At 74.4% G+C, this 111951-nt stretch carries 105 protein-coding genes and 3 pseudogenes (2 of these 108 cut by a window edge); 46 read left to right on the top strand and 62 right to left on the bottom strand.

The genetic code is table 11. From position 1 onward, the window contains the following. The 11 genes from QSK45_RS18325 to QSK45_RS18275 all read left to right on the top strand — a co-directional run. On the top strand, positions 1-204 hold the final stretch of the coding sequence (locus tag QSK45_RS18325) for a hypothetical protein (RefSeq protein ID WP_285558139.1). 1242 nt of this gene lie to the left of the window's left edge; only the last 204 of its 1446 coding nucleotides appear in the window; its start codon lies beyond the left edge, outside the window; it ends in the stop codon at positions 202-204. Positions 205-212: 8 nt separating this feature from the next. Next, positions 213-2315 (top strand): glycosyltransferase, encoded by a 2103-nt coding sequence (locus tag QSK45_RS18320; protein ID WP_285558137.1) that lies wholly within the window; start codon positions 213-215, stop codon positions 2313-2315. Next, positions 2308-3414, top strand: a complete 1107-nt coding sequence (locus tag QSK45_RS18315) for a sugar phosphate nucleotidyltransferase (RefSeq protein WP_285558135.1) — start codon at positions 2308-2310, stop codon at positions 3412-3414. The genes QSK45_RS18320 and QSK45_RS18315 overlap by 8 nt, the downstream gene beginning before the upstream one ends. Then, the gene (locus tag QSK45_RS18310) at positions 3407-4435 is read left to right on the top strand and encodes an ROK family protein (protein ID WP_285558133.1); all 1029 of its coding nucleotides are present in this window, start codon (positions 3407-3409) and stop codon (positions 4433-4435) included. Before QSK45_RS18315 ends, QSK45_RS18310 begins: the two co-directional genes overlap by 8 nt. Next, complete coding sequence (locus QSK45_RS18305) at positions 4432-5322, top strand: SDR family oxidoreductase (RefSeq protein WP_285558132.1); 891 nt, start codon at positions 4432-4434, stop codon at positions 5320-5322. Before QSK45_RS18310 ends, QSK45_RS18305 begins: the two co-directional genes overlap by 4 nt. Continuing rightward, positions 5319-5864, top strand: a complete 546-nt coding sequence (locus tag QSK45_RS18300; RefSeq protein WP_285558129.1) for an NUDIX domain-containing protein — start codon at positions 5319-5321, stop codon at positions 5862-5864. The genes QSK45_RS18305 and QSK45_RS18300 overlap by 4 nt, the downstream gene beginning before the upstream one ends. Beyond that, positions 5861-6688 carry an HAD family hydrolase gene (locus tag QSK45_RS18295; protein WP_285558127.1) on the top strand — a complete coding sequence of 276 codons (828 nt, stop codon included), beginning with the start codon at positions 5861-5863 and terminating at the stop codon, positions 6686-6688. The genes QSK45_RS18300 and QSK45_RS18295 overlap by 4 nt, the downstream gene beginning before the upstream one ends. A 94-nt stretch (positions 6689-6782) precedes the next feature. Beyond that, a complete protein-coding gene (locus QSK45_RS18290; RefSeq protein ID WP_285558125.1) occupies positions 6783-7718 on the top strand; it encodes an adenosine kinase in 936 nt (311 codons plus the stop codon). Next, positions 7715-9202, top strand: coding sequence for a GMC family oxidoreductase (locus QSK45_RS18285; RefSeq protein WP_285558123.1), 1488 nt, complete (start codon positions 7715-7717; stop codon positions 9200-9202). The genes QSK45_RS18290 and QSK45_RS18285 overlap by 4 nt, the downstream gene beginning before the upstream one ends. Then, positions 9199-10158, top strand: coding sequence for an aldo/keto reductase (locus tag QSK45_RS18280; protein ID WP_285558121.1), 960 nt, complete (start codon positions 9199-9201; stop codon positions 10156-10158). Before QSK45_RS18285 ends, QSK45_RS18280 begins: the two co-directional genes overlap by 4 nt. Before the next feature lie 57 nt (positions 10159-10215). Beyond that, on the top strand, positions 10216-12240 hold the full coding sequence (locus QSK45_RS18275) for a radical SAM protein (protein ID WP_285558119.1): 2025 nt from the start codon (positions 10216-10218) through the stop codon (positions 12238-12240). A 785-nt stretch (positions 12241-13025) separates the two neighbouring features. On the opposite strand, the gene QSK45_RS18270 is transcribed toward QSK45_RS18275, so the two are convergent. Next, positions 13026-13793, bottom strand: coding sequence for an SDR family NAD(P)-dependent oxidoreductase (locus QSK45_RS18270; protein WP_285558117.1), 768 nt, complete (start codon positions 13791-13793; stop codon positions 13026-13028). 226 nt (positions 13794-14019) lie between these two features. Between QSK45_RS18270 and QSK45_RS18265 the strand changes: the two genes are divergently transcribed. Next, positions 14020-14907, top strand: coding sequence for an SDR family NAD(P)-dependent oxidoreductase (locus QSK45_RS18265; protein ID WP_285558116.1), 888 nt, complete (start codon positions 14020-14022; stop codon positions 14905-14907). On the opposite strand, the pseudogene QSK45_RS18260 reads toward QSK45_RS18265, so the two are convergent. The 4 genes and pseudogenes from QSK45_RS18260 to QSK45_RS18245 form a co-directional block, all read right to left on the bottom strand. Next, a pseudogene (locus tag QSK45_RS18260) lies at positions 14897-16333 on the bottom strand (hybrid sensor histidine kinase/response regulator); the annotation flags it as partial. The gene QSK45_RS18265 and the pseudogene QSK45_RS18260 overlap by 11 nt on opposite strands. A 126-nt stretch (positions 16334-16459) precedes the next feature. Continuing rightward, positions 16460-18229 (bottom strand): annotated as a pseudogene (locus tag QSK45_RS38545) (nSTAND1 domain-containing NTPase); the annotation flags it as partial. 5 nt (positions 18230-18234) lie between these two features. After that, positions 18235-18564 (bottom strand): CU044_2847 family protein, encoded by a 330-nt coding sequence (locus tag QSK45_RS18250; protein WP_285558115.1) that lies wholly within the window; start codon positions 18562-18564, stop codon positions 18235-18237. A 556-nt stretch (positions 18565-19120) separates the two neighbouring features. Beyond that, a complete protein-coding gene (locus tag QSK45_RS18245) occupies positions 19121-19777 on the bottom strand; it encodes a GntR family transcriptional regulator (protein ID WP_285558114.1) in 657 nt (218 codons plus the stop codon). A gap of 189 nt (positions 19778-19966) precedes the next feature. Here QSK45_RS18245 and QSK45_RS18240 point away from each other — a divergent pair, with 189 nt between their 5' ends. From QSK45_RS18240 to QSK45_RS18230, 3 genes are all read left to right on the top strand, one after another. Then, entirely contained in the window at positions 19967-20131 is a 165-nt protein-coding gene (locus tag QSK45_RS18240) for a hypothetical protein (protein ID WP_285558113.1), read from the top strand. Continuing rightward, the gene (locus QSK45_RS18235; protein WP_285558110.1) at positions 20128-20493 is read left to right on the top strand and encodes a thioredoxin family protein; all 366 of its coding nucleotides are present in this window, start codon (positions 20128-20130) and stop codon (positions 20491-20493) included. The genes QSK45_RS18240 and QSK45_RS18235 overlap by 4 nt, the downstream gene beginning before the upstream one ends. A 145-nt stretch (positions 20494-20638) precedes the next feature. After that, the gene (locus QSK45_RS18230) at positions 20639-21715 is read left to right on the top strand and encodes a DsbA family protein (RefSeq protein WP_285558108.1); all 1077 of its coding nucleotides are present in this window, start codon (positions 20639-20641) and stop codon (positions 21713-21715) included. A gap of 176 nt (positions 21716-21891) precedes the next feature. On the opposite strand, the gene QSK45_RS18225 is transcribed toward QSK45_RS18230, so the two are convergent. Next, the gene (locus QSK45_RS18225) at positions 21892-22266 is read right to left on the bottom strand and encodes a four-helix bundle copper-binding protein (protein ID WP_285558107.1); all 375 of its coding nucleotides are present in this window, start codon (positions 22264-22266) and stop codon (positions 21892-21894) included. 111 nt (positions 22267-22377) lie between these two features. On the opposite strand from QSK45_RS18225, the gene QSK45_RS18220 reads away from it, so the two are divergent. Beyond that, positions 22378-22743, top strand: a complete 366-nt coding sequence (locus tag QSK45_RS18220; protein ID WP_285558105.1) for a DUF6479 family protein — start codon at positions 22378-22380, stop codon at positions 22741-22743. 45 nt (positions 22744-22788) lie between these two features. Here the strand turns inward: QSK45_RS18220 and QSK45_RS18215 are convergent, their stop codons facing one another. From QSK45_RS18215 to QSK45_RS18145, 15 genes are all read right to left on the bottom strand, one after another. Then, positions 22789-23244 (bottom strand): RpiB/LacA/LacB family sugar-phosphate isomerase, encoded by a 456-nt coding sequence (locus tag QSK45_RS18215; protein WP_285558103.1) that lies wholly within the window; start codon positions 23242-23244, stop codon positions 22789-22791. A 377-nt stretch (positions 23245-23621) separates the two neighbouring features. Then, positions 23622-23816, bottom strand: coding sequence for a hypothetical protein (locus tag QSK45_RS18210; RefSeq protein WP_285558101.1), 195 nt, complete (start codon positions 23814-23816; stop codon positions 23622-23624). Between the two features lie 77 nt (positions 23817-23893). Continuing rightward, positions 23894-25141, bottom strand: coding sequence for an ANTAR domain-containing protein (locus tag QSK45_RS18205; protein WP_285558099.1), 1248 nt, complete (start codon positions 25139-25141; stop codon positions 23894-23896). A 424-nt stretch (positions 25142-25565) separates the two neighbouring features. Beyond that, positions 25566-26474: a glycosyltransferase family 2 protein gene (locus tag QSK45_RS18200; RefSeq protein WP_285558097.1), complete on the bottom strand. Its 909-nt coding sequence runs from the start codon at positions 26472-26474 to the stop codon at positions 25566-25568. Continuing rightward, positions 26471-27427 carry a glycosyltransferase family 2 protein gene (locus tag QSK45_RS18195; protein WP_285558096.1) on the bottom strand — a complete coding sequence of 319 codons (957 nt, stop codon included), beginning with the start codon at positions 27425-27427 and terminating at the stop codon, positions 26471-26473. Before QSK45_RS18195 ends, QSK45_RS18200 begins: the two co-directional genes overlap by 4 nt. Continuing rightward, complete coding sequence (locus tag QSK45_RS18190; RefSeq protein ID WP_285558095.1) at positions 27417-28412, bottom strand: glycosyltransferase family 9 protein; 996 nt, start codon at positions 28410-28412, stop codon at positions 27417-27419. The genes QSK45_RS18195 and QSK45_RS18190 overlap by 11 nt, the downstream gene beginning before the upstream one ends. Positions 28413-28494: 82 nt before the next feature. Then, the gene (gene rfaE2 / locus QSK45_RS18185) at positions 28495-29952 is read right to left on the bottom strand and encodes a D-glycero-beta-D-manno-heptose 1-phosphate adenylyltransferase (protein ID WP_285558094.1); all 1458 of its coding nucleotides are present in this window, start codon (positions 29950-29952) and stop codon (positions 28495-28497) included. Then, a complete protein-coding gene (locus tag QSK45_RS18180) occupies positions 29949-30620 on the bottom strand; it encodes a D-sedoheptulose-7-phosphate isomerase (protein WP_285558093.1) in 672 nt (223 codons plus the stop codon). Before QSK45_RS18180 ends, rfaE2 begins: the two co-directional genes overlap by 4 nt. After that, entirely contained in the window at positions 30617-31849 is a 1233-nt protein-coding gene (locus QSK45_RS18175; RefSeq protein WP_285558092.1) for a glycosyltransferase, read from the bottom strand. Before QSK45_RS18175 ends, QSK45_RS18180 begins: the two co-directional genes overlap by 4 nt. Next, a complete protein-coding gene (locus tag QSK45_RS18170) occupies positions 31846-32808 on the bottom strand; it encodes a glycosyltransferase (RefSeq protein WP_285558091.1) in 963 nt (320 codons plus the stop codon). The genes QSK45_RS18175 and QSK45_RS18170 overlap by 4 nt, the downstream gene beginning before the upstream one ends. After that, complete coding sequence (locus QSK45_RS18165; RefSeq protein WP_285558090.1) at positions 32805-33836, bottom strand: glycosyltransferase family 9 protein; 1032 nt, start codon at positions 33834-33836, stop codon at positions 32805-32807. The genes QSK45_RS18170 and QSK45_RS18165 overlap by 4 nt, the downstream gene beginning before the upstream one ends. After that, positions 33833-34375: a D-glycero-alpha-D-manno-heptose-1,7-bisphosphate 7-phosphatase gene (locus QSK45_RS18160; RefSeq protein WP_285558088.1), complete on the bottom strand. Its 543-nt coding sequence runs from the start codon at positions 34373-34375 to the stop codon at positions 33833-33835. The genes QSK45_RS18165 and QSK45_RS18160 overlap by 4 nt, the downstream gene beginning before the upstream one ends. A gap of 151 nt (positions 34376-34526) precedes the next feature. Further along, positions 34527-35522 (bottom strand): glycosyltransferase family 2 protein, encoded by a 996-nt coding sequence (locus tag QSK45_RS18155; protein ID WP_285558086.1) that lies wholly within the window; start codon positions 35520-35522, stop codon positions 34527-34529. Then, the gene (locus QSK45_RS18150) at positions 35519-37153 is read right to left on the bottom strand and encodes a carbamoyltransferase family protein (RefSeq protein ID WP_285558081.1); all 1635 of its coding nucleotides are present in this window, start codon (positions 37151-37153) and stop codon (positions 35519-35521) included. Before QSK45_RS18150 ends, QSK45_RS18155 begins: the two co-directional genes overlap by 4 nt. Before the next feature lie 29 nt (positions 37154-37182). Then, on the bottom strand, positions 37183-38190 hold the full coding sequence (locus QSK45_RS18145; protein ID WP_285558080.1) for an NAD-dependent epimerase/dehydratase family protein: 1008 nt from the start codon (positions 38188-38190) through the stop codon (positions 37183-37185). Positions 38191-38650: 460 nt separating this feature from the next. On the opposite strand from QSK45_RS18145, the gene QSK45_RS18140 reads away from it, so the two are divergent. Beyond that, positions 38651-39214, top strand: a complete 564-nt coding sequence (locus QSK45_RS18140; protein WP_285558078.1) for a hemerythrin domain-containing protein — start codon at positions 38651-38653, stop codon at positions 39212-39214. A gap of 31 nt (positions 39215-39245) precedes the next feature. On the opposite strand, the gene QSK45_RS18135 is transcribed toward QSK45_RS18140, so the two are convergent. Continuing rightward, positions 39246-39608 carry a DUF3040 domain-containing protein gene (locus QSK45_RS18135; RefSeq protein ID WP_285558077.1) on the bottom strand — a complete coding sequence of 121 codons (363 nt, stop codon included), beginning with the start codon at positions 39606-39608 and terminating at the stop codon, positions 39246-39248. Positions 39609-41216: 1608 nt separating this feature from the next. Between QSK45_RS18135 and QSK45_RS18130 the strand changes: the two genes are divergently transcribed. The 4 genes from QSK45_RS18130 (at position 41217) to QSK45_RS18115 (ending at position 43801) form a co-directional block, all read left to right on the top strand. Beyond that, on the top strand, positions 41217-41546 hold the full coding sequence (locus QSK45_RS18130) for a hypothetical protein (RefSeq protein WP_285558075.1): 330 nt from the start codon (positions 41217-41219) through the stop codon (positions 41544-41546). 205 nt (positions 41547-41751) lie between these two features. Continuing rightward, the gene (dhaK, locus tag QSK45_RS18125; RefSeq protein ID WP_285558073.1) at positions 41752-42744 is read left to right on the top strand and encodes a dihydroxyacetone kinase subunit DhaK; all 993 of its coding nucleotides are present in this window, start codon (positions 41752-41754) and stop codon (positions 42742-42744) included. Positions 42745-42789: 45 nt separating this feature from the next. After that, positions 42790-43389 (top strand): dihydroxyacetone kinase subunit DhaL, encoded by a 600-nt coding sequence (gene dhaL, locus QSK45_RS18120; protein ID WP_285558071.1) that lies wholly within the window; start codon positions 42790-42792, stop codon positions 43387-43389. A 1-nt stretch (position 43390) separates the two neighbouring features. Next, positions 43391-43801 carry a PTS sugar transporter subunit IIA domain-containing protein gene (locus QSK45_RS18115; RefSeq protein WP_285558069.1) on the top strand — a complete coding sequence of 137 codons (411 nt, stop codon included), beginning with the start codon at positions 43391-43393 and terminating at the stop codon, positions 43799-43801. 7 nt (positions 43802-43808) lie between these two features. Here the strand turns inward: QSK45_RS18115 and QSK45_RS18110 are convergent, their stop codons facing one another. After that, positions 43809-44693: a glycoside hydrolase family 75 protein gene (locus tag QSK45_RS18110; RefSeq protein WP_285558294.1), complete on the bottom strand. Its 885-nt coding sequence runs from the start codon at positions 44691-44693 to the stop codon at positions 43809-43811. 444 nt (positions 44694-45137) lie between these two features. Between QSK45_RS18110 and QSK45_RS18105 the strand changes: the two genes are divergently transcribed. Together QSK45_RS18105 and QSK45_RS18100 are read left to right on the top strand one after the other, a co-directional pair. After that, on the top strand, positions 45138-46106 hold the full coding sequence (locus QSK45_RS18105) for a fibronectin type III domain-containing protein (protein WP_285558067.1): 969 nt from the start codon (positions 45138-45140) through the stop codon (positions 46104-46106). A 204-nt stretch (positions 46107-46310) separates the two neighbouring features. Continuing rightward, entirely contained in the window at positions 46311-46877 is a 567-nt protein-coding gene (locus QSK45_RS18100; RefSeq protein ID WP_285558065.1) for a hypothetical protein, read from the top strand. Here the strand turns inward: QSK45_RS18100 and QSK45_RS18095 are convergent. The 4 genes from QSK45_RS18095 to QSK45_RS18080 all read right to left on the bottom strand — a co-directional run bounded on the left by QSK45_RS18095 (position 46828) and on the right by QSK45_RS18080 (position 50987). After that, entirely contained in the window at positions 46828-47436 is a 609-nt protein-coding gene (locus tag QSK45_RS18095; protein WP_285558064.1) for a PadR family transcriptional regulator, read from the bottom strand. The two genes, QSK45_RS18100 and QSK45_RS18095, sit on opposite strands and share 50 nt — an antisense overlap. A 30-nt stretch (positions 47437-47466) precedes the next feature. Then, a complete protein-coding gene (locus QSK45_RS18090; protein WP_285558061.1) occupies positions 47467-49482 on the bottom strand; it encodes an NADPH-dependent 2,4-dienoyl-CoA reductase in 2016 nt (671 codons plus the stop codon). Between the two features lie 148 nt (positions 49483-49630). Next, the gene (locus QSK45_RS18085) at positions 49631-50005 is read right to left on the bottom strand and encodes a hypothetical protein (protein WP_285558059.1); all 375 of its coding nucleotides are present in this window, start codon (positions 50003-50005) and stop codon (positions 49631-49633) included. 106 nt (positions 50006-50111) lie between these two features. Continuing rightward, positions 50112-50987 carry a hypothetical protein gene (locus QSK45_RS18080; protein WP_285558057.1) on the bottom strand — a complete coding sequence of 292 codons (876 nt, stop codon included), beginning with the start codon at positions 50985-50987 and terminating at the stop codon, positions 50112-50114. Positions 50988-51297: 310 nt separating this feature from the next. Here QSK45_RS18080 and QSK45_RS18075 point away from each other — a divergent pair, with 310 nt between their 5' ends. After that, the gene (locus tag QSK45_RS18075) at positions 51298-53373 is read left to right on the top strand and encodes a SpoIIE family protein phosphatase (RefSeq protein WP_285558055.1); all 2076 of its coding nucleotides are present in this window, start codon (positions 51298-51300) and stop codon (positions 53371-53373) included. Between the two features lie 38 nt (positions 53374-53411). Here the strand turns inward: QSK45_RS18075 and QSK45_RS18070 are convergent, their stop codons facing one another. Then, the gene (locus QSK45_RS18070) at positions 53412-54206 is read right to left on the bottom strand and encodes a putative protein N(5)-glutamine methyltransferase (protein WP_285558054.1); all 795 of its coding nucleotides are present in this window, start codon (positions 54204-54206) and stop codon (positions 53412-53414) included. Positions 54207-54434: 228 nt separating this feature from the next. Between QSK45_RS18070 and QSK45_RS18065 the strand changes: the two genes are divergently transcribed. Next, positions 54435-54911, top strand: a complete 477-nt coding sequence (locus QSK45_RS18065) for a MarR family winged helix-turn-helix transcriptional regulator (protein ID WP_490993581.1) — start codon at positions 54435-54437, stop codon at positions 54909-54911. A 31-nt stretch (positions 54912-54942) separates the two neighbouring features. On the opposite strand, the gene QSK45_RS18060 is transcribed toward QSK45_RS18065, so the two are convergent. Next, positions 54943-55689 (bottom strand): GNAT family N-acetyltransferase, encoded by a 747-nt coding sequence (locus tag QSK45_RS18060; RefSeq protein ID WP_285558051.1) that lies wholly within the window; start codon positions 55687-55689, stop codon positions 54943-54945. Between the two features lie 234 nt (positions 55690-55923). On the opposite strand from QSK45_RS18060, the gene QSK45_RS18055 reads away from it, so the two are divergent. From QSK45_RS18055 to QSK45_RS18035, 5 genes are all read left to right on the top strand, one after another. After that, entirely contained in the window at positions 55924-56529 is a 606-nt protein-coding gene (locus tag QSK45_RS18055; RefSeq protein WP_285558049.1) for a sulfite oxidase-like oxidoreductase, read from the top strand. After that, positions 56522-57286 (top strand): ferredoxin reductase, encoded by a 765-nt coding sequence (locus QSK45_RS18050; protein ID WP_285558047.1) that lies wholly within the window; start codon positions 56522-56524, stop codon positions 57284-57286. Before QSK45_RS18055 ends, QSK45_RS18050 begins: the two co-directional genes overlap by 8 nt. A gap of 186 nt (positions 57287-57472) precedes the next feature. Beyond that, on the top strand, positions 57473-58048 hold the full coding sequence (locus tag QSK45_RS18045) for an Rv1733c family protein (RefSeq protein ID WP_285558045.1): 576 nt from the start codon (positions 57473-57475) through the stop codon (positions 58046-58048). A gap of 88 nt (positions 58049-58136) precedes the next feature. Continuing rightward, on the top strand, positions 58137-59105 hold the full coding sequence (locus QSK45_RS18040) for an acetylxylan esterase (protein ID WP_285558042.1): 969 nt from the start codon (positions 58137-58139) through the stop codon (positions 59103-59105). Between the two features lie 97 nt (positions 59106-59202). After that, positions 59203-60402 carry a serine hydrolase domain-containing protein gene (locus tag QSK45_RS18035; RefSeq protein ID WP_285558041.1) on the top strand — a complete coding sequence of 400 codons (1200 nt, stop codon included), beginning with the start codon at positions 59203-59205 and terminating at the stop codon, positions 60400-60402. Between the two features lie 14 nt (positions 60403-60416). Here QSK45_RS18035 and QSK45_RS18030 read toward each other — a convergent pair whose 3' ends face one another. After that, positions 60417-61160 (bottom strand): class I SAM-dependent methyltransferase, encoded by a 744-nt coding sequence (locus QSK45_RS18030; protein WP_285558038.1) that lies wholly within the window; start codon positions 61158-61160, stop codon positions 60417-60419. A 74-nt stretch (positions 61161-61234) separates the two neighbouring features. Here QSK45_RS18030 and QSK45_RS18025 point away from each other — a divergent pair, with 74 nt between their 5' ends. The 3 genes and pseudogenes from QSK45_RS18025 to QSK45_RS18015 all read left to right on the top strand — a co-directional run. Then, a complete protein-coding gene (locus tag QSK45_RS18025; protein WP_285558034.1) occupies positions 61235-61630 on the top strand; it encodes a nuclear transport factor 2 family protein in 396 nt (131 codons plus the stop codon). Between the two features lie 379 nt (positions 61631-62009). Beyond that, positions 62010-63158 (top strand): transcription termination factor Rho, encoded by a 1149-nt coding sequence (gene rho, locus QSK45_RS18020; RefSeq protein ID WP_285558033.1) that lies wholly within the window; start codon positions 62010-62012, stop codon positions 63156-63158. 92 nt (positions 63159-63250) lie between these two features. Then, positions 63251-64162 (top strand): annotated as a pseudogene (locus QSK45_RS18015) (D-alanyl-D-alanine carboxypeptidase family protein); the annotation flags it as partial. An 83-nt stretch (positions 64163-64245) separates the two neighbouring features. On the opposite strand, the gene QSK45_RS18010 reads toward QSK45_RS18015, so the two are convergent. The 12 genes from QSK45_RS18010 to QSK45_RS17955 all read right to left on the bottom strand — a co-directional run bounded on the left by QSK45_RS18010 (position 64246) and on the right by QSK45_RS17955 (position 76021). Next, a complete protein-coding gene (locus QSK45_RS18010) occupies positions 64246-65547 on the bottom strand; it encodes a glycosyltransferase family 87 protein (protein ID WP_395482200.1) in 1302 nt (433 codons plus the stop codon). After that, positions 65544-66959 carry a polyprenol phosphomannose-dependent alpha 1,6 mannosyltransferase MptB gene (gene mptB, locus QSK45_RS18005; RefSeq protein ID WP_285558030.1) on the bottom strand — a complete coding sequence of 472 codons (1416 nt, stop codon included), beginning with the start codon at positions 66957-66959 and terminating at the stop codon, positions 65544-65546. Before mptB ends, QSK45_RS18010 begins: the two co-directional genes overlap by 4 nt. Positions 66960-67478: 519 nt before the next feature. Then, positions 67479-68417, bottom strand: coding sequence for a glutaminase (locus QSK45_RS18000; RefSeq protein ID WP_285558028.1), 939 nt, complete (start codon positions 68415-68417; stop codon positions 67479-67481). A 63-nt stretch (positions 68418-68480) separates the two neighbouring features. Beyond that, positions 68481-69887 carry an aspartate ammonia-lyase gene (gene aspA, locus QSK45_RS17995; RefSeq protein ID WP_285558026.1) on the bottom strand — a complete coding sequence of 469 codons (1407 nt, stop codon included), beginning with the start codon at positions 69885-69887 and terminating at the stop codon, positions 68481-68483. 138 nt (positions 69888-70025) lie between these two features. Further along, positions 70026-71039: an asparaginase gene (locus QSK45_RS17990; RefSeq protein WP_285558025.1), complete on the bottom strand. Its 1014-nt coding sequence runs from the start codon at positions 71037-71039 to the stop codon at positions 70026-70028. 176 nt (positions 71040-71215) lie between these two features. Next, positions 71216-71893, bottom strand: a complete 678-nt coding sequence (locus tag QSK45_RS17985) for a FadR/GntR family transcriptional regulator (protein ID WP_285558293.1) — start codon at positions 71891-71893, stop codon at positions 71216-71218. A 170-nt stretch (positions 71894-72063) separates the two neighbouring features. Continuing rightward, entirely contained in the window at positions 72064-72900 is an 837-nt protein-coding gene (locus QSK45_RS17980) for an undecaprenyl-diphosphate phosphatase (protein ID WP_285558023.1), read from the bottom strand. A gap of 80 nt (positions 72901-72980) precedes the next feature. Continuing rightward, positions 72981-73349, bottom strand: a complete 369-nt coding sequence (crcB, locus tag QSK45_RS17975; protein WP_285558022.1) for a fluoride efflux transporter CrcB — start codon at positions 73347-73349, stop codon at positions 72981-72983. Further along, positions 73346-73729 carry a DUF190 domain-containing protein gene (locus tag QSK45_RS17970; protein WP_285558021.1) on the bottom strand — a complete coding sequence of 128 codons (384 nt, stop codon included), beginning with the start codon at positions 73727-73729 and terminating at the stop codon, positions 73346-73348. The genes crcB (QSK45_RS17975) and QSK45_RS17970 overlap by 4 nt, the downstream gene beginning before the upstream one ends. Next, complete coding sequence (gene crcB, locus QSK45_RS17965) at positions 73726-74190, bottom strand: fluoride efflux transporter CrcB (protein ID WP_285558019.1); 465 nt, start codon at positions 74188-74190, stop codon at positions 73726-73728. Before crcB (QSK45_RS17965) ends, QSK45_RS17970 begins: the two co-directional genes overlap by 4 nt. A gap of 287 nt (positions 74191-74477) precedes the next feature. Next, the gene (locus tag QSK45_RS17960; protein ID WP_285558018.1) at positions 74478-75161 is read right to left on the bottom strand and encodes a response regulator; all 684 of its coding nucleotides are present in this window, start codon (positions 75159-75161) and stop codon (positions 74478-74480) included. Continuing rightward, positions 75158-76021: a sensor histidine kinase gene (locus QSK45_RS17955; protein ID WP_285558016.1), complete on the bottom strand. Its 864-nt coding sequence runs from the start codon at positions 76019-76021 to the stop codon at positions 75158-75160. The genes QSK45_RS17960 and QSK45_RS17955 overlap by 4 nt, the downstream gene beginning before the upstream one ends. Positions 76022-76161: 140 nt before the next feature. Here QSK45_RS17955 and QSK45_RS17950 point away from each other — a divergent pair, with 140 nt between their 5' ends. From QSK45_RS17950 to QSK45_RS17935, 4 genes are all read left to right on the top strand, one after another. Continuing rightward, the gene (locus QSK45_RS17950) at positions 76162-76869 is read left to right on the top strand and encodes an ABC transporter ATP-binding protein (protein WP_285558015.1); all 708 of its coding nucleotides are present in this window, start codon (positions 76162-76164) and stop codon (positions 76867-76869) included. Then, positions 76866-79172 carry an ABC transporter permease gene (locus tag QSK45_RS17945; RefSeq protein WP_285558013.1) on the top strand — a complete coding sequence of 769 codons (2307 nt, stop codon included), beginning with the start codon at positions 76866-76868 and terminating at the stop codon, positions 79170-79172. Before QSK45_RS17950 ends, QSK45_RS17945 begins: the two co-directional genes overlap by 4 nt. A gap of 282 nt (positions 79173-79454) precedes the next feature. Beyond that, on the top strand, positions 79455-79811 hold the full coding sequence (locus QSK45_RS17940; protein WP_285558011.1) for a VOC family protein: 357 nt from the start codon (positions 79455-79457) through the stop codon (positions 79809-79811). 43 nt (positions 79812-79854) lie between these two features. Then, entirely contained in the window at positions 79855-80253 is a 399-nt protein-coding gene (locus QSK45_RS17935; protein WP_285558010.1) for a MarR family winged helix-turn-helix transcriptional regulator, read from the top strand. Here the strand turns inward: QSK45_RS17935 and QSK45_RS17930 are convergent, their stop codons facing one another. From QSK45_RS17930 to QSK45_RS17915, 4 genes are all read right to left on the bottom strand, one after another. Continuing rightward, positions 80254-81351, bottom strand: a complete 1098-nt coding sequence (locus QSK45_RS17930; protein ID WP_285558009.1) for a hypothetical protein — start codon at positions 81349-81351, stop codon at positions 80254-80256. Between the two features lie 128 nt (positions 81352-81479). Further along, on the bottom strand, positions 81480-81878 hold the full coding sequence (locus QSK45_RS17925) for an SseB family protein (RefSeq protein WP_285558007.1): 399 nt from the start codon (positions 81876-81878) through the stop codon (positions 81480-81482). A 130-nt stretch (positions 81879-82008) separates the two neighbouring features. Beyond that, the gene (locus QSK45_RS17920) at positions 82009-83523 is read right to left on the bottom strand and encodes a purine-cytosine permease family protein (protein WP_285558005.1); all 1515 of its coding nucleotides are present in this window, start codon (positions 83521-83523) and stop codon (positions 82009-82011) included. Between the two features lie 134 nt (positions 83524-83657). After that, the gene (locus QSK45_RS17915) at positions 83658-83807 is read right to left on the bottom strand and encodes a hypothetical protein (protein ID WP_285558003.1); all 150 of its coding nucleotides are present in this window, start codon (positions 83805-83807) and stop codon (positions 83658-83660) included. A 170-nt stretch (positions 83808-83977) separates the two neighbouring features. Here QSK45_RS17915 and QSK45_RS17910 point away from each other — a divergent pair, with 170 nt between their 5' ends. Both QSK45_RS17910 and QSK45_RS17905 read left to right on the top strand, forming a co-directional pair. After that, the gene (locus QSK45_RS17910) at positions 83978-84172 is read left to right on the top strand and encodes a DUF2795 domain-containing protein (RefSeq protein WP_285558002.1); all 195 of its coding nucleotides are present in this window, start codon (positions 83978-83980) and stop codon (positions 84170-84172) included. Between the two features lie 206 nt (positions 84173-84378). Beyond that, positions 84379-85461 (top strand): NAD(+)/NADH kinase, encoded by a 1083-nt coding sequence (locus tag QSK45_RS17905; protein WP_285557999.1) that lies wholly within the window; start codon positions 84379-84381, stop codon positions 85459-85461. A gap of 85 nt (positions 85462-85546) precedes the next feature. On the opposite strand, the gene QSK45_RS17900 is transcribed toward QSK45_RS17905, so the two are convergent. Both QSK45_RS17900 and QSK45_RS17895 read right to left on the bottom strand, forming a co-directional pair. Further along, the gene (locus QSK45_RS17900; RefSeq protein WP_285557997.1) at positions 85547-86011 is read right to left on the bottom strand and encodes a DUF7144 family membrane protein; all 465 of its coding nucleotides are present in this window, start codon (positions 86009-86011) and stop codon (positions 85547-85549) included. A gap of 34 nt (positions 86012-86045) precedes the next feature. Then, complete coding sequence (locus QSK45_RS17895; RefSeq protein WP_285557996.1) at positions 86046-86537, bottom strand: SHOCT domain-containing protein; 492 nt, start codon at positions 86535-86537, stop codon at positions 86046-86048. A 406-nt stretch (positions 86538-86943) separates the two neighbouring features. Between QSK45_RS17895 and QSK45_RS17890 the strand changes: the two genes are divergently transcribed. Further along, entirely contained in the window at positions 86944-87516 is a 573-nt protein-coding gene (locus tag QSK45_RS17890) for a potassium channel family protein (RefSeq protein WP_285557994.1), read from the top strand. Between the two features lie 51 nt (positions 87517-87567). Here QSK45_RS17890 and QSK45_RS17885 read toward each other — a convergent pair whose 3' ends face one another. From QSK45_RS17885 to QSK45_RS17860, 6 genes are all read right to left on the bottom strand, one after another. Further along, complete coding sequence (locus tag QSK45_RS17885) at positions 87568-87765, bottom strand: DUF8691 family protein (RefSeq protein ID WP_085563090.1); 198 nt, start codon at positions 87763-87765, stop codon at positions 87568-87570. Positions 87766-87878: 113 nt separating this feature from the next. Beyond that, entirely contained in the window at positions 87879-90602 is a 2724-nt protein-coding gene (locus QSK45_RS17880) for a winged helix-turn-helix domain-containing protein (RefSeq protein ID WP_490993583.1), read from the bottom strand. Between the two features lie 97 nt (positions 90603-90699). Continuing rightward, positions 90700-91221, bottom strand: a complete 522-nt coding sequence (gene msrA, locus QSK45_RS17875; RefSeq protein WP_285557991.1) for a peptide-methionine (S)-S-oxide reductase MsrA — start codon at positions 91219-91221, stop codon at positions 90700-90702. Positions 91222-91411: 190 nt separating this feature from the next. Further along, positions 91412-91561 carry a hypothetical protein gene (locus tag QSK45_RS17870; protein ID WP_285557989.1) on the bottom strand — a complete coding sequence of 50 codons (150 nt, stop codon included), beginning with the start codon at positions 91559-91561 and terminating at the stop codon, positions 91412-91414. After that, a complete protein-coding gene (locus QSK45_RS17865) occupies positions 91558-91680 on the bottom strand; it encodes a hypothetical protein (RefSeq protein WP_285557987.1) in 123 nt (40 codons plus the stop codon). The genes QSK45_RS17870 and QSK45_RS17865 overlap by 4 nt, the downstream gene beginning before the upstream one ends. Before the next feature lie 528 nt (positions 91681-92208). Next, complete coding sequence (locus QSK45_RS17860; protein WP_285557985.1) at positions 92209-93882, bottom strand: sigma-70 family RNA polymerase sigma factor; 1674 nt, start codon at positions 93880-93882, stop codon at positions 92209-92211. Positions 93883-95979: 2097 nt separating this feature from the next. Between QSK45_RS17860 and QSK45_RS17855 the strand changes: the two genes are divergently transcribed. Further along, positions 95980-98391, top strand: a complete 2412-nt coding sequence (locus tag QSK45_RS17855; protein ID WP_285557982.1) for a SpoIIE family protein phosphatase — start codon at positions 95980-95982, stop codon at positions 98389-98391. On the opposite strand, the gene QSK45_RS17850 is transcribed toward QSK45_RS17855, so the two are convergent. Beyond that, entirely contained in the window at positions 98388-99263 is an 876-nt protein-coding gene (locus tag QSK45_RS17850; protein WP_285557981.1) for a class I SAM-dependent methyltransferase, read from the bottom strand. The genes QSK45_RS17855 and QSK45_RS17850 overlap by 4 nt on opposite strands. Before the next feature lie 146 nt (positions 99264-99409). Between QSK45_RS17850 and QSK45_RS17845 the strand changes: the two genes are divergently transcribed. Beyond that, positions 99410-99994 carry a TetR/AcrR family transcriptional regulator gene (locus QSK45_RS17845; RefSeq protein WP_285557979.1) on the top strand — a complete coding sequence of 195 codons (585 nt, stop codon included), beginning with the start codon at positions 99410-99412 and terminating at the stop codon, positions 99992-99994. A 19-nt stretch (positions 99995-100013) separates the two neighbouring features. Here QSK45_RS17845 and QSK45_RS17840 read toward each other — a convergent pair whose 3' ends face one another. Beyond that, positions 100014-100730: an FAD binding domain-containing protein gene (locus tag QSK45_RS17840; protein WP_285557977.1), complete on the bottom strand. Its 717-nt coding sequence runs from the start codon at positions 100728-100730 to the stop codon at positions 100014-100016. A gap of 263 nt (positions 100731-100993) precedes the next feature. Here QSK45_RS17840 and QSK45_RS17835 point away from each other — a divergent pair, with 263 nt between their 5' ends. Continuing rightward, positions 100994-101383 (top strand): hypothetical protein, encoded by a 390-nt coding sequence (locus QSK45_RS17835; RefSeq protein WP_285557975.1) that lies wholly within the window; start codon positions 100994-100996, stop codon positions 101381-101383. Positions 101384-101668: 285 nt separating this feature from the next. On the opposite strand, the gene QSK45_RS17830 is transcribed toward QSK45_RS17835, so the two are convergent. Continuing rightward, positions 101669-102538 carry a universal stress protein gene (locus QSK45_RS17830; RefSeq protein ID WP_285557974.1) on the bottom strand — a complete coding sequence of 290 codons (870 nt, stop codon included), beginning with the start codon at positions 102536-102538 and terminating at the stop codon, positions 101669-101671. Between the two features lie 282 nt (positions 102539-102820). Here QSK45_RS17830 and QSK45_RS17825 point away from each other — a divergent pair, with 282 nt between their 5' ends. Next, on the top strand, positions 102821-104773 hold the full coding sequence (locus tag QSK45_RS17825) for a PAS domain S-box protein (RefSeq protein WP_490993580.1): 1953 nt from the start codon (positions 102821-102823) through the stop codon (positions 104771-104773). Positions 104774-104849: 76 nt separating this feature from the next. On the opposite strand, the gene QSK45_RS17820 is transcribed toward QSK45_RS17825, so the two are convergent. The 4 genes from QSK45_RS17820 to QSK45_RS17805 are packed head-to-tail and all read right to left on the bottom strand — an operon-like array spanning position 104850 to position 109452. Next, a complete protein-coding gene (locus QSK45_RS17820) occupies positions 104850-105761 on the bottom strand; it encodes a carbamate kinase (RefSeq protein ID WP_285557973.1) in 912 nt (303 codons plus the stop codon). A 3-nt stretch (positions 105762-105764) separates the two neighbouring features. Continuing rightward, positions 105765-106787, bottom strand: coding sequence for an ornithine carbamoyltransferase (gene argF, locus QSK45_RS17815; RefSeq protein ID WP_285557971.1), 1023 nt, complete (start codon positions 106785-106787; stop codon positions 105765-105767). 20 nt (positions 106788-106807) lie between these two features. Beyond that, the gene (locus QSK45_RS17810; RefSeq protein WP_285557970.1) at positions 106808-108022 is read right to left on the bottom strand and encodes an arginine deiminase; all 1215 of its coding nucleotides are present in this window, start codon (positions 108020-108022) and stop codon (positions 106808-106810) included. A 32-nt stretch (positions 108023-108054) separates the two neighbouring features. Further along, a complete protein-coding gene (locus tag QSK45_RS17805; RefSeq protein WP_490993582.1) occupies positions 108055-109452 on the bottom strand; it encodes an APC family permease in 1398 nt (465 codons plus the stop codon). Positions 109453-109819: 367 nt separating this feature from the next. On the opposite strand from QSK45_RS17805, the gene QSK45_RS17800 reads away from it, so the two are divergent. Further along, entirely contained in the window at positions 109820-111409 is a 1590-nt protein-coding gene (locus tag QSK45_RS17800) for an oleate hydratase (RefSeq protein WP_285557968.1), read from the top strand. 126 nt (positions 111410-111535) lie between these two features. Continuing rightward, on the top strand, positions 111536-111940 hold the full coding sequence (locus QSK45_RS17795; protein WP_285557967.1) for a pyridoxamine 5'-phosphate oxidase family protein: 405 nt from the start codon (positions 111536-111538) through the stop codon (positions 111938-111940). A 6-nt stretch (positions 111941-111946) separates the two neighbouring features. On the opposite strand, the gene QSK45_RS17790 is transcribed toward QSK45_RS17795, so the two are convergent. Further along, positions 111947-111951: the end of a 3-hydroxybutyrate dehydrogenase gene (locus QSK45_RS17790; RefSeq protein ID WP_285557965.1), read on the bottom strand. It continues 790 nt past the right edge of the window; 5 of the gene's 795 nt are visible here — the last part of the coding sequence; the start codon falls outside the window, past its right edge — the gene reads right to left on this strand; its stop codon occupies positions 111947-111949.

Genomic DNA, 111951 nt, shown 5'->3' with positions numbered 1-111951 from the left:
GCGGCGGGGCTGTGGGCCGCGCGGGCCGGGAACCTGCTGGCCGACGCGGGTCCGGAGCGGGACGCGCATCCCGCGTGGCGGCTGCTGAGGCTGCGCCGGCTGATCCACGAGCTCGACTACGCCTACGCCCACGACCGCGCCTACCACGCGGCGATCAACCTGCGGCACGCCGTGGAGGCAAGCGGCCTGCCGGCCAGCGGATGAGGACACCCGTGCACATCATCGAGACCTACTTCGAGTGCGGGGGCTTCGACCACCGCTTCCTCCAGGGCGGCATCTCCGTCTACCTGTGGAACCTCTCCACCGCCTTCGCCGACGCGGGCCACCGCGTCTCGGTCGTCACCCCCGCCCACGGCCGCCTGGCCGAACTGCGCGCCTCCTACGACCTGGAGACCCTGGACTACGAGGACACCTACGAGCTCCCGCTCGTCCTCGACCCGGACACCTGGGGCGAGCGCTTCCCGGCCGAGGTGGGCATCCCGCTGACCACGACCGCGCACCGGCTGCGCCTGGCCGGCGTCGACCTGTACTTCCTGTCCAACGAACTGCTGGACGCGCTCCCCGACCGCTTCTACCCGCCGTACCACAGCAAGGGCCACGACCTGGTCTTCTTCAAGCCGCTGGCCTACCAGGTGGACACCGTGCGGTTCGTGCGCGCCCGGTTCGGGGGCGAGAAGGCGCTCGTGCACGCCCATGAGCCGTACTACCACTACCTGATGCCGGCGGCCTTCCGCGCCGACCCTTCGAAGCTGGTCGTGGGAACCGTGCAGAGCAACATGCCGATCACCAAAAAGGTGTACCGGCCCAAGGTCGAACGGCTCCTCCGCTTCCTGGACGCGCCGGTCACCCTGCCCGCCGAGGAAGCCGGTCAGGGTGAGCCGTCCCCGCGCGGCGCCTACCAGCAACGCACCCATCTGCACTACGAGTACGGACCCGGGCACGTCGGCGTGTACGACCTGGTCGCCGATCACGCCGACCTGGTCGACTTCCTCTCGCCGGGGCACCTGGAGTTCTACACCGATTTCGCCGGCACCCCCTTCGAGGAGCCGTTCCGGCGGCTGCCCGTGCACGAGACGGTGCGCCGCAACGCGCACAAGAGCTTCGTCGGGGGCTGTGCCATCGGGGAGCGCTGGACCGCTCCGGAGCGGCCCGCCGTGGACCGCGCGGCCGTGCTGGGGGGCCTCGGCCTGGACCCCGCGCTGCCCACGTTCTTCCACAACGCCCGGTACGCCGTGAACCACAAGGGGCAGCTGGAGCTGTTCCGCGCGGTCGACCGCGTGCTCGCCGAGGGCCTGGCGGCCAACTTCGTGCTGCGCTGCCTCAGCGACGACGGGATCGGCGACCCGTACATCCGCGAGGTGGTCGAACGCCACAAGGACCGGATCCACCTGGAGTGCGAACGGGTCGCCGAGGAAAGGATCATGGCCTACGCGGCCTCCTCGGACTTCTGCCTCTTCCCGTCCAAGTTCGAGATGGACACGTTCCTGATCGCGCAGGGCGAGGCAATGGCCATGGGTTCCGTGCCGATCGCGACGGCCCAGCTGGGCATGGCGCACTTCGGTCATGTCGCCGACCCGCTGAACACCCCCGGGGCCACCGGCTTCGCGGTCAACCGTTCCTTCGCCGAGGACGACTCGCTGCTCGCCGACGCGCTGGCCCGCCGCATCCACGAGGCCGCCGCCCTGCTGCGCGAGCGGCCCGAGGAGTACGCGCGGCTGCGGGAGAACTCCATCGCCACCGCGCGGCGGTTCACCTGGGAGCACACGGCCCGGCGGCACCTGGACGCCTTCCTTCCCCTGTGGGAGGGGCAGCGGCCCGCGCGGGACGTCCCGCTCCTGCTGAGGCACGGGTGGTTCGACCTGCTGCCCGAGGGGGCGTACGAGGAGTACGGCGACGCGATCGCCGAGGCCGCCGCCCGGCTCGGGGACGCCGACGCCTACGCCCGCTGCCGCCCCCTGGACCCCGAGGCACGCCGCGCCCTGTTCGAAGCGGCCTGGGCACGCGCCGACTTCGGGCGCTGCGCCCGCGCCGCCGCCGGCGACCCGGAACTGCGGGAACGCCTCGACGCACGCCACTCGGTCGCGGACGGGCGGCTCACCTACCGGCTGCCGGGCGCCGCCCGCGTCGAAGCGGTCACGTGGGCCGAGCCCGCCGGAGCGGGGCGCCGCGGGACCGCGGTCCACCGGGCCGCCGAGACCGGGCCGGGCGAGTTCATCCTGGACCTGGAGCAACTTCCGTACACCGGAGGGGAATTGGACCTGTTGCTGACCCTGGCCGACGGGCGCTCCGCCTGGGACGTGGTGCGCCATGGCTGACGGGGTGCGCGCCGCGCTGCTCGCGGGCGGCGAGGGCCGCCGGATGGGACCGCTGGGGCACGGCCGGCTCAAGCCGCTGGTGCCGTTCGGCGGCTCCTGCCGGCTGATCGACTTCTCGCTCGCCAACGCCGAGGCGTCCGGGTTCGACGAGGTGCTGCTGCTGTCCCAGTACGAGGAGCGGCAGTTGATGGACGACCTGTACCGCACGTGGTGGCGGCCCGGCTTCCGGGTGCACTTCGGCCCGTACGACCGCGCGTACCGGGAGGGCGCCGGCTACCGGCCCCCGCTGCCCGGGGGCACGCCCGAGCGGGGCACCGCCGACGCGCTGATCCGCAAGGCGCCGTACCTGTTCGGTCCGGACACCTCCGAGGTGCTGGTGCTGCACGCGGACCATGTCTACCGCTTCGACTACGGGCCGCTGATCGCCGCCCACCGCGGGTCCGGCGCCGCGCTCACCCTCGCCTACCAGCGCATCGAGCGGCGCTACGTCCACCTCTTCGGCATGGTCGACTTCGACCCGGCGGGGCGGCTGACCGCGTTCGTGGAGAAGCCCGCCGAGCCGACCAGCGACCTGGTGTTCGCCGCGTTCTGCGTCTTCGACGCGGCCCGGCTCCACCACTATCTGGAGCGGTTGGACGGCACCGGCTGGCAGCACGACATCAGCCGGGACGTCATCCCGGCGATGCTGGCGGGCGGTGAGCTGATCCTCGGCCACGAGGTGCCGGGGCACTGGGAGGACATCGGCACGGTCGACCGCTACCACCGGGCGCACCTGGCGCTGACCGGGGAGCGGCCGACGCTGGCGGTCGGCCGACTCCCCCGTACGGTACGGCCCGAGGTGCCGCGCGAGGTCGTCGTCTCCGCTCCCGGTGTGACCCGCAGCCTGGTGCCCGCCGACCTGGTCAACGAGGGTCTGCTGGAGCACAGCGTCGCCTTCCCGGGGGCGCGGATCGGTGCCGGGGCGCGGGTGCGCCACAGTGTGCTGCTGCCGGGTGCCGCGGTGCCGGAGGGCGCCGAGATCGACTCCGCGATCGTGCTGGAGGACGGCACGGTGCAGTCCGTCGCGCCCGCTGCCCCCCGAGGAGGAGCCCGTGTCTGAACCCGCCTGCACGGTGGTCGATCTGGGCGGCACCACCCTGCGCACCGCCCGCTACGACCTCACCACCGGCGCCCTGTCCGATGTGCGCCGCACCCCCACCGAGGGACTGGACCGCCACCCCGGCGCGCCCGTCCCGGTGCTCCAGGACCGGGTGGGCGAGCAGCTCGCCGGGCTGTGCGCCGAGGCGGTGGAGCGGCACGGCAGCAGTGCGCTGGCCGTGGCCTTCGCCGGTCCGGTCACCGCCGACGGGCGGGCGCTGGCCGCGCCCACCATCTGGGGCGGCCCCGGCGATCCGCTGCCGGTGCGGCAGTCGCTGGAGGACCGCCTCGGCCTGCCCGTGGTCGTCGTCAACGATCTGACGGCCGCCGCGTGGCGCTATGTGCACGGCCCCGACGAGCCGCCGTTCTGCCTGATCACGGTGAGTTCCGGGATCGGCAGCAAGGTGTACCGGGCGGGCGAGGTGCTGCTCGACGCTGAGGGCCACGGCGGCGAACTCGGCCACTGGCCCTGCGATCCCTCCCCCGGCGCTCCCCGGTGCGACTGCGGCGGCCGGGGCCACCTCGGCGGCATCGCCTCCGGACGCGGCACCCTGGCCGCCGCCCGCCGCGCCGCCCACGCCGACCCCGGCGGCTACGCCCGATCGGCACTGGGCGCCACCGCGCCCGACCCGGACCGGCTGGACAACCCCGCGCTGGTCGCCGCGATCCGGGCCGGCGACCCGTTCGCCACCGGCGTCCTGCGCTCCGTGCTCCCCTACCTCGCCTCGGCGATCATCTCGGTGTTCACCTCCATCGGCATCCGCCGCTACATCCTGATGGGCGGTTTCGCCCTCGCCGTCGGACCACGCTATGTCCGGCTCCTCACCGAGGAGTTGGAGCGGCTCGGCTGCTTCGGTCTGGACGCCGACGGCATCCGGCGCATGGTGACGCTCGGCGCCCCGGACGACGACCACGGGCTGATCGGCGCCGGACGGCTGCTGGCCGCGCGGGGCGTGGGGCGCAGGGCGGTGACGGCCGTATGAGCACGACCACGCTGATCGTCGGCAGCGGCTTCGTCGGACGGGCCGTGGCCGCACGGCTGACCGCCCTGGGCGGCAGTCCCGTGCTCGCCTCGCGCACCCCGCCGCCGGGTCCCCCCGCGCCCTGGGTGCGGCTCGACGCCACCGACGCGGACGACTGCGCCCGGGTGGTCGACTCGGTGCGGCCGGACCGGCTCGTGCTGGTCCACGGCCCCTCGGACGTGACCTGGTGCGAGGCCGATCCCGCGCGGGCCACGGCGCTGCACAGCGCGGCGGCGGCCCATCTGACGGCGGCCGCGCGGGGGCGTCGTACGGTCCTCATCTCCACGGACAACGTGTTCGACGGCAGCGGTCCCGACAACGACGAGGCCACCCCCACGGCGCCCGCGAACGCCTACGGCAGGGCCAAGCTGGCCGCCGAGCGGATCGTCGGCGCGGCGCCCGACGCGACCGTGCTGCGGGTGAGCCTGGTCTACGGCTGGGAACCCGCGGACTCCGCCAAGTGGCTGAACTTCTTCGCCTCCTGCGCCCACCGGCTGCGCGCCGGGGAGCAGGTGGAGGCGCCGTACGACCAGTGGACCACGCCGGTGCCGGTCGAGGACGTCGCCGCCGTGACCGCCGCCGTCCTGGAGCCCGGGGCACCCCGACTGCTGCACCTCGGCGGCCCGGACCGGGTCTCGCGGGCCGCGTGGGCGGAGGTGATCGCCGAGGGTCTGGGCGTGCCCCGGACGCGGGTGGCCCGGGTGCCCCGGGCGCGGGGGCGGTACGCGAGCCGGCCCGCCCACACCTGTCTGACCAGCACCCTCCTGGACGATGTGCTGCGCAGGCACGGGCTGCGGGTGCGCGGGGTCGCCGAGGGGGTCCGCGATCTGCTGGAGGCCGCCCCGTGATCCGCACCGTGCGCTCGCGCGAGGTCTACCGCAACCCGTGGATGACCGTCCGGGAGGACGACATCCGGCGCCCCGACGGGAGCACGGGCCTGTACGGCGTGGTGGACAAGCCGGACTACGCCCTGGTGATCCCCCGGGACGGCGACGGCGGTCTGCATCTGGTCGAGCAGTACCGCTACCCGGTCGCGGGCCGCTACTGGGAGTTCCCGCAGGGCTCCTGGCCCGCCGGGCACGAAGGCGCTCCGCCGCTCGAACTGGCCCGCGCCGAACTGCGCGAGGAGACCGGGCTGCGGGCCGCCCGGATGACGTATCTGGGCCGGGTGCACGTCGCCTACGGCTACGCCAGCCAGGGCTGTCATGTCTTCCTGGCCGAGGAGTTGACGCAGGGGCCGCCCGAACGCGAGGCGAGCGAGGCCGACATGCGCCAGTGCCGGGCCGGGCCGGCCGAGTGGCGCGACCTCGTGCGCGCCGGCCGGATCACCGACGCGGCGACGCTGGCCGCGTACACCCTGCTGGAACTGCGCCGGGGCGAGGGCGGGTGACCGCGCGCTACAGGGTCGTCGCCACCGACCTCGACGGCACCCTGCTGCGCGGCGACCTCACCGTCTCCCCGCGGACGCGGGCCGCGCTCGACCGGGCCGCCGCCGCCGGCGCCCGGCACCTGGTGGTGACGGGCCGGCCGGCCGCGGGCTGCCGGGACCTGCTGGCCCCGCTGGGGTACGGGGGGATCGCCGTCTGCGGGCAGGGGGCGCAGTTGTACGACGTCGGCGCCGACCGGCTGCTGTCCTCGGCGACCCTCGACCGGGACGTCGTACGGACGCTGGTGGCGCGGATCGCCGAGGCGGCGGGCCCGCTGGCGCTCGGCGTGGTGACCGCGGGGCTGTCCGGGGAGTTCCTGGTCACGCCGGGTTTCGGGGAGCGGGTGCGGCACGGCTGGCGGCTCGTCGAGGACGCGGAGGGGCTGTGGACGCGACCCGTGGAGAAGGTCCTCATCCGCAGCCGGGCGCTGGACGACGACGCTCTGGCCGCCCTCGCTCACTCCGTGTGCGCCGGGCGGATCGGGGTCACCCACTCCGGCGAGGGCATGGTCGAACTGCTGCCCGACGGGGTGGACAAGGCGCGCGGGCTCGCCGAGGCCGCGCGCCGGCTGGGGTTCGGCGCCGCCGACACGGTGGCGTTCGGGGACATGCCCAACGACATCCCGATGCTCGCCTGGGCCGGGCACGGGGTCGCCATGGGCAACGCCCACCCCGAACTGAAGCGCCGCGCCGACGAGATCGCGCCCGGCAACGAGGAGGACGGCGTGGCGGCGGTCCTTGAACGCCTGTTCCCGTCGAACCGCCCGGCCGCTGGTGCAAGTTGCTGAAAATTTCAGCAAGTTCTTGCCAGCGCTGCGGGCGGCTGCTTGACTCACCACCCCGATGGACTCCACCCCACGTGAGAGAAACGAGCCGACTGCCATGACCACCGAGACCGACGTCCTCGTCCTGGGCGGCGCGGGCGTGGACACCGTCGTCCACGTCCCGGAACTGCCGATCCCCTACGCCGACAGCTACATGATCCGGCCGGGCATCGTGACCCGCGCCGGACAGAGCGGCGACTTCGTCGCGCTCGGGGTCACCGCCCTGGGCCTGCGCGCCCACCACATCGACCTGGTCGGCGACGACCCGGAGGGCGACCTGGTGCGCGCGCTGCACCGGGACCGGGGCATCCCGCTCACCGCCGTGCCCTCCGCCGCGGGCACCAAGCGCGCGGTCAACCTGGTCGGCCCGGACGGACGGCGACTGTCCCTGTACGACGACACCCGCAGTCAGGAGTCCGACCGGCTGCCCGAGGACACCCTGCGCGCCCTGGCGGCCGCGAGCCGGCACGCGCACGTGGTGATCACCTACCCGTGCGCGCACGCCCTGCCGGTGCTGCGCGAGGCCGGGCTGACCGTCTCGACGGACCTGCACAACTGGGACGGCGTCAACCCGTACCACGAGCCCTTCGCGCTCGCCGCGGACCTGGTCTTCCTGTCCACCACCGCGCTGGCCGACCCGGAGCACACCATGCGGGACGTCGCGGCGCGCGGCCGGGCCCGGATCGTCGTGGCCACCGCGGGCGCCGAGGGCGCGTACCTGCTGGTCGACGGCGAGCTGACGCATGTGCCGGCGGTCGCCCCGCCCGAGCCCGTCGTGGACTCCAACGGCGCGGGCGACGCCTTCGCCTCCGCCTTCCTGCTCGGCTGGCTGGACGGCGCCGACCCGCTGCGCTGCGCCCGCTACGGCGCGGTCGCCGGCGCCCACGCCTGCACCGTGCCCTCGACGCGCGCCGACGCCATCGGGCGGGACGAACTCCTCGCCCGGGTCGCCGAGTCGGACGCCGACGAGCAGGCCGCCAAGGTGGGCGGATGAGCCCTGTCACAGGACACCACGACGTGCTGGTGCTCGGCGGCGGCGTGGCGGGCTGTGTGCTCGCCGCCCGGCTCAGCGAGGACCCGGCGCGCGGGGTCTGCCTGGTGGAGGCCGGGCCGGACCACGGCGTGGACCGTGCACGCTGGCCACGCACGCTGCTCGACGCGCACGCCCTGCCCCGCGACCACATGTGGGAGCGCGGGGTCGCCGTGCACCGGCTGCGTGCCCGGGTGCTGGGCGGCTCCTCCTGCGTCAACGGGTGCTGGCACACCTGGGGTTCGGACGCCGACCACGAGGAGTGGACCCGGGCGGGCGGCCCCCGCTGGTCCGCCGCCGCGATGGCGCCGTACCGGAAGCGGGCGGCGGCGGCCATGCGGCTACGACCCGTGCCCGAGCGGGAGTTCAGTGTCTGGGCACGCGCGGCGCTCGCGGGTGCGCGCGAACTCGGCTACGAGGAAGTCGACATGGGCGTCCCGGGCGCGCCCGGCTGCGGCACGCCGCTGCTCAACGCGCTCGACGGGCTGCGCTGGAACGCGGCCTTCGGCTACCTCGGCCCGGCCCGCTCCCGCGCCAACCTCACGGTCCTCGGCGAGGCGACGGCGAACCGGCTGCTGCTCGACGGCGGTGAGGTCGTGGGCGCCGAGGTCGTCGTGGACGGGCGGACCGAGACGCTGACCGCGGACACCTACGTCCTCGCCTGCGGCACCTTCGGCTCGGCCGGCCTGCTGCTGCGCAGCGGCATCGGACCGGCGGACGAGCTGCGCGAGGCGGGCGTACGGGCCGAGGTGGATCTGCCGGGCGTCGGCGCCAACCTGTCCGACCAGCCCGGGGTGTTCGTACCCCTGGCGCCGACGCCGGACCTCAACGCGGCGCTGGCCGCGCAGGAGAAGGAAGGCGAGCTGTACGTCAGCCGGATGCTGATCCGGGCCGCCAGCACGCACTGCCCGGCGGGCGGCTGGGACCTGCACATCCTGCCCTCCGCCGGGGACCCGCTGTTCGGCAGCCTGCCGCCGGGCCAGTACGAGGCCGGCGTCGCCGCCTTCCTGATGAAGCCCGCCTCCCGCGGCCGGGTCCGGCTGCGCTCCGCCGACCCCGCAGAACCCCTCGACATCGACCCCGGGTTCCTCACCGACCCGGGCGGCCGCGACATGGCGGTGCTGCGCGAGGGCCTGGAGATCGCCCAACGGCTCGCCGCCACCTCGGCGCTCGCCCCGCTGGCCGGCGCCGTGCCCTCCGGGGAGCTGACCGACGCCGGGCTGCGCTCCCGGCTCGGTACGTACTGGCACCCGGTCGGCACCTGTGCCATGGGCCCCGCGACCGACCCGCTGGCGGTCACCGACGGCGCGGGCCGCGTGCACGGCGTGTCCAACCTCCGCGTCGCCGACGCCTCCGTGCTGCCCTCCGTGCCCGCGGCCAACACCCAGTTCCCGGTGCTCGCCGCGGCCGAACTCCTCGCCGACGCCTTGAAGGAGGCGGCCCGTTGACGGACATATCCACCGAACCCTCCGGCCGGGCGCCCGGGGCGCGGCTGATCTACGGCTGCATGGGGCTCGGCGGCGGCTGGGACCGCGCGCCGTACACCACCGAGGACGTGGACCGCGCCCAGGCCGCCGTGGCGGCGGCGCTGGAGTGCGGGATCACCGTGTTCGACCTCGCGGACATCTACCGGTTCGGCAAGTCGGAGTCGGTGTTCGGCGAGGTGCTGGCCCGGACGCCGGGGCTGCGCGAGCGGATCACCGTGCAGACCAAGTGCGGGATCCGGCTCGCCGAGGGGGACCGGCCGGGGTGGTACGACCTGCGGGCGGACTCGATCGTCCGGCGGGTCGAGGAGAGCCTCGCGCGCCTGCGCACCGACGTGATCGACACCCTGCTGCTGCACCGCCCCGACCCGCTGACCGGCCCCGACGAGATCGCCGCAGCCCTGCACAAGCTGCACCGGCAGGGGCTGGTACGCCGGTTCGGTGTCTCCAACATGAGCGGCGCCCAGATCGCCCATCTCCAGGCACGCCTGGAACTCCCCCTGGTGGCCAACCAGTTGGAGATGAGCCTGGACCGGCGCGACTGGGTCGAGGCGGGGGTGCTGCTCAACACCTCCGCGGCCGCCTCGGGCGGCTTTCCCGAGGGCACCCTGGAGGCGTGCGTCGACCGGGGCATCCAGCTCCAGGCGTGGGGCGCGCTGGCCCGGGGCCGGTACACGGGGGACGCCGACAACCCTGCCGCCCGGCTGCTGCGCCGGCTGGCCCGGAGCAAGGACACCACCCCCGAGACGGTCCTGCTGTGGTGGCTGGCCCGCCATCCCGCCGGCCTCGTCCCGGTGATCGGCACCAGCCGCCCCGAACGGATCCGCGCCTGCCGGGACGCGGCACTGCGCGCGCCGGACCTCACGCACGAGGAGTGGTACGAGCTGTGGATCGCGGCGCGGGGCGCGCCGCTGCCCTGACCGACGCCTCCCCCCGCCCGCTCCCGCCCGCCGCACCCGACCGACGGAGAATGACCCGTGACCGCGAGCACCACCACCGACCGGGGCCGGCTGACCTCGGCCCGCTTCTACATCACCTTCCGCTGCAACTCGCTCTGCGGCTACTGCAACGTCTGGCAGGACGACAAGTTCAAGGGCTACGAGGAACTCACCCTGGAGCGGGCCCGCCGGATCCTGGACGAGCTGTACGAACTCGGCGTGCGCTACGTCGACTTCACGGGCGGCGAGCCGGTGCTGCACCCGCACATCGACGGCATCGTGCAGTACGCCAAGTCGCTCGGCATGGCCGTGGAGATCACCAGCAACGGCATCCGGTTCGCCCAGCACATCGACGCGATCGTGCCGTACGTCGACACCATGAACGTCTCCCTGGACACGCTGCGGCCCGACCGCTACCGGCAGATCCGCGGGGTGCCCACCCTGGACCGGGCCCTGGACGTCATCCGGAAGGTCATCGCCACCGGCAGCGGCAACCTCAAGCTGATCTGCGTGGTGACCCGGGAGAACGTGGACGAGATACCGGATCTGCTGCGCTTCGCCCACGAGAACCGGATCACCGTGTACTTCTCCGGCATGTTCGAGTACTTCGACGAGCAGGACACCGTCCGCGACACCAACCGGACGGCGCGCAAGCTGAAACTGATCGAGCAGAACGGCAAGCCGCTCGCCGACGCCGTGGCGGGCCGGGCGGGACGGATGGACGAGTCGGAACCGACCGGCGGGCCGATCGCCGAGGAGCTGATACGCCTGCTGCACCAGCCGTTCGCCCTGGTCAACCTGCACTTCCGCAAGTACATGGAGACCCTGGACCCGAGCGCGCCCACCGACTGCTACGCCAACAAGCGGATCCTGACGGTCGGCCCCGACGGGCGGCTCGTCCTGCCCTGCTACCACGCCTTCGACAACTCGGTCGCCTGGGACCGCCCGCTGCGCGAGCTGGTCGAGGACCCGGAGTTCCTGCGGGTGCGGGACGAGGAGGTGGGCCACCGCTCCGAGTGCCGCAGCTGCACCGTCTTCCCGTACATCGGGCTGTCGTTCAGCCACCGCTTCGACAAGGTGTTCCTCTACCAGGCGCTCTCCGAGGAGATCGCCAAGTTCAAGCGGCAGTTCACCGATCCGCTGTTCCCGCGCCTGACCCTCGACCTCGATCGGCTCCACTCCCGGTACGCGGAGCTGGAGCAGCTGATCGACCAGGTGCTGCCCACGCCCCGGCCGCCTCGGTCCGCCGACCACTTCTACCGCTTCGAGACCACCGGGACCGGGGTGCGCTCCGAGTTCGCCGCCGGGGAGCTGAGCATCGCCGAGCTGGTCGGGGACTACGCGCACGGCGAGTGCTGGGGCATCCAGCGCTCACCGCACACCTGGATCCGCCTCCTCTACCGCGAGCTGGTGCCGGCCCTGCGGGAGCTGCTGCCCAAGGAGGCGTACGAGTCGGTGGTGGGCGAGCTGTACGAGGTCCAGCTCGCCTGGTGGTACGCCTACGTGACGCGTTACTACCGGGGCACCGAGCAGGTCGACGGCACGGCCGCCGAGGAGACCGTCGCCGCTTTCCTCGCCCGCACCGGTGCCCTGCTGCCCGACGCCCCCGGGGCGACCCGCGTCCGCGAGGTGCTGCTGCACGCGGGCTGCGTCCTCGGCCTCTCCCCCGAGACGCTGGCCCCGCTGGCCGTGCGCACCCCCTTCCCGGAGGCCGCCCTCATCGCCAAGCACCTGCTGCTGATCGCCCCCGACGCCGAGCTGCCCGGCTACGCCGAGCTGCTGCCGGACGAGGCCGCCGAGCCCCTGCGCCGTGTGCTCCTCGCCCCGCCCGCCGGGGACGGGGCCCCGCTGGACCCGGAGACGGCCCGCCTCCTGGGCCAGGAGCCCCTCCCGGCCACCGTCGACGGGGCCACCGCGGAGAAGCTGATCGCCGCCGTGACCGCCCTCGCCCCCGAGGACCGCACCGGCCTCGCCGCCCGCCTCCTCACCCACGAACTGCGCACCCCGCACACCGTGCGCCGCCGCGGCGCCGAGCTGAGGCCCCGTGCGCTGACCACCGGGTGACCCGGGGAACGGGCACCGGACACGGGGTCTGACGCCGGCCAGGGGTGGACGGGGGCCTGGACGGGGGCCGAGCCGGGGCCGGCCAGGGGCCGCGGCGGCAGCCGGTCAGGGGCCGGCCGGACACCGGGACGGGGCCGAGTCCGAGGCCGGCCGGGGACCGCTGCGGGAGCTGCATCAGGGCACCGGAACGGAACGGGTCCGGCACCAAGTCGTGGGCCGGGTCAAGGACCCGTCAGGGGGCGGGTCGAAGGTAGGCAGGGGCCCGCTGTGGGCACCGGTGCGAAGGCCGGTCAAACGCCGGTCGGGCACCAGGGCGGAACGAGGTCAGGCACCGGGTGGGGGCAGCAGGACGGGACCGGATCAAGGCACCGGGCCAGGAACCGGCCAGGAACCGGTCAGGAACCGGTCAGGCGCCGGGTCGGGGCGAGGTCATGGCACCAAGGCGGGAGCCGCATCAGGCATCGGATCGGGCATCGGCACGGAGGCCCGGTCAGGCACCGGGACGTGAGCCGCATCAGGCATCAGGTCGGGCGCCGGATCGGGGCGAGGCCAGACACCGAGTCGGAGGCCGACCAGGGGCCGCGGCGCGGGCCAGTCCGGCACCGAGTCGAGGGCCGGGACAGGCGCCGGATCGCGGCGAGGCCGGACACCAAGTCGGAGGCCGACCAGGGGCCGCGGCGAGGGCCAGTTCGGCACCGGGTCGCAGGACGGACAGGGAGCGGGGCGGGGCGGGGCGGGGCGGGAGCAGGATCACGCACCGGTCAGGCGCTGGGTCGTGGGCCGGGTCAGTCGCCGGGGAAGAGCGGTGAGCCCGCCATGAGGCCTCCGTCCAGGGTCAGGGTCTGGCCGGTGATGTACGCGGCCTTGTCGGAACCGAGGAAGAGCACAGCCTCGGCCACCTCTTCCGGGGTGCCGGGACGGCGTAGGGGCAGGACGGAGTTCACCGCCGCCCGTGTCCGGTCGTCGCCGGTGACCCGCTCGTACATCCCGGTCCGGGTGAAGCCGGGGGCCACGGCGTTCACCCGGATGCCGTGCGCGGCGCCTTCGAGGGCGGCCGCCTTGGTGAACCCGATGACGGCGTGCTTGCTACCGGCGTAGACGGAGACCTCCGGGTAGCCCATCCGGCCGTAGATGGAGCTGACGTTGACGATGCTGCCGCCGCCGTGCTCCTGTATGACACGGAACTCGTGCTTCATGCTCAGCAGGGTCCCCTTGACGTTGGTGTCGAAGGTGGCCGCGTAGGCGTCGTCCGTGACGGCGGTGATCGGCCCCGTCCACCCTTCGGTGCCGGCGTTGTTGAGGGCGACGTCGATCCCGCCGAAGCGATCGACGGCCCGGTCGACGAGATCGCGGACGTCGTCGTCCCTGCGTACGTCGGCCCGCACGAACAGGGCCCGCGCCCCCATGCCCTCGAGTTCCCCGGCGAGTTCCGCACCGCGCTCCTCGTGCCGCCCCGAGACCACGACGTCGGCGCCCAGCCGGGCGTAGGCCAGGGCGGTGGCCCGCCCGATTCCGCTGAGCGCGCCGGTGATGACGACCACGGGAGCTGGCATGGGGTGAGTCCTCTCTGCACGGTGGGCCGTGGCGAAGCGTAGGGGTGCGAAGAGGACGAACCGCGCACACCTCGCGGTCGCCTGACCCGGACAGCGGACACCGGGCCGGTCCCGGGGAGACGCGGACGAGAGGGGGCTCGTCCGCGAGGGCCCACAGGAATCGCACATAATGCCCATGCCCTGCTTTCGTTGGACGCATGGTGATGTGATTCCTACCGTGGCTGGTGTGAACGTTTCCCGAATCGCTCTCGTCACGGGCGCCAACCAAGGACTCGGCCGTGCGCTCGTCGAAGGGCTGGCGGCCCGCATGGGCCCGGACGACCTGGTTCTCCTGACCGGCCGCGACCGGCGACGCGTGGCGGACGCCGCCCGCGAGGTGACCCTGCTGCCCGGTACCCGCGCGCGCGTCGAGGGCCGGGTCCTCGACGTCACCGACACCGACGCCATCGCCCGGCTGGCCGAGGACCTGCGGGTCCGCCACGCAGGCGTCGACATCGTCCTGTCCAACGCGGTGGCCCGGCTGCTGCCCGAGGAGTCGCAGTCCGCGCGGGCGGACGAGTTCATCGACGTCTCCAACACCGCCACGCACGCGATCCTGCGGCGCTTCGGCCCGGTACTGCGCCCGGGTGGCCGGCTCCTGGTCGTGGCGAGCAGCCTCGGCACCCTCGGCCGCCTGGACCCCCGGCTGCATCACCTGTTCGACGGCGCGAGCCTCGACCAGGTCGAGGCGGCCGTCGAGGCGTGGCGCGACGCCGTCCACGCCGGCACCGCCGAGGAGGCGGGCTGGCCGCGCTGGCTGAACGTGCCCTCGAAGGTGGCCCAGGTCGCCGCCGTACGCGCCCTCGCCGCGGAACGCCGCGAGCGCGACCTCGCGACCGACACCCTGATCGCCGCGGTCTGCCCCGGCATGGTCGACACCGCGACCTCCCGGCCCTGGTTCAGCGACTTCAGCCAGGCGCGGTCGCCCGCCGACGCCGCGTCGGCCGTGCTCGACGTCGTCCTCGCCACGCCCGTCGACCCCGCCCTGTACGGCGGGTTGATCCGCTTCGGCAAGGCCCTGGACTGGTACGGGGGCACGCCCCTGGCCGAACAGGACCGCCTGCTCACCCCGTGAACCGGCCTCCCGTGCCGCTCCGACCGGGGCGGTACGGGTGCTCTTGTGTCCACTGCCGGATCATCGCGAGCAGCCGATCGGGATCGATCGGCTTCGTCATGAACTCGGAGGCTCCGCAGCGGATCGCCTCCTCACGGTCGGCGGCCATGGCCTTGGCGGTCAGTACGATGATCGGCAGGCCCGTGAACCGCGGCATCTGCCGAATGGCCCTGATGGCCGTGTATCCGTCCATCTCCGGCATGGCGATGTCCATCAGCACGAGCGCCGTGTCCTCGTTCCGCTCGAGGGCTTCGATGCCTTCCCTGCCGTTCTCGGCGTACACCACGTTCAGGTTGTGAGACTCCAGCACGGTGGTGACCGCGAACACGCTGCGGATGTCGTCGTCCACGATCAGGACCTTCTCGCCTCCGAACGCCCTGGTGCGGTCGGGTCGGGCAGGGCCCTTCGCAGCGACCGCTCCGGCCTGCGAAGCCGGTGGCGTGGCCGGTGCGGGACCGCCCGGCTCGGGGGCCGGGGCGTTCAGCGGCAGATACAGGGTGAACGACGAGCCGCGGCCCGGCTCGCTCGTCACGAAGATCCCGCCCCCGAGCAGACGCGCGATCTCCCGGCTGATCGACAGGCCCAGGCCCGTGCCGCCGAACGCGCGGCCCGTCGCGGCGTCCTGGCCGACGAGTTCGAACGTGGCCTCCATCCTGTCCGGAGCCATGCCGACGCCGGCGCCGGTCACCGAGAACGCGATCACCGCCTCGCCCCCCGTACGCGGCACCCCCCTCTCCAGGAACTGCTTCCGGATCGGCTCCGGCACGTCCGCACCCGCCGCATGGACCACCAGCTCCACTTCGCCGGCATCGGTGACCTTCACCGCGTTCGACAGCAGGTTGCGCAGTACCTGGAGGAGCCGCTGCTCGTCGGTGTGGAACGTGGCGGGCAACTCGGGCGAGACCCGCACCGAGAAGTCGAGCCCCTTCTCCTCCGTCAGCGGCCGCAACAGATCCGCCACGTGGTCGACCACCTGAACCAGAGCGATGCGGGTCGGCGAGACCTCCTTCTTCCCCTCCTCGAACATGGACAGTTCGACGAGGTTCTCGAGCAGCCGGAGCAGGTCGGAGCCGGCCCCGTGGATGGTCCTGGCGAAGTCGACCTGCTTGGGCGTCAGGTTCCCGTCCCCGTTGTCGGCCAGCAGCCTGGCCAGGATCAGCAGCGAGCCGAGGGGGGTGCGCATCTGGTGCGACACGGTGCCGAGGAAGTCGGACATGAAGCGCTTGGAATCCGCGAGCTGCTCCGCCCGCCGCTCCAGCTCGCTCGAACGCTCGCGGAGCTGTTCGGTCAACTCCTGCGACTTGCTCAGCATTTCCTGGGTGCGCCGCTGCTCGAGTATCTCCGAACTGCTGTGCTCGATCAGCCGGCGGACGGCCTCGGGAATGTCGGTGTGCCGTTCGCCGAGCCAGCGCTGCGCCTCCGCCACGCGCGGGGCGGACAGCAGGTCCTTCTCGCTCGCACGTTCCTCCATGACCGCGAGCCACTGCTGGAAGTCGGCGTCCTCGTCGACCCAGCCGGCCAGCCGCTTCCACTCGCGGATGAGTGCCTCGTGGGCGATCTCCGCGGTATCGGCCCCTCCCGGCCCGATCACGACGAGCCGGTGTTCGGGCTGCGCGAGGAGTTGCGCGATGAACCACTCGCGGCCCAGGTGGCGGCGGTGGGCGGTCACGCGGACGGCGCTCGCGGAGCCGCCGCGGGCCCGCACCATGGACAGCAGGGCTCGGCGGATCCGGGTCTCGGGGAACTGCTGGGACAGGGAGGCGTAGACCTTCTCCGCATGCCGGTTCAGGGCTCCGGAGACGCCGTCGACGCTGTGGTAGCTGTCGAAGCTGATGTGGCGGTCCCGTTGCAGCGGCCACAGTTCCGTCAGGGCGAATTCGAGCAGGGGCAGGCTTCCCGCGGACCTGCTCGCCTCTCCTGCGATGGCTTCGGCGAGGCCCGGGGTGAACGCCACTCCGGCACGTCTGGCGGGCTCGACGATCACCGTGGTGAGGGCGTCCTCGTCCAGCGGGGACACGTTGAGCTGACGGTCCTGGAGCCGTGAACCCACGTCGGGAAGTTCGAGCAGGTCGGGGAGGAAGTCCGCGCGCAGCGTGCAGACGAGTCTCACGTCGGTGCTCGGCAGGGAGTCGGCGGGCGGGAACAGGTGCCGCAGGAACGACAGCCGCTCCCGCGCGTCCGCCCCGCCGCTGAACACCTCCTCGAACTGGTCTCCGATGAACACCAGGCGCTTGCCGGTGAGAATCGCCAGGCGCTCGGCGACCTTCCAGAAACCCTCCTCGCGCAGGGAGGCGGTGCGGGAGACGAGTCGGTCGAGGGTGTGCCCCCCGTCGGGGTGCTCCAGAGCCAGGACGGCGCGCGCCACGGACTCGTAGGGTGATGCCCCGGGCCGGAACGTGGCGGCCACCCAGCCCTCTTCTTCGAGGGCCGGCTGGAGGCCCGCGGCGACGAGGGACGACTTGCCGACGCCGGACGGGCCGGTGACCACGACGAGCGGCTGGATCCGCACCATGTCCCTCAGGCGCTTCACCTCCCAGTCACGGCCGACGAACAGGCCGGCCTCCGCGTCCGCGGCGGTGAAGGCCTGCAGTCCTCGGTAGGGGCAGGGCGGCAGGACCGTACGGCCGAGGGCCTCGGGCCAGGCCGAGGCGATCTCCGAGAGAGGGACCGCGTAGGCGTCCGCCGCCGCGCCGTCCTTGCTGGCGATGGTGAGCATCCCCACGACCGCGTCGCCCCAGCGGTCCTTCACCACGACCGGCGATCCGCTGTAGCCCGGCTGCGCGCGCAACGCGGCCTCGCTGCCGGCGTCCAGCTGGATCAGCCCGCCACCGACCGCGCCTCTGAGGACACACGCGCTCCAGGCGCCGTTCACGCCGCGCGCCGGGCTGCGGGGATAGCCGAAGGCCGAGACGTCCGTGTCGCTCGGCCGCGCGTCGAGCAGGCGCGCAGGGCCGGCCCTGGAGGGCAGTTCGTCTCCTCCGACGACGGTCAGCCCGGCGACGTCGCGTCCCTCCGAGCCCGCGACGGAGGGCGGATCCCAGGCGCTGACCCGGCAGTTGCGCACCGGGCCGCCCTCAGCGTCGCCCAGCAGCACGAACTCCACCTGGACACGGGCGCCTTCGGGCGGCTCGTGCCGGTCGGGCTTCTGCCGGCCCAGCGCCACGTTGACGACGTGGGCGCATGTGACGATCTGCTTGTCGCCGACCACGAAGCCCACTCCGACGGCCTCGTCCGAGGTCCCCCGGCGGACTTTGACGATGAACGCCTCGCGTTGTGCTCGCATGCGGCTCAGGCGGGGCGGCGCCAGACCATCCGGACGGCGAAGTTCACCTCTGCCGTCCCCTTGGCGATGATCACACCGGTCTCCCCGCCCATCTTCAGGCCGAACTGGATCTCCACCTCCTGCGGCCCCAGATCCCGCGTCGTCTCGACCACGCGCGCCAGCACGGGCCGCACCTGGTCCAGCGCCTCGGACACCGACGCGCGCGCCCTGCCGACGAGGTCTCCCCCGGCCGCGAGTTCGAGGTCCGAACCCGCGAGGTCGCCGTCCACCTCGAAGACGGCGATGTCCTTGCCGTCCTCGTCCAGGGCCATCGTGACCAACCGGCCGTCACCCACCGCGTCCTCCCCCGACTCTCCGGCGCCAGACCCCCTGCCGCCGAACATCCATCCTCGGACACGGACCGTACCGCGCGCAGCGATACGGGCGTGCGAGAGCCCTGATGCGCGGGAACCGCTCGGCCGGTTCCGTTCCTGCCTGCCGGAGTGATGAACGGCCTCACAGCCCGGCACCCGACGGGGCGCAGCTCGACGGTCATCACCATCTGTCCACGCGGACGAGCCGGTGTGCGCGTGCGTGCGAGCCCGTACGTGCGGGAGCCCTGTGCGAGAAGGCGACGGTGGCGGCGACGTCGTCGGGGCTGCCGGTGCGGCCGATCGGGTGCAAGCCGTTGGAGCCGTCGAGCGCGGAGTCGACGTCGGACTGGGGGGATGAACTCCTCGTGGATCGGGGTGCGGCCGACGGCGGGGGCGACGGCCTGGCGGGCCCACGTGGAACCGACGTTCGGCCTCGCCCTCCGGCATCGCCCGTGATCGGCGGCGCGGGTGCGCCGACCGCCCGCGCCGGGGCCCGGGGCACGGTCGACGGTGAGGCGCCGCCGCCACCGGGCCGTTCTCAGATATGCAGGTGGTGCAGGTGGCTCAGGTGGGAGCCGTACGTGTCGCCGACGTGGGCCCGCAGAACGTCCAGGAAGCCCTGGACGTCGTCGGCACGCAGCCGGGCGATCAGCTCGGTGTGCTCGGCGATGATGTCCGCACAGCGGGCCAGGAGCGTGTCGCCGCAGCTGAAGAGCAGGAACCGCTGGCGATCCGCGATCCTGTCGTTGAGTTCGAGCATGACCAGGTTGTCGCCGACTTCGACGAAGGAGCGGTGGAAGGCGACCGTGAGCTCGACGAAGTGGTTGAGGTCGCGGGCGGCGAGTGCCTGCTTCTGCCGCTCGACGTCCTCTTCGAGCCGCTCGGCGAGAGTGGCCCTGCGCTCCGCCGTCGCGCGCTGGACGGCTGAGCCTTCCAGGACGAGCCGGGCGTCGGCGAGGTCCCTGACGGCCTTCTCGCTCAGTCCGCGCACGAGGGCGCCGCGCTTGGGATAGACGGTGATCCAGCCCTCGTCCTGGAGGCGGACGAGGGCGGCCCGCACCGGGGTGCGGCTGACGCCGAGCTCGGCGGCGAGCCCCGCCTCGCCGAGCATCGTGCCCGGTCGGTGTGTTCCGTCGAGGATCCCCTCGCGGATGGCGGCGTAGGCCCGCTCGGACGCGCTCTCGCTTGTGGACATGACCCCATCCTCCACGCACCGGGACCGTCGGCGGGTGACCGCCGGATCGGGCACCCTCCGAACACGCTCATAACCCTGTGCGACTAGGATACAAGACGCGTGCATGTGGAATACCTGGCTTCGGCCGGGCGTTGGAGCCGCAAGAGGGCCCGTTCCGGCGGCTCCTCCAGAAACAGAAGGGATCTTCCGGTGCGGCAGATCATCGTCATCGGCTCCGGCCCGGCCGGCCCCGCGGCCGGCGTCCGCACCGCCCGCGCCGGTCTCCGGCCGCTGCCGCTGACGCGACGGGCGGCGACCGCCCCCGCCCCCGCCCCCGAGGACATCCCCCTTTCCCTGAAAGGCAGCAACCGTTGAGCACCCTGGAACTCACCAAGGAGAACTTCGACGAGGTCGTCTCGAACAACGACTTCGTCCTGATCGACTTCTGGGCGGACTGGTGCCCGCCGTGCCGCATGTTCGGCCCGATCTTCGAGGCCGCCGCCGAGCGGCACCCCGACCTGGTCTTCGGCAAGGTCGACACCATGGCGCAGCCGGAGCTGGCGCGGGCTTTCGACGTCCAGTCGATCCCGACGCTCGCGATCATCCGCGACAAGGTCGCCATCTTCTCCCAGCCCGGCGCGCTGCCCGAGAACGCCCTGGAGGACCTGATCGCGCAGTCGCGGAAGGTCGACATGGACGCGGTACGCAAGGAGATCGCGGCGGAGCGGCGGAAGTAGCGGCGCCGCCGGAAGCCGGACGGCCGCACCCGGGGAGCGCGGGCCCGGAGCACCGGGCCCGCCCGCCGGGACGCGACGCCGCACCCACCCCATGAGCACCACCGGGCCCGAACAGCACGGGCCCGGCCCGAGAAAGGCACTCCCCGTGCAGGACCAGGACATCCACCGCCGCATCGCCGAGCCCGCCGGCGAGGAGCACGCGCCGCGCGACGGGAGGACGGGGCGGGAGGCGACCGCCGTGCGCGTCGACGTGTGGGCGGACGTGGTCTGCCCGTGGGCGTACATCGGCAAGCGGCGCCTGGAGAAGGCACTGGCCGCGCCGGCCCTGGCCGGCCTCGCCACCGAGGTGGTGTGGCGGCCGTACCGGATCGACCCGACCGCACCCGCCGAGGGCACCCGGCTGGACGCGGACTCCTCCGACGCGGCGGCCGGCGGCGCCGCGACCTCCTGCGCCGTCGGTCCGTCCCCGGTGGACGGCCCGGGGCTCGTGTCCCGGACCGCCGCCGAGGAGGGGTTCGGTCCCGGATGGGGAGAGGTCTGGCGGGCCGGCAGCCACGACGCGCACCGCCTGGTCGCCCTGGCCTACCGGCACGGCGGCAGCGTCCTCCAGGGCGAGGTCGTCGAGCAGGTGATGAAGGCGCACTTCCTCGGAGGGGGCAACATCGGCGACCCCGGCCTGCTGCGCGACATCGCCGAGCGTGCCGGCATCCCCGCCGCCGGCACGCTCCTGGACGACGGCGCCGCCGACCGCGAGGTGCGCGAACTCCTCCTGATCGGCAAGGCCCGCGGCATCGCGACCTCACCCACCCTCGTGGTCGGCGACCGGGCACTCGCCGGCGCCCAGCCGCCCGAGGTGATCGTCGACTTCCTCACCGCGGCCGCGGCCGTACGCCCCCGCGAGATGCCCGAGGAGGTCCAGCGACTGCGCTGGTCGGAGTCCCTGCTCCAGCAGCGCGACCCCCTGGGCGCCCTGACCCTGCTCCGGCCACTGCTCGACCACCACGGCGACGACCTGAACGCCCGCCGGCTCGCCGCCCGCGGCTACTTCCACTCGGCCCAGCTCTCCCAGGCGCACGAGGTGCTGCGGAGGCTCGTGGAGGACTGCCCCGACGACTCCTACACCCGGCTCATGCTCGGCCGTACCCTCCAGCGCCTCGGCAGAGGCGACGAAGCCGCCGTACACCTGAAGATCGCCGCCGCCATGTCCCCCGAGCTGGCCTGAGGGCCGCCTCCGCGCACTCGTCGCCGGGCGAGGACCACTCGATCGCCGCCGTCCCGGTGACGGCGGCGTACGAGACGTTCCGCCGCCACCGGCGTGCCCGTCCGCGCCGGCTCGCCGTTGCCGATCGCGAGGTCGATACCGCCGGACAGGACGCGCGGACGGACGGACGCCCTCTGTCAGGTCAGCGTCTCCAGGAACTCGGCACAGGCGTCGGCGCAGGCCCGGCAGGCGGCCGCGGCCGCCTCCGCACCGGGACACCCCTCGAAGGCGCGCGCGCACTCGAGGCAGACCCGGCGGCACCAGTCCACCCGGCCCCGCAGCACTTCCTCGTCCTGCCGGCTCTCCTCGCACAGCATCCGGCACGTGGCGTCGCAGACCTCGGCGCACATGATCCCCAGCCGGCGCACCCGCTCCTGGCACTCGGGGCCACCGGGGTCGACCAGACTGACGCGTACCGAGCAGGCGCGGGCACACTCCGTGCACGCCTGGGCACAGCTGAAGCGGTCCTCCAGGAACCGGTAGAGCTGCTGCGGCGATGCCTGCTGGGTCACAGGATGCGGGTTGCCCCCGGGGTGGGCGGCAAACACGGCCTCTCGGCGGGCGAGGTGCCGTTTGTTCCATTTGTTCGATTCATACGGTTATGGGAGGGGTATCCCTTTCCTATGAACACCGCATCGATGCAGCTGGCCGCGCCGAGCGGCGTGGTGGGCCTTGTGCTCTTCGTCATCGCCGTCGGGCTCCTGGCACTGCTCGCCGGCGGCTTCTGGCTGACCTCCCGGGTCAAGTACCGCGAGTCCGCCCGCCCGCGTCCCGAGGAGCAGCCCAAGCTGCCCCCGGAGGGCGCGGTGCACGAGGTGCAGGAGAACCGGGACTACCAGGAGGTCCCCAAGACACCCAAGGGCGGCCGTCCGCTCACTCCCTACGAACTGAGCAACATGGACTCCAGGCCGAGCGACGACAAGAAGCGTCCGCGGTGGAGCAGGGGGTCCAGCGGGTCCTTCGGAGGCGGAGGGCTCGGCGCTCACTGACGGCCGCGGCGAGGATCGTGGCCCGCGTCGGGCCGCCGTACGCCGCTACGCCCCGTGCCGGGCGGCGTCCAGGCGGTCGACGCGGGCCACGTTCTCGACGTCCTCCGGGTCCCGGCTGGGTTCGGCCGCGAACCAGGCGTCCAGGATCTCCTTCAGCAGCGCTTCCGAGGTCAGGCGCAGGCTCAGCGCGAGGACGTTGGCGTCGTTCCAGCGGCGTGCGCCGTCCGCGGTGGCCGCGTCGGGGCACAGGGCCGCACGGACGCCGGGCACCTTGTTCGCCGCGATGGAGGCCCCGGTACCGGTCCAGCAGCACACCACCGCCTGATCGGCCGTCCCCTCCGCCACGTCCCGCGCCGCCGCCTGCGAGCAGACCGCCCACCGCGGGTCGGCGCCCTCCCGCAGCGCGCCGTGCGTGCGCACGTCGTGCCCGCGGCGCCGTAGCTCGCTCACGAGGAGCCGGGCGACGGGTTCGTCCATGTCGGAGGAGACGGAGATCCGCATACCGGGGAGGGTAGCGCTTCGGGTGCGGAGGTGTGGGGGCGTCGCCGGGCGCTTCGGCGGAGGGGCGGTGTCGTGGTCAGAGGGCCGCGGGGCCGCGCGAGCGGGCGGGGACGGCGGAGGCGGGACGGGGACGGACGGACGCGGGCAAGGGACGGACGCAGGCGAGCCGGGGACGGAGGCGGGGAGACGGGCAGGGGACGGACCGACGCGGGCCGGGGACAGGGGAGGCGGGCAGCGGACGCGGGCCGGGACAGGCGGAGGCCGGGAACGGGGTCGCGGACGCGGAAGCCCCGGCAGGCGCGTGGACGCGCTGCCGGGGCCGAGAGGATGTCGCCGAGGCCGTCGAGACGGGCCTCAGGGGTGCGTCGGGAAGGCGCTCAGGGGTGCTCGGGCCGCTCCGCAGGCGGCACCCCGCCGCCCTCTCCCCCGCCCTTCTCGCCCTTGTCCGAGCCGTGCGGACGGGCGCCCGCGCCCCGGTCGGCCGCCTGGCGGGCCTTGAGCTCACCGCTGTCCTGCGGGGTGGCGCCCCCCTTGTCACTGCGCCGCTGTTCGGGCTGCTGCGGATTGGACATGCGCCGGACTCCCTCCGGGTGGTGCGTGATCCGTGCGTGGTCCGGGTTCCCAGGGCGGCGCGCGTGACGCATCCCGCTCACGGCGCGCTCAGCCGCCGGTGGAGGTGTTCGAGGGCGTCGAGGAGGACCGTGCGGTGGTACCAGGCCAGCCAGGCCGCGGCGTCGGCGGCGAGCAGGCCGAGGGCCTCGGCCCGGGTCGAGGTCGGCCGGTGTCCCGCGTCGGGCCAGTGCACGGTGATCAGACCGGCGCAGCAGCCCGCGGAGGACAGGACGGGGACGCAGTGCAGGGCGCGGGCGCCCGTCGCCAGCAGGGCGCGCCGGGCGTCCTCGGAGAGCAGCGCGTCGGTGGCCACGTCGGGAATGCTCACGTGGCGGCCGCGGGTGCGGGCGACCGCCTCGGCCGTACCGTCGTCGCGGCCGCGGACCAGGTGGTCCAGGTAGGCGTCCGCGCCGCCGTACCGGGTCTCCAGGGCGAGCGCGTTGACGGCGGGGTCGACGGACAGCACGTGCCCGGCCGGGGCGTGGCCGATGGCCAGGGCCTCGCGGAGTACCGCGTCGATCATCTGCCCGCGGTACCGCGGGTCGCGGTCGAGGCGGGCGAGGAGGCGCAGCCGGGGCACGGGCAGCGGGCGGCGGCCGGGGAACCAGGTCGCGCCGTCCGGCGGGCGGGCCACGACGAGGGCGGAGGCGAGGACGCGCAGCGGCACGTTGAACCGCTGGGAGGTCTCGCGCAGCACGCGGAAGGCCCACCCGGTCTCGGGCAGGGCGTAGCGGGCCATGAGCATGCCCTGGGCCATGCCGATCACCGGCGCGGTGCGGACCCGGGCGCGCAGGGCGCGGACCTCCTGGTGCAGGTCCTGGTACGAGGGCCGGAGCGGGTCGGCCATCTGTGAGCGCCAGGCGGGCAGCTCCTCCACCTGGGAGGCGGCGCGGCCCAGTTCCCGCACGGCCTCGTCCAGGGTGGCGTAGAGCCGGACGCCCGCCAGGCGGGCCAGGTGCACGGCCTCGCGCACGCCCGGCCTGGCCCGGACGATGATCAGGTCGGGGCGGCCGGCGCGGGCCCGGGTGGCCTCGCTGAGGGTGCGCAGCACGGCGGCGCCGCCGAGCTGTACGTGGGCCATGTCGAGGACGGGCCGCAGCCCGGCGCGGTCCGCCCGCTCCAGGTGGCCGCGCAGGTCCTCGGACCAGGCGTGGGCGCCGTGCGCGTCCAGGGTGCCGGACATCCGCAGCAGCAGCGCGCCCTCGGCGGGCAGCCCCTCCACCACGGAGGACTCGATCACGAGGCGGGCCGGTGCGCCCGACGGCCGCGACGAGGAGGCTTTCATGGCATCACCCGGTCAGATCGAGTAAGGGCCAGGTGTGGCCGCGTCCTGGCCATGAACCTGACCTTGGAGCACCACCTTGCACGGCGGACGCCACGGTCTCAACCGGACGCGGCGGGGCGGGTGGGGTTCCGGGGGCGGGACTTCCCGCGCCGACGGGGTTCCGGGCCCCCGGCGACGCGGCCGGAGCGCACGGTCCCCGCGAACGCGCGGGCGAAGGCTCCGTCACCACGCCCCGACGCCTCCCGGTATTCCCGAAGGAGCACCGAGCGGCCCGGTGGCCGGGCGGGAGCCCGCGGTACGTGCGCGGGGAGTGGTCCGGCGCGACCGGGGCCGCCTCTCGACGGGGCCCCGGCACGCCCGCCCGTCCCCGCCCGGCGGCCACCTCTCGCGCGGCGTCCGCCGCAGCCGCGCGGAACCGAGGCCGTCACCCGATATAGCGGCGGGCCGGGGAGTCGCGGCGGGCCGCTTCCAGGGCGGACAGGCGGTGTTCGAGGTCGGGGGGTACGGGGTCGCGTTGGCGCAGGACCCAGGGCAGGCCGGCGGTGGCGCGGGCGAAGGCGCGGGCGGAGGCGGTGTCCCGGGGGACCGTGCGCATCAGGTACCCGGTGCGGCGCAGGGCCGGCAGGAGCGGGCGGCGCAGCCAGGTGAACCACAGCGTGTTGCGCAGGCCGAGGACGCGCCGGGCCGTGCTGTCGCGCAGCAGGGACGCCTGGTGGTGGACGGTGAGTTCCTCCGCGTAGGCGAGCCACCAGCCCTGTCGCAGCAGGTCGCAGGCGAGCAGTTCCTCCTCCCCGCCGAGCCACAGGCCGGGGTGGAAGCCGCCGCCCGCGCGGAAGGCGGTGGTGCGCATGACCGTGGCGGCGGCCAGGAAGGAGCCGAGGGCCGGTCCGGGGAGCCAGTCGGGGCCCGGCAGCGGCGAGTCGCGCAGTTCGCGAACGACCGGGTCCTCGGTGCCCTCCGGCTCCACGACGATCCGCGCGGTGACGGCCGCGAGCCGGGGCCGGGCGTCGAGCAGATCGGCGGCGCGGGCGAGGCTGCCGGGCTCCCACCAGGAGTCGTCGTCGCAGAAGGCCACGTAGGGCGTGCGGACGTGCCGGACGGCCAGGTTGCGGCCGACGGCCCCGAGATTGCGGCCCGGCCGCAGCAGGGTCGTCTCCGGGAAGTCCTGCTCGACGGCCCCGGCGGTGCCGTCGGTCGAGCCGTTGTCGGTGACGATCACCTGGGGCCGTTCGGGCAGACGCGCCAACTCACCGAGTGTGCGCAGCAGTTCGGCGCGACGGTTGTGGGTGATCACGACCACGGTCGTACGGTCGCCGGTGCGGGCGCGGCTCATCGTGCGACGCCCTCCTCCCCGGCCGGCCCCGCCGGTCCCCCGGCCGCCTGGCGGTCCAGCAGGCGGGCGGCGTGCTCGACCCGGGGCGGCAGGCGGTGGCGGCGGGCCAGGGTGGCGGGCAGGCGGGCCAGGGTTTCCCGCAATGCCCGGCGGGCGCCGGGGTGATCGCGGGCGGCGGCGAGCGCGAGGGCCGCGGCGGCGCGCAGGGCCACGGGCCAGGGGCGGCGCAGGCAGGTGGTGAGGACGTGATTGCGCCGGACGAGGAAGGGGCGTCCGCTGCGGCCGTGGTCCTCGGGGTGGTGGCGGGCGCGCAGCGCGGGTTCGTAGGCCACGCCCCAGCCCCGCGCGGCGAGGTCGTAGGCGAGCAGGGTCTCCTCGCCCCCGAAGAAGAGCAGCGGGTGGAAGCCGCCCGCGGCGAGGAACGCCTCCCGGCGCACCACGCAGGCGCAGCCGAGGAAGCCGAGCACCGGGCGACCGGGGAGGTCCGGTTCGGGCGGCAGGGGCGAGGCGGCGAGCACCGCGTTGAGGGGGTCCTCGGCGGCCTCGTCGCCGACCAGGGTGCGGGCGGCGAGCAGGCCGAGCCGGGGGTGGCGGTCGAGGAGGTCGGCGGCGTGGGCGAGGCTGCCGGGTTCCCACCAGGAGTCGTCGTCGCTGAAGGCCACGTAGGGGGTTCGGGCGTGCCGGACGGCCAGATTGCGGCCGAGGGCACCCGTGTTGGCGGTGGGGCGCAGCAGCCGGGTGAGCGCGGGGTGGCCGCGCACGGCCCGGCGGGTGCGGTCGTCGCGGGAGTTGTCCACGACGATGACCGGCGGCCGCTCCGGCAGCGCGGCCAGGGCGTCGAGGGTGCGCAGCAGGCTGGCGGCGCGGTCGCGGGTGATGACCGCGACGGTGATCCTCCGGTCGCCGCCGGCGGCGGGGCGGCCGACCCGGCCGAGGACGGGCTCAGTCGACATGGGCCACCGCCGGGCGGCCGACCGCCCGCGTACGTTCGTGGTGCTGCCGCAGCAGCGTCAGACAGGCCGCGGCGGCCTCACCGGAGCCGATGCGCAGCAGGCGGGCGTCGGGGGTGCGGCCGTGCGGGTCGCCGGGCGGGCCGGGCTTCCACAGGGCCAGGTGGCCGGGGCTCGGGGGCGGCCCCCACAGCCGGGGCGGGACGGGCCCGAACAGGGTGACGGAGCGGGTGGCGTGGGCGTACGCGAGATGGGCGAGGCCGGTGTCGCCGCACAGCACCAGGGACGCCTCGGCCACCAGCGCGGACAGCTCGGCCAGGGGCAGGCCGCCGGCCAGGACGTCCCGGGCGTGCGCGCCGCCGCGCTCGGCGACCGACCGTACGAGGGCCTCCTCCCCCGGGCCGCCGGTCAGCACCACGCGGTGTCCGGCGGCCCGCAGGCACCGTACGACGGCGGCGAACCGCTCGGCCGGCCAGCGGCGGGAACCCGAGGCGGCACCGGGGTGGACGAGGACCGCGCCCGGCGCCGGGGAGGGCGTCGCGGGCGGGGGGAGGCGGAGGTCGAGGGGGTCGGCCGGGATGCCGTACGCGCCCAGGAAGCCGCACCAGCGGTCCCGTTCGTGCGCCTGGGCCCGCCAGGGCGGGGCGTCCGGGCAGGCGTGCGCGAGCAGGCGGCGCGGGCGCAGGGCGGCGAGGGCGTCGCGGCTCTCGGGGCCGTTTCCGTGCAGGTCGATCGCCACGTCGGGCGGGGGTCCGGTCCAGTGCGTGAGCGCCGGTACCGCGCGCCCCGGTGCCTCGGCCGGGAACACGTCGTCCGACGCGCCCGTCTCCAGGGCGAGTCCGGTGAGCCCCGCGGGCTGCGCGAGGACGATCCGGTGCCCGGGGAAACCCCGGCGGATGCCGCGCAGCGCGGGCACCGCGGCCAGCAGGTCACCGAGACCCAGGGCACGCAGCACCAGGACGGTCGGGGGGTGGGGGGTGCGGATCACGGGGAGGGTCCTCCAGGGGACGGGAACCGGGAGCGGCCGGTGGTCGGGGGCCGGGACGGCGGCGCGTCCGGGCCCCTGGGCCTCAGGCGCCCAGGTCGCGGCCCCGGCTCGCCGAACCCGTCGGGGACAGGGCGGCCCTGCGCGCGAGCCCGGTCGTGGAGCGGCCGTCCAGGTACGGCAGCAGGAGGACCTGGCCGCCCCAGCTCTCCACCAGGGACTGTTCGGGCAGCGGTGTGCGGGCGTAGTCGCCGCCCTTGGCCCAGATGTGCGGGCGGAGGGAGGCGAGGAGGCGTTCGGGGGTGTCCTCGTCGAAGACGGCGACCGCGTCCACGCACTCCAGGGCGCGCAGCACCCGGACACGGTCGGCGACGGGGACGAGGGGGCGGCCGTCGCCCTTGCGGCGGCGCACCGAGTCGTCGGAGTTGACGCAGACGATCAGGCAGTCGCCGGCCCGCCGGGCGGCCTGGAGGAGGGCGACGTGACCCGCGTGCAGCAGGTCGAAGCAGCCGCCCGCGGCGACGACGGTGCGCCCCGCGGCCCGGACCCGGGCGGCGGTGCGCACGGCGTCCGCGGTGGGGTCACCGGCCGCCGGCGCGGGTTCGGGCCGCTGCGGGCGGCCCCCCGGTGTCGCGACCGTGCGGGCGCCGCCCTCGGCCACGTACCGGGTGGCCGCGTGGACGGCGGCCTGGACGGCGGCCTCGGTGAAGGCGCCGTCGGCGAGCAGTCCGGCGGCCGCCGCGGCGAAGCGGTCGCCCGCGCCGCAGGGGTCGCCGGCCGCGGCGGCCGGGGTGGGGACGAGCAGCGGGGTCTCACCGTGGGAGAGGAGGGCGCCGCGTTCGCCGAGGGTGACGGCGACCGCCCGGACCTGCCAGGCGCGCACCAGGGCGCGGGCGTCCCGGGCGGCGGTCCGCAGCCCGGCGTCGCCGTCCGACTCGCCCTGCCGGTCGGCCAGCCGCCGGGCGAAGACGCGGGCCTCCTGTGCCGAGGGGGTGACCAGGCGGGCGCCCGGCGCCGGGGGCCCGCCCCGCACATGGGGGTCCCAGACCACGGACGCGGTGGTACGGCACAGCGCGTCCCGCAGGACGTCGGCGGTGCCCCGGCCGTAGTCGGCGACCAGGACTCCCCGGGCCGCCGTGATCGCGGACAGCGCCTCCCCGGTGGCCTCGCGGGCGTGTCCCTCGCCGTCGTCCAGGCGCAGCAGCGGCCGGTCCCCGGCAAGGACCCGGGTCTTGCTGCTCAGGCTGCCCTCCAGCGGCACCTCCACCAAGTCGACCCGGTCCGCGAGGAGTTCGCGCAGGGTGGCGCTGGCCGGGTCGGTGCCGAGGGCGGTGACGAGGGTGACCGGGCGGCCGTCGGCGGCGGCCAGGCAGGCGGCGAGGGCCGCGCCGCCGGGGCGGGAGCTGCGCCGGGTGTCGTGCACGACGGGCACGGGCGCGTCGGGGGCCAGCCGCTCGGCGTGGCCGCACAGGTCGTGGTCGAGGAGGGCGTCGCCCACCACGACCAGCGGGGTGCGCGGGGCGGTCGTACCGGCGTGTGTCATGTCTGCTCCTTCCGCCACGCCACCGGGGCACCGCCCCACAGCCGTCCCACGTCACCTGGTTCGCCGTCGGCGCGGGGCCGCGTCCGCCCGTCCGCCTCGCCGCGCTCCACCGCGCGGTCGAACGCCTCGCACAGCATGTGCACGGCGACCAGGTGGAGTTCCTGCACGGTGGCGGCCACCGGCGCGTCCACGCACAGCGCCTCGTCGGCGCCGAGCTGGAGGGGGTTGGGGGGCCTGCCGGTCAGGGCCCACACGGTCATGCCGAGGCGGTGGGCGCGGTCCGCGGCGGACAGCAGGTTGGCGCTGGCGCCGCTGGTGGACAGCAGCATCAGCACGTCGCCGGGGCGGCCGTGCGCGGCGGTCTGGCGGGCGAACACCTCCTGCACGCCGTAGTCGTTGGCGATGGCGGTGGTGGAGGAGGTGTCGGCGTGCAGGGCGACCGCGGAGAACGGCGGCCGGTCGTCGCGGTAGCGGCCGACCAGCTCGGCGGTCAGGTGCTGGGCCTGGGCCGCGCTGCCGCCGTTGCCCGCGACCAGCAGCCGGGAGCCGGTGCCCAGGCGGCGGGCCAGTTCGGTGCCCCAGCGCCCGATGAGCGGGCCGCACGCGCGGAAGGTCTCCAGGGCCTTCATCAGGTCGTCGCAATGCGCGGTGTCGGTGACGGGCTTCATCGGACGACTCCGGAGAGGGAGGGGCGGGCGGACACGGCGCCGTAGACCCCGGCCACGCCGTCGGCCACGCGGTCCCAGGTGTAGTGCGTCAGCACCCGGCGGCGGCCGGCGGCGCCGTACCGGTCGAGGCGCTCGGGGTCGGCGAGGAGGCCGCGGACGACCGCCGCGAGGTCGTGGTCGTCGTCGGCCGGTACCAGGACGCCGGTGGTGCCGTCCACGACGGTGTCGAGCTGGCCGCCGACCGCCGTGGCGAGGACCGGGGTGGCGCAGGCCATGGCCTCCAGCGGGACGATGCCGAACGGCTCGTAGCGGGGCAGGGAAAGGACGAGGTCGGCGCCGGCCATCAGCCGGGGCATCCGGGTCCGGCTGATCCCGCCGAGCAGGGTGACGCGGTCCGCGACGCCGTACTCTCCGGCCAGCGCGCGCAGCCGCCGGGCCTCGGGGTCGCCCCCGAGCAGCTCGGCCTCCGGGCCGCCGGCGATGAGGAGTTCGGCGTCGGGCACGCCGGCGAGGGCGCGGATGGCGCGGTCGAAGCCCTTGCGCGGCACGAGCCGCCCGACGGCCAGCAGCCGCCGGCGGGCCCCGGCGGGACGGGAGCCCGGCACGGGGGCGAACTGGTCGGGGTCGACCCCGCAGGGCACCACGTCGAACCGGTCCTTCGGCAGCCCCATGGCCTTCAGTTCGGCCACCTCGTCGCTGCACGTGGCGATGATCCGGGCGCACTCGTGGCCGATGGCCTCCTCGATCGCGAGGCGCTGCGGCGGGCTGGTGTCGGCAGCGCCCTGGTAGCGCCGCTTGACCGTGCCGAGGGCGTGGTAGGTCTGCACGACCGGGATGCCGAGGCCCCGGGCGCCGCACAGGGCGGCCAGACCCGACATCCAGAAGTGGGAGTGCGCCACGTCGGGCGGGTCCGCGGCCCACTGCCGGGCCAGGAACTCGCCGAACTCGACCATGTGGGGCAGGAGTTCGTCCTTGGGCACGGGTTCGGGCGGTCCGGCGGGCACGTGCACCACCTGTACGCCCTCGATGAGGGTCACCCGGTCCGGCAGGCCCGCCGAGTCCCGCCGGGTGTAGACCGTTACCCGGTAGCCCTTTCCGGCGAGCTGCCGGGCCAGCTGGGCCACGTAGACGTTCTGGCCGCCCGCGTCCGGTCCGCCGAGCGCGGCCAGCGGGCTGGCGTGCTCGGAGACCATGGCGACGCGCCCGGCCGTGGGCGGGGTACGGCTCATCGGGTGACCTCCTTGATCAGGCGCTCCCAGTCGTCCAGGAAGCGCCGCTCTCCGTAGCGGGCCTGGGCCGCGGCCCGTGCGGCGGCGCCGGTGCGGCGCGCGTGCCCGGGGTCGGCGAGGAAGGCGCGCACGGCGTCCTCCAGGACGTCGAGGCGGTTGGAGACCACCCCGGCGCCCTCGGGTACGGCCTCGCGGACCTCGGTGGTGTCCAGGGCCACCACCGGCATGCCGAGGAACATGGCCTCCAGCAGGGACAGGCCGAGCGAGGTCCAGCGCACGGGGTGCAGGTAGAGCCGGCACCGGGCCATCTCGCGGTGGAGTTCGCGCTGGGGCAGGTCGCGGGTGCGGACGCGGTCGGGGGGCAGGCCGAGGTGGCCGGCCAGTCCTTCGGTGCGCATGCCGAAGACGTCCAGGGGGGCGCACCGGGCGAAGCGGGGCAGCAGGTCGGTGCCGGTCGTACGGCCCCTGCGCAGGGGCTCGTTGACGACGACGGCCGCGCGCCGCTCGGTGCCGGTCCACTGCGGGCCGGGGTCCACGATGCCGTGCTCGACGACCTCGGTGGGGGCCCGGCCGTTGTCCCACATCAGCCGGTTGAAGTGGGTGACGTGCACGACGGGGACCGCCGACTGCCCGGCCAGCGGGTGGAGCTGGCGCTCGGGGGCGGCGTCGGGACTGTTGTGCTCGACGTACACGGCGGGGACGTCGAGGCCGGGACGGCGGCCGGTCCAGCGCCGGGCGAGGTCGGGTTCGTGCGGGCGTTGCAGGACCATCAGGTCGATCTCGTCCTCCCGGAGTCGACCGGGGGTCCGCTCCCGTACGGAGGCCGGCCAGTCCCAGGTGACGGCGCGGCCGAGGCCGTCGGGACCGCGGTCCTCGGTCACCGGGACCAGGTAGGTGTGGGGGCCCTGCACGAAGGTGGTGAGCCACGATCCGTGCACGTGCCAGACGAGGATGTTCATGACCGTTCCTCCTGGACGAGCTTGTGCACCGCGCGGACCACGTCCTGTCCGGTGACCTCGTCCAGACAGGGGTGGCCGGGCACCGGGCAGACCAGGGCCCGGGTGTCCGCGCAGGGGGCCGACTGGTCGCCGAGCAGGATGGCGGGGACGCCGTAGGGGGCCCAGCGTTCGGCGGGGACCACGGGTGCGAACAGGGAGACGACCGGGGTGCCGACGGCCGCGGCGAGGTGGGCGGGACCGGTGTTGGCGCTGACCACCACGTCGGCCATGCGCAGCACCCCGGCGAGGGTGCGCGGGCCGGTGCGGCCGCCGAGGTCCACGGCCGCGGTGCCGCTCACGTACCCGGTGAGCGCCCGCTCCCGCGGGCCGCCGGTGACGACGACGCGGTGCCCCGCGTCGGCGAGCAGCGTCACCGCCTCGGCACAGCGGTGCGGGCTCCAGGCGCGGGCGGGCGCGCTGGCACCGGGGTGCAGCACGACGTAGGGGCCGTTGCCGGTCAGGGCGCTGGTGTCGGGGGGCGGCAGGACGCGCAGCCGCCCGTCGTCGCCGGGCGAGGGCGTGAAGCCCATGGCGGCGGCCGTGTCCACGGCGGCCTCGGCCTCGTGGCGGCCGGGCAGGCGGCGGTGGCGGACGTCGAGCAGCCGGCCGGGGTGGTCGGCGCTGTCGGCGCCGATGCGGCCGATCCCGGCGAGCCGCAGCAGCAGCGCGGTGGGCAGCGGGCTCTGGTGGAAGGAGGTGAGGATCAGGGCGGTGCCGTACGCCCCCTTCCGCAGCCGTTCGACCAGGCCGGCGATGTCCGCCGGGACCACGGGCGGCGGGGCGAAGCCTTCCCAGGGCGCCTCCCAGACGAGGACGTCCTCGACGCCGGGCAGCATCCGGGCGGCGTCGGCGCCGCGCGGGCCGCACAGCATGGTCACGGGGTGGTGGGCGGCGACGGCACGGACGGCGGGCCCCGCGAGCAGGACGTCGCCGAAGCTGTCGAGCCGTACCACGAGCGCCTTCGCGCCCTCGGAAGGACGTGCGCTCACCTCGGCCACCTTCCCGAGCACGGGTCGACGGCGGCACGTACGGCGGTGAGCACGTCGGGGGCGCTCCGCCAGGCGTGGCGCCGCACCTCGGCAGGCGCGGTGGCGTCGTTGGGGACGAGGACGCCGCGCGCGCCCGCCGCCTCGGCGGCCCGGACGTCGGCGGCGATGTCGCCGACGACCAGGCACGCGGCGGGCGGGACGCCGAGGCGTTCGGCTGCGGCGAGGACCAGGCCGGGCCGGGGCTTGCGGCAGGGGCAGCCGGCCTCCGGGGTGTGCGGGCAGTACAGCCAGGCGTCGAGACCGCCCAGCAGCTCGTCGGCGCGCCTGTCGACCCGGTCCACGTCCTCGGCGGTGAGCAGCCCGCGGCCGATGCCGGACTGGTTGCTGACCACGGCGGTCGGCAGCCCGGCGGCGCGGACGAGGGCGACCGCCTCGGCCGCCCCGGGCAGCAGCCGGACCCGGTCGGGATCACCGTTGTACGGCACGTCCGCGACGAGGGTGCCGTCGCGGTCGAAGAGGACGGCGCGGACGGTGGTCATCCGGCACCTCCCCTGCTCCGGGCCGGCCGGTGATCGGCTCCGCGGGGCCGGTGCCGCAGCGCGCCGGGGCCGCCGTCGTACGGCACGAAGGCGCCGTCGGGGCGGCACGACGCGGTGGCGCCGTCACGGCCGGGGACGCGGGCGCGGCGGGTCATCCGGCGCCTCCCAGCGGTCGGGCATGCCGGTGGCGGACGATGCCGCGCAGCCAGTGCCGTACCGCGAGCGGCGGGATGAGCGCGCTGGTGGCGAGCATGCCGGCGATCTCGCGGGCGGTGCGGGGTCCGGGCAGGATGCGGGCGAGCGCGAACTCGGTGGTGCCCAGCGTCCACAGCCCGGCGCACACGGCGGCGGCCCGGTTGCGGCCGGCCAGGGCGCAGCCCGCCCCGGCGAGCGCGGCGCCGGTGACCAGGAGGTGGCGGGGCAGCCGGCCCCGGGGAGCCTGGGCGCGGGCCCACCAGTCGGGGCCGTGCAGCCGGTTCATCAGCACGTCGTCGGCGTTGCCGCGCTGCGCGGGCAGCGAGGCCCACCAGTGGGCCGGGCGGACCGGGTGCCGGGTGACGCGCCGGCCGCGGACGAGGAACCAGCCCGCCCGCCGGACGCGCAGGGCGAGGTCGGCGTCCTCGCGGAAGGCGCGCGGGAAGCGTTCGTCGAAACCGCCGACGCGGGTGAGCGCGGCGGTGCGGTAGGCCATGTCGGCGGTGGCCCAGGCCGCGTTCTCCAGTCCCTTGGTGGTGCGTTCCCAGTCGGTGGGCCGGCGGTCGGGGGGCAGCGGGACCCGCAACTGTCCCTGGACGCCGCCGATGCCCTCGCCCGCCTGCCGCAGGTCCTCGGCGAGGTGCCGGGACCAGTCGGGCAGCACCTGGACGTCGTCGTCGAGGAAGACGGTCCAGGGGGTCTCGACGGTGCGCCAGCCGGCGTTGCGGGCGGCGGCCGGGCCCTTGCCGCCGGTGCGCAGGATCCGTACCCGGTCGAGCAGCGGCCCGGCGGCGGTGAGCGGCAGTACGCCCTCGGTCCCGGGCCGGTCGTCCACGACGATCACCTCGTGCGGGACGTGTCCCTCGGCCTCCGCGAGGGCGCGCAGGCACTCGGCGAGGCAGGGGCGGCCGATCGTCGGGACGACGACGGTGTAGGCGGGCGCGGCGTTCATGCGAACGCCTTCGCCCGGCGGATCGCGAACGGGCCGAGCACCAGCAGGTCCACGGGGGCGGACCCGAAGCACTCCAGGGCGTCGCGTGGATCGTCCACCATGGGCCGACCGGCCGTGTTCAGACTGGTGTTGACCACGAGCGGGAGTCCGGTGCGCCGTTCGAAGCCGTCGATCAGGCGGGCCACCAGGGGCTCCTGGTCGCGGTCGACGGTCTGGATGCGGGCGGTGCCGTCGACGTGGACGACGGCCGGGATGCGGGCCCTCCAGTGGGCGGCCACGTCGTGCACGAACAGCATGTGCGGGCTGGGCAGCGGTCCGTCGAAGATCTCTGCGGCGCGCTCGGCGAGCACCATCGGGGCGACGGGCCGGAACTCCTCGCGGCCCTTGACCGCGTTGAGCCGTTCCAGGTTCCCGGCCCGGCCGGGGTGGGCGAGCAGGGAGCGGTGGCCGAGCGCGCGGGGCCCGTACTCGGCGCGGCCCTGGAACCAGGCCACGATCCCGTCGGCGGCGAGCGCCTCGGCGGCGGTCTCGGCGATGTCGCGGGGCTCCTCGTACGGTACGGCCGCCCGCTCCAGCCACGCGCGCAGCTCGGCGTCGCTCCAGTCGCGGCCGAGGGCGGCGCTCGGCATCGGCTCCACGGTGTCCTTCTGGCCGGCGACGTGCGCCGCCGCGCCGAGCGCGGTACCGGCGTCCCCGGCGGCGGGCTGCACCCACACGTGCTCGAAGCCGCTCTCGCGCCAGATCCTCGTGTTGGCCACGCAGTTGAGGGCGACGCCGCCCGCCATGGTCAGCACGTCCTCACCGGTGCGTTCGCGCAGCCGGCGGGCGAGCGCCAGCATGGCCTCCTCCAGGCAGACCTGGGCGCTGGCCGCGAGGTCGGCGTGGTCCTGGCTCCAGGCGCCGCCGGCCGGGCGCGGCGGGACCAGCTCGGACCAGGGGACGGGCCGGGCCCGGAAACCGCCCCGGTCGTCGGCGCGGACGTACTCCCGCAGGCGGCCGGCGAAGCGCGGGCTGCCGTAGGAGGCGAGCGCCATCACCTTGAACTCGTCGCTGCTGCGCAGGAATCCGAGGTGCTGGGTGAGATCCTCGTAGAACAGTCCCAGGGAGTCGGGCAGTTCCTGGGTGCCGAGGACGGTGAGTTCGCGGTTGGTGCAGCGGCCGGCGAGATGGGAGCCGCATTCGCCGCGGCCGTCCAGGACGAGCACGGCGCAGTCCGGGTACGGCGAGACGGGCCCGGCGGAGGCGGCGTGGGCGATGTGGTGCGGGACGAACCTGACCTTGGCCGGGTCCAGGCCCGGCAGGGCCTCGGCGAGGAACTCCGGTGCGCGGCGGGCGTATTCCTGCCGCAGGTGGTCCCAGGGGTCGTGCAGGCCCAGCTGTTCCGCGGGGCGGGCCAGCGACGGGTCGTAGGAGTAGGCGACGGCGTCCAGGTCGGCCGGGGTGAGGCCGGCGCGGTCGAGGCACCAGCGGGCCGACAGTTCGGGAAGCTCCCAGGCGGAGAAGGGGACGGGCCGCTTGCCGTGCTTGCGGCGCGTGAACCGCTCCTCCTCGGCGGCCGCCACGATCCTGCCGTCGGTGAGCAGGGCGGCCGCGGGGTCGTGGAAGAGGGCGTTGATTCCGAGGACGTGCATGCGCTGCCTCCAGGGCGGCGGGGGAATGCTCAGTTCTGCGGGGCCGGCTGCCGCGCGCCCGGCCCCGGCTGCGGGGACCGGGCCGCGAAGTAGGCGATGGTCTGCTTCAGGCCCTCCTCCCACGGGATCTGCGGTGACCAGCCGAGCAGTTCGCGCGCGAGGGTGGTGTCGGGCCGACGGCGGCCGGGATCGTCCACGGGCCGGTCGACGAAGGCGATGGGCGAGCGGGAACCGGTGAGGGCGACGATGCGGCGGGCGAGGTCCGCGACGGTGATCTCGTCGCTGCCGCCGATGTTCACCGGCCGTACCGACCTGCTCGTGGCGACCCGCAGCACGCCGTCGACGGTGTCGTCCACGTAGCACAGCGAGCGGGTCTGGCTGCCGTCGCCGGTCACGGTGACCGGTTCCCCGGCGAGCGCCTGGCAGATGAACGTGGGCACGGCGCGGCCGTCGTGGGCGCGCATCCGGGGGCCGTAGGTGTTGAAGAGCCGCACGATCCCGGCGTCGGCCTCCCGGGTACCGGCGTGCGCGGTGACCAGGGCCTCGGCGAACCGCTTGGACTCGTCGTACACGCTGCGCGGCCCGACCGGGTTGACGTTGCCCCAGTACCCCTCGTGCTGCGGGTGCACCTGCGGATCGCCGTACACCTCGGAGGTGGAGGCCAGCAGGAAGCGGGCGCCGTCGCGTTCGGCGAGCCCCAGGGCGTTGCGGGTGCCGAGGCTGCCCACGTCCAGGGTCTCCAGGGGCATGCGCAGGTAGTCGGCGGGCGAGGCCGGGCAGGCGAAGTGCAGGACCAGGTCGTACGGGCCCGGCAGCCGCTCGGCGCACGCGGGTTCGCAGACGTCGCAGTGCACGTAGCGGAAGCCGGGGCGGTCCTCCAGGTGGGCCACGTTCTCCCGGCGCCCGCAGGCCAGGTTGTCGGCGCAGTCGACTTCGACGCCCGAATCCAGCAGCCGCTCGCACAGATGGGAGCCGAGGAACCCGGCGCCGCCGGTCACGAGGGCGCGCCGCCAGAGGAAGGCTTTGTCACCGGTCATGGGGGGCTTCCTTTTCGTCCTGCGTCCACGTACGTCGATGTGGTCGCGCCGCTGTCCGTGCCTCGGTGCCGATGGGCCGATGTAGAGGTCTGGTACGGCGATGTCGTCCGCGTCCCGGGAACGCTCCCGCGCGGCGTGCGGCGCACGCCCCGCCGGTCGGGCCGGGCCTCGCGGGCCCGGCGCGCGGGGGAGGTCAGGGCTCGGTCCCGCTGACCCCGAGGACCGCCCTGATGCGGCCGCCGCTGTCTGGACGGCACTGGCGGGAGAGTTCCCCCGCCAGTTGGATTCACACGTTGGAGTCGATTGTCCGGTGGGGCAGGGGCTCGCGCGACTCAGGACACCGAAAGCGCAGGTAACAGGCCCTTCGGGGGGCGCGGGTCGTGTAAGGACCCTTCCCCGGGGCACCCGGCGCCGCGGCGGGCGGCCGAGTGGCGGTCGCGCCATAGTGGAGGTGACGGACATGGGTCACGGCGGGAACGTCGTACAGGAACTGACCACGGACCACCGCGAGGTGGAGCAGCTCTTCGGGCGTATCGAGGCGCTGCCGCCCGGCGCACCGCAGCGCAGGGAACTGGCCGACGAGGTCACGATCGAGCTGGTGCGCCACTCGGTCGCGGAGGAGGCGTACCTCTATCCGGCCGTACGCAGGCATCTCGACGGCGGGGACGCCCTCGCGGACAAGGAGATCGAGGATCACGCGCAGGCCGAGCAGATCATGAAGGACCTGGAAGGGCTGCCGCCGGACGATTCCCGGTTCGACACGCTCCTGGCCCGGCTGACGAGCGAGATCCGCTCCCATGTGACGGACGAGGAGCGCAATCTCTTCCCGAGGCTCGAGGCCGCCTGTCCCGCCGACGCCCTGATGGACCTCGGGGACAAGGTGCGCCGGGCGAAGAAGACGGCCCCCACCCGCCCGCACCCCTCGGCACCGGACACTCCCCCGGCCAACAAACTGCTGGCGCCGGGCACCGGCCTGGTGGACCGGATGCGGGACGCGCTGTCGGGACGCGGGAAGGGCAGCTGAGCGGTAAGGAAGATCCGGAAGGGGGCGGGGGTCAGAGCCAGGAACCCACCCTCTCCCCCGGCCGCCCCCGCCGCCGCGCCGCCCGGCACAGCAGACGGAACGCCTGGAAGAGGGTGAGCGGCCACAGCACCGCGAAACACCACAGCAGCGCGGGGTCCGAGGTCCGCACGCCCATCACCGCCGCGAAGGCGGACGCCGCGGCCAGCAGCAGCACGCCGACCGGCAGCCAGCACCCGCGATGCCGGTCCTCCCGTTCCCGGTGGGCGCCGCCGCCCATCCGGCGGGCGAATCCCCGGTCCTGCCGCAGGTGCGCCTCGATCTCCAGCAGCGCCAGCCGCTCGTACGGCGACAGCCGTGTCCGCTCGCGCCTGTCCCACCTCTCCCAGTCGTCCACGGCGACGGCACCTCCTCCGCGGTCGGCGACTCCGCGGTTCCGGGTTCCCCCGGCGGGCCGACCGAAGCAGGGCACACGTTCCGTGGCGGCCATGTCGCGGACGGCGACCCGCGGAGCCCCGACCGCGCGTCCGCCGGGGTGAGTTGTGTGAGCGGCTCGCGAAGCGGCACCACGACGGCCACGACCACCACGGCGCCGGCCGCGCCCCGACGCCCCAGGCCACCACCGCACCGCCGGGCGATCGCACCGCTCACCGAGGAGGCCGCGCCCAGGGCATCCCTGACCCACGGGGCCACCGGGTCCCCCCGGGCCACCACGCCCAACGCCCCGCCCCACCCCCGAAGTTGCCCCCGCTTCGTCGTCCGCTCCGCATTCGACGCCCGCGCCTTCCGCGTCGGGGACACCACCGTCACCGACGACCCCGTCCGCGTCGCCCTCCGGGACCGCCGGCGCGGCGGCCACGCCCCCGAGACCGCCTCGCCTCGTCCAGGGCGCCGAGGAGTTCTGCGACCGTCCCGGCCACCGCCTCCCGGGCGGCGACCTGGCGCATGTGGCGGTGGAGCGCGTGCCCGTGGACGCCGCCCCCGCCTGCTGGTCGACCTCACCGGCCGGCTCACGTGGTGGCCCGATGTCGAACTCCTCGCCCACGCGTACGAGTCGGACCATCGGTTGGGACCGCGCGACGCGTACCGGCAGGACGCCGAGGGGACCGGCCGGGCGCCGGGGAGGGACTACGCGGCGCCAGCCGGTGGTGTCCCGGCACATGTCGCGGCAGCCCGCCGGGCGTCTGCCACCAGCCGGCGCCGCACGGCCTCGCCCAGGGCGGGCCGCGCGGCCGCCACCTCCAGCCGCTCCAGCCGCTCGGGGCGCTCCGGGCGCGCTCCGGGCGCTCGGCAGCGTCGTACCCGAGTCCGTCGTACCCGAGTCCGTCGTGCACACCGGCACGGAGTGGCACACCGGCACGGACAGCACACCGGCGGCGAGTCGGGCGCCGGCGGAACGCGGCGCACCGACGGGAAGCGGCAGCACACCGTCCCGTCTGCGCGCCCCCCGCCGGCCGGAAGCCCGTTCCCACACCCGGCCCCTCACCCGACGGCACGTCCGGTCCGACCCGGTGGCCGGCCCCCACCAGGGGGCGCCGGCGACGAGCACGTGTCCCGAAGCCCGCGCGTGCCGCACTCCGACGGCTCCGCGGAACATGGCCGCGGCGAGGGGCAGCGGGACTGGTGGAGATCCTCCAGGAGGGCTCCGAGAGGGGAGCGGGCGCGTACGAGCGCACCGCGCCGGGCGGGGACCGGGACCAGGGCCGCCGGACGACGGTCGCGGTGCTCGGCACCCGGCCGGACGAGGACGCCGCCCGCGCCGAACGCGCCCTCCGGAGCGACGCCCCGTGCCCCGCGTCACGGCACCGGCCGGTGACCCGGCAGCACCCGGACACGGCGCCGGTACCCGTCCCGGTCCCGCACGACCCGGCGCCGTACCGCAGCGGGCACCACACCATCGGCGGGGTCGAGTTCGCGGGCGGCTCGGCGGAGGTGACGGGAGGGCAGCGGGAGACGGGGCACCGGCCGGCCGCCGAGGTGGCGTGGGCGGCGGTGGCGAACACCCGTGCGGGCTTCCCGTCACCGCGGGGTCGTGGTGGTCGGGCACGACGACGGGACGCGCGGCGGCCTCCCCGTTTCGGCGAGGCGCCGCGGCGCGGGCAGGCGCGCGGACGGCGTGGCGGAGGTGTTCCGTTCGGCGCCCGCGGTCCACCCGCAGCGGCCGGGGTCCGCCGGGGAAGCCGTCACGCTCCTGGCGGACATCGAGGTCGCCACCCGTTCCGAGGGCGAGGCACCACCCGTCGCGACGGCCGGGGGCCCGGACGCGGCGGCCGCGCGCGGGCACGCGTTCGTCGTGGTCGAGCCGCCCCGGCCGGGGTCGGGTGACGCCGGGTGAGCCCGGCGGCCAGGGGCCCAGGACGCCCGCCTCCGGGGCCCGTTCGGCCGGTGACGGCCGGGCGGAATTACGGCAGCGCACATGACCTTCGCGGCCACAAGGCCGATACTGAGGTGCAAGGCTCCGACCACCCACCTGGTCCCACCCGGCCTGAGCAGGGACAACGCCGGCCAAGGACCACCTGCTGAGCTTCCTGGAGACAGGCATGAAGATGTTGATCAACGTGCCGGAGACCGTCGTGGCGGATGCGCTGCGCGGGATGGCTGCCGCTTATCCGGACCTGACGGTGGACGTGGAGAACCGGGTGATCGTCCGCCGGGACGCGCCGGTGCACGGGCAGGTCGCCCTGGTCTCCGGTGGCGGGTCGGGGCACGAGCCGCTGCACGGCGGGTTCGTCGGTCCGGGCATGCTGTCCGCCGCCTGTCCGGGCGAGGTGTTCACCTCGCCGGTGCCGGACCAGATGGTGCGCGCGGCGGCCGCCGTGGACAGCGGCGCCGGGGTGCTGTTCGTCGTGAAGAACTACACCGGCGACGTGCTCAACTTCGACATGGCGGCGGAGCTGGCCGAGGACGAGGGCATCCAGGTCGCCAAGGTGCTGGTGAACGACGACGTGGCGGTCACCGACAGCACCTACACGGCCGGTCGGCGCGGCACCGGGGGGACGCTGTTCGTGGAGAAGATCGCGGGCGCCGCCGCGGCCGAGGGGCGGCCGCTGGAGCAGGTGGAGGCGATCGGCCGCCGGGTGAACGAGAACGCGCGCAGCTTCGGCGTGGCGCTCAGCGCCGTCACGACCCCGGCCAAGGGCAGCCCGACCTTCGATCTCCCGGACGGCGAGCTGGAGTTGGGCATCGGCATCCACGGCGAGCCGGGCCGGGAGCGGCGCCCGATGATGACCTCCGGGGAGATCGCGGACTTCGCGGTGCAGGCGATCCTGGAGGACATGCCCCCGCACAACCCGGTGCTCGTGCTGGTCAACGGCATGGGGGCGACCCCGCTGCTCGAACTGTACGGCTTCAACGCGGAGGTGCAGCGGGTGCTGGCCGAACGCGGGGTCGCCGTGGTCCGCACCCTGGTCGGCAACTACGTCACCTCCCTGGACATGGCGGGCGCCTCGGTGACGCTGTGCCAGGTCGACGAGGAGATGCTCGGCCTGTGGGACGCGCCGGTGCGCACCCCGGCGCTGCGCTGGGGGATGTGATACGTCGGTACAGGTCTCAACGCCCTTACTACGTTTGGAGGTCCAGTGCTCGACGCCGACTTCTTCCGCCGTTGGATGACGGCGGCCGCCGCGTCCGTCGACCGCGAGGCGGAAAGGCTCACCGCCCTCGACGCGGCCATCGGGGACGCCGATCACGGCAGCAACATGCGGCGCGGGTTCACGGCCGTACAGGCGGAGCTGGAGAAGGAGACACCGGGTACCCCGGGTGCCGTGCTGATGCTCGCCGGGCGCCAGTTGATCTCGACGGTCGGCGGCGCCTCGGGGCCGCTGTACGGCACGTTGCTGCGCCGGACCGGCAAGACGCTCGGGGAGGCCCCGGAGGTCAGCGCGGAGCAGCTGGCCGAGGCGCTGAAGGCGGGGGTGCAGGGGGTGATGAAGCTCGGCGGGGCGGCCGCCGGCGACAAGACCATGATCGATGCCCTGCTGCCGGCCGTGGACGCGCTCGGGGACGGGTTCACCGCCGCCCGTGCCGCCGCCGAGCAGGGCGCGGAGGCGACCGTCCCGATGCTGGCCCGCAAGGGCCGGGCGAGTTATCTGGGCGAGCGCAGCATCGGTCACCAGGACCCGGGCGCGACGTCGTCGGCACTGCTGATCGCCGCGCTGGCCGAGACGGCGGAGGGCTGACGTGAGCGGCGAGAAGCTGGTCGGGATCGTACTGGTGTCGCACAGCGCGGAGGTGGCCGCCGCGGTCGCCGCGCTGGCCAAGGGGCTCGCGGGCGGGGCCGCCTCGGTGCGGGTGGCCCCGGCGGGCGGCACGGAGGGCGGCGGGCTCGGCACCAGCGCCGGGCTGATCTCCGCCGCGGCGGCCTCCGTCGACCGGGGTGCCGGGGTCGCGGTCCTCACCGACCTCGGCAGCGCCGTACTGACCGTGAAGGCGCTGCTCGCCGAGGGCGACGAACTGCCGAAGGACACACGGCTGGTGGACGCCCCCTTCCTGGAGGGGGCGGTGGCCGCGGTGGTGACGGCCGCCGCGGGCGGTGACCTGGCCGCGGTGGAGGCCGCGGCGGCGGAGGCGTACTCCTACCGCAAGGTGTGACGGCTCGTCAGGACGTGGGGTCGGCTGGTCGGTTGTCGGTCACGAACCGCCGGGCCAGCCGCTCCCCCGCCGCCACCGCCGCGTCGTGGTCCTCGATGGGGTCCACCGCGGAGTCCTTGAAGACGATGTAGGTGACCCCGGAGGGCACCCCGCCGTCGCTGGGGCCGGGGCGGATGCCGAGGCCCCGCGCGGTGGCGTAGGAGGCCTCGCCGATGAGGTCGCTCGGGCCCGTGTCGCCGACGACCGCGTACTGCACCCGGTCCCGGTAGACGACGGCGGCGACGGAACCGCCCCGGACGCCGTGCGCGCCGGGGTCCCAACGGGGACTCACGGCCGGTACGACGATGTACGGCAGGGTCTCCGCGTTCAGCGACTGCCCGTCGGACTGCCGGTAGGCGGTGCTGGGCGAGTACAGCGGGTCGGCCTCGCTGTTGCAGTGGGCGGAGGCCCGGCCGTCGCAGTCGATGTCGAGGTCGGCCGTCCAGAAGACGGCACCTCGGGCGCCGCAGACGGGCACGGTCGCGGGACTGTCCTCGTCGCTGCGGTACCGGCCGCTGGAGATCTCGGCGCAGGTGCCGACCCTGGCCAGCAGTTCCGCGGCGGTGACGGTGCCCTCGGCGTGGCCCGGGGCGGCCTCGGGGACGGCGCGACGCGGGATGGCGGCGGCCGGGCCCCGGCTCGGGGCGGTGGCGGTCTCCCCGGGGCTCGGGGCCGCAGGAACGTCCCTGCGATGGGCGAAGGGCGGGCCGACGGCGCTCGCGGCGACGGTGGCGCTCCCGCCGGGAACCGCGGGCCGGGCCTCGGGGGGCAGAGCCGCGGCGGCGCCGGGCAGCGTGGCGGGGGCGATCAGGGCGACGCCGGCCGCTGCGAGCGTCAACGTCGGGACACGCACACGCACGATGAGGAACCCTCTCCTCGGGGACATGTCCAGGCCACTGTGGTCCGCGGCCCGTACGCCCGTACGCCGGGGCCACCCCGAAGCGGCCGGATGGAGCACGGTTCTGACAACCCGTGAGGTAATAATTCGGGCATTTGGTGTAAACAGTGCATGAATCGAAGGTTCGTCCACATGGACAACAGGGGCCGGGGGCCCGGACCCGCCTCGGTCCAGCCCCCCCGGCCGCCCGCGCCGGCGCGGGTTCGGCGACGACAGCGTTTCCGCGCCACAGGCATGAACTCCCCTTCCCTCGCGAGGAGTTCAGCCGTAGGGACGTTCAGCATACGTAACTTCCCGGTGTGCTCCGCAACGGGCCCTTGCCGCTGGTGCACCGGCCGGGCCATATTGGTCCGGACCATTGCCGGGCCGTCGATCCGAACCGACCATGGAGGCAGCACCGTGCGACGCGTTCCCCTTCCGCTCGTACTGCTCGCCGGGGCCCTGCTGCTGATGGCCTCCTGCGGCCCCGGCCGCGCCGACGACGAGGGCCGGTTGCCGGGCGCCCCGACCGGGGTCACCGCCCAGGCCGGCAGCGCCACCACCGTGCACGTGATGTGGAACGCGGTGCCGAGCGGCCCCGGCATCCGCGCCTACGAGGTGTACCGGGGCGGCAGGAAGGCCGCCGAGGTGCCGGGCGCCGAGCGCATGGTGGACGTCGTCGGGCTCGCGCCGTCCACCGCGTACGCCTTCACCGTGCGGGCCCGGGACGCCGCGGGGCGCCTCGGCCCGCCGAGCCGGGCGGTACGGGCCCGCACCCCCGCCCGGCCCGCCGCCGACCGCTCGGCACCGACCCGCCCCGGCACCCCCACCGGACGCCCCGTCGGCAGCCGGGCCGTCCGGCTCACGTGGGGCGCCTCGCGGGACGACCGGGGCGTGGTGTCGTACGACATCGCACAGGGCGGGGTGCGGATCCACAGCGTCGGCGGGGGCCGGACCGCGACCGTGGTCTCCGGGCTGCGTCCCGGCGTCCGGTACGTGTTCACGGTGCGGGCCCGGGACGCGGCCGACAACCTCTCCCCCGCCGGCGCGCCGGTGCGCCTCACCACCCCGGGCAGCGACGACGGCCGGGCCACCGCGCCGACCGGCTTCACCGCCGCGACCCACCGCGCCGACGGGGCCTACTACCTGGACCTGGCCTGGGACCCGCCGGACACCGACGGGGTGATCACCGAGTACGCGATCCGGCTCGACGGCACCACGGCGACCTCGCTGGAGTGGGGCGGCAACCCGCCGCGCGGCCGGGCGCGCTACAGCTTCTACCTGGGCCGCACCGCCGGGGAGGGGCACCGGGTGCGGCTGCGGGCGCGGCTGCCGGACGGCACCTGGGGCGGCTGGTCGGCGGAGCGCGCGGTGACCACGGGGCACTGACGCGCGCCCCGACCACAGGTCGCCGTCCGGCGCATCCGGCGAGGGCCCGCCCTGCGCCGGACGTGGGTTTCCGTCACCCGGCCGGGTGCCGTCCGGGTGCGGCGGCCCCCGGGGCCGAGTTGGCTGCTCCCAGGCAGCACGGATGTTCCCCGACCCTGGGCGGCGCATGGGACGTACCGCCGGCCGTGCCGCCGGAGGCCACCAATGCGCAACTCCATATCCGCGTCTCCGCTCAGCTCCGGTCTGGCCCTGGCGGCCGCCGCCGTGCTCCCGGCCGTGCTCGCGACGCCGTCGGCCGCGCTCTCCGGCATCTCCGTCAGCACCACGGGATCCAGCGTCTCGGTGGTCACCAGCGCGTGCACCCAGATCAACGGCAGCTGGGGCACCGCGGCCCTGCTCACCAGCAGCCAGCAGAACTTCGCACAGGGCCGTCAGGTGGCGCTGTCGGGCACCACCATCAGCCAGTCCGCGGCCTGGTCCAAGGTCAGCCCGGGAACGTACACCGTGGTGGTGGTCTGCTCCAGCGGCAGTACGGCGGGCAGCCAGTCGGTGATCGTCTCGGCCGGGTCCGCGCCGACGCTCGCGGCGACCTCCAGGCCGGGGACGACGACCACCCGGCCGGCGCCGAACCAGGGGGTGAACGGCGGACTCGGCGGTGCCGCCCGCGACTACGGCCCGCTGACGGTGGGCGTCGGCGCGGCGCTGGTGGGCGCGGGGGTCGTCACGACGGCGTGGTACCTGCGTCGCCGGACGAAGCCGAACCGCTACTGAGGCCGGTCCCGTTCCCCTCGGCCTCGGGCAGCCGCGCGAACTCGTCGAGGGCGTGGGCGAGCCACTGGGTCCAGAATGTCTCCAGATCGATGCCCGCCCGCAGCACCAGATGGCGCAGCCGGTCCTCGGGGGCGTCCCGGTCCGGCGGGAAGTCGCGCCGCTCGATCTCCTCGTACGCGCCCAACTGCCGCCGGTGCAGCTCCAGATGGCGGCGCAGATCAGCCTCGATGCCGTCCGTGCCGACCACCGCCGAGGCGCGCAGCCGCAGCAGGAGCGTGTCCCGCAGCGGCTTCGGGTCCTGTGCGGCGGCGGCCCAGCGGGCCAGTTCGGCGCGGCCCGCGGGCAGTACCTCGTAGCTCTTCCTCTGCCCGCGGGCCGGCTGCTCGGCCGGCAGCGCCCGGATGAGCCCCTCGCCCTCCAGCCTTCCCAGCTCGCGATAGATCTGCTGGTGCGTCGCGGACCAGAAGTAGCCGATCGACCTGTCGAACCGGCGGGTCAGCTCCAGCCCGGACGACGGCTTTTCCAGCAGGGCGGTGAGGATCGCGTGCGGGAGTGACATGGACTCATCCTAGGGATGCCCGTAGGAGACCTACAGCGCCGCCGCCACCTCGGTGCCCTGCTTGATGGCGCGCTTGGCGTCCAGCTCGGCCGCGACGTCCGCGCCGCCGATCAGATGGACGCCGCGCCCGGCCGCCACCAGTTCCTCGTACAGGTCGCGGCGGGGCTCCTGACCGGTGCACAGGACGACCGTGTCGACCTCCAGGACCGTGCTCTCCTCGCCGACGGTGATGTGCAGACCCGCGTCGTCGATGCGGTCGTAGCGCACGCCCGGGACCATGGTGACGCCGCGGTGCTTCAGCTCGGTGCGGTGGATCCAGCCGGTGGTCTTGCCGAGCCCGGCGCCGACTTTGGTGGTCTTGCGCTGGAGCAGATGGACCTGGCGTGGCGTGGCCGGGCGGCGGGGCTCGGTGAGGCCGCCGGGCTCCGTGTACTCCATGTCGACGCCCCAGTTGCGGAAGTACGTCTCCGGGTCCTCGCTGGCCTTGTCGCCGCCGTCGGTGAGGAACTCGGCGACGTCGAAGCCGATGCCGCCGGCGCCGAGGACGGCGACGCGGTCACCGACGGGGACGCCGTCGCGCAGCACGTCCAGGTAGCCGAGGACGCACGGGTGGTCGACGCCCGGGATGTCGGGGGTGCGCGGGGTGACGCCGGTGGCGACGACCACCTCGTCGAAGTCGGCGACGTCCTCGGCGCTCACCCGGGTGTCGAGCCGTACGGTCACGCCGTGGGCGTCGAGCTGGTGGCGGAAGTAGCGCAGGGTCTCGTCGAACTCCTGCTTGCCGGGGACCTTGCGGGCGACGTTGAGCTGGCCGCCGATCTCGCTCGCGGCGTCGAACAGGGTGACGGCGTGGCCGCGTTCGGCGGCGCTGACGGCGCAGGCGAGTCCGGCGGGACCGGCGCCGACGACGGCGACGCGCTTCCTCGTCCGGGTCGGGGCGAGCACCAGTTCGGTCTCGTGGCAGGCGCGCGGGTTGACCAGGCAGGAGGTGAGCTTGCCGCTGAAGGTGTGGTCCAGGCATGCCTGGTTGCAGCCGATGCAGGTGTTGATGGCCTCGGGGGTGCCGGCGGCGGCCTTGGCGACGAAGTCGGGGTCGGCGAGCATGGGCCGGGCCATGGAGACCATGTCGGCGTAGCCGCCGGCCAGCAACTCCTCTGCCAGCTCGGGGGTGTTGATGCGGTTGGTGGTCACCAGCGGGACGGCCACCTCGCCCATCAGCTTCCTTGTGACCCATGTGTAGGCGCCGCGCGGCACGGAGGTGGCGATGGTGGGGATGCGGGCCTCGTGCCAGCCGATGCCGGTGTTGATGATCGTGGCACCGGCGGCCTCGACGGCCTTGGCGAGGGTGACGACCTCCGCGTGGGAGGAGCCGCCGGGGACGAGGTCCAGCATGGACAGCCGGTAGACGATGATGAAGTCCTCGCCGACGGCCTCGCGGACCCGCCGGACGATCTCGACCGGGAAGCGCATCCGGTTCTCGTAGGAGCCGCCCCAGCGGTCGGTGCGGTGGTTGGTGCGGGCGGCGATGAACTCGTTGACGAGATAGCCCTCGGAGCCCATGATCTCGACGCCGTCGTACCCCGCGTGCCGGGCGAGGCGGGCGGCGCGGACGTAGTCCCCGATGGTCCGCTCGACGTCGGCGTCGGACAGCTCGCGGGGCACGAAGGGGCTGATCGGTGCCTGGAGGGGGCTCGGGGCGACGAGGTCCTCGTGGTAGGCGTACCGCCCGAAGTGCAGGATCTGCATCGCGATCCGGCCGCCCTCGCGGTGCACGGCGTCGGTGACGACCCGGTGCCGCTCGGCCTCCGCCTCGGTGGTGAGCATGGCCCCGCCCTCGTACGGCCGCCCCTCCTCGTTGGGCGCGATGCCGCCGGTCACGATGAGCCCGACGCCGCCGCGGGCTCGGGCGGCGTAGAACGCCGCCATCCGCTCGAACCCGCGCTCGGCCTCCTCCAGGCCCACGTGCATGGACCCCATGAGCACCCGGTTCGGCAGCGTCGTGAACCCCAGGTCCAGCGGGGTCAGCAAGTGGGGGTAACGGCTCATGTCAGGCCCTCCGTGCACAGATGCGGTCGCATCTTGTTGTAGAGCACCCGAGGCCGTTTATGCAACTAGTTGCACAAGAACCCGGCCAGGACGCGGCGGCGCCCCGGGCGGCGAGGGGCCGACCCGGGGCGCTGCCGCGGTGTACCGGTCAGCGACTTTCCAGTCGCAGATGCAGGTCCCGTTCCTGGTCGCCGGAGGCCGTGCAGGTCTCCTGGACGGTGAACATGGAGTCCAGGGTGTGGCGGAAGCGGTCCACGGCCCAGTAGCCGCCCTGGACGTCCGCCTGGACGGACGAGCGGAGACGGACCGGCGGGCAGCCCTGCTGGTGGGCGTCCGCGATGTCGTAACTGCCGAGCCACACCATGGGGCGGGTCTCGTGGAGCTGCTGGGGCACCTCGTCCGCGCCCCGGTCGGACGCGAAGCAGGCACTCAGCGCCTCGAAGACGAGACGCGCGTCCTCCTTGGAGCATCCGCTGATCTCCACCATGACGGTTTCCGGATGCGACTGGTCCCTGTTCGCCATTGATCGCTCCTTTCGTGGCCGCGCTGCCCGGGGTACCCCGCCGCACCGCGTCCATCCCCCGCCCAGGAAAGCACCGCCCCCCTCCACCCGCACGCGCGGCGCGGGATCAGCCGAGGGAGAACTTGTACGTCTTGCTGTCGGTGAGCACACAGACGCTCGGCGACATCACGATCACGCGCAGGATGCCGCTGCGCCGGTCGTAGTCGATGCCCTCCGCCTCGAAGGTCCCGGAGCACGCGCTGCGCAGCGGCAGTTGGCGCAGGGCCGTGACATGCCCGTTCACGTCCCCGGAGCCGCCGGGCGCGGCCGACAGGTCGATCCGGAGCAGCGGCTTGGTCATCCCGAAGAGGCTGCCGTCGGAGTCGTCGGAGGAGCACAGCAGGGTCGTGGGGCCGGAGAAGTCGCAGCCCTGCACGTCCTTCACGGCGTGGTCCAGGTGGACGGTGGCGGCCTGCGGGAGGTTCGCCGAGGGGGACGTACCGCTGTTCTCGCCGGGCGTCGGGAAGACCAGCAGCCGGTTCATCGTGCCCCACTCGCCCGACAGCATCCACTGCCCGTCCGGCGTGATCGCGACCCAGGAGTTGTTCATGGCCTCGCCGGGGCTCAGCGTGTGCACGTACTCCGACCAGGAACCGTCGGGCGCCTGGACGCGGTACATCTTCGCGTTGCCGGAGTCCTCCTGGTAGGGCTCGACGTAGTAGCCCTCGTACGACGCGTCGGGATCGCCGACGTGGTTCCAGCCCCGGATCGAGTCGCCGATCGGGATCGTGCCGATGCCGGTGTAGCGGTTGGGGCTGCCCGCCGGGATCTCGACCGAGGCCAGTCCCTGGCTCTCGGTCAGCGGGTCGGCGCGGTCGGAACCGATCTCGGTCCAGGTGCCGGCCGCGGAGGCGGACGTCGGCACGGCGAGGGACAGCGCGGCGGCGAGGGCGACGAGCGAGGCGAGGACTCCGGTGCGGCGTAACCGTGCGGACGCAGGCATGACAACTCCTCGAAGGGGCGGTGGGGACACTCGAACGGCGCACAGTCTGGCCTCGTCCGATGGTCATGTACAGACCAACGTGGCAACGTGAACGTGAACTCTCACGGCGGGTACGACCGCGTCGCGGGGTCCGCGGAAGCGGCCCCGCGCCCCGGCGGGCGCCCGCTTCGAGGGACGCCCGCCGCCGGGTTGAGAGATGGTGGAGGTTGACGGCGACGGCGTCGGAGAGTCGGATGTGAGCGCGACAGGACCTGGGGAACCGGCACGGGGGGACGGCGTGCCGCGCGGACGGGCGAAGGCGGTGCGTGGCATGAGTGCAGCCGGGACTCCGGCGACGGAGGGCGGCGAGCCGGCCCGCGGACCCGTGCCGCCGGGCGGCCTGCTCGACGTGCTCGGCGTGGCCTCGGTGGTCCTGGACGCCGAGGGCCGGATCGTGCTGTGGAGTCCCCAGGCCGAGGAGCTGTTCGGCTACACCGCGGCGGAGGCGCTCGGCCAGTACGCCGCCCGGCTGATGGTGCACGAGCGGCACACGCAGCTGGTCGGCAAGCTCTTCGCCGACGTCATGCTCACCGGGCAGAGCTGGGCCGGCGGCTTCCCGGTCCGGCACAAGGACGGCAGCACCCGTCTGGTGGAGTTCCGCAACATGCGGCTGCTGGATGCCCGCGGCCGGGTGTACGCCCTCGGTCTGGCCGCCGACCAGCCGACCGTACGGCGCCTCGAACAGGACGTGGCGTTGTCCGAGCGGATGGTCCTGCAGTCCCCGGCGGGGCTCGCCGTGCTGGACACCGAGCTGCGGTTCGTGTCGGTCAACCCCGCCCTGGAGCGGATCAACGGGCGTCCGGCCGCCGACCACATCGGGCGCCGGATGGCGGAGGTCGTGCCGGAGCTGGACACCGCCCGCATGGAGGCCGGCGCCCGCCGGGTGCTGGAGACGGGCACGCCGCTGATCAACGACACCATCGTCGGCCGTACGCACGCCGACCCGGACACGGACCACTACTGGGCGGTGTCGCTGTACCGGCTGGACGACGCCGCGGGCCATGTGCTGGGGGTGGCGTGCCAGGTGGCCGACATCACCGAGCAGCACCGGGCCTCCGTGGAGGCCGAGGTGGCACGACGCCGGCTCGCGGTGATCGCCGATGCCTCGGCCCGGATCGGTACGACGCTCGAACTGGAGCGCACGGCACGGGAGTTGGCCGAGGTCGCGGTGCCGGAGCTGGCCGACGTGGCCGCCGTCGACCTGCTGGACGCGGTGGTGGAGGGCCGGCCCAGTTCCCTCGGCCCCGCGGAGCCCGCGGTGTTCCGGGCCCTCGCACTGCGCCCGGAGGACGACTCGGACGCCGTACGGGCCGCCGATCCGCCCGGCCGGATCGCCTGGTACCCGCCCGACCGCCTGGTCACCGAGTGCGTGCGCACGGGCGAGGCGGTGCTGGTGCCGCGGGTGAAGGGCGAGGACCTGCCGCGCATCGCCCGGTCCCCGGAGGCGGCCGTCCTGCTGGAGCGGGCGGGGCTGCACTCCTATCTCGCGGTGCCGCTCATCGCGCGCGGCGAGGTGCTGGGCGCGCTCGACCTCAAGCGCACCCGCAACGCCCGGCCGTTCGACACCGACGACGTGCTGCTCGCCCGGGAGCTGGCGGCGCGCGCGGCGGTGCAGATCGACAACGCCCGCTGGTACCAGGACGCCCGCAACACCGCGCTCACCCTCCAGCGCAGCCTGCTGCCGAGCAGTCCGCCGGTGACGACCGGGCTCGAAGTGGCCTCGCGCTATCAGCCGGCGGGTGCCACCAGCGAGGTCGGCGGGGACTGGTTCGACGTGATCCCGCTGGAGGGCGGGCGGACCGCGCTGGTGGTCGGGGACGTCATGGGCAGCGGGATCGGGGCGGCCGCGACGATGGGCCGGCTGCGCACGGTGACGGCCACGCTGGCCGCGCTCGGCCTGGACCCGGCGGTGCTGCTGGAGCACCTGGACAAGACCACCTCGGCCCTGGACCACTCCATCGCGACCTGCGTGTACGTCCTCTACGACCCGCGGCTGCGGCAGTGCCGCATCGCCAACGCCGGCCATCTGCCCCCGGCCCGCGTCCGCCCCGGCCGGCCCCCGGAACTCCTGGACCTGCCCACCGGTGTCCCGCTCGGCGTCGGCGGCGTCTCCTTCTCGACCGTCACCGTCGACTTCGCCCCCGGTGACGAGCTGGTCCTCTACACCGACGGCCTGGTCGAGACCCGCCACCACTCCCTGGACGAACGCCTGGACATCATGCTGTCCCTGCTGACCGACCCCACCCTCCCCCTCCAGGAGACCTGCGACCTCCTCCTGCGCACGCTGCACCACCCGGACAACCACGACGACGTGGCGTTGCTCATCGCGCGCGCCAAGGAGTGCTGACCGGGCGGGCGTCCTGACCGGCCGTCAGGGCGCCTTCGTCACGACGACCGCTCCCGCACCCCGATCACGACATGCGCCGACCACTCCGTCGACACCGCCACGCGCGCGGTCAGCCCCGCCTCGGTGAACGCGGCGACCGCGGCCGGGGTCTGGTGGGCGCCGGTCTCGGAGAGGAGGCGGCCGCCGGGGGCGAGCCAGGCGGTGGCCTCGGCGGCGACACGGCGCAGGACGGCGAGGCCGTCGGGGCCGCCGTCGAGGGCGGCGGGGGGCTCGTGGTCGCGGGCCTCGGAGGGGAGCAGGGGGAGGTCGGGGGTGGGGACGTAGGGCACGTTGGCCGTCAGGAGGTCCACGCGGCCGCGCAGGTCGGTCGGCAGCGCGGCGTAGAGGTCGCCCTGGTGGGCGTGCCCGCCGTAGGGGGCGAGATTGCGGCGGGCGCAGTGGACGGCGGCCGGGTCGATGTCGGCGGCGTGCACCTCCGCCTCGTCCAGCGCGGCGGCGAGGGCCGCGCCGAGCGCGCCGGAGCCGCAGCACAGGTCCACGACGACGGACGCGTCGGGCGCCTCGGCCAGCGCCCGGTCCACCAGGAACTCGGTGCGGCGCCGGGGGACGAACACCCCGGACTCGACGGCGATGCGCAGGCCGTGGAACTCGGCCCAGCCGAGGACGTGTTCGAGCGGCAGCCCGGCCGCGCGCCGGTCCACCATCGAGGACAGTTCGGCGGCGTCACGGGCGGTGGCGAGGATCAACGCGGCCTCGTCCTCGGCGAACACGCACCCGGCGGCACGCAACGCGGAGACGACGGCCTCGGGGGTGAGGGAAGAACGCAGGGGCATGAAGACGGATGCCTTTCGGGAGCGCGGAACCACAGGGCGCTCCCGCGGTCACCGCTGCCGGTGCACCGCGCCGTCACGAGGAGAGAGCACCCCGGCTGACACAGCGGATATGGGTCTCACCTCCTCGCACTCGGGGCCGCGGACCTCCGCGACCGGACGGTCACCATACCCCAACGGACCCGGCCGGGTTCGGCCCCCCGACGGCGCGAGTTGTACTCTGCAACCGGAATGCGGACCACCGGAACGCCGCAGGAGGGAGGCCCCGTGAGCAGCGCCGAGTCCGCCGTCGAGACGATCCAGCGCGAGATGACGGTCTTCGCCCGCCGGGCCCGCGCCTCGGCCGGCCGGATCCACCCCGAGCTGTCCCTGGTGTCGTACACCCTGCTCGGCCATCTGGAGGAGAGCGGCGGCTGCCGGGCCACCGATCTCGCGGCGCACTACGCCCTGGACAAGTCCACGGTGAGCCGCCAGGTCGCGGCGCTGGAGCGCGCGGGCCTGATCGAGCGCCGCCCGGACCCGGAGGACCACCGGGTCCAGGTGCTCCGGCTGACCGGGGCGGGGCAGGAGATCCTCGCCCAGGTCACCCGCCGCCGACGGGCCGCCTTCCGGGAACGGCTCGCCCAGTGGCCCGAGGAGGACCTGGTGCGCTTCGCGGCCTACCTGGAGCGCTACAACGCGGGGGCCGCGGGCCTCGGACCCGGCTGAGCACGGGGCCCGTCCTCGGTGCGTACGGCGGTCAGCCCACCGGCGCCGCCTCGCGCTCGTCCGCCGGCCGCCGCGGGACCCGCGCCGCGAGGAACGAGGTGGTCCGGCGCAGCCTGAAGCCCAGGGCCTCGTAGAGCCGGATGGCACGGGTGTTGGTGGCGCTGGTGTGCAGGAACGGGGTCTCGCCGCGCTCCCGGATGCCGTGCGCGACGGCGAGGACCAGCCGGCCGGCCAGGCCCTGGCCGCGGACCGCGGGGTCGGTGCAGACCGCGCTGATCTCGGTCCAGCCCGGTGGGTGCAGCCGCTCCCCCGCCATGGCGACCAGCGCACCCTCGCGGCGGATGCCGAGGTAGGTGCCCAGCTCGACGGTACGGGGCAGGAACGGCCCCGGCCGGGTGCGCTCCACCAGGTCCAGCATCTCGGGCACGTCGGCCGGACCGAGGCGGACCGCCTCCGCGTCCGGCGCCGCGGCCAGGCCGTCGTCCACGAGCTGGACGCCGCCCACGTGGAAGGTGATCTCCCAGTCCTCGGGGACCTCCCCGCAGTAGCCGTTCAGCGGGACCTCGGCGCCGGGGCCCGCGAGCACGGCGAGGTCGGCCCAGTCGCGCGCCTCGGGCTCGTCGGGCAGCGCCAGCCACGGGGAGACGTCGAGCGGGTAGCGCAGCACCCGGCCGTGCCGCTCGGCGAAGCGGGCGTGCGGGCCGGTGAGGGAGGCGAGGGCGGGGTTGTCGAGGACGTGCGGGCCGTGCGTGGGGGGCCGGGGGCCGATCACGCTCATGCGGCCACCTCGATCACCGTGCCGGAGCCGTACGTCTCGCGCATCCTCATCCCTCGCTTCTCTCGCACCGTTCACCGGCGCACCGTGGCCGGTACCGAGCGCCAAGGAACGGACCGCGGCCGGTATTCCCGCCCGTGGACAGTGTTCATACGACCGCAACGATCTGGCCCCGGGCCGGGCGCCGGGCCGGTGACCAGGCACGGAGCACCCACCGCGACAGCGTACGGTTGAAGCATGAACGTCACGCGAGGCTTCACGGGCCGCCCGCGCGAGCACAACCCGGGACTGCCGCCGGGACAGTACGACGCGCGCGAGGACTGGCCCGTCCTGTCCGCCGAGGTCACTCCCGACCTCGCACCCGCCGACTGGACCTTCCGCATCGACGGCCTGGTCGAGCGGCCTCACACCTGGGACTGGGCGGCGGCGCACGCGCTGCCCGCGTCGGCGTACGAGGGCGACATCCACTGCGTCACCGGGTGGTCGAAGTTCGGGGTGCGGTTCGGCGGGGTCTCGCTCGACGCCTTCCTCGACGTCGTACGGCCCGGCGCGGCCGCCACCCACGCGGTCGCCCGCTCCCACACCGGCTACCGGGCGAACCTGCCGCTCGCCGACCTCACCGGCGGCCGGGCCTGGATCGTCTGGGAGTACGACGGCAAGCCGCTGCCGGCCGAGCACGGCGGCCCGGCGCGCCTGGTGGTGCCCCACCTGTACTTCTGGAAGAGCGCCAAGTGGATCGCGGGCATCACGCTCCTCGACCACGACGAGCCGGGCTTCTGGGAGGCCAACGGCTACCACCCGCGCGGCAACCCCTGGCAGGAGCAGCGGTATTCCGGTGACTGAGACGAGGACCATGCCCGGCGGCGCGCCCCGCTTCGCGGTGCCCGGCCGGATCGCCGTGAGCGAGCAGGCCGAGTCGGTGTGGCGGACGGCCACGCTGACGGAGATCCGCCCCGAGACCCCGCACGCCGCCACGTTCCGCCTCGCGGTGCCCGGGTGGGCGGGGCACCTGCCCGGCCAGCACCTGATGCTGCGGCTGACCGCGGAGGACGGCTACACGGCGCAGCGCCACTACTCGATCGCCTCCGCGCCGGACGGGTCCGGGCACATCGAGCTGACGCTGGACCGGGTGCCGGACGGCGAGGTCTCCGGCTGGTTCCACACCGTGGCCCGGCCCGGCGACACGTTCGAGGTGCGCGGTCCGCTCAGCGGCTTCTTCGCCTGGCCCGGCGACCGGCCCGCGCTGCTGCTCGGCGCCGGTTCCGGAGTCGTCCCGCTGATGTCCATGATCCGGCACCACCGGGCGCGCGGCCTCGACGTGCCGCTGCGGATGCTGGTGTCCGCGCGCGGCCCCGGGGAGTTGATCTACTCCGCCGAGCTGGGCGCCGAGACGACCCCCGTGTTCACCCGCAGCGCGCCCACCGGGACGCCGGTGGGACGGATGACGGCCGCGCACCTGGCGCCGCTGATGGCCGAGCGGCCGCCCGGCGGGTGGGAGGCGTACGTGTGCGGCTCCAACGGGTTCGCCGAGCACGTCTCCCGGCTGCTGGTCCGGGCCGGCCAGCCGGTGGACCGCATCCGCATCGAACGCTTCGGCTAGAGCGCCGACTTCGGCGCCTTTATGGGGCACATGGCTCGAACGTGCCCCAAGTGGGCCGAAATTCGCGGCTCGCCGGGTGGGCCGGGTGCGCCCTACGGGGTACGAGACGGGTGTGGACGCTCGCGCGCACACCGGGCGGGTGACGGCGCGGGCGGGCGGCCGGTCGGCTTCGGCGAGGAGGCGGACATGCGGACCCGGGTGCGTGGCTGGCGCTGGCGGCGCAATCCGCTGCGGCGCCGCTGTGATGTCGTCGAGGCGTGGACGGTGCTGGTCGTCGCGGTGCTGCTGTCCGTGGTGGCGCCCCTGGTCGGGGTGGCGGCGGGCCTGCACGCGCAGGACCGGGCCGCGGCGGTCGCGGCGGCGCAGCGGGCCGCGCGCCACCAGGTGCGGGCCACGGTGTCCGGCGGGCCGCCGTCCGCCTTCCACGGCGCGCGCGGGCACCCCGGTCGCGCCGAGGTCCGCTGGACCGAGCCCGGCGGGAGGACCAGGACCGCCTGGGCGCGGGTACCGGCGGGGACCGGGGCCGGTACGACGGTCTCCGTGTGGGTCGACTCCCGCGGCCGTGCCGTCGCCGCGCCGCCGACCGGGGCGACGGTCGTCCAGCACGCGGTGACCGTCGGGGTGTGCGCGGCCGCCTGCTCCGGGGGCGTGGTGTTCCTCGGCCATACCGTCGCGCGCCGGATCGCGCTGCGCCACCGGCTCGCCGAGTGGGAACGGGAGTGGGCCCGCACCGGGCCGCGGTGGACCCAGCCGCGGGCGTGAACGACCTCGTTCCGGACCATGGTCCGCCGGGGCATCGCCTCGTACGGTGGGCTCCCTCACCCTTTCTCCCCGGCAAAGGCGGTGGCCGATGGCCCTGTTCGACCTGCCCCTGTCCGAACTCCGCGGCTACCGCGGCGAGTCCGCCGAACCCGAGGACTTCGACGCCTTCTGGGACGGCACCCTGCGCGAGGCCCGCGCCCATGCGCTGGACGTCCGTTTCGAGCCGGTGGAGACCGGTCTGACCACGGTCGAGGTGTACGACGTGACGTTCGCCGGGTTCGGCGGGCACCCCGTCAAGGGCTGGCTGCGGCTGCCGGCCGGCGCCACCGGACCCCTGCCGCTGGTCGTGCAGTTCATCGGGTACGGCGGCGGGCGCGGACTGCCGCACGAGAACCTGCTGTGGGCTTCGACGGGCCGGGCGCACTTCGTGATGGACACCCGGGGGCAGGGCAGCGTCTGGGGCGGCGGGGGCGGCACCGCCGACCCGGTGGGCTCCGGGCCCGCCTACCCCGGCTTCCTCACCCGGGGCATCGACGCGCCCGAGAACCACTACTACCGCCGGGTGTTCACGGATGCCGTACGCGCGGTCGAGGCGGCCCGCGCCCATCCGCTGACCGACGCGGCGCGCACGGTGGCGCTCGGCCACAGCCAGGGCGGCGGCATCACCCTCGCCGTCGGCGCCCTGGTCCCCGACCTGGTCGCGGTGGCGCCGGACGTGCCGTTCCTGTGCGACTTCCCGCGCGCGATCACCCTCACGAACCGCCACCCCTACCGGGAGGTCGGCCTGTTCCTGAAGACCCACCGGGGCCTAACCGCCCAGGCGCTGCACACCCTCTCCTACTTCGACGGCGTGCACTTCGCGGCCCGCGGCCGGATGCCGGCCCTGTTCTCGACGGCCCTGGAGGACGAGACCTGCCCGCCGTCGACCGTGTTCGCGGCGTTCAACTCCTGGGCGCACGAGGACAAGACGATCGAGGTGTACGAGTTCAACGACCACGAGGGCGGCGGCCCCTTCCACGAGGCGGCGAAACTGCGCTGGCTGCGGTCGTACGCCTGAGATCGCCTCTTCCTCCGGGCCCGACCGGTCGGTATGTTCGGGGGGGCCCGGCCCGGGGCCGACGCGGGCCGGGTCTTCCCACGACCCCGGAGGGCCCATGTCAGCCACGCACGACGCCCCGCGGACCCCGCCGGCACCGCGGGCGGTCCGGGTCCACGGGCACTGCGATCCCCGGTTCGCCGCCGTGCGCGCGGCGTTCGAGGAGAACTTCCGGGCGCGGCGCGAACTCGGGGCGGCGGTGGCGGTCACCCTCGACGGGGAGACGGTGGTGGATCTGTGGGGCGGCTGGGCGGACGCGGCCCGCACCCGGCCCTGGGAGCGGGACACGCTGGTGAACGTGTGGTCCACCACCAAGGGCCCCGTGGCGCTGTGCGCCCATCTGCTCGTGGACCGGGGCCTGCTCGACCTGGACGCGCCGGTGGCCCGCTACTGGCCGGGGTTCGAGGCGGCCGGCAAGGAGAAGGTGCTGGTGCGGCATCTGCTCTCGCACCGCGCCGGGCTGCCGGGACTGCGCGAGCCGCACTCCCTGCGCGACCTGTACGACTGGGAGTTGACCACCGCGCGGCTCGCGGCCACCGAGCCGTGGTGGGAGCCGGGCACCCGGTCCGGGTACCACGCGGTGACGTACGGCTTCCTGGTCGGCGAGGTCGTACGGCGGATCACCGGGCTCAGGCCGGGGGCCTTCCTGGAGCGGGAGGTGACCGGACCGCTCGGCATCGACTTCAGCGTGGGCCTGCCGGTCGAGGAGTACGGCCGGGCCGCCGAGCTGACGCGCGCCCCGGCCGCCCCGGACGACGGGCCTTCGCCCACCTTCCGCCACCTGACCCGGATCACGCTCGCGGCGATGGCCAACCCCGCGATCGGCACGGCGCACGCGAACACGCCCGAGTGGCGGGCCGCGGAGGTACCGGCGGGCAACGGGCACGGCACCGCGCGGGCGGTCGCGGAGCTGTACGGCGTCTTCGCCGGGCGGGGCTCCCTCGGCGGGCGGCGGGTACTGTCGCCCAAGGCGGCGGAGCGGGTGCGCGAACCACAGGGCAGCTGCGTCGATCTGGTGCTGGGGGCGGGGCTCGGGGGCGAGAGCGAGCTCGGGCTCGGTCTGTGGCTCAGCGGGCCGCAGGGCGCGTACGGGCCCAATCCACGGGCGTTCGGCCATGACGGCTTCGGCGGTTCGTGCGGGCTCGCGGACCCGGAGGCGGGCGTGTCGCTGGGCTACGTCATGAACCGGATGGGGCCGCGCATCATGGACGATCCCCGGAAGATGGCGCTGGTCGACGCCCTGTACAGCGCGCTGTGATCACCCCGCTCGGCTCAACCCGCCTGCGACGGGCCGGACGTGCGGGCCACCACCAGCCGGGCCCGCGGGCTGCCGTCGGCGCGACGCCCGAACTCGGGCAGGGCGTAGAGGTCGGTCGTGAACCCGGCGCGGTTCAGCTCGGCCAGCACCCTGCCGAGCCGGAAGGCGCGGTAGTACATGACGAATCGCGGCCGCCACAGGGCGTTGCGGACCCGCATCGCCGCGTCGAAGCCGAGCAGGAGCCAGAACGCGGGACGGTTCGCGCGGGGCGGGGCGAGCACCGGGAAGGCGAAGCTGCCGCCGGGCCGCAGCGCCGCGTGGACCTGGGCGAACAGGCCCGGCAGCTCGCGGGGCAGGAAGTGGCCGAACGCCCCGAAGCTGACGGCGAGGTCGAAGGCGGCGGCGAACGGCAGGGCGCGTGCGTCGCCGCGCACCCAGGCGACCGCCGGCCCGCCCTCGGTCCGGACCCGGCGCCGGGCCACGTCGAGCATTCCCGCGCTGAAGTCGACGCCCACGGCCCTGCGCCGGCACAGCCGCGCCAGCGCCTCCGTGCCGGCGCCGGTCCCGCAGCACACGTCGAGGCCGTCCGTGAACGGGCCCAGCGGGTCCAGCGCCCGCGCGACGGCGTCGAGGACGCCGTCGGGGGTGCGGAAGGGCGTGTGGTCGAACTTCGGCGCGAGCAGGTCGTATCCGTGCTCGACGGACGACAGCGCCTGGACGGCGAGTTCGCGCAGCGAGGGGCCTTCGGGTCCGAACATGTCCGTCAGCCCGTCAACTCTCGTACCCGTTGATCAGTTTCATCCGCACCGACCCAACCTACAGGGGTGATCCGATGCACGCGTTCCGTTCGGCAGTCGAGGCCGGGGACCTGGACGCCGTGGAGGCGCTGCTGGCCGAGGACGTCGTCTTCACCAGTCCCGTCGTCTTCAAACCGTATACCGGCAAGGCCGTCACCGCCGCGATCCTGCGCGCGGTCTCCGAGGTCTTCGAGGACTTCCGGTACGTCCGGGAGTTCGGCGCCCCGGACTCCCCCGATCACGCGCTGGTCTTCACCGCCCGCGTGGGCGAACGGCAACTGACCGGTTGCGACTTCCTGCACGTCGACGCGGAGGGGCTGATCGACGACCTGATGGTCATGGTCCGTCCCCTGTCGGGCGCGCACGCCCTCGCCGAGGCGATGGGCGCGCGCTTCGAGCAGATCGCCGAGGAGGCGCGGGCGCGTTCGTGACCTGGCGGCTTCCCGCCCCGCCCGCGCCCGTCGACGGTGGTCCGCCGGGCCGGGGCGGGGCGGGAAGCCCGGGGCGCCGGGAATACCTCCGCGCGCCGTCCCGTTGACGCATCCGAACGCACGGGTATAGTGCGAACAGCGCATGTGCGTGCCCCTCGTACCGGCACCGATGCCGCCGATTTCTCCCCCAGCCTCCCGGCCGATTCCTTCGAACGGCCCCGGGCTTCTCCTCGGTACCCCCTCGTGACCAGGGCTCTCGCGCCGCCGTGTCCGGGGTGTCGTTCCCGCCGCCCGGAGGCAGGTCGTATCCGCCTCCCCTCGCGGCCGCTCCCTCCCCCGCGCTCTCCTCCACTCCCCGTCCGCGAAAGGACAACACTCCATGACCACCACGATCGAACACCCTCCGCTGGAACTCCAGGTTCCGGCCGCCCGGCTCGTCTCCGGTGTCCTCGACATCGACGCGCACGGGAAGGGGCACCTGAGGTCCGCCGGCCTCCTCCCCGCCCCCGCCGACCCCCAGGTGCCGGCCACGCTGATCCGCAGGTACGGACTGCGCAAGGGCGACCTGGTCGAGGGGGTGAAGGGCGCGCAGCGCGCGCTGACCGAGGTCGCCCGGGTCGAGGGCCGCGCGCCCGGGGATAACGGGGCCCGGCGGCACTTCCGCGACCTCACACCGCTCCACCCGCGCCGCCGGCTGCGCCTGGAACACCCGGACGCCCGACTGGCCGGCCGCCTGACCGATCTCTTCGCGCCGGTCGGCAAGGGCCAGCGCGGCCTCCTCGTGGCCCCGCCGAAGAGCGGCAAGACGGTGCTGCTGAGGCAGCTGGCCGCGGCCGTCGCCGGGAACCACCCGGAGTGCCGGCTGATGGTGCTGCTGCTGGACGAGCGCCCCGAGGAGGTCACCGAGATGCGCCGCACGGTGCACGGCGAGGTGTACGCCTCCACCTTCGACCGCACCGCCAAGGAGCACATCGCCCTCGCCGAGCTCGTCATCGAACGGGCCAAGCGCCTGGTCGAGGCGGGCGAGGACGTCGTCGTGCTGCTGGACTCGCTGACCCGGCTGTGCCGGGCGCACAACAACGCCGCCGGCGCCGGTGGCCGTACCCTCAGCGGCGGTGTCGACGCGGGCGCGCTGATCGGCCCCAAGCGGTTCTTCGGCGCCGCCCGCGAGGCCGAGGAGGGCGGCTCGCTCACCATCCTGGCCACCGCCCTCGTGGACACCGGATCGCGGGCCGACGGCTACTTCTTCGAGGAGCTGAAGAGCACCGGCAACATGGAACTGCGCCTGGACCGGGAGCTGGCCGGGCGACGCGTCTTCCCCGCGGTGGACCTCGAAGGCTCCGGCACCCGGCGCGAGGAACTGCTGCTCACCCCGGCCGAGTTGAGCGCCGTACAGCGGCTGCGCCGAGCCCTGGTGTCCCGCGAGGGCGGGCCGGCCGGTCTGGAGACCCTGCTGGAGCGGATGCGACGCACCCCCGGCAACGCGGCCTTCCTGCGGCAGGTCCTGCCGACGCTGCCCGAGGGCTGACGACGCGGCCCGAGTGCGGCATCCGGGTTGCTCCGCTGGGCCGGACGGCGCGGCCGGCGCGCGGGCATCACTCCCATTCGTACGTTGATCATATGATCACCAGATTCAGATATCGGGCGGTCGTCCCCGCCTGTTCGCTGTGCGTGGCGGGCCTGCTGGCGTGCACCCCGGTCCCGGCCACCGCCGTGCCGGCCGCCGGATACCACGGCACGGTCTGGCCGCGCGGCGGAGAGCCCGCGCCCCCCGCGCCCCGGGCGGCCGTCCCGGCCCCGTCCCTCCTCTACCGCTCCGGCGTGCAGGTGCGCCCGCGCCGGGGCGCCCCCGACCTGCCGGACGTCTCCGCCCTGTCCTGGCTGGTCGCCGACGCGAACAGCGGGCACGTGCTGGCCGCGAGCGAGGCGCACCGTCCGCTGCCGCCGGCCAGCACCCTGAAGACGCTGTTCGCCCTCACCGTGCTGCCGAGACTGCCCAGCGGGATGCAGCACACCGTGCGCTACCGGGAGCTCGCCGACGTCGCCGAGGGCAGCAGCCTGGTCGGGGTGGAGGAGGGCCACCGCTACCAGGTGGCGGACCTGTGGCGGGGGGTCTTCCTCAGCTCGGGCAACGACGCGGTGCACGTGCTGGCCTCCCTGAACGGCGGCTGGGAGACCACCGCCCGGCGGATGCAGACCAACGCGCGCGCCCTGGGCGCCCTGGACACCCGTGTGCTGTCCCCGGACGGCTACGACGCCCCGGGCCAGGTGTCCTCCGCCTACGACCTCGCGGTCTTCGGCCGGGAGGGCCTGCGCAACCCCGACTTCGCGCAGTACTGCTCCACCGCCCAGGCGGAGTTCCCGGGCGACGGGTCGCCGTACCCCATCGAGAACACCAACCGGCTGCTCACCGGCGAGGACGGCGTGGCGCCGTACCCGGGCCTGATCGGCGTCAAGAACGGCTACACCAGCAACGCGGGCAACACGCTCGTGGCCGCCGCCCGCCGGGGCGGCCGCACCCTTGAGGTGACCGTGATGAACCCACAGGCCGGCGGCGGGTTCGCGGTGTACGAGGAGGCGCGCGCGCTGCTCGACTGGGGCTTCGCGGCGGACGGTCAGGTGGATCCGGTCGGCTCGCTGGACGGGCTGCGCCCCAGGGCCCGGCCGGCCGCCTCGGCCACACCGGTGGCGGCGGCCACGTCCGGGGCGCCGGACGACGACTGGTCCGGCACCGCCGTCGGGGCGGGACTGGCCGGGCTGGGGGCGGGCGCGCTGGCACTGGCGCTGCGGGCCAGGGGCAGGGCCGCACGGCGCTGACCGACCGGCAGACCGAGCAGCAGGCCCAGGGTGATCCAGGTGTAGAGGTTGCTGCCGAGGAAGCCGTCGACGCCCGAGGCGTCGTCGAACCAGAGCCAGACCACGCTGGTGCACAGCACCGCGTACAGCGCGCCCGCGACGCGCCGGTGGCCGCTGCGCAGCAGGACCGCGAAGGAGGGCAGCAGCCATACCAGGTGATGCACCCAGGTGATCGGGCTGACCAGGCAGGCGGTCGCCCCGGTGAGGGCGAAGGCCGCCGTCCAGTCGCCCGCCAGCGCCGCCCGGCGGGTCCGCCACCCCCACACGCACAGGGCCAGCAGCACCACAGTCGCCCACAGCGGGCGCCCGGTCTCGCCGAGCCGGGCCAGCACGCCCTGGAGCGACTGGTTGGAGACGTAGTCGAGGCGGCCCACCCGGCCGGTGTCCCACAGCGCCCGGGTCCAGTAGAACCGGGAGGCCGCGGGGTCCACCCAGGCGGCGAGCGCGGTCACGGCGACGGCCACGGCGGTCGCGCGCGCGGCGGCCCGGCGCCGCCCGGCGAGCAGCAGCAGCCCGATGAACAGGGCGGGCGTCAGCTTGATGGCGGCGGCGAGCCCGATCCCGACGCCCGCCCAGCGGCCCCGGCCGCTCGTCAGCAGCCAGGCGTCGGTGAGGACGAGGGCCAGGAGCACGACGTTGACCTGGCCGAAGCTGAACGTGTCGCGCAGCGGTTCGAACAGCGCGAGCGCGCACAGGGCGAGCGCCCAGCGGTACCAGCCGTACAGCCGCCAGTGGTCGCCGGCCAGGATGCGCAGGACGACGCCGAGCGCGGCCGCGTTCACCACCAGGGAGGCGGCGATCGCGGTGTTCCGGCCCAGCACGGCCAGCGGCAGCATGAGGACCGCGGCGAACGGCGGATAGGTGAAGCCGTACTGTGTGCCCGGCACCCGGTAGTCGTAGATCAGGCCGCCGTGGTGCACCCAGGTGTGCACGGTGCCGTAGTAGACGCGCAGGTCGAAGAAGCCGCGCAGCAGGGGCACGGTCGCGGTGAACGCGGTCACGGCGGCCGCGAGGGCGAGGACCAGCAGCAGCCGGCCACGCTCGGTGCGCGGGCCGGTCATGCGGCGCGCCCCGGAGCCGGGGACGCGGCGGGTGCCTGCGCCGCCTGGTGGGCCTGCCACAGCACGACGACGCCGAGCACCCCGCCGCAGACGGCGAGCACCAGCTGCCCCGCGTCGGCGGGGCCGCCGCTGGGCAGGACGGCGAGGGCGAGCACCCCGGCGAGGGCCGCGACCCGGTGGCGTACCGAGGTGGTGGGCGCGGCGGCGGCGATCAGGAACAGGCCCCACAGCACGTACCAGGGGCGGATCGCCGGGCCGAACACGGCGACGATGAGCAGGCTCAGACCCAGCGCGTAGACCGGCCTGAGGCGCATCCGCAGCCATGTCAGCAGTATCGCGACGGCGGTGGCCACGAGACCCACGATATGCCAGACCGGGACGGCCAGCGGGGCGAGACCGCTGCCGAGGCGGTCGAGCAGGTCGCCGGTGGCCCGGCCGAGCAGGCTGGTCAGGGCCCAGTTCTGCGGGGACACGGGAGTGCCGAGGGCGCCGATCCAGCCGTAACCGGTGCCGGCCAGGGCGGTGGCGGCGACGGTGGTCGCGGCGGAGGTGGCCGCGGTGGACAGGGCGGCGGGCAGGGGGCGCCGGCCGACACGGGCCTGGAGCGCCACCACGGCGAGCAGCCCGAGCCCGGCGGGCGCCTTGACCAGCGCCGCGAGGGTGACGAGTACGGTGGCGAGGGCGCCGCGGGCGGGCCTGCGGTCGCGCGCGGCGACCAGGCCGAGGCCGAGCAGTCCGAGCATCAGCGCGTCGTTGTGGGCGCCCGCGACCAGGTGCAGCAGCACCAGCGGGTTGAGGGCGCCGAGCCAGAGCGCGGCGGCCGGGTCGGCGCCGCTGTGCCGGGCCAGCCGGGGCAGCGCGAACGCCATCAGGGCCACGCCCAGCAGCGCGACCAGGCGCATGCCGAGCAGGCCCGCGGGCAGCTCGCCCCGGGTGAGACCGGACAGCACGGAGGCGAGGCCCAGGAAGGCCGGCCCGTACGGCGCTCCGGTGTGCTGCCACATGGGGGCCACCTGGTCGGCGAGCGGGCCGCCGAGGGCCGCGGGGCCCTGGGTGTACACGTCCATGTGCGCGTCGGCCATCGCGCCCTGCGCGAGGTAGCTGTAGACGTCCCGGCTGAAGAGCGGCGGGGCGAGCGCCAAGGGGGCGGCCCAGACGGCCAGTACGAGGAGGAGGGCGCGCGGGGTGGGCGGCTGCGGGCCGCGCACCAGGCGGCCGAGGAGCACCCAGGCGGCCACCAGGAGGACGACGCCGAAGTACACCCCGACCAGTCCGGTGGCCGCCTGGGCCGAGGCGGGGGACAGCAGTCTCTCGACAGGCAGGGCACCGGCCGTCTCCCCGCCCAGCGCGAGGGAGGCGGTGCCGACCAGGCCGAGCAGCCGGCAGCGACGCAGATCGAAGGGGAATGCCATGGCCAACACTGGCCCAGCGTGTCAACGCCGTATGGCCGCGAGGCGACGACCGCCCGTCCGGGCGGGAGCGGACGTGTGGCCGGTGCGTAGTGAGGCGGGCGGCACCGACCGGGCAGGTGGGGGGCGAGCCGGGCCGATGCGCGGAGAGGACGGACCGTACCGACCGAGCCGGCAACGGCGAACCGGGCCTACACCCGGAGAGGACGGACCGCACCGACCGAGCCGGTAACGGCGAACCGGGCCTACACCCGGCGGGCACGGGCCGCACCGACCGAGCCGGTGGGGCTCCGCCGTGCACCGGCCTGGCACCCGCACGGCAGCCCGGCGCCTGTCGCGCTCCCGCCTCGGCATCCACCACGTCCTGAACACACCGGCTCGCCCCAGGGTGCGCGACCGGCGCCCGCGTGCCCGGCCGGCGCCCGGCGGACATCCACCCGCTTCGTGGCGGACGGCGGACGCCGGTGCTCGATGGATGCCCGGCCGGTGCCTCGCGGGGTGGTCGCCGCCGGGCCGGTGCCGTCAGAACACCGACAGTCCGGTCAGGGTCGTGAAGCGGTCCAGGGCCGCCACGCCCGCAACCGAGTTGCCGCGCTCGTCCAGGCCCGGACTCCACACGCACAGCGTGCAGCGGCCCGGTACGACCGCGATGATCCCGCCGCCGACGCCGCTCTTGCCGGGCAGCCCCACCCGGTAGGCGAAGTCGCCGGCCGCGTCGTACGTGCCGCAGGTCAGCATCACCGCGTTGACCTGCTTGGCCTGACTGCGGCTGAGCAGGCGGCTGCCGTCGGCGCGGACGCCGTGCCGGGCGAGGAAGCCGGTGGCGAGGGCGAGGTCGGCGCAGGAGGCGGCGATGGAGCACTGGCGGAAGTACTGGTCGAGCAGGACCGGCACCTCGTTGTCGATGTTGCCGTACGACGCCATGAAGTGGGCGAGGGCGGCGTTGCGGTCGCCGTGCGTGGTCTCGGAGGCGGCGACCTCCTGGTCGAAGTCCAGTGCGGGGTTCCCGCTCTCGGCGCGCAGGAAGTCGAGCAGTTCGCCGGCCGCGTCCCCGGTACGGGTCTGGAGGCGGTCGGTGACCACGAGGGCGCCCGCGTTGATGAACGGGTTGCGCGGGATGCCGTTCTCGTACTCCAGCTGCACCAGGGAGTTGAACGGGTTGCCCGAGGGCTCGCGGCCCACGTGCTCCCAGAGTTCGTCGCCCTCGCGGGCGAGGTCCAGGGCGAGGGTGAACACCTTGGTGATGGACTGGGTGGAGAACGGCTCCTGCCACTCCCCCACCCCGTACACCGTGCCGTCCGGCTCGGCGACGGCCATGCCGAAGCTGCGGGGGTCGCGGGCGGCGAGCGCGGGGATGTAGTCGGCGGCGCGTCCCCGTCCCGGTGTGTGCTCCAGTTCCTCGGCTATGCGCTCCAGGACCGGCAGGAAGGTGGGGGACGACGTCGTTGTCATGATCACCATTGTGCCTCCGTACCGTTCCGGGAGCCCACTCGCCCGTGCCCCGCGATGCCCCGTCGCCGCGGCTCAGGCGGACGGTGCCCCGCTGCCCGCGACGATCTCGGGGCGCAGCAGCCCGGCCAGCGTCTCGGCCGGCAACAGGCCCTTCTCCAGGACCAGTTCGGCGACCCCGCGACCGGTGGCGAGCGCCTCCTTGGCGATCTCGGTGGCCGCCGTGTAGCCGATGTGCGGGTTGAGCGCGGTGACCAGTCCGATGGAGTTCTCCACGCTCGCGCGCAGCCGCTCGGTGTTCGCGGTGATGCCGTCGACACAGCGCTCGGCCAGCGTCAGGCAGGCCCGCTCCAGGTGGGTGACGGACTCCGACAGGGAGTGCAGGATGATCGGCTCGAAGGCGTTGAGCTGGAGCTGTCCGGCCTCGGCGGCCATGGTGATGGCCACATCGTTGCCGATCACCTCGAAGGCGACCTGGTTGACCACCTCGGGGATGACCGGGTTGACCTTGCCCGGCATGATGGACGAACCGGCCTGCACCGGCGGCAGGTTGATCTCGCCGAACCCGGCGCGCGGCCCCGAGGACAGCAGCCGCAGGTCGTTGCAGCTCTTGGAGAGCTTCACCGCGATCCGCTTGAGCACGCCGGACATCTGCACGAACGCCCCGCAGTCCTGGGTGGCCTCGACCAGGTTGGCGGCGGTGACCAGCGGCAGCCCGGTGATCACGGAAAGGTGCCGGCGGGCGGCCTCGGCGTACCCGGACGGAGCGTTGATCCCGGTGCCGATGGCCGTGGCGCCCAGATTGATCTCATGGATCAACTCGACGGCCTCGGCGAGACGGCTGCGGTCCTCCTCGATCATGACGGCGAATGCGGAGAACTCCTGACCGAGCGTCATCGGTACCGCGTCCTGCAACTGCGTACGGCCCATCTTGAGCACGTCACGGAACTGGACGGACTTTCCCGCGAAGGCGTCCTGGAGTACGGCCATCGCCTTGAGCAGTCCACGGACCGCGAACACCGTCGCTATCTTGACGGCGGTCGGGTAGACGTCGTTGGTCGACTGGCTGAGGTTGACGTCCTCGTTGGGGTGCAGACGCGTGTACTCGCCCTTGGCCCGGCCGAGCAGCTCCAACGCCCGGTTCGCCACGACCTCGTTGGCGTTCATGTTGGTCGACGTGCCGGCGCCGCCCTGGATGACGTCCACGACGAACTGCTCGTGCAGCTCGCCCCGGCGGATCTCCCGGCAGGCGGCCACGATCGCCCGCGCCTTGTCAGGCGCCAGCAGCCCGAGTTCCTCGTTGGCGAGCGCGGCGGCCTCCTTCACGGCGGCCAGGGCGTCGATCAGGTGCGGGTACGCCGAGATCGGCATCCCGGTGATGGGGAAGTTCTCGGTCGCCCGCAGGGTGTGAATGCCCCAGTAGGCGTCGGCGGGCACGTCCCGGTCGCCGAGGAGGTCGTGTTCGCGCCGGGTGGTGGTCATGAAGGTGCTCGACTTTCTGCGTTACGGAAGGGGAAGCGCCCCGTCGGGGGCGGAGGGCGTCATCGATGCGCGGCTGCCGCCGCGCGGGCGCGATCAGCCGGGAACGGCCCGCGGGTCTCCCGGCACCGGCCGAGTCGTTCAGCCGCCCGCGGCAGCCGGGGCCCCGAGCTCGTCCACGACCCGAACGGCTCCCACCGGAACCCCGCCCCCGAGCAAGGGCGCTCCCGAGAACGCGCCCAGGAGCGCGGGGTCCACGCCCGCGAGCGCCAGCGCGGCCGCCGCGACCGGCACCCGCGCCCGGTCCGCGCCGTCGGCTATCTTCACGGCGATCGCGCGCCCGTCCGGCAGCGCGGCGACCTGCACCCCCTCGAAGCCGTCCTTGGCGAGCAGCCCCGGAACGGCCCGCATCAGCGCGGCGACGTCGCGGTTCTCGCCGGACGCCATCTCCGCGTGGCCCCGCATGGCGTCGGCGACCCTCGCCTCGGCCGTTCCGGGTGCGGCGGACGTGATCCGGGACAGCGCGCGGGCAAGCCCCCGCAGGGAGACGGCGAACAGGGGCGCGCCGCAGCCGTCGACGGTGACGTGGGCGACGCGCTGCCCGGTGAGGTCCTCGACGGTCTCCCGGATCGCCCGCTGGAGCGGGTGCGCCGGATCCAGGTAGTCCGGCAGCGACCAGTCGTTCAGCCGCGCGGTCCACAGCATCGCCGCGTGCTTGCCGGAGCAGTTCTGGGCGAGCCGGGAGGGCGTCCGGCCGTCGCGGACCCAGGTGTCGCGGACGGCGGGGTCGAAGGGCATGTCGGGGACGTTGCGCAGGTCGTCCTCGCCGAGCCCGGCCAGTTCGAGGATGCGCCGGGTGCCGGCGAGGTGGCGCTCCTCGCCCGAGTGGCTGGCGGCGGCCAGGGACAGCAGCTCGCCGTCCAGCGGCAGCCCGGCCCGCAGCATGGCGACGGCCTGGAGGGGCTTCACCGCCGAGCGGGGGTAGAACGCGGCCTCTACGTCGCCGAGCCGGAACGGGACGGCGCCGTCGGCGCCGAGGACGACGACGGAGCCGTAGTGGACGCCCTCGACCACGCCGCCGCGGACGAGGTGGGCGACGGGGGCGTGGCGGGGTGCGCGGACGACGGGCGCGTCGGCGGGGAAGCTGGTGTCCATGTCTGCCTGCATCAAGGGGTCGGGGCGGCCGGTTCGCGGGTCACGCGGCGGCGCGCCGGTGGGGGTGGTGCGCGGGGCCAGGGGCGTGGTCGGGCCCGCGGCCGCTGCCGGGCCGGCGGCGGGGCACGGTGGTGCGTCCGGCGCCGGCGTCGGTGTGCGGGAGGGTCAGGGTGCGCTCACGCCTCGGGGCCGCCGTGCGCGGCCGGGTCCGGCCGCCGGGGGCGCACGATGTCGGTGAGGGTGCGTTCGACGCGGTCGAGGTGGTGGCTCATCGCCGCCACCGCGTCCTGTTCGGAGCCCTCGACGAGCGCCTCGACGATCGCGCGGTGCTCGCGGTCGGACTGCTCGCGGCGGCCGCCGAGCTCGTTCAGGAAGGCCGACTGGCGCGCCAGGGCGTCGCGGATCTCCTCGATGACCCGGCGGAAGACCGGGTTCTGGGCGGCCTCGGCCACGGTGAGGTGGAAGACGGTGTCCATGGCGACCCACGCGGTGGTGTCCGTCTCCCGCTCCATGCGCTCCAGCAGATGGGCCAGGCGGTCCAGGTGGTCCGGGGTGCGGCGCAGGGCCGCGTAGCCGGCGACCGGGATCTCTATGTGCCGGCGGACCTCCAGCAGATCGCTGGCCGCGTAGTCGCCGAAGGTGGGGTCCTCCACCGCGTCGGCGACGACGAAGGTGCCCTTGCCGGTCCGGGAGACCGTGAGGCCCATCGTCTGGAGCGCGCGCAGGGCCTCGCGCAGCACGGGCCGGGAGACATTGAGGGTGCGGCCCAGCTCGGCCTCGGAGGGCAGCTTGTCGCCGATGGCGTACTCACCGCGTTCGATGGCGCCGCGGAGGTGGCCGAGGACCGCTTCCATCGCGCTCACGCGCCGGGGACCAGGGCCACCTGTCTGGCTGTCTGACAGGTTCACGAGCCGATCGTGCGCGCCGCCCGGCCGCTCTGTCAAGGCGACGGTTGAACGCACGCGGGGTGCGGCGCCCGTGGTCCGGGCCGCCGCACCCCGCGGGGTGGCCGAAAGGTTACGCCTCAGGCGTTGAGCACACCGGAGGCGAGCAGGCCGAGCAGGCCCACACCGATGATGACGCGGTAGATCACGAAGGCGTTGAAGGAGTGCTTGGCGACGAACTTCAGCAGCCAGGCGATCGAGGCGTAGGCCACGATGAAGGAGACGACGGTGCCGACGGCCAGCGGGGCGGCGCCCACGCCCGCGCCCAGGGCGTCCTTCAGCTCGTAGATGCCCGCGCCGGTCAGCGCGGGGATGCCGAGGAAGAAGGAGAGGCGGGTCGCGGCGACGCGGTCCAGGTCCAGCACGAGCGCGGTGGACATGGTGGCGCCGGAGCGGGAGAAGCCGGGGAAGAGCAGGGCGAGGATCTGCGAGCAGCCGACCCACATCGCGTCCTTGAAGGAGGTGTCGTCCTCACCGCGCTTGTGGCGGCCCATCTGGTCCGCGCACCACATCACACCGGAGCCGACGATCAGCGAACCGGCCACCACCCACAGCGAGGCCAGCGGCCCGTCGATCAGCGGCTTGGCGGCGAGACCCACCACGACGATCGGGATCGTCGCGGCGATCACCCACCAGGCGAACTTGTAGTCGTGGTGGTAGCGCTCCTCGCGATGGGCCAGACCGCGGAACCAGGCGGAAACGATCCGCTTGATGTCCTTGAAGAAGTACACGAGCACGGCGGCGATGGCGCCGACCTGGATGACGGCGGAGAACCCGACGACGGACTTGTCGTCGACGGGGATGTCCATGAGCCCCTCGGCGATCTTGAGATGGCCGGTGGAGGACACCGGGAGGAACTCGGTCACCCCCTCGACGACTCCGAGGACGACGGCCTGACCGACAGAGATGGCGCTCATGGGATCCAGTTCTGAGGAGAGTAGGTCGACAGTGTTGTAGACAGTACTTGCTGTGTCCTGCGGCCTGCCAAGCGCCCGGCCTACAGAGCGCCGGCGAGCCAGAACCTGGTGAAGGCCGCGGCCAGCCCGGCCGCCACGCCGGCGACGACGTTCACCGCAGCGTAGAGGCCGGCGCCGGCCTCGGTCAGCCGCAGGGTCTCGTAGGAGAAGGTCGAGTACGTGCTCAGCGCCCCGCACAGACCGGTGCCGAGCAGGAGTTGCGCCCGGGGTCCCGCGGCCCCGGTGGCGACCGCGCCGGTGACCAGCCCGAGGATCAGGCTGCCGGCGACGTTGACCACGAAGGTGCCCCAGGGGAAGACCGAGTCGTGCCGGGCCTGCACGGCGCGGTCGGTGAGGTAGCGCGCGGGTGCGCCGACCACGGCCCCGGCCACGACGAGCAGCCAGTTCACAACGGTTCCTCACCTTCCGGCCCCGCCGCGGGGTCCGGGCCGGGCGCGCGCCCGACGTACCGTACGACCTCGCACTCGTCCAGCGTGACCAGGCCCTCGCGGACCAGCTCGTCCAGCTGGGGTAGGAAGGCCCTGATCCGCTCCTCGGTGTCCACGACGACCACCGCGACCGGCAGGTCCTCACTCAGCGAGAGCAGGCGGGAGGTGTGGATGCGGGAGGAGGCGCCGAAGCCCTCGATGCCCCGGAAGACGCTGGCGCCCGCGAGCCCGGCGGCGTGCGCGCGGTGCACGATCTCGCTGTAGAGGGGCCTGCGGTGCCAGGTGTCGTCCTCGCCGATGTAGACGGTCAGCCGCAGCGCGCGACCGGTGAGCGAGGTCATGGCTGTTCCCTCCTGGTCAGCACCCGGCGGGCGGTGGCCGAGGCGAGCCACACCGCGGCGAGGGCCGCGCAGGGCGTCGCCACGAGATAGGCGAGGCCGATCTCGGGGCGGCCGGACTCGACCAGCCTGCGGATGTCGACGGTGTAGGTGGAGAAGGTGGTGAAGCCGCCGAGGACGCCCGTGCCGAAGAAGGGGCGGACGAGGCGGTGGGCGGCCCACACCTCGGTGATGAACACCATGAACACGCCCATCACGGCGCAGCCGATCAGGTTGGTCCAGAAGGTCGCCCAGGGGAAGCCGTCGGGCGGCGCGGGCCAGGCGAGCGCCAGCCCGTAGCGGCCGCACGCGCCGAGGGCGCCACCGAAGGCGACCACCGCGACGATCGGGCCCTGGGCACGCCACCGCGTCCGCCGGCGCGGTGCGGGGCGGGCGCGAAGGGTCTCGGCTTCGGGGGTTGTCATCGCTTCGTACGTCTCCTGCTCGGCCGACCCCCGGTGGGTGATCACGGCCGGGCACCAGACTACCGCCGCCCCGGCCGCGCCCCGGTCACGCGGGGGCCGCCGACCGGGCTGTTCACCCGCCCTTCTCCGGCGGGTCGGCCCTCCTTAAAGAAGAGGGGTCGATTCTTCGAAGAAGAGGGGTCGACCCCTTGAAGAAGAGGGCCGGCTCGTCGAGAAAGAAGAGGGCCGGCTCGTCGAGATGCGGGCCCGGCTCATCGAGATGCGGGCCCGGTTCTCGGGAGGCGGGCTCAGCGCGCCCCCGGTCGGACGAGTCCCGACTCGTAGGCGAGGACCACCGCCTGGGCGCGGTCACGCAGGCCGAGCTTGGCGAAGATGCGGGCCACATGGGATTTGACGGTGGCCTCGCTGAGGGTCAGCTCGGTGGCCAGCTCGGTGTTGGACATGCCCCGCCCCAGCAGGAGCAGCACCTCGCGCTCGCGGGGCGTGAGGGCGGCGAGGTCGGCGGGCGGGCGCTCGGGGGGCCGTCCGGCCTCGGCCGCGTACCGCTCCACCAGGCGCCGGGTGATCTGCGGGGCGAGCAGGGCGTCGCCGGTGCCGACCAGACGGACGGCCGCCGCCAGGTGCTCCGGGGTGACGTCCTTGAGCAGGAAGCCGCTGGCCCCGATCGACAGGGCCGTGTACACGTACCGGTCCAGGTCGAAGGTGGTGAGCATGAGCACCCGGACGCCGGGGTCGCGGGCCAGGATCCGCCGGGTCGCCTCCAGCCCGTCCACGTCGGGCATGCGGATGTCCATGAGGACGACGTCCGGCTTCAGCTCCCCCGCCGCCGCGATCGCCTCGGCACCGTCCGCGGCCTCGCCGACCACCTCGATGCCCCGGGCGTTGAGGATCAGCCGGAAGCCGGTCCGGATCAGCGTCTGGTCGTCGGCGATCAGCACGCGGGGCGACCGCTCGGGCGCGTCCGGTGTCACGGGCGGTCCAGGGGTATGCGGGCCCGGACCCGGTATCCACCGCCGAGTCTGCGCCGGGCGTCGAGGTCGCCGCCGTACACGGCGACCCGTTCGCGCAGGCCGAGCAGTCCGCGGCCGGCGCCCTCGGGGTGCGGCCGCGGACCTGCCGGGGTGGCCGGTGCGGTCGGCGCGGTGCCGGTCAGCACGCTCGGGCCGCTGTTGAGGACCTCGACGCGCAGGGCGTGGCCCGCGTAGCGCACGCTGACCTCCGCCTTGCCGCCGTCGCCGTGGCGCAGCGCATTGGTCAGGGCCTCCTGGATGATGCGGTAGGCCGTCACGTCGACGCCCTGGGGCAGCGGGCGGGGCTCGCCGGAGACACGGACCTCGACGGGCAGCCCGGCGAACGATATGCGGTCCACCAGCGGGCCCAGCCGGCCGAGACCGGGCTGCGGCGCGAGGGGCGCGGCCCCCGCACCCGCGTCCGGACCCGGACCGGTGTCGGTGCCGTCCTGCGCGGGGGCCAGCAGGCCGAGCAGGTGCCTGAGGTCGGTCATGGCGCCCCGGCCCGCGTCCTCGACGGCCCTCAGCGCGGTCGCGGCCTCGTCCGGCATGGTGCCCAGCACCTCGCGCGCGGCGCTCGCCTGCACGACCATCAGGCCCACGTTGTGACTCACGATGTCGTGCAACTCTCGGGCGATGCGGTCCCGTTCGGCCGCGACGGCGGTCTCCGCGGCGCTCTCGCGCTCCCGCTCCAGCAGCCAGCCGCGCTCCCCGACCGCCGCCCGCCAGCGGCGCCGGGTGCGCACCAGCACCACGGCCAGTCCCAGGGCGACCGCGCACACCGCCGCGAGCGCCGCCGCCAGCACCTCGTACTCCCCCATGCCGTTCATGGTGGCAGACGGCACTGACAACCGCCTCGGCCCGGGGATCCAGAGCCCTCAATCCCGAGGATGAGACCCCGGGCGCGGTGCCGCCCGAGGGGGGATGCCCGTGCCAGGGCCGCACCCATAGCGTCCTGGCCATGGTCACTGAGGAGAGATCGGCAGACACCGTCGTACGGCTCGACGGGGTGCGCAAGGAGTACGGCGAGACGGTCGCCCTGGACGGGGTGTCGCTGGGGATCCGGGCCGGGGAGGCGGTCGCGGTGATGGGGCCCTCGGGGTGCGGCAAGTCCACGCTGCTCAACATGATCGCCGGGCTGGACCGGCCGACGGCGGGCAGCGTCGTCGTGCACGGGGAGAACATCGGGGAGTTGGGCGAGAAGGGGCTCGCGCTGTACCGGCGGCGGCGGATCGGCATGATCTTCCAGTTCTTCAACCTCGTGGACGACCTGTCCGCGCTGGACAACGTGGCGCTGGCCGCGCAGTTGACCGGCACCCCCGCCCGGCAGGCGCGGCGGCGGGCGCTGGAACTGTTCGAGGAGCTGGGCATCGCCGAGCGGCGCAACGCCTACCCGGCGGTGCTCAGCGGAGGCGAGCGCCAACGGGTCGCGGTGGCAAGGGCGTTGATGAACCGGCCCGCGCTGCTGCTGGCCGACGAGCCGACCGGCGCGCTGGACAGCCGGGCCGGGGAGCAGGTGATGGACCTGCTGATCGACCTCAACCAGATCGGCCAGACCCTGGTCGTCGTCACCCACGACGAGCGCCTCGCGCAGCGCTGCGCGAGCCGTCTGGTACTGCTGGCCGACGGCCGGGTGACCGGTGAGCACGCCCTGGAGCCCTCCGCATGAGGGCGGTGTGGCTGGCGGCGCGGGCGGCGGTGCGCCGGCGCAGGGTGCAGACGCTGGTGATCTGGCTGGTCACCCTGGTGTCCACGGGGTCGCTGGTGGTGGCGTTGGGGCTGGTGGACGCCGCGTCGGCGCCGTTCGACCACGCCTTCGCGAAGCTCAACGGGCCGCACGTGGTGGCCGAGTTCGACCGCGGCAAGGTGTCGGACGGCCGCCTCGCGCGCGCCGCGCGACAGCCGGGGGTCGAGGCGGTCGCGGGGCCGTTCCCGCAGGCCACGGTCGACATTCCGCGCGACACGGGGAACTTCGGTCTGGGCGGCGAGATCACGGTCGTCGGCCGCGCGGACCCGAAAGGCGCGGTGGACCGGGTCGACCTGTGGGCGGGGCGGTGGCCCGTCCGGCCGGGCGAGGTGGTGCTGAACCGGCAGTCCGACTGGACCGCGGACGACCTCGGCAAGCGGTTCCGCATGCCCTCGGGTCCGACCCTGAGGATCGTCGGGTTCGCCTTCGATCTCAGCCACACGGCGGACGCCTGGGTCACCCCGGGGCAGATCGGCGCCCTGCACCCCACGGCCAGCCAGCTGCTGCTCCGGTTCCGGGACGCGTCGTCGCAGAGCGCGCTGCGCGCCGGACTCGCCACGGTGACCGACGGGCTGCCGCGGGGTTCGGTCAACGGCTCGCAGACGTACCTGGCGCTCAAGCACCGGATCGGCGGCAGCGCCCGCGCGTACGCGCCGTACCTGATGGCCTTCGGCATCCTCGGGATCCTGGTGGCGGTGCTCATCGTCGCCCATGTGGTCGGCGGGGCGGTGGTCTCCGGGTTCCGGCACATCGGCATCCTCAAGGCACTGGGTTTCACGCCGGGGCAGGTGCTCGGCGTCTATCTGGCGATGGTCTCCGTGCCGGCCGTACTGGGCTGCGCGCTCGGTACGCTCGGCGGCGATCTGCTCGCCGGACCCTTCCTCCGGTTCGTGTTCACGGGGCCCGCCTCCGGGGTGTTGCACGACAGCCTGGGGATCGCGCCGTGGGTGAACCTGCTCGCCCTGCTCGGCATGCCCCTGGTCTGTGTGCTCGCCGCGCTCGGCCCCTCGGTGCGGGCGCGGCGGCTGCCGGCGGCGCGGGCCGTCAGCGCGGGCAGCGCCCCGCGGGCCGGGCGGGCGCTGGGCGTCCAGCGGCGCCTGGCCGGTACCCGGCTGCCCCGGTCGGTCAGTCTCGGTGTCGGGCTGCCGTTCGCCCGTCCGGCGCGCAGCGCGGTGACGCTGGCCGCCGTGGTCCTGGGCGTGGCGACGGTGACGTTCGCGGCCGGCCTCGCGGCGACGCTGAACGGCTTCGGAAGCGGTGGCCACCCTTACGACGTCACGGTGTACGTGGGCGACATCCGGCACGGCAAGGAGGTGCGGCCGGTGCACAGCGACCCCGAACTCCAGTCGCTGCTGCGGTCGTTGCCGGGGGCGTCGCGGATCACGGCGCGCTCGGACGACGAGGTGCTCCTCGCCGGCGGCACCCAGCCCGTGATGCTGGAGGGCCGACGCGGCGACGTGACCCTCGACAGCGTGCTCACGGCGGGCCGGTGGGCGCGCCGGAGGGGGGAGGTGGTGGCCGCGACGCCGTTCCTGCGGCGCAACGGACTGGAGGTCGGGGAGCGGCTGCGCCTGCGCAAGGACGGCCGCGAGGAGCGGGTGACCGTCGTCGGGGCGACGATGGACACCAACGACCGGCTGGTCATCGGCGCCTGGCCGACGGTCACCGCCCTCATCCCGAGGGCGGCGCCGATCGCGTACCACGTCACGCTGCGCGCGGGCGCGTCCCCCGGGGCGTACGCCCGTGCCGTCCGGGCCGCCGACCCGGGTCTCGCACCGCAGCCGAACGGCCCGAACAACGTCACCGGCACCATCGTGGGCTCCGCGACCGCGCTGACCCTCATGCTGGCCCTGGTCGCCTCGCTCGGGGTTTTCAACACGGCCGTCCTGAACACCCACGACCGGCGGCGCGACCTGGGCATGCTGAAGTCGATCGGGATGACGCCGCGCCAGGTCACCGTGATGACGGTGACGTCGATGGCGGTGCTCGGGGTGGCGGGCTCGCTGCTGGGCGTGCCGTTGGGCATCGTCACGCACCGGCTGGTGGTGCCGCGGATGGCCGGCGGGTTGGACATCAGCCTGCCCCCGTCCATGACGGAGGTCTGGCACGCGCCGCTGCTCGCGCTGGTGGCGCCGGCGGGGGTGCTGATCGCGGTGCTGGGCGCGCTGGTACCGGCGCGGCGCGCGGCCCGGCTCACCGTGGCGGAGGTGCTGCACAGCGAGTGAGGCGCGGCGGAACAGGGCCGTGACCGGTCGGGAAAGGGTCACGACCGGTCCGGGGCGAGGGTCACGACCGGTCCGGGTCGGGAGTCGCGACCGAGCGCAGACGCCGTGACCGAGCGGGACGGCGGGTCGTGACTGACCGACCGGGCCCCTGACCCGTCGGGGCCGGGGTCGTGACCGGTCAGGATTCGAGAAGCCGTGGCGGGCTCCCCCGGCCTAGCGTGGGAGCACCGACGGGAAAGCCCGTCGGACCTCGTATCCCCCGCCTTCCAAGGAGTGAGTTCCATGACCGCCGGCGTGCAGACGATCATCTACCCCGTCAAGGACCCGGAGCGGGCCAAGGCCCTGTTCGGCGCGCTGCTGGGCGTCGAGCCGTACGCCGACGAGCCGTACTACATCGGTTTCAGGAGCGCAGGGCAGGATGTCGGCCTCGACCCGAACGGCCACGCGCAGGGGCTGACCGGGCCGGTGCCGTTCTGGCACGTCACGGATCTGCGGGAGCGGCTGGCGGCACTGGTGGCGGCGGGCGCGGAGATCGTCCAGGACGCCCGGGACGTCGGCAACGGCAGGCTCGTGGCCTCGGTGAAGGACGCCGACGGCAACATGGTGGGCCTGCTCCAGGATCCCGCCACCGAAAAGTAGTTGCACGCTCAACAAGTGGCCGGATCGGTGCTACCGTTCCGGTATGGCAGTGAAAACGGCCGATGCCCGGCTCGAGGAGCGCTGGCGGGACATCCTCGCCGTGCACGCGCGCACGATGTGTGAGATAGACCGTGCGCTGCACCCCTACGGGCTGGGCGCCAGCGACTTCGAGGTGCTGGACATCCTGGCCGCAGAGTCGCCCGGCGACGGCGACCACTGCCGGGTGCAGAACCTGGTCGGACGGGTGCATCTCAGCCAGAGCGCCCTGTCCCGGCTGATCGGCCGGCTGGAGAAGGACGGCCTGGTGGAACGCTCGGTGTGCGCCGAGGACCGCCGCGGCGTCTGGGTCGCCCTCACCGGCAAGGGCCGCGACCTGCACTCCGAGGTACTCCCGGTCCAACGCGCGGTCCTGGGCCGGATGTTGGCCGAGCGGGAGCGCTAGCTAGGGACTCCCCGGCGGGTCGTCGGGACGCCGGTCCACCGGGCGGCGCGGCGGGATCGGGGTCGTCGGGAAGTCGCGCGGGCCGGTCCACAGGGACGGTACGGCGTCGCAGCGGCGGCACAGTTCGTAGGCGACGGACTCGTAGTTGACCCGCCAGCCGCGGAAGTGGGGCCATGCCTCCTCCGGCGTGCGCTCGGCGCGGAAGCCGGCCGAGTCCAGCATCGCCACAGCCGCGTCGAACTCCGCGTAGGTGAGCCGGATCGGCGCGGTGGGCGAGGGGTCGGAGTCGTACGGGGCGCGCACCGCGCGGGCGATGTCGCGCAGGGCGCTGAACCCGGCGCGCAGCACCAGACGGGCCTCCGGCGGCGCGGTCTTCGGGTCCAGCGCGAGCTGGAGCGCGGCCGCGTCCATCACGGCGACCAGTCCCACCAGCCAGCTGCGGTACGGGCGCGGGGAGCGGAAGGTCAGCAGGACCGGATAGGTGGAGTGGCTCTCCCCCATGTCCGAGGCCAGCCGCTCCCAGGCGCGGTACAGCTCCGGCAGCGCGGTCTCCGTGTCGACCAGCCACTGCCGGGCCAGGATCTCCGGGCCCCAGGAGGGCTCACCGGCCCTGGCCTGGAGGAGGGTGACCTCCACCTCGCGGCGGTTGTAGGCGGCGTAGAGGGTCGGCAGATAGGCGATCTGGAGCGCGATCAGGACCGGCCCGGTCGCCGCGGCGACGAAGTCAAGCGCCGACAGCCGCCATCGGGCGCCGCTGGCGAAGCCGAGCGTGAACAGGCTGGAGCCGGCCTCGCGGAACGCGGTGGACCAGGACAGCGGGGACAGCGCGAACAGCAGCAGTCCGAAGCCGAGGAAGGCCCCGGCGAGCCAGCTGGCGAGCATGCCGATGAGCATGAGCGGCGCCAGCCAGGTCTGGACACGGTCGATAGCCTCGTAGCCCCTGCCGAAGGTGGTCAGCCGAAGAAGCCTCCGAAGCAGCCACCAGAGGCGGAAGACGAGGGAGGAGTAGAGGCCCCGGGGGACGACGAGGGTACGGAGGATGCTGCTCAGCACGACGAGGAGGAGAAGGGCGCCTGCCGTGCCGGCGATGTATTCCATGAGGCCATTCTGGCGCCCTCGGAGGGTGGTGATCACTTCGGGCACGGCCGCCGGTTCATGGTGGCCGGCGGCGTCCACGCGGCGGAGCCGCGCATCGGTGTCCGCCCCGCCCTTCGCGGCCCCTCGGCTCAGCGGGCCAGCAGCGTGCGCACCCCCTGCGACGTCAGTGTCAGCGCGTGCTCGGAGCTGCCGTCTATCGCCAGGGAGATCTCCTCGTCCGGCCACTGGGAGGCCAGGGCGCCCAGCGGGATGAGGCGGTAGCGGGAGATGAAGGGCAGGAGTTCGGCCATCTCGTTCTCGGTGGTGAAGACGGGGACGACCGGATCGCCTCCGGGCTGCTCCAGGACGGGCAGGGCCACCGTCGTGGCGTCGGCGCCCTCGCCGTCGATCGCCTCGTCCGGCACGGGGACGAGTACGTCGCTGTGGGCGAGGGTGTCCAGGGCCCTCTGGTCCTCGGCGTTGGCGACCAGGGCGTCCAGCGCCTGCTGGGCGGGCGTCGGCAGGGCGTCGTGTGCGGGTGTCTCCATGGCAGATCCCCAGGTAGCGGTGGTCGTAAGGGCCACCCGGACGGACTGCCCGGGTGGGCTCCCGCCTCGCGTACCCGGAGCGGGCCCCGGGCATGCGTACGAACCGGAAGAGGCGACCGGGCCCTGCCTCTCAGGCCCTGAGGACCTCCTCGCCCGGCGCCGGGCTCGGCGCCAGCGCCTCCTGGGCGCGCACCCGGCGCCGGCCGAGCAGCAGGGTGCCGAAGAAGGAGAGGACGAGGGCGATCACGACGCCCAGGTTGGCGTACGCCCACGCGCCGGTCCGGCCGCCGAGTCCGAACGGGCCGAGGAGATAGCCCTGCCAGCCCAGCCAGTGCGCGGCGGTGTTGGTGACCAGACCCCAGCCGACGGCCGTGGCGGCGAGGGTGAGCACCGGGGGGATCAGCGGGACGTCGCCGTAGCGGCCGTGCGGGCGGAACAGGTCGCCGTCGTCGTAGTCGCGGCGGCGCAGCGCGAGGTCGCCCAGCATCACGCCGGACCAGGCGGCGATGGGCACGCCGAGGGTGGTGAGGAAGCCCATGAACTGGCCGAGGAAGCCGTCGGCGAAGAACACGATGTAGATCGAGCCGGCGATCATCAGGCAGCCGTCCCAGAGCGCGGCCAGATAGCGGGGCACGCGCAGTCCGGCGGAGAGCAGGGCGAGGCCCGAGGAGTAGATGTCGAGGACGGCGCCGCCGACCAGGCTGAGCACGGCGACCACGGCGAACGGGACCAGGAACCAGGTGGGCAGGATCGTGGTCAGGGCGCCGATCGGGTCGTCGGCGATGGCCCGGCTCAGCTGGGGCGAGGAACCGGCCAGCAGCACGCCGAAGACCAGCAGCAGCACGGGGGCGAGCGAGCCGCCGAAGGTGGTCCAGCCGATCACGCCGAGGCTGGAGGAGTCGCGGGGCAGATAGCGGGAGTAGTCGGCGGCGGCGTTGATCCAGCCGAGTCCGAAGCCCGCCATCATGAACACCAGCGCGCCGATCATCTGCTGCGCGGACCCGCCCGGCACCGCCTTGACGGCGGTCCAGTCGACATGGTGGGCGACCAGGCCGACGTAGACGAGGGTCAGCACGCCGGTGATCACGGTGATGGCGGTCTGGAGCCGCATGATCAGGTCGAAGCCCATGACGCCGGCGACCACGGTCAGCGCGGCCACCACCATGAGGGCGACGACCTTGGTCTCGGTGCCGCCACCCCAGCCGAGGCTGGTGAAGACGGTCGCGGTGGCCAGGGTGGCGAGCGAGATGAGAGCGGTCTCCCAGCCGACGGTGAGCATCCAGGAGACCACCGAGGGCAGCCGGTTGCCGCGCACCCCGTAGGCGGCACGGCTGAGCACCATGGTGGGCGCCGAGCCGCGCTTGCCGGCGACCGAGACGAAGCCGCACAACAGGAAGGAGACGACGATGCCGAGGGTGCCGGCGACGAGCGCCTGCCAGAAGGAGATGCCGAAACCGAAGGCGAAGGCGCCGTAGCTGAGGCCGAGCACCGAGACGTTCGCCCCGAACCAGGGCCAGAAGAGCATGCGCGGGGTGCCTCTGCGGTCCGCGTCCCCGATCACGTCGAGCCCGTGTGTCTCCAGCTGGATCGGGCGGGTGGCGGCTCTGCCGTCGGTGATGCCGAGGGGGTCGTGCGGATGCGTCATCACGGCCTACCTGTCTGACGTGTCGAGATCACGCTAGGTCGCCGCCGCGGGGGCCGCAACGCAGCGGCGACCGGGCCGCGGCGGGTCCGGGCGCGTCCCGGCCCGGAGCCGCCGCGGCCTCGGAGGCGTCCCGGTCAGTCGCCGCTCTCCGGTACGTCCTGCTCGGGACTGTCCTCGGCCGGGCCCTCGGCCTGGGACGGCGTGGTGCGGGTCGGCTGCGCCGCCCCCGCGTCGTCCGGCTCCCGCTCGCCCTCGGCCTGGGAAGGGGTGGTGTACTCGCTCATCTGGGCCTCCCCGGCCATCCGTACGTGTCGGCACGCCCCGGGTACCCGCCCGGCGCGGACGCCATGAGCGGGCGGACGGGTGAATCCCCGGGCCCGGACGGGTACCTGAGCGGTCCGGCGCAGCATGCGGTGCCGGGCGACAGGACTCGTCCTCACCGTCTGGAGGAGCGATGACCGGTATCAGCCCCCCTGATCTGCAGAAAGCCCTGTCCGGCGTGGAGTACCCGGCCGATTCCGAGCGGTTGCGCGAGGTCGCGGAGCACAACCACGCCCCCAAGGAGGTCACGGAGCGCATCTCGCACCTCGGGAAGCGCACGTTCGAGAACCCGGCGGAGGTCAGCAAGGCCGTGTTCCAGCAGGAGTGACCGCGACCGACCGCCACGAGTGGCCGGTCGTCATCCGGCGGGCGCGCGGGACCGGGTGTGGCCCCGGCCCCGCGCGCCTCGTCGTGCCGCCGGTGCCGGGAGGGGTACGCCGGTGCCGTCCGGCGGCGTGGCGTGCGCGAGGCCCGTGGCGTCCCCGGCGAGGATGGCGCTCGGCGGGTGCCGGCTGGGAGGCGGGTGGTGCGGGTATGACGGTGAACCGTGTCGGCCTGGTCGTGCACGGCGGGCGCGCCGAGGCTCAGGCGGCCGCGCGGGCGGTGCGCGAGTGGTGCGCGGAGCACGCGGTCGCCTGCACCGACATCGACGTGTGGCAGGAGGGCGCCCGGCACAGCTCCCGCGAGGAGGTCGACGCGGCGGGCGACCCGGACCTGATCGTCACGCTCGGCGGCGACGGCACCTTCCTGCGCGGGGCACGGCTCGCGGCGCGGAACGACGCGCTGGTGCTCGGCGTGGACCTCGGGCGGGTCGGCTTCCTGACCGAGGTGCCGGCCCCGGCGGTGCGGGCCGCCCTGGACGCCGTGCGCGAGGAGCGGATCACCGTGGAGAGCCGGATGCTGCTCACCATGCGCGCGTCGTGCCGGCTGGAGGTCCCCGCGCGGATGGAGGCGCTGGTCGAGTACGGCCGCGGGCCGATGCTGCCGCCGCCCCGGGTGCGCGCGGACTGCACGGCAGGCGGTGACTGGGGCGTCGCCCTGGACGTCACCGCGCTCAACGACGTCGTCCTGGAGAAACTGACCCGGGACCGGCAGGTGTCGGTCGCGGTGTATCTGGCCGGCCGGCTCCTCGCCTGCTACTCGGCGGACGCGCTGCTGGTCGCCACGCCCACGGGCTCCACGGCGTACAGCTTCGCCGCCGGAGGCCCGGTGGTCTCGCCCCGCGCGGAAGCGCTGGTGTTCACGCCGGTGGCGCCGCACATGGTGTTCAACCGCTCGGTCGTGGCCGCCCCGGACGAGCCCGTGGCCCTGCGGGTGCTGGAGCGGTCGGGCCAGGCCGCGGTCAGCATCGACGGCGAGTTGCGCGGTGTGCTGGGACCCGGGGACTGGATCGGCGTGTACGCCGCGCCCCGCCGTCTGAAGGCGGTACGCCTCGGCCCGATGGACTTCTACGGCCGGCTGCGCGAGCGCATGAACCTCACCGACGCGCCGGCCGCCCTCGCCGACGGCCGGGCCACCCCGCTGTGGCCGGTGGCCTCCCCGCCCCCGGGCGACCTGGCCCACCTGGCCCTGCCGCGCGCGCCGGGCGCGCCTCCTGGTGGGTCAGCGGGTTCGTGAGGCCCGGGGGGCGGCGCTTCGGCGACGTGAGGCCCGGGTGCGGCGCTTCGGCGAGGTGGTGGCAGTCGCCCACAGGGCGCGCGGTTCAGTCGAACAGGCCCCGGCCGCCCTCCTGGCGGACCACGCACAGCGCCCAGATCGTGAACCCGGCGAGCGCGATCATCACGATCGACCAGACCGGGGAGTACGGCAGGGACAGGAAGTTGGCGATGATGATCAGCGCGGCGATGACCACGCCCGCCGCCCGCGCCCACGCCGACACCTTCATCAGTCCCAGGCCGACGACGACGGCGACGGCACCCAGGATCAGGTGCACCCAGCCCCACCCGGTGAGGTTGAACTGGAAGACGTAGTTGCGGGTGGTGAGGAAGACGTCGTCCTGGGCGATCCCCATGATGCCGCGGAAGATGTCCAGGATGCCGGTGAGCAGCAGCATCACGGCGGCGAATGCGGTCAGTCCGGTCGCCCACAGTTCCTTGGTGGTGGGCTCGCGCGTGGTGCCTGCGCCGGCGCCGGTGCCGGCGTTGTGGTGCGCGTGGGGTGCGCTCATCGTGCCACCTCGCTTCTCTGCGGTGTGCGGTACGTCAGTGCGGGGAGCTGGAGGAGACCGCTCCCGAGCGGCCGGGTCCGGTGCCTTCCGGCCCCGTGCCCGCGGACGGGCCGTGGGCGGCGAACACCATGTCCTTCGCCCGGCGGAACTCGTCCTCGGTGATGTCGCCGCGGGCCTTCATGTCGGAGAGCCGGGCGAGTTCGTCGGCGCTGGAGGTGCCGCCCCTGGCGGTCTCGCGGATGTAGCTGTCGAGGGCCCGCTGCTGTGCGCGGGCCTGTTCGACCTCGCGGCGGCCCATGCCCTTGCCGCGGGCGATCAGGTAGACGAAGACGCCCAGGAACGGCAGCAGGACGACGCACAGCAGCCAGGCCGCCTTGGCGGCACCGCCCAGGGAGTCGTCGCGGAAGATGTCCATGACGACCCGGAAGAGCAGCACGAACCACATGATCCACAGGAAGAACACCAGCATGGACCAGAAGACGCTCAACGCCGGATAGTCATACGCGAGGTAGGTCTGGACGCTCATGTCGCTTCCTCCGTCCCGGGTCCGCGCCCGGTAGTCGGTCAACCGCCCTTCCCAGGCTGCTCTTCGCGCGGCCGGGAACGCCTCACCCTGGGCGGGTGAACGGCGGTCCTCCTACGGGCGGCCGTCATGAAGGGGCGGCCCCGTCGGGATCCCGCTCCCGTCCGGGATCGGGCCGTTTCGGCCCTGCGGACCCGGATCGCGCGGCGGAGGTCATGGCTCCTCCGTCCCGTGCCCGAGGTCGCGCCCGGCCGGCCGACGGGGCCTTGTGCGGGGACCTCACCAGCACAGCGTCGCCCGTCGCGGCGCGTACCGGATCACCCCTGGCGGGTGATCCGTGCCGGGGGGCGGGGCGCTGAGCTGGGTAGAGCGGGCGGCAGCCCGCGGCGAAGCGGCGGAAGAGACAACGATGACCGAACAGGCGGGACGCGCTCCGTCCGGTGGCACCCGGGGACCCGGGCTCGGCGAGTGGCAGGGCCGGGCCGCGGCCGCGTCCTGCGCACGGGCGCTCGCCATCCTCACCGGTCTGGTCGTCGCGTACTACCTGGTGCCGCTGGAGGCCGGCACCACCCTGGCGACCGCCGTCCTGCTGCTGTGCGGTCTCCTCGCGGTCGTGCTGGTCTTCGGCTGGGAGGCGTGGATGATCACGCACTCCCCGCATCCCCGGCTGAAGGCGGTGGAGGCGCTGATCGCGACGGTGGGCCTGTATCTGGTCGTCTTCGCCAGCGTCTACCACATCATCGAGCACGACACCCCGGGCTCCTTCAGCGAGCCGCTGACCAGGACGGACGCCCTGTACTTCGCCCTGACCACGTTCAGCACCGTGGGGTACGGCGACATCACCGCGCTCTCCGAGGCGGGCCGGGTCACGGTGATGTGCCAGATGGTGTGCGGCCTGCTGCTGGTGGGCGTGGCCGTACGGCTGCTCGCGGCGGCCGTCGAGGCGGGGCTGCGCAGGAAGGGGCCGGGGCGGGAGCCGTAGCAGGGCGGGAGGGGACGGGCCCGTGGCCCCCACTGACGGGGCCCGTGGCCCTCACTGAGGTGCCTGGCGCATCTCCAGGACGCGCAGGCCCAGGGACTGGCAGCGGGCCAGCAGCCCGTACAGGTGCGTCTCGTCCAGGACGCGGCCGAACAGGATGGTGTGGCCGGACACCACCACGTGGTCCAGCTCCGGGAACGCCTTGGCCAGCGTCTCGGTCAGCTCTCCGTCGACGCGAATCTCGTAGCGCATGAGGTGCCTTCCCCGCGTGCCGCGGACGGGCGGACCCTGCCCCTCTTCCTGCGATCCTGCGCCCCTGCCCGCCGCCCGGCCTCACCCGCCGCAGGTGATGTCGGCCGGCCCGGTCACAGCAGGCCCAGTTCCCGGGCGCGGCGCACGGCGTCGTGCCGGCGGTTCACGCCCAGCTTGCGGTAGGCGCTCTTGAGGTGCGTCTTGACCGTGTTCACGGAGACGAAGAGGTCGGCGGCGATCTCCTCGGTGGACATCATCTCGGCCAGCCGGACCAGCACATCGCGTTCGCGGCCGGTCAACTCCTCGACCACCGGCGCCGGTTCGGCCGCGGGTGCGGTGCCGTCCGGGGCGGGGGCGCCGGGCAGCAGCCAGCCCTCGGCGAGCGCCCGCAGCGGGGCGGTGGCGAGCAGGGGCCGCAGCCAGGGCCCCGCCTCCCGGAAGGGCCGCCGCAGCCGGTCCCGCCGGGCCTCCCGCAGCGCCTGCGCCACGAACCGGCGCCGGGCCTCGCGATCGCCCTCGACTCCGGCGAGCTGGGCTTCGGCCAGGGCCGCCCGTACGGCGGTCACGGTGCCGAGGCCCTGCCGCGGGCGTATCCGGTCGAGCAGGTCACCGGCGTGCGCGGGGCGGCCCGCCGCCAGCTCCGCACGGGCCGCGTCCACCAGGCACAGCGGGTCCTCGCCGGGCAGTTCCGTCAGCAGCTTGGCGGCCAACGCCGGTCGCCCTTCGGCGAGATGGGACCCGGCGACCACCAGCGCCGCCTGTGCCTCCACCCACGGGGACGGCTCCCGCGCCACGACCGTCCGGTCGGCCGCCTCGAGCGCGCCCTCGGTGTCGCCGCGGGCGAGCAGGAGCCGGGCGATGACGAGGGCGTGCTCGGCCCTGCTCGCCGGATCGCACCCGGGTCGCCGGACGTCGTCGGTCAGGGAGTCGAGGAGTGCCTCGGCCCGGTCGAGTTCGTCGCGGTCGGTGGCGACGGCGGCGAGGACGAGCGTGGCCAGAGCGGCTCCCGGGGGCGCGGAGGTGCCCGTGTGGTCGGCGTCGGCGAGCGCGGTGAGCGCCTTGCGCTCGGCGCGGCCGGGGTGACCGTCGAGGTGGTCGAGCAGGGCGAGTTGGGCGAGGCATTCCTCGCCCACCCGCGCGGCCGACGGGCGTACCGCCGCCGTACGGCCCGCGTCCGCGACCGCGGTCAGGGCCGCGCGGGCCTCGGTGAACCGTCCCGCCCACAGGTGGGCCGCGCCGAGGTGGGCGCGGAGCAGTGCGGTCAGTTCGGGGTGGAGGTCCAGCAGGCGGCCGGGGACCTCCCGGCGCAGTTCCTCGGCGCGCCGTGCGGCCGCCTCGGCCTGTGCGGGGGAACCGGTCAGCCGGGCGGCCAGGGCCTGGAGGAGGGTGCAGCCGAGGCGGGCGGCGGCCGGGTCGGACGCGGTGGGCGCGATGCCCTTGGCCGCCGGCCGCGGCTCCCGTGCCAGCGTCCGCGCGGCCCGTTCCAGGATCGGCAGACCCCGGTCGAGATCGCCGAGGGACAGCGCGCGGGCCGCGCGGACGAGGTCGGTGGCCGGGGTCCGCGGCTCGGGCCCCATGGCGGCGAAGAGCGCGGCCAGGGATTCGGCGCGCGGACCGGCGAGGAGTTCACCGAGGGCGAGATCGCCGACGAGGGCTTCGGCCGCGCCCGCCCAGTCGCCCGCGGCGGCGGCGTGCTCCAGGGTCTCGCCGAGCGGGCCCGAGTGCCGCAGCCAGCCCGCGGCCCGGCGGTGCAGCTCGGTCTCCAGGCCGGGGTGGCGGGCCCGCAGATGGGCCCGCAGGATCTCCCGGAACAGCGGGTGGAGCCGGAACCAGGAGTGCCCGAGGTCCTCCACGAAGGCGTTCTCGCGGTGCAGGCCGGTGAGGATCAGCTCGGCGTCGGCGCGCCCGGTGAGCGCGTCGGCGAGGGCGGGGCAGAAGCGGTCGAGAACGCTGATCCGCAGCAGCAGGTCCTGTGTCTCGGGGCGCTGCCGCCTGAGCACCTCGGCGATCAGGTAGTCGCCGATGGTGGTGCGGTCGGCCTCGAACTCCCTCAGGTACGACCGCGGGTCGCGCTCCCCCTGCGCGGCCAGGGCGCTGAGCCGCAGCCCGGCCGCCCAGCCCCGGGTGCGGGCCAGCAGCGCGGCGACCTCGTCGGGGGGCAGGCGCATGCCGTGCAGTTCCAGCAGGGCGGCGGCCTCTTCGGGGGTGAAGGCCAGCTCGTCGTTGCGGATCTCGGTGACGGCGCCGGCCGCCCGGTAGCGGTGCAGCGGCAGCAGGGGTTCGGTGCGGGTGACGAGGACCAGGCGGACGCCGGTGCCCGCGTGTCGCAGCACGAACTCCAGCTGGTCGGCGATCTCCGGGTCGGTGACGCGGTCGTACTCGTCGATGACCGCGGTCACCGGTGCCGCGCGGGCGCTGAGTTCCGCGGCGAGCCGGGTGAGCAGCGCGTCGTCCACGCGGCCCGCCTCGGCGGGGAGGCCGACCTCATCGGAGAGGGTCGCCCCGGCCCGCCGCAGAGCCTGGAGGAGGTAGGCCCAGAAGGTGCCGCGGCCCTTGTCGGCCATCTGTGCGGTGAGCCAGGCGACGGGTCTCCCCCGGCGGGCGGCCCAGTCGGCGACCAGCAGCGTCTTGCCCGCTCCGGCGGCCCCGCCCACCACGGTCAGCGGGGTGCCGGGGGCCGCGTCCAGGTGCCCGAGCAGCCGGTCGCGGCGCAGGTAGGTCACCGGCAGGGTGGGGATCGCGAACCGCGTCCGCAGGAACGGGTCCCCACACGGATCGGCGGGCCCCTGGGGGTCCGCTCCGGTCTCGTCCGGCACGCCCATGGTGGTCACCACCATCGTCGTCGGGTCGCGGATCACGCGTTCCGCTGCTCTCCCAGGATCTCCCCTGGGCGACGACGCGCCACACGAGCCGGTGTCCGCGCGGCGGGGTGGCTCAGTCCGTCGCGGCCGACGCGCGGCGCGGCAGCCTCCAGTTCGGACGCGGGAAGTGGCAGGTGTAGCCGTTGGGGTAGCGCTCCAGGTAGTCCTGGTGCTCGGGCTCCGCCTCCCAGAAGTCGCCCACCGGCTCGACCTCCGTGACCACCTTGCCGGGCCACAGGCCGCTCGCCTCGACGTCGGCGATGGTGTCGACGGCCGTGCGGTGCTGCTCCTCGCCGTCGTAGAAGATCGCGGAGCGGTAGCTGCGCCCGATGTCGTTGCCCTGGCGGTCCCGGGTGGTCGGATCGTGGATCTGGAAGAAGAACTCCAGGATGTCGCGGTAGCTGGTGACCGCGGGGTCGTAAAGGATCTCGATGGCCTCGGCGTGGTCGCCGTGGTCGCGGTAGGTGGCGTTCGGGGTGTCGCCGCCGCTGTAGCCGACGCGGGTGGAGACCACGCCGGGCTGCTTGCGGACCAGGTCCTGCATGCCCCAGAAACAACCGCCCGCCAGTACGGCTCGTTCGGTTCCCGCTGTCATCGGTCGCTCCCTGATTCGTCCGGCCCCGCACCCTGTCGACGTGCCGGTGGCACGGTCGTCCAGCCTAATACCGCCCGCGGGCGAGGGCGAAGGGCCGCCGCGGGCGCGGGCGGTGGGCAGGCGCTCAGGTACGGCGGGAACCGGTCGAGACGGCGCGGTATCCACCGGTTCGCCCGGCCCGTCAGGAGCATCACGGCCGGAACCGGCACCAGCGGACCACCGTGGCGTCCACGATCACGCTGATCGCCGGGCCCAGGGCGAGCGTCTTCACGACGACGGTCGGCGAGGCGGTGAAGGACAGGGACACGGTGGTCGTGATGACCGCCGCGGCGGAGATCACGCGGGCGGTGGCGGACAGCCCCTCCCCACGGCGAGCAGGAAGACGAGGACCAGGACGATCCCGACGACGAGCGGCAGCCGCCCACCGATCGTGGCGCGGAAGTCCGCCTGCCCCGCCACGGTGCCGGTGGGACAGGCCCGCGCCCGGTGCCGTGCAGGGCCGTCGGCAGGGTCCGCCCGGAGAGGGTGTCGAGCTCGTCCGGGCCTTCGCCGGCTTCGAGGAGCGGCTCGCGGTGCTGGTGCGGCGAGGGCTCCCCGCGAACGCGCCGGACACCGGTCCGCGGGCGGCCGTGATCGCGGGCGCCGCCCTCGCCGCCGTGCGAGCCGTACTGCGCACCCGGCGGGCGCGTCGGGCATCGAGGACGTGGAACCGGCGCCGTCGCGGCGGGCCTTCGGGTTGCCGCGGGAAGATCGGATCAGGCGGACGGCGGTGACGGCGGGCCGCCGCGGCACGAACGGCGGCGGCACCGGGCCCGAGTGACGCGGACGGCGGTGACGTCGGCCGCCCGCGACGAGTCGTGCCGACGGGTGGAGCCGGCCTCTACGGAGCCGGCCGGCCACGGAGCCGACCGCCTTGCCCAACCGCCCCGAAGCCACCCGTGCCGGCCCCTCGGGCGGTCCCCCGCCCAAGGGGTCAGGAGGACGGCGTCACATCTTCGTGCCGAAGTCCTGGGTCCACCAGGGGCCGCCCGCGCCCTTGTGCACGCCCACGCCGATGTTCCTGAACGAGCAGTTGAGGATGTTGGCGCGGTGGCCCGAGCTGTTCATCCAGGCGTCCATCACGGAGGCCGGGGTCTGCTGGCCCATGGCTATGTTCTCGCCGTACGTGGACCACCGGTACCCCGCGGCGGTGATGCGCTGCCCGGGGTCGGCGCCGTCCGGGTTGACATGGTCGAAGAAGTGGCGCGCGGCCATGTCGTCGGAGTGCGCCTGCGCCGCCTGCTGGAGCTGCGGATCCTCGGTCAGCGGGGCGCAACCGGCGTTCGCGCGCTCCTTGTTGACCAGCGCGACCACCTGACCGACGGTGTCCCCGGACGGCGGCGGCGCCGTGGTCCGCACCGGGGCCGGCGGGGTGGTCGGGCGCGGCGTCGGCGTGCTCCTCCTCGTGGGGCTCGGGCTCTTGCCGGGCACCTTCTTCCCGGGCTTCTTCGGCTTCCCGGACCTCGACGCCGACGGGGACGGGGAGGGGGAGGCGGGTACGGCGCTCGGCGTGGAGAGGTCCGCCACGGAGGCGCCCGCGCTCCGGTCGGCGGCCGTGTCGCTGGTACGGGGCCCCGGGTCGATGCCGAAGTACCAGAGTCCGGCGCCCGCGACACACGCCGCGAGGATGCCCCCGACGGCCCGGCGCCGGATGCGCCGGCGCCGGCGGGACGCGCCGCGTGAGCCGTTCCGCCCGTCGCCGCGCCCGCCCGAGCGGTTGCGCGCGGCCCGCCGTCCGGCCCCGGAACCGGCGCCCGCGCCCGAACCGCCCGAGCCCGACCGGCCGTCGAACGGGCTCGTCGCCGCGACCGGCGCCATCCCGCCCGGGGCGGAGCGCAGCGCGGCGAGGAGCGCGGGCGCCGCGGGGACCAGTGCCAGACCGGCCAACAGCCCCTCCGCGGGCATCAGCCCGCTCCACAGCCCGGAGCAGCGCGGGCAGCCGCGGGCGTGCCGGGCGATCCGCTTGCGCCACAGCGCCGAGGGTCTGCCGTCCCAGGTGGCCAGCACGGTCCGCAGTTCCTCGCAGCGCGGCCGCGCGTCGAGCGCCCGTACCACCACCCGGGCCGCCTCCAGTTGGGCCTTCATCCGCTGCACGCGGACCGCGGTGTGCTCGGGCTTCAGATCCAGGGCCGCCGCGACCTCCGCGCGGGTCAGCTCGCCCGCGCACTCCAGCCACCACAGCGAGAGCAGCCCCCGGTCGTCGGGCTCCAGCCAGCGCGTGGCGTGCGCGGTCTCCTGGCGCTGGCCCGACAGCTGGAGCCGCACCACCGTCAGGTCCACGAAGTCCGCGCCCGGATCGGCCAGGTCGTGCGCCTCCTCCACGGCGGCGGGCGCGGACAGCCGGGCCTGCCAGTGGTCGCGGACCTGGTTCATCGCGATCGCGACGAGCCAGGAACGGAACCGCTCGGGGGTGCGCAGCCCGCCCAGGCCGTCGAGGGCGCGCAGCATGGTCTCCTGCACCACGTCGTCGACGTCCACCGAGCCGTTCAGCGCGCGCCCCACGATGTTGTAGACCAGCGGAAGGTACGCGCCGACCAGGGCGTCCTGGGCCGCCGCGTCACCCTCGCGGGCCGCGGTCACCAGGGCCGCCGTCTCCACCGCGTCCGTGTGCCGTGTGCTCATCAGTTGTTTCCCGTCCTCGACGCCGAACGATTGTTCCCGACGACTGGGAGACCGTTCGAAGGGGCTGGGATAACAGTTGTCCGGGGACGTTTTCCGGCCGCATCGCGGCGCGGGTTTCCCGTCACAGGAACGCGACCGCCCGGCGCGGACCAAGTCCCTCATGCCGGCGCGGAGTTCACAGGGCGGGGTTGTCGTCCACGCCCCCGCGAGCGGCGCGGCGACGAACGGCGCCACGGGGAGGAAGAACGACGACGGTTCCGCGTTCACCCCGGCCGAAGCCCGGACCGTCGGGAACCTCACGCGCGGAACGGCGTGGGGCGCCTCGCCTTCCGGTCGGTCGACCGGGACCAGCCGTGCGGCGGCAGCGCCGATCCCCTGCCGACGTGCGGTGAGATCACCCCGAGCGGCCCGGCCCGCACGGACGCTTGCGTGCCGTACGCGGGCGACGGGAGCGGCGGCAGGAGCAGCGGCTTCTCGCTGTCCCCCCTCCCCCGGCTCCGCGTCGGTCGCCCAGGGCGGTTCCACGGCGGCGACGGTCGCCACGGCCACCACCTCCGGCAGCGCCGAGTCCGTCGCCCTCTCCGCCTCCGGCGCTCCCCCGGCGTCGCCGCCTCCTCCAGCCCGGCGTCGGTGACCCACGGCGACACCTCGGCGCCGACGGCCGTGGTCGGCCGGTCGGTGGCGACGGGCACCTACCCGATCACCGTCACCGGAACGGGCACCGGCGGCACCCACGGCGTGACGTCCACGCTCACCGCCGCCACCGGCGTGGGCGGGGGGAGCGAAGTGGGCCGGCCGACGCCGGGTTCGAGGGCGGCGCCCGCGGCCCCTGGACCCGCACAGGCGCCGGCCCGCTGTGACCACCCCGGTCCGCTCGGCGGCCACACCCTCCGGTCACGCCGACGCCGCCGGTCACCCGGTCGCCCGGTGCCCGCAGGTGCCGGGCACGCGGTGATGCGTGAGCCTGGAGGGGTGTCTGGTGTTCCCGCCGGCCGGATCCCGGCGCCGTACGCCGCCCCGGCGCGCCGGGCGATCCAGGTGACCCTGGTCGCCGCGGCAGGTTTCTGCTCCTTCCGCTACGGCCTCGACCGCCCCATCGCCGCCACCTGCGCCCTGTTCGCGGAGGTTCACCTGCTCGACGTGCTGGTCGGCAGCGCGACCGGCGCCGTGTTCGGGCTGCCGGCCTGGCCGCGCGGCGCCCATGACGAGCTGCGGTTCGCGGCGGCGGAACTGCTGCGCCGGGCGGCCGGGATCGTCGTGGCGACCAGTGCCTCGGCGGCCCGGGAAGGGCCGGCGGCCGTGCCTTCGGGGATGACCCGGGCACCGTTCGCCGCGGCATGCCGTGATCCCCGCGGAGTCCGCGTACGGCCAGTTCCGGAGCGAGCCCGCGCCGTTCGGGGGCGGGGGCGCGGTCCCGCGCCGCTCGGTGTGGGCTGGCAGGCGGCGCTGATGGCCGGGCACCACACCCTGTGGGGTTCCGAACGGCTGCCGGAGCCGCCGTACACCGGCCTCGGCCCCGCGGCGGCGACGGTCGCCGGGCTCGGGGACCGTGTGGCCGGGATGCTGCCGGTCTCGGCGGCCCTAGATCGCGGCGGCGACACCCCGTCGGGCCCGGTGCCCCGCCTCGCCCGCTCCCTCCCGGGCGCCGACGCGGAACCATCCGGCTGCACCACGGCTGCACTACGCCACCGTGTCCTGGCTGGACTCCCTCATGGCCGATCTGTCCAGGATCGCGCGGGGCGACGGCGAGGCGGGGGCGACGGGGCCCGAAGGGGAAGGCGGTGGTGCGCGGGGCGGAACAGATGGTGCAGAAGCGGGAGGCGGGGGTACCGAGAGGGGGTCCGACCGTGCCGGCAGCGGATGACGCGGTACCGACGGCGGCCCGGGTGGTTCCGGACCCCGCCGCGGACCGGCTCCCGCGCTCCGACCCCGCCGGGTCGCTGCGGTACCCCCGTCCGCGGGTAGGCGTGAAGTGAGGCCGGGCTCGGTCTCCCCGCGTACGGCGCCGCGCCGACCACGGTGCACGCCCTGCCCGGCGGGCGCGGGCCGGACACGACGGCGTCGGCCGTGCGGGCCGGCGGAAGGAGCGAGAGCGGGATGAGCGGAGGGATGCGGCGCCCGGACCGGGAGGAGCCCGGCACGGCGCGGGCCGAGCCCGGGGCGGAGCACGTCGCGCGCCCCCAGGCCGAACATGCGGCGAAGCCCCGGGAGGACCAGGGGGCGACGTCCCCGGCGAACCGGCCGCCGGGGACCCGTGCGGACCGGATCCCGGGGTCCACGACGGACCGGACCACGGACACCGAGGCGGACCGCACCCCGACGTCCCCCGCGGACCCGAACGGGGAAACCCGGCCCGGCCACACCACCGCACCCCCCACGGACCCGGCCCCGGAGACCGAGGCGGACCACACCGCCGAGGCCCCCACGGACCCCGCCACGGAAACCCGGCCCGACCCCGCCACCAAGTCCCTGGAAGACCAGGCTTCCGCGCCCACCGGGCTGCTGGATCTGCTCGGTGTCGCCGCCGTGCTGCTGGAGGCCGACGGCCGGATCGACATGTGGAGCCCCCAGGCCGAGGAGTTGTTCGGTTACGACCGCGCGGAGGCGGTCGGGCAGTACGCGGCGCTCCTGCTGCTGCGCCCCGAGCACCGGGACGCGGCGATCCGGCTGTTCGCCGAGGTGATGGAGACCGGGCGGGGCTGGGCGGGGGCGTTCCCCGTCCGGCACAAGGACGGTGGCACCAGGGTCGTCGAGTTCCGCAACATGCGGCTGACCGACCACCTCGGCGACCACTACGCCCTCGGGCTGGCCACCGACCGCTCCACCCTGCGCCAGGTGGAGCGCGGCGCGGCCCTGTCCGCCCGGCTCGTCACCCAGGCCCCGATCGGGCTGGCCGTCCTCGATCCCGAGCTGCGCTATGTGACCGTCAACCCGGCCCTGGCGGCCATGTACGGCCTGCCCAGGGCGGATCACGTCGGGCGGCGCTTCGGCGAACTGCTGCCCGACAGCGCGTTCCAGGAGGTCGCGGCCTGGATGCGCGGGGTCCTGGACACCGGGGTTCCCGTGGTGAACCGGCAGGTGGTGGGCCGTACCGCCGCCGACCCGGACGACGATCACGCCTGGATGACCTCGCTGTACCGGCTGGAGGACCACCAGGGGCACGTCCTGGGCGTCGCCATGGTGGCGGTGGAGGTCACCGACCGATACCGCGCGGCCCAGGAGGCCGAGCGGGCCCAGCGGCGGCTGCGGCTGATCGCCCGCGGCTCGGCGCGCATCGGCACCACCCTGGAGGTGGAGCGCACCGCCCAGGAACTGGCCGACGTCCTGGTACCCGACCTGGCCGACATGGCCGCCGTGGACCTGCTGGACAGCATGCTGCGCACGGGCCGCACGGACCCGGGCGACGGCCCGCCGCTGTTCCGCGCGCTGGCGGTGAAAACCGCCTACCACACCGACGCCGCCGCCGCGCTGGTGCCACCCGGGCGGCTCACCGTCTACCACGCCGGCCACCCGGCGGCCCAGAGCGTGCGCAGCGGACGCCCCGTGCTCATCACCCATCTGGACAGCGGCGAGGTCGGCCGGGTGGCCGCCGACGCAGAGGCCGCCCGGCTGCTGGCCCGAGCCGGTGTGCACACGGACATGGCCGTCCCCCTGATCGCCCGTGGCCAGTGCATCGGTGTCATGGGCCTCGCCCGCGCCCGCAATCCGCTGCCCTTCGACGCCGACGACCTGGCGCTGGCCTGCGAGCTCGCCTCGCGCGCCGCGCTGAGCATCGACAACGCGGTCCTGCACCAGCACACCCGCAGCACCGCCGAGGCCCTCCAGCGCAGCCTGCTGCCCCAGCTCTCCCCCTGCCACCCCGGCCTGGAAATCGCCGCCCGGTACCGGCCCGCGCAGGCGATCGGCGAGGTCGGCGGCGACTGGTACGACGTCATCCCGCTGGACGGCGACCGCACCGCCCTCGCGGTGGGCGACGTGATGGGCAGCGGGATCCCGGCCGCGGCCACCATGGGGCGGTTGCGCACCGCCACCTCCACGCTGGCCGACCTCGATCTCGACCCGGCGCGTGTCCTCGCCCACCTCGATCGGATCACCCTCGGTCTCGACCCCTACATCGCCACCTGCGTCTACGCCGTCCACGATCCGCGCCTGGGCCGCCTGGAGGTGGCCTCCGCCGGACACCTGCCGCCGGTCCTGATCCCGTCCGACGGTTCACCGCGCCTCCTCGACCTGCCCACCGGCACCCCGCTGGGCGTCGGCAGCGGGCCGTTCGAGTCCACCACCCTCGACCTGCGCCCCGGCGACCAGATCGTCCTGTACACCGACGGTCTGGTCGAGACCCGCGACGACCCGATCGACATCCGCCTGGCCGAACTCGTCCGGCTCCTGTCCCCGCCGTCCCCCTCCCCGGAGGAGACCTGCGACCGCCTCCTGCGCGAGCTGCGCCACCCGGCCGGCCACGACGACGTCGCCCTCCTCATCGCCTGTGTGCTCCCGCTGGAGTCCTAGAGTCCCGGGGCCGTCGCGGGCGCCGCCGGGCGGACCGCCGTCACCAGCCAGGACGTGCTGGGGAGGCGGACCGTGCCGTCCTCGGCCCGGTGGGAGCGCAGGTGTTCGGTCAGGGCGTGGCGGGCACGCTCCCGTGTCGCGGCGTCGGCCTGTCGCATCAGGTGGCGGCCGGGGCCCGTGCCCAGGAGGAAGTCCGCGGCGTCCGCGGCGTCGCGGCCCCAGGTGCCCGGCGCCTGCGCCGGTTCGACGGTGACGGCGGTGAAGCCTGCCGCGGTGAGGACGCCGTGGACGCGGTCACGGGAGGCCAGGGAGAACATGCCGGGCAGTCCGGGCCTGCCGAGGTCGCCGAACGGCAGGATGTCGCGCAGGGACGCCAGCGCCGCCGTCCCGCCGTTGAGAGCGGCGTCGGCGGGGCAGACGAACGCCAGGCGTCCGCCGGGGCGCAGCGCCCGGCGGATGTTGCCGAACGCCGCCACGGGGTCGGCGTAGAACATCACCCCGAAGCGGCTGATCGCCGCGTCGAACGCGCCCGGTTCGAAGGGGTACACCTGCGCGTCGCCCTGGACGAAGGAGACGTTGGCGATGCCCTCGCGCTCCGCGCGGGCCCGCGCCTCGGCCAGCATCGGGCCGGACAGGTCGATGCCCAGTGCGTTCCCCCGGGGGGCGCGGAGCGCGGCGCGGCGCGTGGTCTGCCCGGAACCGCAGCCGAGGTCGAGGACCCGGTGCGTCGTGCCGGTGACCGCGGCGGCGTCGAGCAGCGGCTCGTCGAAGCCCTCGTTCACGGCGTTCCATCGGTCCTGGTTGCGTGCCCAGTGGGTGCCTTCCGGGCCGTTCCACGCCTGCGCCTGCTCGGTGTTGACGATGTCCGGCACGGGGCCTCCTGCGGTGGACGAGAGAACGGACGATAATGGGCGTTCGCCCAAACTGTATGGGCGGGCGCCCATTCCCCGCAATCCCGTTACCATCCGGGGAGTTCCGCCCCTCGCGGGCGATGACGGCAGGACGGAGGAGAGGGCCCATGTCACCGCGCGGAGTAGCGACGCCGGACGTGCGCGAGCGGCTGTTCGCGGCGGCCGAGCGCGTCGTGGACAGGGACGGCCCCGGCGCGCTCACCAGCCGTGCCGTCACCACCGAGGCGGGCTGCGCCAAGGGGCTGTTGCACGCGCACTTCGAGGGGCTCGACGAGTTCGTGGCCGAGCTGTGCCTCGACCGGTTCGCGCGGACTGCGGTGAAGGCGCGAGCACTGCCGGGGCTCGCCGGGCAGGGCACGGTGGCGCGGAACCTCGACTCCGTCGTCCTCGCGCTGTTCGAGTCCGGCGGCCCCGCCCTGTCGGGCCTGGCCATGACCCGCCCCGCCGCCGCGTCACGCGTCCGCGCGGCCCTGGAGGGCGGGGCCCCGGGCTTCACCGCGATCGAGGAGGCCGTCACCGGCTATCTGGAGGCCGAGCAGGGGCTCGGCAGGGTGGCGGCCACCGTCGACCCGGGCACCGCGGCACTCGCCATCGTCGGCACCGCCCACCACCTCCTGATGACGAGCCGGCCCGGCACAGCCGACCCCCGGGCCGCCATGACGCGCCTGGTGGCCGCCCTGGTGCACGCCTAGGGCAGCAGACCCCGGCGGCTCACCGCTCGCGCTCCAGCAGGGCGAGCACCTGGGGCCGTACGACCGTCCACGCGGCGGCGGGCAGATCACCGAGGGCGGTGGCGCGCAGGGTCTGGAGCGTCTCCTCGGGACCGGGGCCGGCTACGGCGGTGCCGGCGAGCACGTCGTAGCCGTCCCGCACCGCGACCCGCACGACGTGCCCCGCGCCGTCACCGGGGTGGAGGGCCGAGGCCGCCACGAGGGGCGGCGGACCGCCCGCGTCGGCCGGGAGCTTGCGGTAGGCGCAGGCGATCGGGGCGCGCCAGCGGAGGCCGAGCAGCAGGGGGCGCTTGGCGATGACTTCGGCCAGGTCCGTCTCGTGGACGCCGTCGGTCTCCAGCACCGTCGCCCGCGCGTCGAGGACCAGCGCGGCGGGAAGCAGACAACGCAGCGTGCTGCCCACGAGGTTGCCGCCGACGGTCGCCGTCCGGCGCACGGCCCCGGTGCCCACGCCGCCGGCCGCGAGGCGCAGCACGTCGGGCACCCGGCCGTCGATCCGCCCGAGGAGCACGGCGGCGCCGAGCGTCTCGGGTCCGATGACGTTGGCCTCCGGCAACTGCCTTAGTGAAATGGCCAGTTCGGGGAAACCGTCGCGCTGCCAGGTGGCCCAGACAAGCGTCGCCCCGCCGACCGGGACGGCTCCCTCCGCCAGGCACTCCCGGGCTTCGGACACGGACGCGGGCAGACGCAGCAGCACGGTGACCGACCTGCCTTCCTCGGGGAGAACCGCAGTCTGCTCGCGCGGGCGGGGGCGCGTACAGGGCTCACACGGGGCACGCCCGGTGAACTCGGGCGCTGCGCGGGGAAGTCGGCCGGTGGCGGGAAACGCGGGTCCCGCGGGCGGGACCACCGGCCCCGGCCCCCGGGCCGGCCGGCCCCTGGGGGCGGGGCCGGCGCAGGGGGACGCTGGGTGCGCTGCACCGAACGATCAGCACGCAACGATCAGAAGGAGTGGAGCACATGACTGCCAGGGACACCGCGGTCCACGCCCCCGAGGCCCCCGTCGCCGTACGTGTGCGGGCCGACGGCGAGATGGACGAGGAGGACCTCGCCTACCTCCGTGAGAAGGTGGAGGCCGTGCTCGGCCGGCCGGGCCTGCCGCCCGTGAGCGGCGAGATCCGGATCGTCAGGGCGTCCGCCCACCACGTCGGACAGCCCTGGACCGCCGGCGCCGAGATCCGGGTGGGCGGCTACCTCGTCGTCGTCCACGCCCGCGAGTCCAGCGCCCGCGAACTCGCCGACCGCCTCCAGGACCGCCTGCGCAGCCGCACCGACCGCGTCACCCACCGCGCCCACTGCACCCGCAGGACGGCGACGCCGCCGCCCTGGCGGGGCGGCACGGCGGCGTGAGAGGCCGTCGGCGGCGACCACGTCGACCGAGGAGAACCGCGGGGGCGCCCCGCCGAACCGGCACGGCCGGGTACGGCGGGGCGCCCCCGTCCCCGTCGGCCGGAACACGTCACACGGCTCTCCCCTCACGCGACACGGCTCTCTCCCCCTGCACGGCCCGCACGGCCCGGCGACCGACCGCCGCGACGCACCCGCACGTCCGCCCCGCGCACAACCCCGAACACGCCGACGCGCCCCGCCCGGACCATCCCGAGCGGGGCGCGCGGCGCCTCGTGTCCGTCACCCTCAGTCGTGCGGCACCACCGCCACCGGCGCCTTCGCGTGGTGCAGCACCGCATGCGTCACCGGCCCGATGTGCGTGCCGAACGACGCGGGCCGACGGCGCCGGCCGACGACCACCAGCCCGGCCTCGTGCGACGCCTCGACCAGTTGCAGCGACGCGCTCCCGTACCCGCACTCCTCGGTGACCTCGACCGCGGGGTACTTCTGCCGCCACGGCTTGAGCACCTCGGTGAGCGCGGCCTCCTCCTGGAGGGACCATTCCTGGTCGAAGGTGGGGTCGGCGGCGAAGCCGTAGACGTAGTACGACGGCATGGACCACGTGCGCACGGCCCGCACCGACGTCCCGCGCCGCTCGGCCTCCTCGAAGGCGAAGGCGAACACCGCCTCGTCGGGCGCGGTGGTGTCGACGCCGAGGACGACCGGGCCCTTCGCGGCGCCGTCGTCGTGCTTCCGCCCGGACCGCACCAGGACGACGGGCCGTCCGGCACGGGCGACCACGGAGAAGCCGACGGAGCCGACGAGGTAGCCACCGACCCTGCCGAGGCCCCGCGAACCGAGCACCAGCAGCTCGGACTCCTCGGCGACCGCCGCGAGCACCTCCCCCGGGTAGCCGTCCCGGTGCTCGGAGCGCACCTCCAGGTCGGGGTGGCGCAGCCGCAGTTCCTCGGCCGCCTCGCGCGAGATCCGCTCGCTCCAGTGCCGCTGCGTCGCCGTGCCGATCACCGGGTCCGCCGCCATGGCCTCGGTCACCGGCTCCCACACGTGCACCAGACGCAGCGGCAGGCCGCGCAGCCGAGCCTCGGCTGCCGCCCACTCCGCGGCGGTACGGCTCTCGGGGGAGCCGTCGAGGCCCACGGTGACGGTGCGGGACATGACGTCCACCTCCTGTTGTTCGGAATCCCGTTCGGGATCGGCTCCAGCCTCGCCGCAACGGCACCCCGGCGGGCAGGGCCCTCAGGGCCTTTGAACGGGGCCGATCGTCCCTGAGGCGGGCACCATGGCGGGCGCGACCGTTTGTGCTCGACCGGGACCGGTCCTGCACGGGTTACGCCCGCGGTGGGTATGTGTTCCGGCCATGACGCGACAAGTCACGGCGGGCGGAGCCCGGTTGCGCTGGGATGTCCGTAGCATCACGAGCGACATGGCGGGGTAGACATGAATCCTTGCGTGGACGAGCCGGCCTGTGCGACGGAGCCGGCGGTCCCCGAGCGGTGCCGGTGCGGGGCCCTTGCGCCGCAGGGCGCCCCGTCGACGGCCGAGGAGCGGTTCCGCGGCCTGCTGGAGGCGGCGCCGGACGCCATGGTGATCGTGGACGACACCGGCGTCATCCGGCTGGTCAACGCCCAGACCGAGGCCGTGTTCGGCTACCGCCGCGAGGAACTGCTCGGGCGCCCCGTCGAGCTGCTCGTGCCCCACCGCTTCCGCGACCACCACACCCGGCACCGCGACGGCTACGCGGCCAACCGGCAGGTGCGCCCCATGGGCGCGGGGCTCGAACTGCACGGACTGCGCAAGGACGGCAGCGAGTTCCCGGTCGAGATCAGCCTGAGCCCGATGGAGACGGCGGACGGGCTGCTGGTCTCCGCCGCCGTGCGCGACGTCAGCGACCGCAAGGCGGCCGAGGCCCGGATCAACGAACTCGCCGCCATCGTGGAGTCGTCCCAGGACGCCATCCTGGCCAAGACCCTCGACGGCGACATCACGTACTGGAACGCGGCCGCCGCCGAGCTGTACGGCTACACCGCCGAGGAGGTCATCGGCCGGCACGTCTCGATGCTCGCCCCCACCGAACTCCAGGACGACATCTGGGCGTTGCTCGAACGCCTGCGCCAGGGGGAGAAGGTCGAGCACTTCGAGACGCTACGGGTCACCAAGGCGGGGGTGATGCTGGACGTCGACGTCACGCTGTGGCCGACCCGGGACACCGGAGGCAAGGTCGTCGGGGCGTGCGCCATCGTGCGCGACATCAGCGACCGCAAGCAGGTGGAGGCCGAGCTGACGGCCCTGCTGGAACAGCAGCGGCACATCGCCCTCACCCTCCAGCGCAGCCTGATGGGGACGCCGCCCGCGCTGCCCGGCCTGGACACCGCGAGCCGCTACCGGCCCGCCACCCAGGGCGCCGGCGTCGGCGGCGACTGGTTCGACCTGATACCGCTGGGCGCCGGCCGGGTCGGCGTCCTCATCGGCGATGTGATGGGCCGCGGTCTGGAGGCGGCCGCCGTGATGGGCCAGTTGCGGTCGGCCGCGCACGCGCTCGCCAAGACCGGCATGCAGCCACGCCAGTTGATGCAGGCCCTGGACACCGTGGTCGCCGACCTGGACGTGCCCGACCAGCTGGTCACCTGCTGCTATCTGGTCGTCGCCCCGGACGCGGGCACCGTCACCGTCTGCTCGGCCGGGCATCTGCCGACCCTGGTGGTCGGCCCCTGGGAGGGCGTGCGCGCGCTGCCCGCACCGGTCAACGCGCCGCTCGGGGTGGGCGGTGTGCTGTACGAGCAGGCGTGCTCGGACATCGCCCCCGGGGCCACGCTGGTGCTGTACACCGACGGTCTGATCGAGACGCCGGGCAGCGACATCGAGGCACGGGTCGGCGAACTCACCACCGTCCTGGACACGTTCTTCCCGCGTTCCCCCAACCTGGAGGCGGCAGCCGACCATGTGCTGGCCGAACTGCTGCCGGACGCCGAGGGCCATGACGACGACGTGACCCTGCTGTTCGCGCAGCTCCCGGCGGCGCCGCTGGCAGCCGTCACCACCGATCTGGCGGCCGCCCCCTCCTCCGTCCCCGAGGGGCGGGCCTTTCTGCGCCGCACGCTGGCCTCGTGGGAGTGTCCCGTCCCGGCCGACGACGCGCTCCTGCTGCTGTCGGAGACCCTCACCAACGCGGTGCAGCACGCCGAGGGCCCGGTGGGGCTGCGGCTGTGCCGCACCGCCACGGATCTCACCGTCGAGGTCAGCGACCGCAGCCCGTACCTCCCCCAGCCCCGGCACGCCGCAGGGGACGAGGAGTCCGGACGTGGCCTGCTCCTGGTCCGTACCCTCGCCGACGGCTGGGGGGTACGGCCCACCGACGAGGGCAAGACGACCTGGTTCACGCTGAAGCTGTGAACGCCCGCGCACCGGTGGGCCCGTGCGGGGCACACCGGTGCGCGAAGAGGGCGTCACGGGGACGGACGAGGGATCGTCACGGCTCGGGTCGTACCAGCGTGCCCGCCCTGCCGTGCACGATCTCGTACGCCGCGTCGAGGGCACCGATCGCGGCGAGGCCGCCGGTGCGCTCGACGAACCGGGCCGCCGCCTCGGTCTTGGGCCCCATGGAGCCGGCCGGGAAGTCGCCGCGGCGCAGTTCCGCGGGCGTCGCCTCCAGGACGGGCCGCTGACCGGGGCCGCCGTAGTCGGCGTACACATGCGGCACATCGGTGAGGATCAGCAGGAAGTCCGCCTTGAGGTCCTCCGCGAGGAGGGCCGCGGTCAGGTCCTTGTCGACGACGGCCTCCACCCCGCGCAGTCCGCCGCGGTCGCCGTCGACCACCGGGACGCCCCCGCCTCCGGCGCAGACCACGAGGGTGCCGAGGCCCAGCAGGTCCTGGACGGTGCCGGTCTCCAGGATCCGCTCGGGCGCCGGGGAGGGCACCACGCGGCGCCAGCCGGTGGTGTCCCGGGCGATGTGCCAGCCCCGTTCGCGGGAGAGCGCGCGGGCGGCCTCCGCGGGGTACACCTGGCCGATGAACTTCTCCGGATGCCCGAAGGCGGGGTCGTCGGCCCGTACCAGGGTGTGGGTGACCAGGGCGGCGATCCGCCGTCCGGGCAGCGCGTCGTGCAGGGCGCGCGCCAGCAGGGAGCCGATCATGCCCTGGGTCTGGGCGCCGAGCAGGTCCAGCGGGTAGGGCGCGCTCAGTGCGGCGTCGGCGGCGCTCTCCATGGCCAGCAGCCCGATCTGGGGGCCGTTGCCATGGGTGACGACGACCTCGTGGTCGTGGGCCAGGGCGGCGATCGCGAGGGCCACACGGTCGATGTTGGCCTGCTGGACATCGGCGTCGGGGCGTTCCCCGCGGTGCAGCAGCGCGTTGCCGCCGAGGGCGATGACGATGCGCATCGGTCAGCCCTCCACGACGCCGGGCCGGTCCGCCAGGGTGGCGACGAGGACCGCCTTGATGGTGTGCAGCCGGTTCTCCGCCTGGTCGAAGACGAGCGAGCGGGGCGAGGAGAAGACCTCGTCGGCGACCTCGAGTCCGGTCAGGCCGTACGTCTCGCGCAGTTGGCGGCCGAGCCGGGTGCGGTCGTCGTGCAGGGAGGGCAGGCAGTGCATGAAGGCGACGTCGGGATTGCCGGTCGCGGCCAGCGTCTTGGCGTTGACCTGGTAGGGCAGCAGCAGGTCGATGCGTTCCTTCCAGGTGTCTGCGGGCTCGCCCATGGAGACCCAGACGTCGGTGTGCAGGAAGTCGGCCCCGCGCACGGCGGTCTCGACGTCCTCGGTGAGGGTGATCCGGGCGCCGCTGCGCTCGGCCTGCGCCCGGCAGGCGGCGACCAGCTCGCCGTCCGGCCACAGCGCGCGGGGCGCGGCGATCCGCACGTCCATGCCGAGCAGGGCGCCCATGGACAGCAGCGAGTTGCCCATGTTGTTGCGGGCGTCACCCAGGTAGCAGTAGCTGATCTCCGACAGCGGCCTGGCGCTGTGCTCGCGCATGGTGAACACGTCGCACAGGCTCTGGGTGGGGTGCGCGGTGTCGGTCAGCCCGTTGTAGACGGGAACGCCCGAGTGCGTGGCCAGGTCGGTGACGATCGACTGGGCGGAGCCGCGGTACTCGATGCCGTCGAACATGCGGCCGAGGACGTGGGCGGTGTCGGCGACGGATTCCTTGATGCCGAGGTGGCTGTCGCCGGGGCCGAGGTAGGTGGTGGCGGCGCCCTGGTCGCGGGCGGCGACCTCGAAGGCGCAGCGGGTGCGGGTGGAGGTCTTCTCGAAGATCAGCGCGAGCTGTTTGCCGGTCAGCCGGGGGGTTTCGGTGCCCGCCCGCCGGGCCGCCTTGAGTTCGGCGGCGAGATCGAGGAGGTGGCCGATCTCGGCGGCGGTGAAGTCGAGTTCGCTCAGGTAGGAGCGGCCTCGCAGGTCGGTGGTCATCTGTGGTCCTCGGGGAAGTGTCAGGCGACCGGGTCGCGTTCGATGGGGCAGCTCATGCAGCGCGGGCCGCCCCGGCCGCGCCCGAGTTCGGCGCCGGCGATGGTGACGATCTCGATGCCCTGCTTGCGCAGATAGGTGTTGGTGGTGACGTTGCGCTCGTAACCGACGACGACGCCGGGTTCGAGGGCGAGGAAGTTGCTGCCGTCGTCCCACTGTTCGCGCTCGGCACCCCGGATGTCCTGCGGCGCGGACAGCATGCGGACCTTGTCCAGGTCGAGCGCCTCGGCGAGGGCGGTCGCGAGGTCGGAGTTGGGGGTGACGGCGAAGCGGACCGGGCGGGCGTCGCTGGGCGTGAGGGTCCACGAGCGCAGGGAGTCTGCGAGGCCCGGATAGACCACGAAGGCGTCGCGGTCGACCATGGTGAGCACGGTGTCCAGGTGCATGTAGGCGCGCTGGGCCGGGAGTTGGACGGCGATCACCCGGGTCGCCGTGCCGGCGGCGAAGAGCCGGGCGGCCAGGTTCTCCACCGCCTGGGCGGTGGTGCGCTCCCCCATGCCGACCATGACGGCCCCGTTGCCGAGGACGTGGACGTCGCCGCCCTCCAGGGTGCCCACCGGCCCGTCCAGGATCGGCTGGGGGGCCTGGGCGGCGAACAGCGGGTGGAACCGGTAGATCGTCTCGGCGTGCAGGCTCTCGCGCCGCCGGGCGGCCTTGGCCATCGGGTTGATGGACAGGCGGTCGTAGATCCAGCAGGAGTTGTCGCGCGGGAAGAGGTGGTTGGGCAGCGGCGCGAGCGCGAAGTCCTCGTCGTCCAGGGAGTTCCAGACCAGGCTGTGCGGGCTGGCGAGCGGCAGGTCGCTCTTGAGCAGGCCGCCGATGAGGTACCCGGCGAGGGTCTCGCCGTCGAGTCCGGCGCACAGTTCGCGCACCGGGTCCACGAGGGCGGGACCGACGGTGGCCGTGGTCACCACCCGGTCGAGCAGCCAGTCGCGGGCGCCGGGGATGTCGAGGCTCTGGGCGAGCAGGTCGGCGAAGTAGTGCACGCGGGCGCCGTGGTCGCGCAGGACCTGGGCGAAGGCGTCGTGCTCCTCGCGGGCCCGCTTGGCCCACAGGATGTCGTCGAAGAGCAGCGCGTCGACATTGCGCGGGGTGAGCCGGGAGAGTTCGAGTCCGGGCCGGTGCAGGATGACCTGGCGCAGTCGGCCGGCCTCGGAGTCGACGTGGAAGGTGGTCATGGCGGTGGTCCTTCGATGGGTCGGTCAGGGTGTCAGTCGTGGTGACGCAGGGGGTTGAGGCGGTGGGCCCGGGTGGCCCAGGGACGCCGGGCGGGGCGGGCGACGGGGGGCGGCGTCTCGGGGGCGCGGTTCCCGGTGGCCGGTGCCGGCACCGACACGGTCTCGCCGTACTCGCCGCGGTCGCGCTTGAGCCAGATGTAGACCGGCAGTCCGAGCAGGACCACGAACAGGCCGTAGTAGACGGTCTGGTAGCCGCTGCCCTGGATCGACCAGTACGAGAAGGCCATCGCCAGCGCCGCGACGACGACGTCCCTCGCCAGCCGTCCGGGCTTCAGGCTCGCCCGGCCGCGGACCAGCAGCCAGTACAGCTGGGCGGCGGCGGAGAAGAGATACGGGATGACCGCGGTGAGCACGCTGAGCAGCACGATCTTGGTGAAGACGTCCTGGAAGCGGGTGTAGCTGAACACCGTGATCAGCGAGGCCAGTACGGTCGAGGAGACGATCCCGAAGACCGGTACGTCGTTCTTGCCCCGCAGCCGGGAGAAGGCGCCGGGGAAGAGCCCGTCGCGGGCGGCGGCGTACGGCATCTCGGCGCACAGCATGGTCCAGCCGTTCAGGGCGCCTATCCCCGAGACGATGGCGGCCACCGCGACGGCGTCGCCGGCCCAGCTGCCGCCGAAGATGTTGTTCGCGGCGTCGCTGAACGGCGCGGTGGACGAGCCGAGTTCGCCGTGCGGGACGGTACCGAGGACCGCGAGGGTGCCGAGGATGTAGATGACGGCGCAGGCGAGGGTGCCGTACACGGTGGCGCGCGGCACGTTGCGGCCGGGTTCACGCACGCGTCCGGCGACGACCGAGGCGGCCTCCAGGCCGAGATAGCTGAACAGGGCGATCGCCGCTGCCGCCGAGATGGCGCCCGGCGCGGACTGGTGACTGGCGTTGAACGGGCCGAAGTTGTCCGCCTTGACGAAGAGCAGCCCGACGGTGGCCATGAAGACCAGCGGGACGAACTTCAGTACCGTGGTGACGACTTGGAAGGCACCGGTGTTGCGCACCCCGGTGAGGTTGACCGCGGCGGGTATCCACAGGCCGGTGAGCGCGATGAGAAGTGAGACACCGGTGCGGTGCCCGGTGTTGACGAACACCTCGACGTAGCCGACCCAGGCGACCGCGATCGCGGCGTTCCCCGCCCATGCGGTGATCCAGTACGACCAGGCGTTGAGGAACCCGGCGAACTCGCCGAAGGCCTCCCGGGCGTACACGTAGGGACCACCGCTGCCCGGAACGCGCCGGGACAGCGAGCCGAAGGTCATCGCCAGCGCGAGCGCGCCGAGGGTGACGACGCCGAAGGCCACCAGGGCGATCGGGCCGTAGGGGGCGAGCGCGGAGGGGAGCGCGAAGACGCCGGTGCCGATGATGCTGCCGATCACCAGTGCGGTGGCGGCGGGCAGCCCGAGGGCGGCCGATGGAGCGGGTTTCTCTCCGCCGGGGGTCTCGCCCCCGCCACGGGCTTCTTCCCCGCTGCGTGTGGTCGTGGACATGCCTGTGCTCCTTGTGCGCCTCGATGGGCTCCGTTGCTGGTGCCCCACTGATCCTGCTGGTCGGCGAGGTGCGCGATCAGCGGCAACCGGTCCCCTCTTGGGCGCCCACAGGCCCCCGGGCCCCGGGACGTACGGCCCTGCCTCGGGGGGTACCCGGGGTGTTGGCTGGACGCCGTAACGCTTTCGGCCGTCCCGGTCCCCCCGGGGCGCACAGACCGTCCCGGTCCCCCCGGGGCGCACAGAACGGAGGGACGTCATGGCAGACGCTCCGCGGCAGTCCCGGGTCCACCTCGTCGGCGGAGGCATCGCCTCACTCGCGGCGGCGGTCTTCCTGGTCCGCGACGCCGGCCTTCCCGGCGAGAACATCCGCGTCCTGGAGGAGCTGCCGGTGGCCGGCGGCTCCATGGACGGCAGCGAGGAGCCCGCCGGCTACGTCACCCGCGGCGGGCGGATGCTGGAGGAGGAGGCGTACACCTGCCTGTGGGACCTCCTGGAGACGATTCCGACGCTGGACGACGAGACGGTCTCGGTGCGCCAGGAGATCGTCGACTTCAACGAGAAGTGGCCCACCGAGGCCAAGGCCCGGCTGATCGGCGCGGGCGCGCGGATCCTCGACGCCGCCGACTACGGCCTCGACACCCACGACCGCATGGAGCTGCTGCGGCTGCTGATGCTGCCCGAACGGGTGATCGGTGCCCGCCGCATCGAGGACTTCTTCTCCCCGCACTTCTTCGCCACCCACTTCTGGACGATGTGGCGCACCACGTTCGCCTTCCAGAACTGGCACAGCGCCATCGAGCTGCGCCGCTACCTCCTGCGCTTCCTCCAGGAGTTCCCGCGCATGCACACCCTGTCCGGGGTGCGCCGCACCAGGCTCAACCAGTACGACTCCGTCATCCGGCCGGTGCGGGCCTGGCTGGAGGCCCGCGGGGTGCGCTTCGAGCACGGCGTACGGGTCACGGACGCGGACTTCACCACCGACGAGCAGGGCGTACGACGGCTGCGGCGGCTCCACCTGGAGCGCGCGGGCGCGCCGGAGACCTGTGAACTCGGCGAGGAGGACTACGCGTTCCTCACTCTCGGCTCGATGACCGCCGACGCGGCGTACGGCGGCGACGACCGGGCGCCCGAGCTGATCCGGGACAAGCGCGACGGCGGCTGGCGGCTGTGGGAGGCGGTCGCCGCCAAGGCGGACGACTTCGGCCGGCCCGCGGTCTTCAACGGCAACGTGGACGACGCGAAGTGGGAGTCCTTCACGCTCACCATGCGCTCCCCGCTGCTGCTGCACCGCATCGAGGAGCTGTCGGGCAACCTGCCCGGCACCGGCGCGCTGATGACCTTCGAGGACTCCGGCTGGCTGATGTCCGTGGTCGTCCCGCACGCCCCGCACTTCGCGGGCCAGCCCGAGGACGTCTACACCCTGTGGGGCTACGGCCTCTTCACCGACCGGCCCGGCGACTTCACCGGCAAGCCGATGGCCGAGTGCACCGGCCGCGAGATCCTCACCGAACTCCTCGGCCACCTCGGCATGTCCGACATCGAGGAGCGGGTGGCGGCGACCACGACCGTGGTCCCGGTGATGATGCCGTACATCACCAGCCAGTTCGCCCCGCGCTCGGTCGGTGACCGGCCGCTGGTGGTCCCCCGCGGCTCGGCGAACTTCGCGTTCCTCGGCCAGTACACCGAGGTCCCGGAGGACGTCGTCTTCACCGTCGAGTACTCGGTGCGCGGCGCGATGCACGCCGTGTACGAGCTGTTCGACGTCGACCGCGAGATCCCCGGCATCTACCACGCCCTCGCCGACCCGCGCAGCGCGTTCGGGGTGCTGCGGGCCGCGCTGGTCTGAGCCGTGATCCCACGGACCCGGCCGGGTGGGGCGGCGGACCACGACACGACGGAGGGGACCCGCCCGGGGCCGTACAAGGGCCGACCGGCCCTATCCCGGCCGGGTCCGCGCGGGGACGATGGCCTGGTGCTCCAGAACGACGGCTTTCGCGCACTCGACAGGCAGACCTGCCTGCGCCTGCTGGCCGGGGTGCCGGTCGGCCGGGTCGTGTACACCAAGCAGGCGCTCCCCGCGGTCCTCCCCGTCAATTTCTGCCTCGACGCGGACTCCTCCGTGCTGCTGCGCACCTCGGCCGGCTCGGACCTGGTGCGCGCCATCGACGGCGCGGTGGTCGCCTTCGAGGCGGACGAGTTCGACGCGGAGACCCGCTCGGGCTGGAGCGTGGTCGTCACCGGGCGCGCCGCGCTACTGACCGACACCGACGGCCATGAACTCCTCGACCGACCGGACTCCTGGATGCCGGTCCGCGACGACGTGCTCGTGCGGATCGACTCCGAGGTGGTCACCGGGCGTGAGCTGACGGGTGCGTGAGCGTGCTCAGT

It is taken from the genome of Streptomyces hygroscopicus subsp. hygroscopicus, from assembly GCF_030269125.1.
Lineage (GTDB): Bacteria > Actinomycetota > Actinomycetes > Streptomycetales > Streptomycetaceae > Streptomyces > Streptomyces hygroscopicus_C.
This window is presented reverse-complemented; position numbering and strand designations above follow the sequence as displayed.

Excerpts from the sequence above, each read along its gene's own strand:
- QSK45_RS18315 (WP_285558135.1), top strand. The coding sequence starts at position 2,308 with ATGGCTGACGGGGTGCGCGCCGCGCTGCTCGCGGGCGGCGAGGGCCGC.
- QSK45_RS18305 (WP_285558132.1), top strand. The coding sequence starts at position 4,432 with ATGAGCACGACCACGCTGATCGTCGGCAGCGGCTTCGTCGGACGGGCC.
- QSK45_RS18290 (WP_285558125.1), top strand. The coding sequence starts at position 6,783 with ATGACCACCGAGACCGACGTCCTCGTCCTGGGCGGCGCGGGCGTGGAC.
- QSK45_RS18285 (WP_285558123.1), top strand. The coding sequence starts at position 7,715 with ATGAGCCCTGTCACAGGACACCACGACGTGCTGGTGCTCGGCGGCGGC.
- QSK45_RS18270 (WP_285558117.1), bottom strand. The coding sequence starts at position 13,793 with ATGCCAGCTCCCGTGGTCGTCATCACCGGCGCGCTCAGCGGAATCGGG.
- QSK45_RS18245 (WP_285558114.1), bottom strand. The coding sequence starts at position 19,777 with ATGTCCACAAGCGAGAGCGCGTCCGAGCGGGCCTACGCCGCCATCCGC.
- QSK45_RS18220 (WP_285558105.1), top strand. The coding sequence starts at position 22,378 with ATGAACACCGCATCGATGCAGCTGGCCGCGCCGAGCGGCGTGGTGGGC.
- QSK45_RS18215 (WP_285558103.1), bottom strand. The coding sequence starts at position 23,244 with ATGCGGATCTCCGTCTCCTCCGACATGGACGAACCCGTCGCCCGGCTC.
- QSK45_RS18210 (WP_285558101.1), bottom strand. The coding sequence starts at position 23,816 with ATGTCCAATCCGCAGCAGCCCGAACAGCGGCGCAGTGACAAGGGGGGC.
- QSK45_RS18205 (WP_285558099.1), bottom strand. The coding sequence starts at position 25,141 with ATGAAAGCCTCCTCGTCGCGGCCGTCGGGCGCACCGGCCCGCCTCGTG.
- QSK45_RS18200 (WP_285558097.1), bottom strand. The coding sequence starts at position 26,474 with ATGAGCCGCGCCCGCACCGGCGACCGTACGACCGTGGTCGTGATCACC.
- QSK45_RS18195 (WP_285558096.1), bottom strand. The coding sequence starts at position 27,427 with ATGTCGACTGAGCCCGTCCTCGGCCGGGTCGGCCGCCCCGCCGCCGGC.
- rfaE2 (WP_285558094.1), bottom strand. The coding sequence starts at position 29,952 with ATGACACACGCCGGTACGACCGCCCCGCGCACCCCGCTGGTCGTGGTG.
- QSK45_RS18180 (WP_285558093.1), bottom strand. The coding sequence starts at position 30,620 with ATGAAGCCCGTCACCGACACCGCGCATTGCGACGACCTGATGAAGGCC.
- QSK45_RS18175 (WP_285558092.1), bottom strand. The coding sequence starts at position 31,849 with ATGAGCCGTACCCCGCCCACGGCCGGGCGCGTCGCCATGGTCTCCGAG.
- QSK45_RS18170 (WP_285558091.1), bottom strand. The coding sequence starts at position 32,808 with ATGAACATCCTCGTCTGGCACGTGCACGGATCGTGGCTCACCACCTTC.
- QSK45_RS18160 (WP_285558088.1), bottom strand. The coding sequence starts at position 34,375 with ATGACCACCGTCCGCGCCGTCCTCTTCGACCGCGACGGCACCCTCGTC.
- QSK45_RS18155 (WP_285558086.1), bottom strand. The coding sequence starts at position 35,522 with ATGAACGCCGCGCCCGCCTACACCGTCGTCGTCCCGACGATCGGCCGC.
- QSK45_RS18150 (WP_285558081.1), bottom strand. The coding sequence starts at position 37,153 with ATGCACGTCCTCGGAATCAACGCCCTCTTCCACGACCCCGCGGCCGCC.
- QSK45_RS18145 (WP_285558080.1), bottom strand. The coding sequence starts at position 38,190 with ATGACCGGTGACAAAGCCTTCCTCTGGCGGCGCGCCCTCGTGACCGGC.
- QSK45_RS18140 (WP_285558078.1), top strand. The coding sequence starts at position 38,651 with ATGGGTCACGGCGGGAACGTCGTACAGGAACTGACCACGGACCACCGC.
- dhaK (WP_285558073.1), top strand. The coding sequence starts at position 41,752 with ATGAAGATGTTGATCAACGTGCCGGAGACCGTCGTGGCGGATGCGCTG.
- QSK45_RS18100 (WP_285558065.1), top strand. The coding sequence starts at position 46,311 with ATGCGCAACTCCATATCCGCGTCTCCGCTCAGCTCCGGTCTGGCCCTG.
- QSK45_RS18095 (WP_285558064.1), bottom strand. The coding sequence starts at position 47,436 with ATGTCACTCCCGCACGCGATCCTCACCGCCCTGCTGGAAAAGCCGTCG.
- QSK45_RS18090 (WP_285558061.1), bottom strand. The coding sequence starts at position 49,482 with ATGAGCCGTTACCCCCACTTGCTGACCCCGCTGGACCTGGGGTTCACG.
- QSK45_RS18085 (WP_285558059.1), bottom strand. The coding sequence starts at position 50,005 with ATGGCGAACAGGGACCAGTCGCATCCGGAAACCGTCATGGTGGAGATC.
- QSK45_RS18080 (WP_285558057.1), bottom strand. The coding sequence starts at position 50,987 with ATGCCTGCGTCCGCACGGTTACGCCGCACCGGAGTCCTCGCCTCGCTC.
- QSK45_RS18075 (WP_285558055.1), top strand. The coding sequence starts at position 51,298 with ATGAGTGCAGCCGGGACTCCGGCGACGGAGGGCGGCGAGCCGGCCCGC.
- QSK45_RS18070 (WP_285558054.1), bottom strand. The coding sequence starts at position 54,206 with ATGCCCCTGCGTTCTTCCCTCACCCCCGAGGCCGTCGTCTCCGCGTTG.
- QSK45_RS18065 (WP_490993581.1), top strand. The coding sequence starts at position 54,435 with ATGCGGACCACCGGAACGCCGCAGGAGGGAGGCCCCGTGAGCAGCGCC.
- QSK45_RS18060 (WP_285558051.1), bottom strand. The coding sequence starts at position 55,689 with ATGAGCGTGATCGGCCCCCGGCCCCCCACGCACGGCCCGCACGTCCTC.
- QSK45_RS18055 (WP_285558049.1), top strand. The coding sequence starts at position 55,924 with ATGAACGTCACGCGAGGCTTCACGGGCCGCCCGCGCGAGCACAACCCG.
- QSK45_RS18045 (WP_285558045.1), top strand. The coding sequence starts at position 57,473 with ATGCGGACCCGGGTGCGTGGCTGGCGCTGGCGGCGCAATCCGCTGCGG.
- QSK45_RS18040 (WP_285558042.1), top strand. The coding sequence starts at position 58,137 with ATGGCCCTGTTCGACCTGCCCCTGTCCGAACTCCGCGGCTACCGCGGC.
- QSK45_RS18035 (WP_285558041.1), top strand. The coding sequence starts at position 59,203 with ATGTCAGCCACGCACGACGCCCCGCGGACCCCGCCGGCACCGCGGGCG.
- QSK45_RS18030 (WP_285558038.1), bottom strand. The coding sequence starts at position 61,160 with ATGTTCGGACCCGAAGGCCCCTCGCTGCGCGAACTCGCCGTCCAGGCG.
- QSK45_RS18025 (WP_285558034.1), top strand. The coding sequence starts at position 61,235 with ATGCACGCGTTCCGTTCGGCAGTCGAGGCCGGGGACCTGGACGCCGTG.
- rho (WP_285558033.1), top strand. The coding sequence starts at position 62,010 with ATGACCACCACGATCGAACACCCTCCGCTGGAACTCCAGGTTCCGGCC.
- QSK45_RS18010 (WP_395482200.1), bottom strand. The coding sequence starts at position 65,547 with ATGACCGGCCCGCGCACCGAGCGTGGCCGGCTGCTGCTGGTCCTCGCC.
- mptB (WP_285558030.1), bottom strand. The coding sequence starts at position 66,959 with ATGGCATTCCCCTTCGATCTGCGTCGCTGCCGGCTGCTCGGCCTGGTC.
- QSK45_RS18000 (WP_285558028.1), bottom strand. The coding sequence starts at position 68,417 with ATGGTGATCATGACAACGACGTCGTCCCCCACCTTCCTGCCGGTCCTG.
- aspA (WP_285558026.1), bottom strand. The coding sequence starts at position 69,887 with ATGACCACCACCCGGCGCGAACACGACCTCCTCGGCGACCGGGACGTG.
- QSK45_RS17990 (WP_285558025.1), bottom strand. The coding sequence starts at position 71,039 with ATGGACACCAGCTTCCCCGCCGACGCGCCCGTCGTCCGCGCACCCCGC.
- QSK45_RS17985 (WP_285558293.1), bottom strand. The coding sequence starts at position 71,893 with ATGGAAGCGGTCCTCGGCCACCTCCGCGGCGCCATCGAACGCGGTGAG.
- QSK45_RS17980 (WP_285558023.1), bottom strand. The coding sequence starts at position 72,900 with ATGAGCGCCATCTCTGTCGGTCAGGCCGTCGTCCTCGGAGTCGTCGAG.
- QSK45_RS17970 (WP_285558021.1), bottom strand. The coding sequence starts at position 73,729 with ATGACCTCGCTCACCGGTCGCGCGCTGCGGCTGACCGTCTACATCGGC.
- crcB (WP_285558019.1), bottom strand. The coding sequence starts at position 74,190 with ATGACAACCCCCGAAGCCGAGACCCTTCGCGCCCGCCCCGCACCGCGC.
- QSK45_RS17955 (WP_285558016.1), bottom strand. The coding sequence starts at position 76,021 with ATGGGGGAGTACGAGGTGCTGGCGGCGGCGCTCGCGGCGGTGTGCGCG.
- QSK45_RS17950 (WP_285558015.1), top strand. The coding sequence starts at position 76,162 with ATGGTCACTGAGGAGAGATCGGCAGACACCGTCGTACGGCTCGACGGG.
- QSK45_RS17945 (WP_285558013.1), top strand. The coding sequence starts at position 76,866 with ATGAGGGCGGTGTGGCTGGCGGCGCGGGCGGCGGTGCGCCGGCGCAGG.
- QSK45_RS17940 (WP_285558011.1), top strand. The coding sequence starts at position 79,455 with ATGACCGCCGGCGTGCAGACGATCATCTACCCCGTCAAGGACCCGGAG.
- QSK45_RS17935 (WP_285558010.1), top strand. The coding sequence starts at position 79,855 with ATGGCAGTGAAAACGGCCGATGCCCGGCTCGAGGAGCGCTGGCGGGAC.
- QSK45_RS17930 (WP_285558009.1), bottom strand. The coding sequence starts at position 81,351 with ATGGAATACATCGCCGGCACGGCAGGCGCCCTTCTCCTCCTCGTCGTG.
- QSK45_RS17925 (WP_285558007.1), bottom strand. The coding sequence starts at position 81,878 with ATGGAGACACCCGCACACGACGCCCTGCCGACGCCCGCCCAGCAGGCG.
- QSK45_RS17920 (WP_285558005.1), bottom strand. The coding sequence starts at position 83,523 with ATGACGCATCCGCACGACCCCCTCGGCATCACCGACGGCAGAGCCGCC.
- QSK45_RS17915 (WP_285558003.1), bottom strand. The coding sequence starts at position 83,807 with ATGAGCGAGTACACCACCCCTTCCCAGGCCGAGGGCGAGCGGGAGCCG.
- QSK45_RS17910 (WP_285558002.1), top strand. The coding sequence starts at position 83,978 with ATGACCGGTATCAGCCCCCCTGATCTGCAGAAAGCCCTGTCCGGCGTG.
- QSK45_RS17905 (WP_285557999.1), top strand. The coding sequence starts at position 84,379 with ATGACGGTGAACCGTGTCGGCCTGGTCGTGCACGGCGGGCGCGCCGAG.
- QSK45_RS17900 (WP_285557997.1), bottom strand. The coding sequence starts at position 86,011 with ATGAGCGCACCCCACGCGCACCACAACGCCGGCACCGGCGCCGGCGCA.
- QSK45_RS17895 (WP_285557996.1), bottom strand. The coding sequence starts at position 86,537 with ATGAGCGTCCAGACCTACCTCGCGTATGACTATCCGGCGTTGAGCGTC.
- QSK45_RS17890 (WP_285557994.1), top strand. The coding sequence starts at position 86,944 with ATGACCGAACAGGCGGGACGCGCTCCGTCCGGTGGCACCCGGGGACCC.
- QSK45_RS17885 (WP_085563090.1), bottom strand. The coding sequence starts at position 87,765 with ATGCGCTACGAGATTCGCGTCGACGGAGAGCTGACCGAGACGCTGGCC.
- QSK45_RS17880 (WP_490993583.1), bottom strand. The coding sequence starts at position 90,602 with ATGGTGGTGACCACCATGGGCGTGCCGGACGAGACCGGAGCGGACCCC.
- msrA (WP_285557991.1), bottom strand. The coding sequence starts at position 91,221 with ATGACAGCGGGAACCGAACGAGCCGTACTGGCGGGCGGTTGTTTCTGG.
- QSK45_RS17860 (WP_285557985.1), bottom strand. The coding sequence starts at position 93,882 with ATGAGCACACGGCACACGGACGCGGTGGAGACGGCGGCCCTGGTGACC.
- QSK45_RS17855 (WP_285557982.1), top strand. The coding sequence starts at position 95,980 with ATGAGCGGAGGGATGCGGCGCCCGGACCGGGAGGAGCCCGGCACGGCG.
- QSK45_RS17845 (WP_285557979.1), top strand. The coding sequence starts at position 99,410 with ATGTCACCGCGCGGAGTAGCGACGCCGGACGTGCGCGAGCGGCTGTTC.
- QSK45_RS17835 (WP_285557975.1), top strand. The coding sequence starts at position 100,994 with ATGACTGCCAGGGACACCGCGGTCCACGCCCCCGAGGCCCCCGTCGCC.
- QSK45_RS17830 (WP_285557974.1), bottom strand. The coding sequence starts at position 102,538 with ATGTCCCGCACCGTCACCGTGGGCCTCGACGGCTCCCCCGAGAGCCGT.
- QSK45_RS17825 (WP_490993580.1), top strand. The coding sequence starts at position 102,821 with ATGAATCCTTGCGTGGACGAGCCGGCCTGTGCGACGGAGCCGGCGGTC.
- QSK45_RS17820 (WP_285557973.1), bottom strand. The coding sequence starts at position 105,761 with ATGCGCATCGTCATCGCCCTCGGCGGCAACGCGCTGCTGCACCGCGGG.
- argF (WP_285557971.1), bottom strand. The coding sequence starts at position 106,787 with ATGACCACCGACCTGCGAGGCCGCTCCTACCTGAGCGAACTCGACTTC.
- QSK45_RS17810 (WP_285557970.1), bottom strand. The coding sequence starts at position 108,022 with ATGACCACCTTCCACGTCGACTCCGAGGCCGGCCGACTGCGCCAGGTC.
- QSK45_RS17800 (WP_285557968.1), top strand. The coding sequence starts at position 109,820 with ATGGCAGACGCTCCGCGGCAGTCCCGGGTCCACCTCGTCGGCGGAGGC.